This is a genomic window from Streptomyces sp. NBC_01352, assembly GCF_036237295.1.
Taxonomy (GTDB): domain Bacteria; phylum Actinomycetota; class Actinomycetes; order Streptomycetales; family Streptomycetaceae; genus Streptomyces; species Streptomyces plumbiresistens.
Genome location: NZ_CP108354.1, coordinates 2,048,148 through 2,162,210, shown reverse-complemented (window position 1 = coordinate 2,162,210; position 114,063 = coordinate 2,048,148). Strand labels below are relative to the sequence as shown.

The following is a 114,063-nucleotide window of genomic DNA, read 5'->3' as shown; positions in this document are numbered from 1 at the left end:
CTCTTCTCGGCGGCCACGTTGCCGGCCTTGTCGGTGGCCCGGTAGCGCACGGTGTGGGTGCCGAGCTGGTGCACCATCACGGGGGAGGTGTACGGCTGCCAGGCCCCGGACCCGACGGCGTACTCGATGGTGTTGACCCCGGAGCCGGTGTCGGAGGCGCTCACGGTGACCGTCGCCATGTCGATGTACGTCCCGTCGGCGTTCTGCTCGCCGCTCACCGTCGCCGAGGTGTCGGGCGGTGCGGTGTCGTCGGAGGCCGGCGGGACGACCGTGAACGCGACGCTCTTCTCCGCCGACACGTTGCCCGCCTTGTCGAGGGCGCGGTAGCGGATCGAGTGGCTGCCGACCTGGTCGACGACGACCGGTGCGGTATACGGCATCCAGGCGCCCGCGTCGCCGACCGCATACTGTATACCGTCGACCCCGGACCCGCCGTCTTCGTCGGTCGCGCTGATCGCGACACTCGCCGAGCCGACGTACTCGCCCTGCGCGTTCTGCGTGCCGGTCACCTGCGCGGCCGTCTCGGGGGGTGTCGTGTCCTCGCCGCCGCCCTCGGTCACCACGAGGATGCCCTGCATCTGGCCGTGGCCGGGAATCGTGCAGTGGTAGAAGTAGCGGCCCGGCGTGAGCGTGACCTCGGCGGTGTGACGGCCGCCCTGGTCGTCGCCCGGGTTGGCGAGGATGTTGAGCTGGACGTCGCTGTTGAACTCCGGGTCGCTCGTCACGAACGTCAACGTGTGCGGCATTCCGATGGTGTTGCCGGTCGCCACACTGTTCTCGAAGACGATCGTCGCCGCGCCCGCCACGGCCGTCGCGGGCGCCGACGTGTACTTGTCGATGTCGTTTCCGGCGGTCCAGGTGAGCACCTGGGCCGCGGCCTGCTCCTCGGGCTGCAGGCTCGCCTGCTGCGCCTGCCGGGCCTGCTGCTGGGTCTGCCCCGCCGCGGGCAGTGCCTGCAGCCCGAGGATGACGAGCAGCGCGGCCAGCAGGGCGGTCCAGATTCTTCGTTGCCGTGTCACTGCGTCCCCCTCGCGAGCTGGTCGGCGGCCGGAGTCGCCCCGCCGCCCGTGTAAGTGACCCGCCACAGCGCCGACCTGGCGTCCGAGGTGAAGAAGCCACGGCCGTAGTCGAGGACGTACAGCGCGCCGTCCGGACCGAACTTCCAGTCCATGAGGTTCCTGATGCCGTCGTTGCCGACCGGCACGATCTTCTTCAGGGACTCCGAGTGGACCGGCAGGCCGCCGGCGCCCTGGTTCTTCGGATCGGTGATGACCGCGTTGCGCGGCTGGTCGGCGTCGTAGAAGTCGCCGACGAACCACTTGCCGTCCCAGTAGGAGGGCCACTTGGCCGCACTCGTGCTCGCCGCGTCGTACCGGTAGACGGGACCATTCATCGCGGCCTGGCCGCCGCCCTTGAGCCACGGCAGCAGGTAGGTGGCCTCCTCCTGCTTGTACGAGGGGACGCCGTTCGCGTCGCGCGGGTAGTCCGGGGCGCCGCCCTGGGGCGAGTACCAGATGTTGTTACCGGTGACGGGCGGCAGGTTGACCAGGCCGTCGTTGTTCGGCGACTCGTTCTTCGGCTGGTCGCAGTCGTACCAGCCGAGCGGCTGGGTGGGGTCGGGCAGGTTGCGGTCCCGGTACGGCTGCTTGTTGCCCATGCAGTACGGCCAGCCGCGGTTGCCCGCCTCGGTGATGACGGCGAAGGTGTCGTACTTGGCGGGCCCCCAGGTCGTCGAGGGCGCACTCGCGTCGGGGCCGACCCAGCCGGCGTAGAGGGTGTCGGTCTGCTTGTCGACGAAGATGCGCGCCGGGTTGCGCACGCCCATCACATAGATCTCGCCGCGTGTCTTGCCGCCGCCCTCGTCGGTCTCCTTGCCGGTGAAGAGGTTGCCCTCCGGGAGCGTGTACGTCCCGTCGGGTTCCGGGTGGATGCGCAGGATCTTGCCGTTGAGGTTGTTGGTGTTGCCGGCGGTGCGGCGCGCGTCGGCGAAGGAGACGCCCTTGTAGTTGGGCTGCGGGTTGTTGCCGGAGTAACCGCCGCTGAATCCGCTGGAGTTGTTGTCGCCGGTGGCGATGTACAGGTTGCCCTGGGAGTCCCAGGCCATCCCGCCGCCCGAGTGGCAGCAACTGTGGATCTGCACCGGCCACTTGAGCAGCACCTTCTCGCTGCCCAGGTCCAGCTTGTTGCTGGCGAGGTCGAGGGTGAAGCGGGAGACGCGCCGCTCGGCCATCCGGGTGTCGCGGTTGATCTGCGCGTGCGGCGTGTAGTGCAGGTACACCCAGCCGTTCTGCTCGAAGCGCGGGTCGAGTTCGATGCCGAGCAGGCCCTCCTCGACCTTGACCAGTTCGTCGCCGCCGCCCTTGTTGCCGAAGACGGTCAACGCGCCCGCCAGGGTGACCTTCTTGGTCGCGGGGTCGTAGACGTGGATCTCGCCCTTGCCCTTGCCGATGTCGGGGTTGTTCCAGTCGGTGATCACGGGCTGGGAGGAGTCGGCGCCGCCCCGGCCGATGTAGAACACGCGGCCGTCGGGCGCGGTGACCAGGCCGTGCGGTTCGCCGATCTGGTCGTTCTGCCCGGGCTGGTTGGGCTGGGTGAGCCGCTCCGCCTTGTAGCTGCCGCTGATCGTCGCCTTGCAGTCCGCCTGCGCCAGCCGGGTGGTCCACAGCAGCGCGCCGCGCAGATGCGTACGGAAGTCCGTCTCGTCGTACGACGAGACCGTGCCGCCCATGCCGGTGTAGAAGGAACGTCCGCCGTCGTAGTCGCGGCACCAACTCACCGGGTGGTCCCAGCCGTTGGCGCTCGTACCCGGCTGGTAGGTCGACTCCCGTACACGGGCGACCGTATGCACATCGCCCGACGGGTTCTTCACCCAGTTGAGCCACTGGTCGGGCCGCTTCCACTGAAGCGGCAGGTCCGTGGTGGCCGGGTGCCGCCGGTCGCCCACCTCCACGGTCGCCCGCTGCACAGCAGCCGGGCCGGACGCGGCCGGACGGGCGCCGACGAGGCCGGTGAACCAGTCGGAGTACGGCTCCGCGCGGGCCGCGTCATGGATGCCGAGGAAACCGCCCCCGGCCTCCATGTAGGCCTCCAGGCCCGCTTCCTGCTCCGGGTCGAGGACGTCCCCGCCGCCGGTCAGGAAGACGATCGCGTTGAAGCGGCCCAGCTTCGTCTCGTTGGTGAAGACCGAGGGGTCGCCCGTGGCCTCGACCTTGAAGCGCCCGCTCGCCGGTCCGGACAGGCCGATCTGCTCGATCGCCTCGATTCCGGCGTTGACGACCGGCGACTCGTCCCCGGCGGCCGCGGACCCGTGGAAGATCAGCACCCGTACGTTCGCGCCGCCCGGCGGCGACTTGACGGACATCGTTGTCGGGGACGGCTCCGGGGCCGGACGCGCGTTCGCGGCGGGCCCCGACATCAGTCCGGCGGCGACGACCCCGGCGGCAACGGTCGCCGCCCAGGCCCGTCTTCTTCTGTTCCTCGTGCTTCTCGCGCTCAAGCCTCGTAAGTGCATGGGCACCTCCTCGGTCACAGCAACAGCGCGATGGAAGCTAGACCTCTTTGCGCAACTCGCCAATACCTATGACCGAGTTGCGACGAACTTTGTCCTGAGTGTGGATAAACGCCCGCACGGCCGGTACCGTCTCACCGGTTCATCACAGGTACGTCTCCGCAAATTCCGTATCAGGGTGGGGAGTTCCGCATGGACAGACGCGGGTTCAACCGACGAGTACTGCTGGGCGGCGCTGCTGTCGCGACATCGTTGTCCCTGGGACCTGAGGCCATGAGTGCCGAGGTGCCGGCGAGAACCGCCCCGGCCGGGGGCGAGGTGAAACGCATCAAGCTGTACGCTGAGAAGCTCGCCGACGGGCAGATGGGCTACGGCCTCGAGAAGGGGAAGGCGACGATCCCCGGACCGCTGATCGAACTCAACGAGGGCGACACCCTGCACATCGAGTTCGAGAACACCATGGACGTGGCGGCGAGCCTGCACGTGCACGGCCTGGACTACGAGATCTCCAGCGACGGCACGAAGCTGAACAAGAGCGATGTCGAGCCCGGCGGCACCCGCACCTACACCTGGCGCACCCACGCCCCCGGCCGCCGCAAGGACGGCACCTGGCGGGCGGGCAGCGCGGGCTACTGGCACTACCACGACCACGTCGTGGGGACGGAGCACGGCACGGGCGGTATCCGCAAAGGCCTGTACGGGCCGGTGATCGTGCGGCGCAAGGGAGATGTCCTGCCGGACCGGACCCACACCATCGTCTTCAACGACATGCTGATCAACAACAAGCCCGCGCACTCGGGCCCGAACTTCGAGGCCACGGTGGGCGACCGGGTCGAGTTCGTGGTGATCACGCACGGCGAGTACTACCACACCTTCCATGTGCACGGTCATCGCTGGGCGGACAACCGCACGGGCATGCTCACCGGGCCCGACGATCCCAGTCAGGTCGTCGACAACAAGATCGTGGGCCCGGCGGACTCCTTCGGCTTCCAGGTGATCGCGGGGGAGGGGGTGGGCGCCGGGGCGTGGATGTACCACTGCCACGTGCAGAGCCACTCCGACATGGGGATGGTCGGCCTGTTCCTGGTGAAGAAGACGGACGGGACGATCCCTGGGTACGAGCCGCACGGGCCGCACGAGTCGCAACGATCGCACGAGTCGCACTGAGCCGATCGCGGGCTTTCGCGCTCCGAGAGCGCTCTCACCCCCGCCCGATGCCCAGGGCTATCCTGATCGGCACCCCGCCGATGAGGAGCCCCGAAGTGACCGAGACAGCGCCGCGTCCCACGCTGGAGGCCGTGGCCGCGCGGGCCGGGGTCTCGCGGGCCACCGCCTCGCGGGTGGTCAACGGCGGGGACGGGGTACGGGAGCCTCTCGTGGAGCGGGTGCGGCGGGCGGTGGACGAACTCGGGTACGTGCCCAACCAGGCCGCCCGCAGCCTGGTGACGAAGCGGCACGACGCCGTGGCCGTCGTGGTCGCCGAACCGGAGACCCGGGTCTTCGCCGACCCCTTCTTCGCCCTGCAACTGCGCGGCATCAGCAAGGAGTTGACGGCGCACGACAACCAGCTGGTGCTCCTGCTCACCGAGGGCCGCGACGACCACGCCCGGGTCGGCCGCTATCTCGCCGGCGGCCATGTCGACGGGGCGCTGGTGTTCTCGCTGCACCTCGACGACCCGCTGCCCGGCCTGATCCGCCGGGCCGGGATCCCGACCGTCTTCGGCGGCCGCCCCGGCTGGAGCGACGGCGACGGCGGTGACGTCGTCTACGTCGACAGCGACAACCGCGGCGGCGCCCGCGACGCCGTACGCCATCTCGTCGCCCTCGGCCGCACCCGCGTCGCGCACATCACCGGCCCGCTCGACCAGACCTCGGCGGCCGACCGGCTCGACGGCTACCGGGACGTCATGGCCGACGCCGACCCGCGGCTGGTGGTGCCGGGCGACTTCACCCCGGCCGGCGGTGAGCGGGCGATGCGTGCACTCCTCGACCACCGCCCCGACGTGGACGCGGTGTTCGCGGCCAACGACCTCACCGCCGCCGGCGCCCTGCGCGTGCTGCGCGAGCACGGGCGGCGCGTGCCCGAGGACGTCGCCGTGATCGGCTTCGACGACATGCTGCCCGTCGCCGAGCAGACCGACCCACCCCTTACGACGGTCCGTCAGGACATAGAGGAGATGGGCCGGTTGATGGCCCGCCTGCTCCTGCGCGGCCCCGACGGCCCTCACCCCGGCGAACAGGCGCCGCGGTCCGGCGTCGTCCTGCCGACGACCCTGGTCCGCCGCGCCTCGGCCTGACCCGCTGCTCCCTCCTACCCCTGTTGCTGCGGCGGCGCGCTCTTGATCACCGCGAAGCGCGCCCCGTACGGGTCGGCGAGCTCGGCGATGCGGCCGACGTCCTCCAGGTCGGTCGCAGGCAGCCGGACCGTACCGCCCCGCTCCTGCGCCGTGCTGACGGCCGCGTCCGTGTCCGGGACCTCGAAGTACGGCAGCCAGGCCCCGGCCGCCGCCTTGGTCGGGTCGTCCTCCAGCGGCACGATGCCGCCGAACATGGCGTCCGGCTCGGTCCCCGACGGGTGGACGGTGGTGTAGGTGCCCCCGGCGAAGGTGAGCGCGGAGGTCTCCCAGCCGAACAGCCCGTGGTAGAACCCGGCGGCCGCGGGAAGGTCCGGCGTGTACAACTCCAGCCAGCACAGCGAGCCCTGCTCCTGCACCACGTCCAGGCCCTTGGTGGCGGCGGGCTGCCAGATGCCGAAGGTCACGCCCGCATGGTCGGCGAGGATCGCCATCCGGCCCCGGTCCATGACGTCCATCGGCTGCAGCAGCACCGAGCCGTGCGTGTGCTCGGCCGCCTTCGCGGTGGCGTCCGCGTCCGGGGTCTGGAAGTAGACGGTCCAGGACGGCGGGCCCTGTTCCGGGGTGGTCTGCATGCCGCCCGCGGCCGTCCTGCCGTCGAGCTGGAAGAAGCCGTAGCCGCCGGCCTCGGGCCCGCCCGACCGGAACTGCCAGCCGAAGAGGCTGCCGTAGAAGGAGGAGGCGCCCTCGATGTCGGGTGTGCCGAGATCGAGCCAGTTCGGGGCGCCGGTGACATAACGGGTGGTGAGCATCTCTGCCACTCCTTTGAAGGGTCCCGTTGCCTGCACTGCCGAGTCTCGCACCGCCCACTGACAATCGCGCGGGCGTGACCCGACACAAATGCGGTCACCCTGAGTGACCGCGGGAACTCATCTTGTCGTACGGCGTTCCGCGCGCCGCCGTGCGTCACGGGGTCCGGCCGCGTCATCATCGCTCGGGCGGAGGCCGTGCGGGCACCGCGTTGATCGCGCGTTGATGGAATGTTTTTCGCGCCCCGGCACGATCTCGGGCATGCACATCGACACCATCACCCCGGCCGATCTCGGCTGGCAGACGCAGGCCCTGTGCGCGCAGACCGGGGCGGACTTCTTCTTCCCCGAACCGGGCAGCTCGGTGCGCGAGGCGAAGCGCATCTGCGGCATGTGCGAGATGCGCACCGCGTGCCTGGAGTACGCACTGTCCAACGACGAGCGCTTCGGCGTCTGGGGCGGCCTGTCCGAGAAGGAACGGCTGCACCTGAGGCGGACGAACGACTAGTGCCTGACCGGTGGGTCAGCCCCGAGTAAATCGGCGGTGCCTGATCGACGCGGGTGAGTGGGGCGCCGTGCGTCGGGTGCAAGGCGGAGGAGGAGGGGGGCGGCTTCGGTCGCTCTTCCTCGCCGGGCGGGTCGTAAATTCGTGCGACCGGTCGTAGGGGGCGCGGATAGGATCCGGGTGCGCGGCCGGGCGTAGCGCAGAGGCAGTCGCGCCGCCTTGCTCAGGCGGATACGCCGGTTCGAATCCGGTCGTCCGGGCCCGCGCGGGTGGGTCGGTAGCGCAGAGGCAGGCGCACCGCCTTGTCAGGGCGGAAACGCCGGTTCGAATCCGGTCCGGCCCACCCACAGCACGGCACCGGACGGGCGGGGACTCATGCGTGACGCACTCGGCGAGGAGGAGCTGGCAGCCTTCCATCGCACGGTCGCCAGACTGCGGGCGCTGCCCGTCGACGACCCGGTACGCCTGCACGCCGAGCAGGTCGCCGCGTCCTTCGCGAGGGACGGACGCCTGCGCCGGCGCAGGACACGCGGTGCCGAACTGTCGGCCGCCGACGCCGAGGTGATGGCAGCGACCGCGACCGGCGCGCCCGACCGGCGCGAGGACGCCCCGCTGGCCGTCGCCGGTACCGGCGGGGTCTTCCGCAAGCCGCGCACCTGCTACGTCTGCAAGTCGCCCTACCGACAGGTCGATTCCTTCTACCACCGCCTGTGCCCGCGCTGCGCCGCCGACAACACCGCCCGCCGCGCCCTGAGCACCGACCTGAGCGGACGCCGGGTGTTGCTCACCGGCGGCCGGGTGAAGATCGGGTTCCAGCTGGCGCTGATGATGCTGCGCGACGGCGCGGAGCTGCTGGTCACCTCGCGCTTCCCGCACGACACGGTGCGCCGCTTCCGTGCCGAGCCGGGCAGCGAGAAGTGGCTCGACCGGATGACCGTCCTCGCCGTCGACCTGCGCGATCCGCGCCAAGTGCTGGGCCTGTGCGAGGAGTTGCGGCGCGAGGGAGAGCCGCTGGACGTCCTCGTCAACAACGCCGCGCAGACCGTGCGCCGCCCGCCCGAGTCGTACGCGCTGCTCGCGGCCGGCGAGTACGACGCGCTGCCCGAGGGCGCCCGGCACGCGCCCGGCTTCACCCCGATGCGGATGCTGGGCGGCGGTGCCGCGTCCCTGCCGGCAGCGCTGCGCGAGGCCGACGAGGCCGGCCTGCTGCCCGACCCCTCTCCGGAGAACTCCTGGTCGGCCCGGCTCGGTGCCCTCGACCCGGCCGAGGTCCTGGAGACCCAGCTGGTCAACGCCCTCGCCCCGGCCCTGCTGTGCGACCGGTTGCTGCCCCTCCTGCTCGCCTCGCAGCACCCGCGCCGGTACGTGGTCAACGTGACCGCCGTGGAGGGCCGGTTCGCCGTCCGCAACAAGATGCCCGGCCACCCGCACACCAACATGGCCAAGGCCGCCCTCAACATGCTCACCCGCACCAGCGCCGCCGAACTCGCCGAGCAGGGCGTGCACATGTGCGCCGTCGACACCGGCTGGATCACCGACGAGAACCCGGCGCCGAAGAAGGCCCGGATGGCGGACGCGGGCTTCCGTACGCCCCTGGACATCGTGGACGGCGCGGCCCGCGTGTACGACCCGATCGTGCGCGGCGAGGCGGGGGACCCCGTGTCCGGGGTGTTCCTCAAGGACTACCGGGAGGCACAGTGGTGAGCGAACAACCCGTGACGGGCTTCGCGGGAGTCCCGCACGTCGCGCCGCGCCCACGCGCCGAACTCGCTCCGCTCCTGGACTGGTTGCGGTCCGGTCGCCCGGCCGGGGAGCGCCTGGACTTCACGGCCGGTACGGCGCTGCCCGACGGCCGCCTCGACCTGTGCAAGCAGGGACTGGGTGCCCAGGGCGCCGCCCTGGTCGCCGAAGCCCTCTCCCAAGGCCCCTCTCCCGTACGGCACCTGCTGCTCGGGACGGACGCGCTCGGCGACACCGGCGCCATCGCCGCGGCCGGCACGCACACCGGCGTCGAGACGCTCTACCTCGGATGCAACAACATCACCGCGGGCGGCGCCTGCCGCATCGCCGACCAGCTGCGCGCGTCCCCGCAGGTGGTCACCGGCGTCTGGCTGAAGCGCAACCCGCTGGGCGGCGGGGGCGGCCGGGCAGCGGCCGAACTCGTCGAGTCGGCCCGGTCGTTGCGCACCCTCGACCTCGTCCAGACCGGCCTCGACGCCGCGGGCACCGCCGTCCTCGCCGAGGCCCTGCTCGCGGCCGCCGGCAACGGACGCCGTATCGAACGGCTCTTCGTCGGCGGCAACCCACTGGGTGAGGCCGGGTCGGTGGCGCTGGCCGCCGTGCTCGCGGCTGGAGCGATCGACGAACTGTACGTCTCCGCGGCCGGGTTGGGTGACGCGGGCGCCCAGCACCTTGCCCACGCCCTGGAGCGGGCACCGTACGGACGGCTCACCCGCCTGTCCGTCGCCGCCAACGGCATCGGTCCGCGGGCCGCGGCCCGGCTGGTGGCGGCGGCGACCACGGCCGGTGTCACCCTGCTCGACCTCGGCCGGGTCCGGGCGGCGGCGGTACTGGGCGCGGCCGACAACCACATCGACATGCCGGCCGCAGAGACGATCGCGGAAGCCCTCGCGGGCACCACGCACCGCCTCACCCACCTCGTTCTCACCCACACCGGCATGCGCAGCCGCGAGGCCCACCGCCTCCTCGACACCGCACCCCGCGCGGCCACGGCCACCCGCTTCGTCCTCGGCCGGTCCATCGCCACCAGCGTCAAACGCCGCCTGGAGGCCCTCAGCGCCCACGTCCCGCTCCCGGCGGTCCCGGCCGACGTGGCAGCCGTACGCAGCGTGCACAGAACAGCCCCCCGGCCGTGACCGGGGGGCTGGGGCCTGTCCGGCGGATCATGCCGCAGACGCGGGGCCGCAGTGACATCAGCCGCTCCGCGGCGGGCGCCGATCTGCGGCGTTGTCGTCGGTTGCCGATTCCCTCACTCTCGACTTCGCTCGAGCGGGGGGACCCCCATCGCATCGACGCCCTCCTCCGCCTTGCAGCTCGACGGACCAGGCCCCGCTCACCTGCGTCGATGAGGCGTCGCCGATTTCCTCCGACCTGATCCGCCGGACAGGCCCTAGTGTCTGACGTCAAGGGCGGGGTCGTAGCGCAGAGGCAGGCGCGCTGGTCTCCAGAACCGGAACACGCTGGTTCGAATCCAGCCGCCCCGCCCCCTCCGGACGACGTGGCTGTCAGCCGGCCGCGCGAGCCGCCATGCGGGCCTTGCGCGCGGCGAGCTTCTCGTCGAACTTCGACGCCTCCGCGTCCAGGCCGCTCATGTACAGGCCGAGTTCCTCCTGGGCCTTGAGGCCCTCGGGGCCGAGGCCGTCGATCTCCAGGACCTTCAGGAAGCGCAGGACGGGCTGGATGACGTCGTCGTGGTGGATGCGCATGTTGTAGACCTCGCCGATCGCCATCTGCGCGGCGGCCCGCTCGAAGCCGGGCATGCCGTGGCCGGGCATCCGGAAGTTCACGATCACGTCGCGCACCGCCTCCATCGTCTGGTCGGGCGCGAGGTCGAAGGCCGCCTTCAGCAGGTTGCGGTAGAAGACCATGTGCAGGTTCTCGTCGGTCGCGATGCGCGCCAGCATGCGGTCGCAGACCGGGTCGCCGGACTGGTGGCCGGTGTTGCGGTGCGAGACGCGGGTCGCCAGCTCCTGGAAGGCGACGTAGGCCACCGAGTGCAGCATCGAGTGCCGGTTGTCCGACTCGAAGCCCTCGGCCATGTGGGCCATGCGGAACTGCTCCAGCTTGTCCGGGTCGACCGCGCGCGAGGCGAGCAGGTAGTCGCGCATCACGATGCCGTGCCGGCCCTCCTCCGCGGTCCAGCGGTGCACCCAGGTGCCCCAGGCGCCGTCACGGCCGAAGAGGGAGGCGATCTCGTGGTGGTAGCTGGGGAGGTTGTCCTCCGTGAGAAGGTTGACCACCAGTGCGATCCGGCCCAGCTCGGTGACCTTGGACTGCTGCTTGTCCCACGCCTCGCCGTCCTCGAAGAGGCCGGGGAAGTTGCGCGCGTCGCTCCACGGGACGTACTCGTGCGGCATCCAGTCCTTGGCGACCTTCAGGTGCCGGTTGAGCTCCTGCTCGACGACTTCCTCCAGCGCGTACAGCAGGCGGGCGTCGGTCCAGGCGGAGGACGGGCTGCCGAGGTGAGGGGAAGTGATCGTCACGGGTACTCCAGGGGGACGCGGAACAGTTATGAGGAAGCCGGCGAGCGGTGCCGAACCGGTACCTACGGAATCGTAGGCTACGTATCCGTAGGTTACGAGACCGTAGGTTAAGAGCCGTGTAAAGATCCCTGATCAGAGGTGTTCCCCGAGCATGACAAAGGGCCCCGGGAACCGCAGGTCCGGGGCCGGAAGGGCGAGTTGCTCTCCCGGGTCACGCATACAATTCCCGCAGGCGCACCGAGAGGCACGTCACACAGCCTTCGAGCTTCTCGAACTCGCTGATGTCGACCAGGACGGGCTCGTGGCCGAGGTCGCCGAGGAGTTCGGCGGTCTTCGGTGCGCTCGCCGCCATCAGTAGCTTGTCGCCCCCGAGCAGTACCACGTGCGCCCCGGACTCCTCCGGCACCGGCAGGAAGCGCGGGAACAGCGAGGGCGCGTCCAACTGCGGGATGCGTCCGAGGACGGTCCCGTCGGGCAGCGCGGTGACCGCGGTCTTCAGATGCAGCACCTTGCTCACCGGTACGGCGACGATCCGCGCCCCGAGCGGTTCGAAGGCGGCCCGCAGCTGCTGGACCCCCGCCGCGTTGGTGCGGCCGCCCCGGCCGACGTAGATCGTGTCGCCGATCTTGAGCACGTCACCGCCGTCCAGCGTGCCCGGATCCCAGATCCAGTTGACCGAGCAGCCCAGGCGGGCCACGGCCTCCTCGACCCCCATGGTCTCCTCGCGCCGGGATTCGGCGCCGGGCCGGGTGATCAGGGCGACGTTCTTGTACATGACGACCGTGTCCTCGACGAACACCGAGTCGGGGCAGTCGTCCTCCGGATCCACCTCGATGGTCTCCCAGCCGTGCGTGCGCAGGGCCTCGACGTACGCCTCCCACTGGTCGAGGGCGAGGTCGACATCGACCTTCTCGCGCTCGATGTGGGTCACCAGGCCTTCGGCGAGGCGCGGGCTGGGGCGGCGGACGAGGGCCTTCTTGCTGGGCACGAGGGATCTCCGGATCGGTGGGACAGGATGGTGGCCTGTCCGCCATCATGCAGGGCCGGTGCGCGCGGGCAAAACCCCTGTCGTCAGCCTGTGGCCCTCCTGAGATGCTCCGCCGTGCTGGAGTCCCGTGCGGACAGCAGCTCCCGGGGGGTCCCTTCGAAGATCACCCGGCCGCCGTCCCGGCCCCCGTCCGGGCCCAGGTCGATGATCCGGTCGCCGTGTGCCACCACGTCCAGGTTGTGCTCCACGACCACGACCGTGTTCCCCGCGTCGACCAGCCGGTCCAGCAGTCCGAGCAGCCCGTCCACGTCCGACATGTGCAGCCCGGTGGTCGGCTCGTCGAGGACGTACACCGCTCCCGTCCGGTGCAGCCGGGTCGCCAGCTTGATGCGCTGCCGTTCACCGCCGGAGAGCGTGGAGAGGGGCTGGCCGAGCGTGAGATAGGTGAGGCCGACGTCCCGCAGGGCGCTCAGGCGGCGTCGTACACCGGAGTCGTCGAAGAACTCCAGCGCCTGGTCGGCCGTCATCTCCAAGACGTCCGCCACCGAGTTGCCGCCGACGGTCAGCCGCAGCACCTCGTCCTTGAAACGGCGCCCCTCGCAGTCGTGGCAGGTCGTCGTCACCGGGTCCATGAACGCCAGGTCGGTGTAGATGATCCCGCGGCCCTCGCACGTGGCGCAGGCACCGGTCGAGTTGAAGCTGAAGAACCCCGGCTCGGCGCCCGTCTCGCGCGCGAAGATCTTCCGTACCGTGTCCATGATCCCGATGTACGTCGCCGGGGTGGACCGCGCGGAGATCCCGATGGACGACTGGTCGACGACCACCGTGTCGGGGTGGGCGGCGGTGAACTCCGCGACCAGCGTGCTCTTCCCGGACCCGGCGACCCCGGTCACCACGGTCAGCACCCCGGTCGGGAAGGCGACGGTCACGTCCCGCAGGTTGTGCCGGTCGGCACCCTTGACCCACAGCGCGCCGGTGGCGTCCCGCACGTGCTCCTTCAGTGCCGTACGGCGGCGCAGGCACCGCCCGGTCGGCGTCCCCGACTCGGCGAGCTCCGCCGGCGTCCCCTCGAACACCACCCGCCCGCCCGCGGCACCGGCTCCCGGCCCCATGTCGACGACATGGTCGGCCAGCGTGATGACGTCCGGGTCGTGCTCGACGACCAGCACGGTGTTGCCCTTGTCGCGCAGCCGCAGCAGCAGGTCGCCGAGCCGGCCGACGTCCCGCGGGTGCAGGCCGACGGTGGGTTCGTCGAAGATGTACGTCATCCCGGTCAGGCTGGAGCCCAAGTGCCGTACCGTTTTGAGCCGTTGGCCCTCGCCGCCGGACAGGGTGGAGGTCTCGCGGTCGAGACTGAGGTAGCCGAGGCCGATCGCGTCGATGCGTTCGAGGGCGGCGACGGCGGCCCCGGCGATCGGCCGGGCGACCGGGTCGTCGATCTCCTTCAGTACCCCGATCAGATCGCTGACCTGCATGTGGGTGCAGTCGGCGATGTTCCGGCCGCCGATCCGGGTGGCGAGCGCCGCCCGGTTGAGGCGGGCGCCGGCGCAGGCCGGGCAGGTGCCCTCCGCCAGGAACTCCTGGACCAGGTCACGGGTCTTCTGGCTCATGGCGGACAGGTCGCGCTTGAGGTACAGCCGCTCGAAGCGGTCGGCGAGGCCCTCGTACTCGGTGGTCCAGCTGCCGCCGGTGGCGTTGACGGTGACCTTGCTGCCGGGGCGGCCGTGCATCAGGAACCGCCGCTCGGCGGCGGTGAAGGTGCCGACCGGCTTGTCGGGGTCCAGTTCCCCGGTGTTGGTGTACGCCTGCCCCTGCCAGGTCCCGGCGGCGAACGGCGGGAAGCGCACCGCCCCGTTGGCGAGCGAGCGGCCGGGGTCGAGGATGCGGTCCCAGTCGGGTCGTACCGTCCGGCCGAGGCCGTCGCACTCGGGGCACATGCCCGCCGGGTCGTTGAACGAGTACGCCGTCGCCGGTCCGGCGCTCGGGGTGCCGTGCCGGGAGAACAGCACCCGCAGCACCGAGTAGACGTCGGTCATCGTGCCGACGGTGGACCGGGAGTGGCCGCCGACCGGCCGCTGGTCGACGACGATCGCGGGCGACAGGTCCTCCAGCGTGTCCGCGTGCGGCCGCTCGTACTTGGGCAGCCGGTTGCGTACGAACCAGGTGAACGTCTCGTTCAGCTGGCGCTGGGACTCGACCGCGATCGTGTCGAACACGACCGACGACTTCCCCGACCCCGAAACGCCGGTGAACACGGTCAGCCGGCCTTTCGGGATGCGGAGGGTGACGTCCTTGAGGTTGTTCTCGCGGGCTCCGGTGAGGGTGATGAAATCGGGCATGCACCCGACGCTAGGCGGGATACCCGACAGCTTCTGGCTTGATTTCCCTGAGTTCTCCTTCTTCCATCAGCAGCCAGCGGGTGATGCCGATCGACTCCAGGAACGGCAGGTCGTGACTGGCCACGATCAACGCCCCCTCGTACGACTCCAGGGCCGTCGTCAGCTGCCGGACGCTCGCCATGTCGAGGTTGTTGGTCGGCTCGTCCAGCATCAGCAGCTGCGGCGCGGGCTCGGCCAGCATCAGCGCGGCCAGGGCCGCCCGGAAGCGTTCGCCGCCGGACAGGGTCTGCGCCTTCTGGTCGGCGCGGGCGCCCCGGAACAGGAAGCGGGCCAGCCGTGCCCGGACCCGGTTGTTGGTGGCGCCCGGCGCGAACCGGGCCACGTTCTCGGCGACCGTCAGCTCTTCGTCCAGGACGTCGAGCCGCTGCGGCAGAAACCGCATCGGCACGTGGGTCGTCGCCTCGCCCGACACCGGCTCCAGTTCCCCGGCGATCGTGCGCAGCAGCGTCGTCTTGCCCGCGCCGTTGCGCCCGATCAGCGCGATCCGCTCCGGCCCGCGCAGGTCGAAGCCGCCCGCAACGCTTGCCCCGTAGGCGAGTCGGAGGTCCATGAGAGTGAGGACGTTACGGCCCGGCGGTACGGCCGTGTACGGCAGCTCGACACGGATCTCGTCCTCGTCCCGTACGGCCTCCACCGCCTCGTCGAGCCGCTCCTTGGCCTCGGCGAGCCGTTCCTCGTGCAGGATGCGGTGCTTGCCCGCGGACTCCTGTGCCGCGCGCTTGCGTGCCCCCATGATGATCTTCGGCTCACGCTTCTGGTCCCACATCTTCTGGCCGTACCGCTTGCGCCGGGCCAACTTGACCTGGGCCTCGGTCAGTTCACGCTTCTGCTTCTTCAGATCCGACTCGGCGACCCGCACCATCCGCTCGGCGGCCTCCTGTTCGGTGGCGAGCGCCTCCTCGTAGGCGGAGAAGTTGCCGCCGTACCAGGTGACCTCGCCGGAGTGCAGATCGGCGATCTGGTCGACCAGTTCCAGGAGTTCGCGGTCGTGGCTGACCACCACCATGACGCCCGGCCAGGACTCGACGGCCGAGTACAGCCGCCTGCGCGCGTACAGGTCCAGGTTGTTGGTGGGCTCGTCGAGCAGCAGGACGTCCGGGCGGCGCAGCAGCAGCGCGGCCAGCCGCAGGAGCACCGACTCGCCGCCCGACACCTCGCCGATCGTCCGGTCCAGCTCGATGTGACCGAGCCCGAGTTCACCGAGCGTGGCGAGCGCGCGCTCCTCCACGTCCCAGTCGTCGCCGACCGTCTCGAAGTGCTCCTCGGCCACGTCACCGGCCTCGATGGCGTGCAGCGCGGTCCGCTGTGCGGCGATGCCGAGCGCCTCGTCGACCCTCAGGCGGGTGTCGAGGGTGACGTTCTGCGGGAGGTAGCCGACCTCGCCGGCGACGCGGACGGCGCCGTCGGCAGGGGGGAGCTCCCCGGCGATCAGCTTCAACAGGGTCGACTTCCCGGACCCGTTGACGCCGACGAGGCCGGTGCGGCCGGGGCCGAACGCCACGTCGAGGTCCTCGAAGACGGGGGTGCCGTCGGGCCAGGCGAAGGCGAGGGAGGTACAGGTGATGGAAGTAGACATACGGGGTCTCCGCGGTTGCTTGAGGTGGTCGGGGGCAAACGCGTATCGAGACACCTGCGACCAAGGGGGAGAGGCCCCGGAGACTTAGGGGCATGAGAAAAGCCCTGTTCCGGAGGACGGCTCGGACGCCGAGGTCGCACGCGACGCACACACTGCACGTGTGTGACGCGGTGTCTCAGGACCTCAGACGAGCAACGTCCTTCTCCAATCGACGGCAACAGGACCGCTGTACACCGTATGAGCGGCCCTGGGGGCTGTCAACGCATTAACTGAGCCCCGATCCCACCGCCCGAAGGAGACCCCGTGCACCCCGCGCCCCATGGCTCGCTCTCGCTCCCGGCCCGGCTGTGCCTGCTGGCCTGGGACAGCACGGAGACCGAGGCCGCCGACGCCGGCCGGCTGCCCGCTCTGGTCCGGGCCGGCGCCCTGGTCGAGCTGGTCCGGCGCGGTCTGCTCGTCGACGAGGACGGCGTCGCCACGCCGGCCGACATGGACTCCGACACGGGGGACCCCGTCCTCGACGGCCTGCTCGAACTGGTCCGGGAGTCCCGGCCGCACCGGTGGCGCACCTGGGTGACCCTGCGTGCGCGGATCACCCTGGACGCCGTACGGGAGCAGCTGGCCGCCGGGGGCTTCCTGCACGCCGAGAAGCGACGGGTCCTCGGGGTCTTCCCGACCGTCGAGTACGTCTTGGAAGGCGTCGCCGTGGTGGACGCGCTGCGTGCGCAGGCGCGGGCGGTCGTGCTGGGGCCGGTGCCGGTCGCGGAGGTCTCCGAGCGGGACGCGGCCCTCGCCGTGCTCACGGACGCCGCGGGGCTGGTGTCCGACGACGCGCGCGACCGGGGGCGCCTCGAAGAACTCACCGAGCGGGGCGGGGTGGCGGCACCGGTGTTGCGGACGGTCGTCCGGGAGGTGCGGACGGCGAGGGCGGCGGCGTCCGCCGTCGACTGATCCGCCGCACGTCCCTGTCGGATTCCTGCCAGACCGCCCTGCGCGGCCGCTGGTTGAGTGAGGCGCATGACGAACCAGAGCATCCTGCGCGACCGCACTCTCGCCTTCCGCTCCCTGCACGTGCCGGGCAGCCCGCTCGTCCTGCCCAACGCCTGGGACACCGCCAGCGCGCGCATCGTCGAGGACGCGGGCGCGGCCGCGGTGGCGACCACCAGCGCGGGTCTCGCCTGGGCCCTGGGCGCGGCGGACGGCGACACGCTGGACCGCGACCGGGCCCTGGCGGCCGTGGCGGACATCGCCGCCGCGGTCGACGTGCCCGTCAGCGCGGACGTCGAGACCGGTTACGCCAAGGACCCCGCCGAGGTGGCCGACACGATACGTGCCGTGCTCGCCGCGGGCGTGGTCGGCGTGAACATCGAGGACGCGCTGTACGAGGGCGACCGCGGTCCGCTGCGTCCGGTGGCCGAACAGGCGAGCGAAGCGAGATGGGGGTCCCCCCGGACGGAGTCTGGGGGAGGATCGCCGCCGCCCGCGGGGCCGCCGACGCGGAGGGCGTGCCGCTGTTCGTCAACGCCCGCATCGACACGTTCCTGTGCGCCGCCGGGGGAGTCGACCTCACCCTGGAGCGCGCCGCCGCCTTCCTCGCCGCGGGCGCCGACGGGATCTTCGTCCCCGGGGCCGTCGAGCCGGGGACCGTGAAACTGCTCGCCGACGGCGTGGACGGACCGCTGAACGTGATGGCCGGTCCCGGCGCCCCGCCGGTCGCGGAGCTGGCCGCGCTCGGCGATGGGGGTCCCTCCCGCTCGAGCGAAGTCGAGAGTGGGGGAGCGCGTGAGCGTCGGCTCGGGCATCGCCCAGGCCGCGCACGCCGTGGTCCGCCGGGCCGCCCGGGAACTGCTGGGCGCGGGGACGTACGACGCGCTGGCGGACGGGCTCGGCTACGGCGAGCTCAACACGCTGCTCGGCCGCTGACGCCGGCCGGGCTCAGCAGGCGTCCCGCATCAACTCCGCCAAGTCGTGGTCCAGATCCAGCTGGAGATGCTCCAGACCGACCGGCACCAGCTCGCTGGTCGCCTCCAGGAACCGGCGCAGCTCGCCCGAGCGGACGTGCACGACGGCGGTGCCCTCGGGGGCGTGGAACTCCAGGACGGTGCGGTCGTAGCCGTACGGCCGCACCCGCACGTCGCCGTGCCCCTCGGGCTCCTGGAGGCCGGCCGTGAGGAGTTCGCGGCTGAAGGTCCAGCAGACCTCCACGCCCTCCAGGGTGGCCGGGGCCGGGAAGGTCATGCGGACGGCGAACGGGTCGCGGCGGTCGTAGTGCAGCGTGGCGGGAATGCTCGGCATCCGCGGCGCGGCGGCGACGAGACGGGCCTCGACTTGCTGCTCGATGACGATGGACAACGCCTTGCTCCCTTGTGACGGCTGAACGGACATCCGGGGATGAGGCCGGGCATGGGAAGAGACGTCGGAATGAGCCCTTCCGTGCACACCGATGTCGAGTGACCTCTGTCACCGTCTTCATTCACGGGAGTGACCAGGCTCTTCTCCTGGGGTGTGAAAGGCACTTGTGGCAAACGCAGCCTCCGGGCAGGGCGGTCGGGGGCCCTCTGGACGACACCCGGGCGGTGGGCTAGCTTCGCCCGCCATGAGGCGCTTGGGGATCACGCGACGCACGAGACGGCCCGGACGGACGAGGCGAGCGGTGGGCGCGGGGGTGGCGTGCGCGGCGGCGCTGGCCGCCCTGACCGCCGTACCCGCACAGGCGCAGGAGTCCGGACAGCGGACACCGCACTGGGAGCTGAAGGACACCGGCAGCACCGGTGTGCGGTTCCGGGGGCTCGCGGCCGTCGGCCGGGACACCGCCTGGGTGTCCGGCACCCAGGGCACCGTCCTGCGCACCACGGACGGCGGGGCGAGCTGGCGGAACGTCTCGCCGCCGGGCGCCGAGGAGCTGCAGTTCCGGGACATCGAGGCGTTCGACGCGCGGCGCGCGGTGGTGCTGGCCATCGGCGAGGGCGAGGCGTCCCGCGTCTACCGCACCGACGACGGCGGCGCGACCTGGACCGAGTCCTTCCGCAACACCGACGCGCGGGCCTTCTACGACTGCCTCACCTTCTTCGACCGCCGCCACGGCCTCGCGATGAGCGACCCGGTCGACGGGAAGTTCCGCATCCTGTCGACGAGCGACGGCGGCCGCTCCTGGACGGTGCTGCCCAGCGCCGGCATGCCGGCCGCGCTGCCCGGCGAGGCCGGGTTCGCGGCCAGCGGCCAGTGCCTGGTCTCCGCCGGGTCCCGGGACGTGTGGCTGGCCACCGGCGGGGCCGCACGCGCGCGCGTGCTGCACTCCGCCGACCGGGGCCTGACCTGGACGGCCTCCGACACGCCGATCCCGGCGGGCGACCCGGCCCGCGGAGTCTTCGCGCTCGCCTTCCGGGACCGTACGCACGGCCTCGCGGTCGGCGGCGACTACCGCCCCGACCAGACGTCCACCGGCCCCGCGGCCCGCACCGCCGACGGCGGCCGCGACTGGCGGCCCGCCGCCGAGCCGCCGCCCGCCTACCGCTCGGGCGTCGCCTGGCTCCCGTACAGCCGCAATGCCGCCCTCGCGGTCGGACCGACCGGCACGGACCTGACGACGGACGGCGGCCGCACCTGGCGGACGGTGGACACGGGCTCGTACGACACCGTGGACTGCACGCCCGACCTGGCGTGCTGGGCGGCCGGGGAACAGGGGCGCATGGCGCGTCTGGAGAGCTGAGTCCGCAGGGCGTGCCGCATAGGTCCGGAATGCGGGTACCCGTTCCCCGAACGGGAAAGGAGTGAGCGGACATGCCACGTGGTTCGAGCCCCAAGCGGGAGCGCCAGTACGAGCACATCAAGGAGAGCGCCGAGGACCGGGGCGAGAGCAAGGGACGCGCCAAGGAGATCGCCGCTCGGACGGTGAACAAGGAACGCGCCCGGTCCGGCGAGTCGAAGACCGCCAGCCGCACCTCGACCCAGGACATGTCGTCCGGCAAGCGGGGCGGCCAGCGGTCCGGCAAGGGCTCCCAGGGCCCCACCTACGACCAGCTCTACCAGGAGGCCAAGCAGCGGGGCGTCAAGGGCCGTTCGGACATGGACAAGAGCCAGCTGCAGCGGGCGCTGGGCGGCAAGAGCTGAGCCTCAGGCCGGCGTTTCCCGGAACCGCTCCAGCCCCGGTGCCGTCTTCGTCGCGGCGAACTCGGCGATGCGGTACGCGCACACCCCGGCGGTGACGAAGGGATCGCCCGCGGCGATCCCCTCGATCCACGCCCGGTCCCCCGCGACGGCGAGGATCACCCCGCCCTCGCGGGGGTTCTTGGGCCCGGACGCCAGGAAGACACCCTGCTCGTACATCTCGTCGAGCCAGGCGACATGCGCCTCCAGCACGGCGTCGACGGCATCGAGCGGGGCGGTGTAGGTCAGCTCCAGTACGAACATGATCGCGAGGCTACGCCGTCCGGGGGAGGGGCCGTAGGCTCGTCCCATCATGACGACGGTAAGAACTCCCCCCGACTGGCCCGCGACCGAGGAGCAGGCCCGCGCGGTCCAGGACGAGTTGCGCGGGCGCGTGGTGCTCGACGAGCCGGGACCGCCGCCCGGCGCGGGCCGGGTGACCGGTGTCGACGTGGCCTACGACGACGAGCACGATGTCGTCGCGGCCGCCGCGGTGGTGCTGGACGCGGCGAGCCTCGACGTCGTCGCCGAGGCCACGGCCGTCGGCCGGATCTCCTTCCCGTACGTGCCCGGCCTGCTCGCCTTCCGCGAGATCCCCACGGTCCTCGCGGCCCTCGACGCCCTGCCCTGCCCGCCCGGCCTGGTCGTGTGCGACGGCTACGGCCTCGCCCATCCGCGCCGCTTCGGCCTCGCCAGCCACCTCGGCGTCCTCACCGGGCTGCCCACCATCGGGGTCGCCAAGAACCCCTTCACTTTCACGTACGACGACCCGGGCCTCGCGCGCGGCAGTACGGCCCCCCTGCTCGCCGGCACCGAGGAGGTCGGCCGCGCCCTGCGCACCCGCGCGGGCGTCAAGCCGGTCTTCGTCTCGGTCGGTCACCGCGTGGACCTCGACAACGCCTGCGCCCACACCCTCGCGCTGACCCCCGAGTACCGGCTGCCGGAGACCACGCGCAGGGCGGACGCGCTGTGCCGACGGGCGCTGCGGGAAGCAACTCCCTGAGAAGGCGCGAGGACTGCGTCTGCGTACTGCTCTGCGTACTGCTCTGCGTACTGCTCTGAGTACGTCGTCTGAGTACCTGTACGGATGCGGGGCCGGCGGTTCGCTCGGCAGGCTGTGGCGCATGACCTCGCACCGTGCCCCCAAGCCCCTCGCCGACCCGGACCGCCCCGTCGAGCGTGCCGTGACCGCCGCGCTCGTCCTCGCCACCCTCGCGGGGCTCGGCTGGATCGTCGGCATGATCTACACCGTCGCCCAGTGGCCGCTGTAGGGCCCGCTCACCGGCTCCCGGCCACCCGGAAGGTGATCCCGGCCCGCCGCAGCCGCTCGGTCAGCGCGTAGCCCATCGCGACCGCCGTGGTGACCTGACCGGCCGTCGGCGGGAGGTCGTCGAAGGCCAGGCACAGCGCCGCCTCGGCGAACATCTTCGCCGTCTCGTCGTATCCCGGGTCGCCGCCCGCGACCTCCGTGTACACCCGCCGGCCGCCGCCCTCGCCGACGAAACGGACCTTGAACCAGCTCTTCGCGCGCTTCTCCGGGCCGGGCCCCTCGCCGGGCTTGAGCCGGTCGGACAACCAGCGCCGCGCGGGCGGCAGTTGGGCCGCCGCGATCAGCGCGCCCACGGCCGCCACTCCGCCCACCGCGACCGGCAGGTGCCGTACCGCCGCGTACTCGCGGTAGCGGAAGTCCGGGCCGTACCGCTCCAGCGCCTGCGCGGACCGCCGGACGATCTGCGCGTCGATCGTCGGCAGGGGCAGCGCCCAGGCGCCGATCTCCGGGGCGAACCGTGGCGTGCCGGTCGGTGCGCTGACGCGCCGGCCCACCAGGCGGGGCTCGTGCCGGCCGCGGTCCCGGGCGGCGGCCAGCATCTGCCGTCCGCGCGCGAACTGGTTGAGCGCCGAGGCGAAGGTGCCGCCCGAGAAGGTCGCGTCCGCGGTCACGAACCCGTCGACCTTCAGGGGCACGCCCTCGGGGAGCTGCCGGACGGTGAAGTACGCCCCCAGGTCGTGGGGCACCGAGTCGAAACCGCACGCGTGGACCAGCCGGGCGCCCGTCTCACGCGCGCGTGCGTCGTGGCGGACGTACATCAGGTCCACGAACTCCGGCTCACCGGTGAGGTCCAGGTAGTCCGCTCCGGAGTCCGCGCAGGCGGCGACGAGCTCCTCGCCGTGCGTCACATAGGGGCCGACCGTGGTGGCCACCACGCGCGCGTGCTCCGCGAGTTCACGCAGCGAGGCCGGATCCGACACGTCGGCCCTCAGCACCCCGACCTCCGAGCCGCCGGGCAGCCCCTCCCGCAGCCGGTGGAGCTTCTCCTCGCTGCGGCCGGCGATCGCCCAGCGCAGCCCCTCGGGAGCGTGCGCGGCCAGGTACTCGGCGGTGAGCGTGCCCACGAAGCCGGTGGCTCCGAAGAGCACGATGTCGTAGGGACGATCCGTCCTGTTCAGCCTGTTCATGACACCTCTCGGGTTCGCCGCACGCGCCGTTGTCGGTGGCCGAGGCTAGCGTGAGGAGTGCGGAGCCCGCCGACGAGGCCGGAGGTGTGCAGGTGGCCGTGCCGAAGAACGCCCTGAAGAAGTGGGAGAAAGTGCGCGAGTTCGCTCTCGGGATGCCGGGTGCCACGGAGGAGTTCCCCTGGGGCGAGACCGTCGCCAAGGTCAACAAGAAGGTGTTCGTCTTCCTCGGTGTCGACGACGGCAGCTATCCGCTGGGCGTCACGGTGAAGCTCAAGGACGAGGCCGCCCACGCCCACGCGCTGACCTGCCCCGGCGCCGAACCCGCCGGGTACGGCCTCGGGAAGTCCGGCTGGGTGAGCGTCCCGCTGGAGCCGCCGGGCGCCCCGGCCGCCGAGCTGCTGTGCGACTGGGTGGAGGAGAGCTACCGCACGATCGCGCCGAAGCGGCTGACGGCCGAGCTCGACGGTCGCTGAGCCGGTCCACGGGGCACAATCCGACTAAGCGCTTGCTCTTCAGGTCTTGTGTCCGTTGGGCGGCGTTCTTAGCATCGCTGGTGTTACATCATGTGTGTCATACCTATGGGGGCTGCATGGCAACGACGCCGAGGCCGGGCCCGCTCTCCGGCGTACGCGTGGTCGAGCTGGCCGGGATCGGGCCCGGCCCGTTCGCCGCCATGCTCCTGGCCGACCTGGGCGCCGACGTGGTGTGTGTGGACCGGCCCGGTGGGTCCGGGCTCGCCGTCGATCCGGAGTTCGACGTCACCAACCGCAACAAGCGCTCGGTGATCGTCGACCTCAAGGCACCCGACGGTCCCGCCCGCGTCCTCGACCTCGCCGCCCGCGCCGACGTCCTCGTCGAGGGCTACCGCCCCGGGGTCGCCGAGCGCCTCGGCGTCGGCCCCGAGGACTGCCACGCCCGCAACCCGAAGCTCGTCTACGGCCGGATGACAGGCTGGGGCCAGGAAGGCCCCCTCGCCCCGCGCGCCGGGCACGACATCGCGTACATCGCGCTCACCGGCACCCTCGGCATGATCGGCGAACCGTCCCGGCCGCCCGCCGTCCCGGCCAACCTGCTCGGGGACTACGCGGGCGGCTCCCTGTACCTCGTCGTCGGCGTCCTCGCCGCCCTGCACCACGCCCGCGCGACCGGCACCGGGCAGGTCGTCGACGCCGCCATCGTCGACGGCACGGCCCACCTCTCCGCGATGATCCACGGCATGCTCGCCGCCGGCGGCTGGCAGGACCGGCGCGGTGCCAACCTCCTCGACGGCGGCTGCCCCTACTACGGCACCTACGAGACCGCCGACGGGAAGTACATGGCCGTGGGCGCCCTGGAGCGGCAGTTCTACGAGGAGTTCCTGAGCCTCCTCGGCATCGAGGAGCACGCCGGGGCCCGCAAGGACTGGACCCGCTGGGGCGAGCTGCGCGAGGCCGTCGCCGCCCGCTTCAAATCCCGCACCCGCGACGAGTGGACGGCCGTCTTCGAGGGCTCCGACGCCTGCGTGGCACCCGTACTGACCCTGCGCGAGGCCCCGCGGCACCCGCACCTCGCCGCCCGCGGCACCTTCACCGACCACGGCGGCATCACCCAGCCCGCCCCCGCACCCCGCTTCTCCGCCACCCCGACCCAGGTCCGCACCGGCCCTGCCCGGCCCGGCGCCGACACCGCGGACGTGGCACGCGACTGGGACGTACCCGACCTCCTGAAGGGCCTCGGATGAAGCGGCAGATCTTCGCCCCCGAACACGACGCGTTCCGCGATACCGTGCGCAGCTTCCTGGCCAGGGAGGTGCTGCCGTACTACGAACAGTGGGAGAAGGACGGCATCGTCTCCCGCGAGGCCTGGCGGGCGGCCGGCAAACAGGGCCTGCTCGGGCTCGCCGTGGACGAGGAGTACCAAGGCGGCGGCACCGCCGACTTCCGCTACAGCGCCGTCCTCGCCGAGGAGTTCACCCGCGCGGGTGCACCAGGGCTCGCCCTCGGGCTGCACAACGACATCATCGGCCCGTACCTGACCGGCCTGGCCACCGAGGAACAGAGGCGGCGCTGGCTGCCTGGCTTCTGCGACGGCACGCTCATCACCGCCATCGCCATGACCGAGCCGGGCGCCGGATCCGACCTCCAGGGCATCCGCACCCACGCCGCGGACCGGGGCGACCACTGGCTGCTCAACGGCTCGAAGACGTTCATCTCGAACGGCATCCTGGCCGACCTGGTGATCGTCGTGGCGAAGACGACACCGGAGGGCGGCGCGCACGGCCTGTCGCTGCTCGTCGTCGAGCGCGGCATGGAGGGCTTCGAGCGCGGCCGCAACCTCGACAAGATCGGCCAGAAGGCGCAGGACACGGCCGAGTTGTTCTTCCACGACGTGCGCGTGCCCAAGGAGAACCTCCTCGGCGAGCTCCACGGCGCCTTCGGGCACCTGATGACGAACCTCGCCCAGGAGCGCTTGAGCATCGCCGTCGCCGCGATCGCCGCCGCCGAGCACCTCCTGGAGATCACCACGGAGTACGTCAAGGAACGCGAGGCCTTCGGCCGGCCCCTGGCGACCAAGCAGCACATCCGCTTCGAGATCGCCGAGATGGCCACCGAGTGTGCCGTCACGCGGTCGTTCCTCGACCGCTGCATCGAGGACCACTCCAGCGGCGGACTCGACGCCGTGCACGCCTCCATGGCCAAGTGGTGGGCCACCGAGCTGCAGAAGCGGGTCGCCGACCGCTGCCTCCAACTCCACGGCGGCTACGGCTACATGACCGACCACCCCGTCGCCCGGGCCTTCACCGACGGGCGTATCCAGACCATCTACGGCGGGACCACCGAGATCATGAAGGAGATCATCGGCCGTTCCCTGCTGGGCTGCCCCTCCCCGAAAGGCTTGATGTGAGCACCGAAGCGTACGTGTACGACGCGATCCGCACCCCGCGCGGCCGCGGCAAGGCGAACGGCGCCCTGCACGGCACGAAGCCCGTCGACCTGGTCGTCGGGCTCATCCACGAGATCCGCGACCGCTTCCCGGGCCTCGACCCGGCCGCGGTCGACGACATCGTGCTCGGCGTCGTCGGCCCGGTCGGCGACCAGGGCTCCGACATCGCCCGGATCGCCGCCGTCGCCGCGGGACTGCCGGACACGGTGGCGGGCGTCCAGGAGAACCGCTTCTGTGCCTCGGGTCTGGAGGCCGTCAACATGGCCGCCGCCAAGGTGCGTTCCGGCTGGGAGGACCTCGTCCTCGCGGGCGGCGTCGAGTCGATGTCCCGGGTGCCGATGGCCTCGGACGGCGGCGCCTGGTTCAACGACCCGATGACGAACCTCGCCACCAACTTCGTGCCGCAAGGCATCGGCGCGGACCTCATCGCCACCATCGAGGGCTTCTCCCGGCGGGACGTCGACGAGTACGCGGCGCTCTCGCAGGAGCGGGCGGCGACCGCCTGGAAGGAGGGCCGCTTCGACCGGTCCGTCGTCCCGGTCAGGGACCGCAGCGGCCTCGTCGTCCTCGACCACGACGAGCACCTGCGCCCAGGGACGACCGCCGACTCACTCGGCAGGCTGAAGCCGTCCTTCGCCGACATCGGCGACCTCGGCGGCTTCGACGCCGTGGCCCTGCAGAAGTACCACTGGGTGGAGAAGATCGACCACGTCCACCACGCGGGCAACTCCTCCGGCATCGTGGACGGCGCGTCGCTGGTCGCGATCGGCTCCAAGGAGGTCGGTGACCGCTACGGGCTCACCCCGCGCGCGCGGATCGTCTCCGCCGCCGTCTCCGGTTCCGAGCCCACCATCATGCTCACCGGCCCCGCCCCCGCCACCCGCAAGGCCCTCGCGAAGGCCGGGCTGACCATCGACGACATCGACCTCGTCGAGATCAACGAAGCCTTCGCGGCCGTCGTCCTGCGCTTCGTGAAGGACATGGGCCTGTCCCTCGACAAGGTCAACGTCAACGGCGGCGCCATCGCCCTTGGTCACCCGCTCGGCGCCACCGGCGCCATGATCCTCGGCTCGCTCGTCGACGAACTGGAGCGCCAGGACAAGCGGTACGGCCTCGCCACGCTGTGCGTCGGCGGCGGCATGGGCATCGCCACGATCGTCGAACGCATCTGAATCCCCGGCGGAAATCCGGACCCAGGAGACCTCTGATCCGGATCCAAGAGACCTCTACGGAGACCCTGTCATGACACAGAGCACCACCATCCGCTGGGAACAGGACCGCACCGGCGTCGTCACCCTCGTCCTCGACGACCCGGACCAGTCCGCGAACACCATGAACCAGGCGTTCCGCGACTCCCTCGCGGTGATCACCGACCGCCTGGAGGCCGAGAAGGACACCATCCGCGGCATCATCATCACCTCCGCGAAGAAGACCTTCTTCGCCGGCGGCGACCTGCGCGACCTCATCCGCGTCACGCCCGAGACCGCGCAGGAACTGTTCGACGGCGGCATGGCCATCAAGCGCGACCTGCGCCGCATCGAGACCCTCGGCAAGCCGGTCGTCGCCGCCATGAACGGCGCGGCCCTGGGCGGCGGCTACGAGATCGCGCTGGCCTGCCACCACCGCATCGCCCTCGACGCCCCCGGCTCCAAGATCGGCTGCCCCGAGGTCACCCTCGGCCTGCTCCCCGGAGGCGGCGGCGTCGTCCGCACCGTCCGCCTGCTCGGCATCGCCGACGCGCTCCTCAAGGTCCTCCTCCAGGGCACCCAGTACAGCCCCCGGCGCGCCCTGGAGAACGGTCTCGTCGACGACGTGGCCGCCACCCAGGAGGAACTCCTCGCCAAGGCCCGCGCCTTCATCGAGGCCAACCCCGCCTCGCAGCAGCCCTGGGACAGGCCGGGTTACCGGATCCCCGGCGGTACGCCCGCCCACCCCAAGTTCGCGGCGAACCTGCCCGCCTTCCCGGCCACCCTGCGCAAGCAGACGGCCGGCGCGCCCTACCCGGCGCCGCGCAACATCCTCGCGGCCGCCGTCGAGGGCTCCCAGGTCGACTTCGAGACCGCCCAGGTCATCGAGGCCCGCTACTTCGTGGAGCTGGCCGCCGGGCAGACCTCGAAGAACATGATCCAGGCGTTCTTCTTCGACCTCCAGGCCGTCAACTCCGGCGCGAACCGCCCCAAGGGCATCGAGCCGCGCCCGGTCCGCAAGGTCGCCGTCCTCGGCGCCGGGATGATGGGTGCGGGCATCGCCTACTCGTGCGCCCGCGCGGGCATCGACGTCGTCCTCAAGGACGTCTCTCCCGAAGCGGCCCTCAAGGGCAAGGGCTACTCCGAGAAGCTGTGCGCCAAGGCCGTCTCCCGGGGCCGTACGACGCAGGACAAGGCGGACGCGCTGCTCGCCCGCATCACGCCCACCGCCGACCCTTCCGACCTCGCGGGCTGCGACGCCGTCATCGAGGCCGTCTTCGAGGACACCTCGCTCAAGCACAAGGTGTTCCAGGAGATCCAGCACCTCGTCGAGCCGGACGCGCTGCTGTGCTCCAACACCTCCACGCTCCCCATCACCGCCCTCGCCGAAGGCGTCGAGCGCCAGGACGACTTCATCGGCCTGCACTTCTTCTCGCCCGTCGACAAGATGCCGCTCGTCGAGATCATCAAGGGCGAGCGCACCGGCGACGAAGCCCTGGCCCGTGCCTTCGACCTGGTCCGGCAGATCAAGAAGACGCCGATCGTCGTCAACGACTCGCGCGGCTTCTTCACCTCACGCGTCATCGGGCACTTCCTCAACGAGGGCGTGGCCATGGTCGGCGAGGGCGTCGAGCCCGCGTCGGTCGAACAGGCGGCGGCACAGGCCGGCTACCCGGCCAAGGTGCTGTCCCTGATGGACGAGCTGACGCTCACGCTCCCGCGCAAGATCCGTAACGAGACCAGGCGGGCCGTGGAGGAGGCGGGCGGCACCTGGACGGCCCACCCGGCCGAGGCCGTCATCGACCGCATGGTCGACGAGTTCGGCCGCACCGGTCGCAGTGGGGGAGCGGGCTTCTACGAGTACGGGGAGGACGGTGCGCGGACCGGCCTGTGGCCGGGGCTGCGGGAGCACTTCACGCGCCAGGACGCGGAGATCCCCTTCGAGACTGTGCCTTTCAAAGACATGCAGGAACGCATGCTCTTCTCCGAGGCGCTCGACACGGTCAAGCTCCTGGAGGAAGGCGTCCTGACGTCCGTCGCGGACGCCAACATCGGTTCGATCTTCGGCATCGGCTTCCCGGGGTGGACGGGGGGTGTCCTGCAGTACATCAACGGCTACGAGGGCGGTCTGCCGGGCTTCGTGGCACGCGCGCGTGAGCTGGCCGAGCGGTACGGGGAGCGGTTCGCGCCGCCCGCGCTGCTGGTGGAGAAGGCGGAGAAGGGGGAGCGGTTCGGGGACGGGTGACCCCAGCCCCCGGGGGTTTTCGCCCCCGCCGCCCCTACCCGTCCCGTCCTTCTGGGGCTCCGCCCCAGACCCCGCTCCTCAAACGCCGGAGGGGCTGACTTCCAGCCCGTCCGGCGTTTGAGGACGAGGCCCTTCGGGCCGAAGCGGGGGTCTGGGGGCGCAGCCCCCAGGGACGGGACGGGTAGGGGCGGCGGGGGCGAGAACCGCTGTTGAACGGACGGTCACTGCGTGAGCGACTCGCGCAGCTCTTCCCTCAACGACCGCTGGAAGGTCGTCAGCAGCGCCTGCACGACCAGCGGATGCATGTGCGCGGACAGCGACCGCACATCCTGCGCGTCGCGCTCCGACACCTCGCCGCGGAAGAGCTCCGCCAGCTCGCGGGCCGCCGCGCGCGAGTGCTCGACGAGGACGTTCCGGGACGCCAGGATCGCCTCCTGCGACAGCGGTACGTCGAGCAGCTGGACACCGAGCCGGAGCAGGCCCAGATCGACGCGGTACGAGCCGCCGTCCGCCCGGACCACGCCCATCGCGGCGAGCCGCGCCACGTCCCCGTCGTCCAGCTCCCGCCCCGCCCGCCGGCGAAGCTCCTCCCGCGACAGCGTCTCCACCGTGTCCGGCGCCCAGGAGGTGACCACGGCCCGGTGGATGGCGAGGTCGTGCGCGCTCAGGTCCGGCGGCAGCTGCTGCAGATAGCGCTCGATGGCCGCCAGCGTCATGCCCTGTTGCTGCAACTCCTCGATCAGCGCGAGCCGCGCGAGGTGCACCCGGCCGTAGTGACCGACCCGCCGCGCACCGATCACCGGCGGGGGCAGCAGACCCTTGGTGCCGTAGAAGCGGACCGTGCGGACCGTGACACCCGCCCGCGCGGCCAGTTCGTCGATGGTGAGGGTCGGCTCCCCGGCAGCTGTGGTGTCGGTCGTCATGTGCAGCAGTATCGCTGTCTCACCAATGGTGTGAAACCTCTTGGGCGCCCTCTGGCCCACCTGTGTGTGATGTGCACCTATGTGACATGTGCCACCGCGTGTGAGGTGGGTTCCGGGGCAGGCGACCCCTCGGCCTGTGCCTTGTTCACCGAGCGGCAACCCCAGCGGCAAACCGAGCGGCAAACCGACCGGCACGGGCCGCATCACGTCCGGACACCCGAGCGGGACCCGCCGGGGCGCACCAGAGAGTGGAACCACCCGTGAGCAAGGACGCCGTGAAATCGGCACAGACCGGCTCCCGCACCGGGGCGGCCACGACGCCCGTGGACGCGGGCGACGCCGGCTACAGCAAGGACCTCAAGGCCCGTCACGTCAACATGATCGCCATCGGCGGCGCGATCGGCACCGGACTCTTCCTGGGAGCCGGCGGCCGCCTGCACGACGCGGGCCCGGCGCTCGCACTCGCCTACCTCGTCTGCGGCGTCTTCGCCTTCTTCGTCGTCCGGGCCCTCGGCGAGCTGGTCCTCTACCGCCCGTCGTCCGGTTCCTTCGTGTCGTACGCGCGGGAGTTCCTCGGCGAGAAGGGCGCCTACGTCGCCGGGTGGATGTACTTCCTCAACTGGTCGACGACCGGCATCGCCGACATCACCGCGATCGCCCTCTACACGCACTACTGGAGCCTGTTCACCGACATCCCGCAGTGGACGCTGGCCCTGATCGCCCTCGCGGTGGTCCTGGCGGTGAACCTGATCTCGGTGAAGTACTTCGGCGAGATGGAGTTCTGGTTCGCGATCATCAAGGTCGCCACCCTCGTCGGTTTCATGCTGATCGGCATCTTCCTGCTGGCCACCCGGCACGAAGTGGGCGGTGGGACACCCGGCCTGGGCGTGATCACCGACAACGGGGGCGTCCTCCCGCACGGCCTGATGCCCGTCGTCCTCGTCATGCAGGGCGTGATCTTCGCGTACGCCGCCCTGGAGCTGGTCGGCGTCGCCGCGGGCGAGACGGCCGAGCCGGAGAAGGTCGTCCCGCGCGCGGTGAACTCGATCATGTGGCGGGTGGGCCTGTTCTACGTCGGCTCGGTTGTCCTCCTGGCCCTGCTGCTGCCCGGCTCGGTCTACTCGGCCGACGAGAGTCCCTTCGTCACGGTCCTGTCGAAGATCGGTGTCCCGGCGGCGGGCGACGTGATGAACCTGGTGGTGCTGACGGCCGCGATGTCGTCGTTGAACTCCGGCCTGTACTCCACGGGCCGCATCCTGCGCTCCATGGCGATGGCGGGCTCGGCCCCCAAGTTCACCGCCCGTATGAACCGCAGCCAGGTCCCCTACGGCGGCATCCTGCTGACCTGCGCGGTCTGCGTCCTCGGCGTCGGCCTCAACTACCTCATGCCGAGCCGGGCCTTCGAGATCGTGCTGAACATCGCCGCCCTCGGCGTCATCAGCACCTGGGTGATCATCATGGTCTGCCACCTGCTCTTCGTCCGCCGAGCCCGGGCAGACCTGCTGGTCCGCCCGTCCTTCCGCCTGCCCGGCAGCCCGGCCACGGAGATCACCACGATCGCCTTCCTCCTCGCCTGCCTCGGCATGATGTGGAACGACCCCGAGGTGGGCCGCAGGACACTGCTGCTCATCCCGGTGATCGCGGTCCTGCTGGTGGGCGGCTGGTTCGGGATCCGGCGCAGGGTCGCGAGGGCGGCCGACCAGGAACCGGCGGGGTTCACCGGATAACGCGGGGCCACTGTCAGTGGCGGCCTCTACGGTGGCGTCATGTCGGAGATCACGTACGTCCGGGGTGACGCCACCGTTCCGTCGGTCAAGGGCGTCAAGCTGATCGCCCATGTCTGCAACGACCTCGGGGGCTGGGGGAAGGGTTTCGTCCTGGCCGTCTCGCGGCGCTGGCCGGAGCCGGAGGCGGCGTTCCGGGCCTGGCACCGTGACCGCGCGGCGAACGACTTCGGTCTGGGTGCGGTCCAGTTCGTGCAGGTGGAACGATATGTGTGGGTGGCCAACATGGTCGGTCAGCGGGGGATACGCACGGGCAGCAAGGGCGTGCCCGTGCGGTACGAGGCGATCGACGCGGCCCTGGGCGGGGTGGCCGACAAGGCGGCCGAGCTCGGCGCCTCCGTGCACATGCCCCGCATAGGGTGCGGCCTGGCCGGCGGCAAGTGGTCCCGGGTCGAGCCGCTGGTCACCGAGCGGCTGGCGAAGCGGGACATCGCGGTGACGGTGTACGACCACGGGGACTGACCGAGCCCCCGTCAGGCGGCCTGGAGCGCCCGTACCAGTGCTCGGCGCCTCCGTGCACATGCCCCGCATAGGGTGCGGCCTGGCCGGCGGCAAGTGGTCCCGGGTCGAGCCGCTGGTCACCGAGCGGCTGGCGAAGCGGGACATCGCGGTGACGGTGTACGACCATGGGGACTGACCGAGCCCCCGTCAGGCGGCCTGGAGCGCCCGTACCAGTGCTTGGCGCCTCCGTGCACATGCCCCGCATAGGGTGCGGCCTGGCCGGCGGCAAGTGGTCCCGGGTCGAGCCGCTGGTCACCGAGCGGCTGGCGAAGCGGGACATCGCGGTGACGGTGTACGACCACGGGGACTGACCGAGCCCCCCGTCAGACGGCCCGGAACGCCCGTACCAGACACTCGGTGAGGCGTGCCGCAATGCTCCCGTCCGGATCCAGCCGGGGATTGAAGATCGTGACGTCGAAGCCGACGGCTCCCGGGCCGGACAGCGCGGTCCGCAGCACGGTCTCCAGCTCCTGCCAGGCCAGCCCGTCGGGCAGGCGGTAGTCGACCGCGGGCATGATCGCGTCGTCCAGCACGTCGGCGTCGAGGTGGATCCAGTACCCGTCGGCACCGCCCGGGCGGTCCGCCGCGAGCAGGTCGACCGCACTGCCCGCCGCGCGGTCCACGCCGAGGGCACGCACCTCGTACAGGTCCATCGCGTGCAGCCCGGCCGGCAGCGGCTGCATCCCGGCCGCCGCGGACTCCTCCGCGTCCCGGAAGCCGAGGGCGACCACGTCCGCGTCCCGCACCAGCGGCCCTCGGCCCTCCAGATCGGCGAGAACGTCCGGCCCGCGGCCGGTGGCGAGGGCGAGCTCCATGGAGGCCACCTCGCCGGTCGGCTCCGCCGCGGGCTGGTAGAAGTCGGTGTGCCCGTCGAGGAAGAGCAGGCCGTGGCGACCCCGGCGGCGCAGCGCGAGCAGACTGCCGAGCAGGACACTGCAGTCACCGCCCAGGACCACCGGGAACCGGCCGTGGTCGAGGACACCGCCCACCGCGTCGGCCAGCGCGAGGGAGTACGCCGCGATGCCGTCCGGGTTGAGGACCCCGGTGTCCGGGTCCCGACGCGCGTCGTACGCGGGGGGCTCGACCCGGCCCGCCCGCACCGCCCCCAGCCCCTCGGCCAGTCCGGCCCCGAGCAGCGCCCGGGGCAGCTCCTCGACACCGGTCGGCCGCAGCCCCAGCACGGACGGCGCCTCGATGACCGCCACGTCCCGCACGTCCGACACCTCCGTCAGCCCGGTGGCGCCGGCCGGCTCACGCGTCCGGCGCATGAGCCAACCGTAGACCGCCGGGCAGAACGGGGCCCCTCAGTGAGCGTGCTCGTGCTCGTGCACGTCGTTCGTCGCCGCGATCTTCTTCCACGACCTCGGCTGCACGGGAGCCGCCGCGGACCGGGCCAGGGAGGCGTCGTCCCGTGCCGCGGGCGCCGCCGGCTTCACCGGCTGGAACAGCCACGTGTCGAACAACGCGGCCAACGGCTTCCCGGACACCTGCTCGGCGTACTTCTGGAAGTCGGCGACGGACGCGTTGCCGTGCGCGTACTTCTGCGGCCAGCCCTTCAGGATCGCGAAGAACGCGTCGTCACCGATCTCGTTGCGCAGGGCCTGCAGGGCCAGCGCACCCCGGTCGTAGACGGCGAGGTGGAACTGGTTCTCCGGCCCCGGATCCCCGGGCTTCACCGTCCAGAACGGGTCGTCGGCCGGACGCGAGGCGTACACGTAGTCGGCGAGTTCCTGTGCCGTCCCCTCGCCCTCGTGCTCGGACCACAGCCACTGGGCGTACCGCGCGAACCCCTCGTTGACCCAGATGTCCTTCCAGCCGGCGACGGACACGAGGTCGCCGTACCACTGGTGGGCCAGTTCGTGCACGACGACGGAGGTGTTCGTACCGGCCGCGAACTGGCGCGGGCTGTAGAAGGGCCGGGTCTGTGTCTCCAGCGCGTACCCGGTGTCCGTGTTCGGCACGTACCCGCCGAGCGCGTTGAACGGATACGGCCCGAAATAGCCGGTCAGCCAGTCCGCGATCTCCCCGGTCCGCTCGATGCTCGCCCGCGCCGCACCGTAGTTGTCGCCGAGGTCCTTGCTGTAGGCGTTGACGACCGGGATGCCGCTCTCGGTCGTGCCGGTCGTGACGTCGAACCTGCCGACCGCCAGTGTCGCGAGATAGGTGGCCTGCGGCTTGTTGGACCGCCAGTTGTAGCGGGTCCAGTCGGCGCGCGAACTCGTCGACTGGAGCGTGCCGTTGGAGATGGCCCGAGTGCCGTCCGGCACCAGCACGGACACGTCGTAGGTGGCCTTGTCGAGCGGGTGGTCGTTGCTGGGGAACCACCACCAGGCCGCTTCGGGCTCGTTCGCCGCGACACCGCCGTCCGGAGTGCGGTGCCAGCTGGTGAAGCCGTACGCCTGCTTCGACGACGGCACACCGCTGTAGCGCACCACGACGGTCACGTCGGTGCCCTTCGCGAGCGGGGTCTTCGGGGTGATCTCCAGCTCGTGCTCGCCGGAGGTCGCCAGCGACGCCTTCGCGCCGTTGACCCGCACCTCGCTCACGTCCAGCAGAAAGTCCAGATTGAACCGCGACAGGTCCTGGGTGGTGCGGGCCAGCAGGGTCGCCGTGCCTTCCAACTCGTCCGTGGACGGCTGGTACTTCAGCCGCAGGTCGTAGTGGGAGACGTCGTATCCGCCGTTGCCGTAGTCCGGGTAGTAGGGGTCGCCGATGCCCGGCGCACCAGGGGCGTGACTTGCGGCCGATGCCGGGATCGCCAGCATCAGGGTGGCCGCCGCGAGTGCGCCCGGCGCGGTGATTCTGCGGTGCACAAAAGCTCCAAGTCGTAGGGGCACGAAGTCCGTTCGGAGCCTATTGATTCCCTGTGGGCCCGGGTCTGTCCACGGCCACCGCTGTCACATGAATGCCATTCGGCCGTCATGAACCCACCCTTGCGCACAGCATCACTGGCCCCGCACGTGTCCGATCGCCCTCTTCTGCACAGGAGTTGACCGATGTACCGTCCGCGCATGCCGATACGCATGCGCTTCACGACCTGGAGATCGCTCGCCACGGCCGCCGTCGCCGCCCTGGTGGCAGTCCTCGTCACCCCGATGGCCGCCCACCCCGCCCCACAGGAGAGCAGACCTGTCCACTCGTACGAGAACGCCGTCCGCGAGGCCGTCTGGGTGGACACCGGACTCGACGGTGACAGCGACGGGAAGTCGGACCGCGTCGCCGTCGACATCGTCCGGCCGCGCGAACCCGCCCAACAGGGCCGCAAGATACCCGTGATCATGGACGCCAGCCCGTACTACTCCTGCTGCGGGCGCGGCAACGAGAGCCAGAGGAAGACGTACGACGCCGCGGGCAACGTCGTCCAGATGCCGCTGTTCTACGACAACTACTTCGTGCCCCGCGGCTACGCCTTCGTCGGCGTCGACCTCGCCGGAACCAACCGCTCCGACGGTTGCGTGGACGTCGGCGGACGCTCCGACATCCAGTCCGCGAAGGCCGTCGTCGACTGGCTGAACGGCCGCGCCAGGGCCTACACCAGCCGCACCGGCACCACCACCGCCAAGGCGAGCTGGACGAACGGCAGGACCGGCATGATCGGCAAGAGCTGGGACGGCACCATCGCCAACGGCGTCGCCGCCACCGGCGTCAAGGGACTCAAGACCATCGTCCCGATCAGCGCCATCTCCACCTGGTACGACTACTACTTCTCCAAGGGCGCCCCGCTCTACGACTCGGGCCCCGACTGGCTGTCCAACTACGTCGACAGCCCCGACGCCCGCGCCAAGTGCGCCGCCGTCCAGCAGGAACTCGTCGCGGGAGCCCCGCGCACCGGCGACCGGACCCCGCTGTGGAGCGAGCGCGACTATGTGAAGGCCGCGAGCAAGGTGAAGGCGAGCGTCTTTCTGATCCACGGCATGCAGGACCTCAACGTCCGTATGCAGCACGTCGGTCCGTGGTGGGACGCCCTCGCGAAGAACGGTGTCGAGCGCAAGATCTGGCTGTCCCAGACCGGCCACGTCGACCCCTTCGACTTCCGCCGCACCGCCTGGGTCGACACCCTGCACCGCTGGTTCGACCACGAACTCCTCGGCTACGACAACGGCATCGACCGCGAGCCCATGGCCGACATCGAACGCCATCCCGATCAGTGGGTCACCTCGAAGGCCTGGCCGCCGCGCGGCACCGACACCACCACCCTGCGCCCCGCCGAGGGCGGCCAGGAGGGCGTCGGCACGCTCGGCCTGCGCAAGGGCAGCGGCACGGAGACGTTCACCGACAACCCGCAGCTGAGCGAGACCGACTGGGCGGCGCAGATCGACACGTCGACGCCCGACAAGGCGGGCTTCGTCACTGGGCCGCTCACCCGCGACCTGCGCGTCTCCGGCTCCTCCAAGGTCACCGTCACCGCCACCCCGACCACGTCGACGGCCCACCTGTCCGCCGTCCTGGTCGACCTGGGCCCCGACACGATCCGCGACTACGCGGCGAGCGGCGAGGGCATCAGCACGCTCACCGACCGCACCTGCTGGGGCGTGAGCACCACGGGCGACAGCTCCTGCTTCAGGGAGACACAGGCGAAGACCACCGACGTGGACTACACCGTCGTCAGCCGCGGCTGGGCCGACCTCGGCAACCACGCCTCCGGCACGGGCGTCCCGCTCACCCCGGGCAAGGCGTACACCATCACCCTCGACCTCGGGGCCACCGACCACGTCGTCCCGGCCGGACACCGCCTCGCACTGATCGTCGCGGGCACCGACAAGGACCTCATCGACCCGCCGTCCACCACCCCCACCCTGACGGTCGACCTGTCCCGTACGTCCGCCCGCGTCCCGCTCGTCGGCGGCGCGGCCGCGTTCGCGCGCGCCACCGCGGGCTCCGCGTCCGCCGCCCCCGAGATCACGCCCCTCGACGGGGTCCAGGCACCGCGCACCGCCCAGCGCGTCCCGGAGGGAGCCCGGTGATCCGCACCCTGACCCTCGTGACGGCCGCCCTGGCCGCATCCCTGATCGCGACCCCGGCCGACGCCACCCAGACCCCGCCCCGTACCGGCTTCGAGGAGTCGAACGGCGCCCGCTGGACCGGGGAGTCCGAGGAACAGGACTTCCTGGCGGCCGTCGACCGGGCGAGCAGCCGCGTCTCGGTCGCCTCCATCGGTACGACGAAACAGGGCCGCCCGCTCCAACTCGTCCAGGTCGGCGCGCGGAACGCCCCGAGCAAGGTGCTGCTCGTGTGCAGCCAGCACGGCGACGAACCGTCCGGCCGCGAGGCCTGCCTCACCACGGTCCGCGACCTGGCGTACGCGCAGGACGGGCCGACCCGGCGCTTCCTGGACCGCACCACCGTCCTCGTCGTCCCCACCGCCAACCCCGACGGCCGCGCCGCCGACACCCGCGGCAACAGCGACGGCGTCGACATCAACCGCGACCACCTCGCCCTCCAGACCGCCGAGGGCCGCGCGATGGCCGCCGTCATCCGCGACCGACGCCCCGACCTCATCTACGACCTGCACGAGTACGGCGCCACGCCGCCGTACTACGACAAGGACCTCTTCGACCTGTGGCCGCGCAACCTCAACACCGCCGCGGCCGTCCACGACGAGGCCGAGACCCTGTCCCGGGCGTACGTACGGCCCGCCGCACAGCGCGCCGGCTACACCACAGGCACGTACGGCATCTGGACCGACCCCGTCACCGGTGAACCGATCCGCCAGGTCGCCGGCGACGGTCAGGAACGCATCCTGCGGAACATGTCCGGAATCAAGCACTCGCTCGGCCTGCTCATCGAAAGCCGGGTCGAGCCGCTGACGGACGTCGGGGAGGCCGTCAACAACGAACGCCGGGTGGACTCCCAACTCGCCGCCCTGAAGGGGCTGTTCGGGTTCACCGGCGAGCGCCGGGCGCAGGTCGAGGCGGCGACGAACACGGCCCGGCTCGCGGGCTACGCCGACACCGGCCCCGTCTACGTCGGCGGCGCCGACAACGACCCGCCCGAACCGGCCGAGGTGATCCCGGACCCGCCCTGCGGCTACCGGCTCACCACCGACCAGTACGCGCAGGTGCGCGACGAACTCGCCCTGCACGGGGTGAGAACGAAGGGCACCTACGTCCCGCTCCGCCAGCCCCTGCGCGCCCTCGTCCCGCTGCTCCTCGACGAACGCGCCCCGTACCACCTCACGGCCGGGGAGCCCGACACCGACTGCTGAAGCGGGGGATGCACACGGCACCTGTGGTAGGTCCTAGGGCGCGTGCGGAACATGCGTACCCACGGGCTTACAGGGGAAGGTGCCGCAAATGACGGAAGACCTGAAGAAGAGGGGTGGCCGGGAAGGTCCTTCGGACGTTTCCGGCCACTCGACGGACCGAGTGGTGTTCGGCGTCGCCGCCGTCATCACCGTGGCCTTCGTGCTCTGGGGCGCGGTGGCGACGGACTCGCTGGAGAGCGCCTCCACGAAGATGCTCAACGGCCTGATCCACAACGGCGGCTGGGCCTTCATGCTGGCGGCCTCGTGCTTCGTCGTCTTCGCGCTGTGGCTCGCGGTCAGCCGCTACGGCCGGATCCACCTCGGCGCGGAGGGCGAGGAGCCCGAGTTCCGCACGGTGTCGTGGGTCGCGATGATGTTCAGCGCCGGCATGGGCATCGGCCTGATGTTCTACGGCGTGAGCGAACCCCTCTCGCACTACACGACCCCACCGCCGGGCACCAGCCCCGCCGACTCCGCCGAGCGCATGGAGACGGCGATGGCCACGACGCTGTTCCACTGGACGCTGCACCCCTGGGCGATCTACGCGGTGGTCGGTCTCGGTATCGCCTACAGCACCTTCCGCAAACGCCGGCGCCAGACCATCAGCGCGGTCTTCACGCCGCTCATCGGCGAGAAGCACGCGAACGGCATCCCGGGCCGGGTGATCGACATCCTCGCGATCATCGCCACCGTCTTCGGATCCGCGGCCTCACTGGGCCTGGGCGCGCTCCAGATCGGTTCCGGTTTCCAGGAGCTGGACTGGATGGACGACGTGAGCACCGGCCTGCTCGTCGCGATCATCGCCGTGCTGACCCTGGCCTTCGTCGCCTCGGCGGTCTCCGGCATCGAGCGGGGCATCCAGTGGCTGTCCAACATCAACATGGTGCTCGCCCTCGTGCTCGCCCTCTTCGTGTTCGTCGCGGGCCCCACGATCATCGTTCTCGACCTGCTGCCCACCTCCGTCTTCTCCTACCTCGGTGACCTGCCGCAACTCGCCGGCCGCACGGAGGCCAGTGCCGGCGCGGGCGTCGCGGACTGGCTCGGCAGCTGGACCGTCTTCTACTGGGCGTGGTGGATCTCCTGGACGCCCTTCGTCGGCATGTTCATCGCCCGCATCAGCCGGGGCCGCACCATCCGGCAGTTCGTCGGCGGCGTCATCCTCGTGCCCAGCACCGTCAGCCTCGTCTGGTTCGCGGTCTTCGGCGGTACGGCGATGAAGCTGAAGGAGGGCGGCGCGCTCGGCGGCGAGTCGACCCCCGAGGGACAGCTTTTCGGCGTCCTGCAGGAGTTCCCGATCGCGACCGTCACCAGCCTGCTCGTGATGATCCTCGTCGGTATCTTCTTCGTCTCCGGCGCCGACGCCGCGTCCATCGTGATGGGCACGCTCTCCCAGAAGGGCGCGCTGGAGCCGGGCCGACTGGTCGTCGTGTTCTGGGGTGTGGTGACCGGAGCTGTCGCCGCCATCATGCTGCTCGTCGGCAGCGGTCAGGGCGACGCGCTCACCGGGCTGCAGAACCTCACGATCCTGGCCGCCGCGCCCTTCGTCCTTGTGATGATCGGCATGTGCGTCGCCCTCATGCGCGATCTGCGCCAGGACCCGGTCATCGTGCGCGGCGAGATGGGCTCCGAGGCCGTCGAACTCGCCGTGATCGAGGGCCACAAGCGGTACGACGGCGAGTTCGAGATCAGGGTCGGTCCCGGGTCGGGCACGGAGACGGTGGGTGACCCACTCGGCCACGACCACGGCTGATCACTCGCGCACGGAGGCTCTCAGGGGGCGGCCAGTCCGGACGCCTCCTCCGCGCACCCCCAGGCCACGGTCACACCGCCACCGCCGTGACCGTAGTTGTGTACCAACACCCTTCCGTCGGGCAGGAGTTCACGCTCCAGCCGGACCGCGTCCCGAGAGGGCCTGAGCCCCACCAGGTGCCCCAGCACGCGCGCCCCGGCGATCTCGGGCCGCAGCGCCGCACACCGCCGCACGATCGCCTCCGCCACCGCGGGATCGGGCTCGAGAGACCACTGGTCCTCGTCCGTGGTGCCGCCCAGCACGAGCCGGCCGGGCTGCGGGAAGCAGTACGCCGTCTCCCCGGCCGCGTCCGTGGAGACGAGCCAGGTGCGGATGCCGGGGTTCTCCACGAGGACCAGCTGCCCGCGCACGGGGCGCACGGAAGCGTCCGGCACCAGCTCGCGGGCGTCCAGTCCCGTGCAGTTGACCACAACGGGCGCGTCGACCTCCGCCAGGCCGGCCACCGTACGCGTCTCGATCACCCCGCCCGCGGCGAGGAAACGCTCCCGCAGCCACGGCAGATGAGTCGACATGTCGATGAGCGGGAGGCGGGCCCACATCCCCGTCCCGGCGTACTCCTCGGCCGTCGCGGCCCGCAGCCCCGGCAGCCGAGCGCCCGCCCAGGCCACGGCCTGGTCCAGGTCCGCCTCGCCCAGTACCCCTTCGACCATGCGTACGCCGGTCACCTCGGGGGAGGCCGCCAGCTTCTCGTAGACGTCCAGCGAGCGCAGCGCCCAGGTGCGGGCGAGCTCGACCGGCTCGATCGCGTACGGCCACCACAGCGCCCCGGCAACCGCCGAGGTGGTCCGCTCGGCAGGATCCCGCGTCCACACCCGCACCCGCCGGCCGCGCTCGGCGAGCACGAGGGCCGTCGTCAGTCCGATGACACCGCCGCCGACCACGACGACGGCGTCCTGCCGCTCGCTTTCCATCGACGGACAGTAGCGGAATATGTCATGCCGTGCTCAGACAGCGCCCGCTCTGGGGATACTCACACCATGTCTGCCGAGTACGCGACCTTCGGCCTGGCACCGGCGATGCGTGCCGGTGAAGTCCTCGCCAACGGTGAATACCACAGCCACCGGGACTTCGTGGACTTCATCGTCGACGGACGCCCTCTCCTCTTCCAGCTCTCCGACCTCGACGCCGTCTCCCCGCTCGCCTCGGACATCCCGCCCGCGATCTTCACCGCCCAGGTCCGCAGCCTGCTCCGGGAGACGGACGCACCGCTGCCCGACGGCCGCTACGTCGTCTACGGCTGCCCCGACTGCGAGGACCTGGCCTGCGGCGCGGTCACCGCCGTGATCGACCGGGACGGCGACGACTACATCTGGCGGGACTTCGCCTGGCAGACCGACGAACACGCCGACCTGGAGCTCAACGGCTACCACGGCATCGGTCCGTTCCGCTTCCACGGCGCCGAGTACCGGGCGGCGCTGAGTTCCCTCCTGGACACCTCCGCCGACACCCGACGGCGCCGCGTGCTGCTGATCGGCGCCCGCGTCGCCCTCCTCGCCAAGCTCGCCGCCGCCCTGCGCACCATCGGCATCGGCGCCGACATCACCCGGGACGCGCAGGACGTCCCCGCCGACGAACTGCGCGCCTACGGCGCCGTCGCCTTCGGCCGGGCGGTCACCGAGGAGGAACGTGCCTCCGTGCGGCACTCCTTCGAACGCGCGGGAGTCGACGTGGCCTACGTCGACGGCCTCGCCCCGATCGTCCCCCTCCTCGTCGCCCAGATCGAGAACGCCCTGGACCGCAGTCCCGTGGAACGGCGCCGCCTCACCCGCCTGGTGGCCGCGGACGGCGAGGCGGGCGTCGAGGTCACCTCCCCGTGCCGGGTCCGTCTCACCGCGTACCGCCTCGACCGCCTCTACCGCACCCACGCCCACGAGCTCTTCGACGGCATCCTGGAACCGGGCCGCCACCGCATCGCCCTGGACTCCAAAGCGGTCAAGGGGGAGTCCTTCGTGGTGGCGCGCACCTCGGGGAGTGTGCTGGTGGAGGCGATGGCGCACTGAAAAGCCCGGACGCGGGCCGCCGCGGCGGGCCACTATCATCGGCGGTCTGATGACTGCCACCCTCGTCGCCAAGAATCTCGCCGCCGGCCACGGCGACCGCTCCCTGTTCTCCGGGCTCGACCTCGTGGTCGCGCCCGGAGACGTCATCGGGCTGGTCGGAGCCAACGGCGCGGGCAAGTCCACGCTGCTCACGATGCTCGCCGGCCTCACCGCCCCGGAGGAGGGCGAGCTGCGGCTGTCCCCGCCGACGGCGACCGTCGGCCATCTGCCGCAGGAGCCGGAGCGACGGCCCGGCGAGTCCGTCCGGGACTTCCTGGCCCGCCGCACCGGTGTCGCCGAGGCCCAGCGCACGATGGACGAGGCCACTCAGGCCCTGGTCGACGGTGCACCGGGCGCCGACGACGCCTACGCGACGAGCCTGGAACGCTGGCTCGACCTCGGCGGCGCCGACCTCGACGAGCGGGCCGAAGAGGTCGCCGACTCCCTCGGCCTGGCCGTCGACCTGGACCAGCCGATGACGTCACTGTCCGGCGGCCAGGCGGCCCGGGCCGGCCTCGCCTCCCTCCTCCTGTCCCGCTACGACGTCTTCCTCCTCGACGAGCCGACGAACGACCTCGACCTGGACGGCCTGGAGCGCCTCGAACGCTTCGTGAGCGGCCTGCGCGCCGGCACGGTCGTCGTCAGCCACGACCGCGAGTTCCTCACCCGCACGGTCACCAAGGTCCTCGAACTCGACCTGGCCCAGCAGCAGATCACCCTCTACGGCGGCGGCTACGAGGCCTACCTGGAGGAGCGGGAGGTCGCCCGCCGGCACGCCCGCGGCGACTTCGAGGAGTACGCCGACAAGAAGGCCGCCCTCCAGGAGCGGGCCCAGACCCAGCGCTCCTGGATGGACAAGGGCGTGAAGAACGCGCGCCGCAAGGCGGCCAACGACAACGACAAGATCGGCCGCAAGTTCCGCAGCGAGGCCAGCGAGAAGCAGGCCGCCAAGGCCCGCCAGACCCAGCGCATGATCGAACGCCTCGACGTCGTCGAGGAGCCCCGCAAGGAGTGGGACCTGCGCATGGAGATCGCGTCGGCCCCCCGCTCGGGCGCGGTCGTCGCGACCCTGCGGGACGCCGAGGTCCGGCGTGGCGACTTCGTGCTCGGCCCGGTGTCCCTGCAGATCGACTGGGCGGACCGGGTGGCGGTGACGGGAGCGAACGGAGCGGGCAAGTCGACGCTCCTCGCCGTCCTCCTGGGCCGCATCGAGCCGGACGCGGGCAGCGCCTCCCTCGGCTCGGGCGTCCTGATCGGCGAGGTCGACCAGGCCCGCAAGCTGTTCCACGGCCCGGAGGCCCTGCTGGACGCCTTCGGCGCGGCCGTCCCGGACACCGAACCGGCCGAGGTCCGCACGCTCCTGGCCAAGTTCGGCCTCAAGGCGGACCACGTCCTGCGCCCGGCCGCCACGCTCTCTCCGGGCGAACGCACCAGGGCCGCGCTGGCCCTGCTCCAGGGCCGGGGCGTGAACCTCCTGGTCCTCGACGAGCCGACCAACCACCTGGACCTGCCGGCCATCGAACAACTGGAGTCGGCGCTGGACGCCTACGAGGGCACGCTTCTGCTGGTCACCCACGACCGCCGGATGCTGGACGCGGTCCAGGTGAGCCGCCGCCTGGAGGTCGCGGACGGCAAGGTGACCGAGCGCTAACGCGAGGTGAGACGCCGCGCCAGGCCCGGATAGTCGACCACGCAGCCGTCCTCGTCGAACTCCAGATCGCTGCGGAAGTCGCCGGAGGCGAAGCGCACCCGTCCATGGCCGAGGTGGGTGTAGGTCTGCCGGGACGGCTCCACGGTCAGCTCGGGGACCCGCACCCACGCCATCAGGAACTCGCGCTCACCGGGCTCCCGATGCAGGCCGTGCCGCAGTACCGGCATGGTGTTGGTGAGCGGACACAGCCCGAGGTCGCAGTCGAGGGCCCCGTCGACCTGGGGGATCCGCTCGCCGTTCCTCGTCCAGCGGCCCCCGTCGTCGCGGCGCAGGTCGAGGAAGCGGGTGCCGTGCGGGGTGGCGGCCTCCACCAGCAGACGGCGGGTGACGAAGCCGTCGGCCGTGTCGAGCGCGTACGAGATCCAGTGCGTCTCGGGCACGGTGCCGACCGCCCGGCCACGGGCCCGCAGCACCTTCTCGTCGAGGTCGACCCAGGCCGTCTCGTAGCCCCCGCTTTCGGAGACGTCCCAGGTGAGCACACGTGAGGTCCGCATGCCGCCACCCTACGGACGAACCGGCCCGGATCCTTCGTGGCATACCGAAGGATCCGGGCCGGACCGCTCGGACGCCGCCTGGTCAGCGCCTGCCCTTCTTCGGGTCGACGAGACCCGCCTTGCGCAGGGCGTCGGCCATCGCGCTGTTGGAAGGCGGCGGGGCCTGACGCGAGGCACCGCCACCGCCACCGCCGCCACTGCCGCCGCCGCGGTTCTGCCGCTGCTGCGGCGGACGTCCGCCCCGCTGCCGGCGCTCGCCGCCGCCCGAGGCGGGCTGCCGCTCCTGCGGTGCCGCCTCGTCGTCGAGGCGCAGCGTCAGCGAGATCCGCTTGCGCGGGATGTCGATGTCCAGCACCTTCACCTTGACGATGTCGCCCGGCTTCACCACGTCCCGCGGGTCCTTGACGAATGTCTTCGACATCGCGGACACGTGCACCAGGCCGTCCTGGTGGACGCCGACGTCGACGAACGCCCCGAAGGCCGCCACGTTCGTGACCACCCCTTCCAGGATCATCCCGGAGGACAGGTCGCCGATCTTCTCGACGCCCTCCTTGAAGGTGGCCGTCTTGAACGCGGGCCGCGGGTCGCGCCCCGGCTTCTCCAGCTCCTTGAGGATGTCGGTCACCGTCGGCAGACCGAACGTCTCGTCGACGAAGTCCTGCGGCTTCAGCGAGCGCAGCACACCGGTGTTGCCGACGAGCGACGCCACCTCCTGCCCGGCGGTCTTCACCATCCGCCGTACGACGGGATACGCCTCCGGGTGCACGCTGGACGCGTCCAGCGGGTCGTCGCCCTCGCGGATCCGAAGGAAGCCCGCGCACTGCTCGTACGCCTTGGGGCCCAGCCGCGCCACGCCCTTGAGCTGCGCGCGGGACTTGAACGGCCCGTTCGCGTCGCGGTGCGCCACGATGTTCTCGGCGAGCCCCGAGGAGATGCCGGAGACCCGGGCGAGCAGCGGCGCCGAGGCGGTGTTCACGTCGACACCCACGCCGTTCACACAGTCCTCCACCACCGCGTCCAGCGAACGCGACAGTTTCACCTCGGACAGGTCGTGCTGGTACTGGCCGACCCCGATCGACTTCGGGTCGATCTTCACCAGCTCGGCGAGCGGGTCCTGGAGCCGCCGCGCGATCGACACGGCGCCGCGCAGCGACACGTCCATGTCGGGCAGCTCCTGGGATGCGAACGCGGAGGCCGAGTACACGGAGGCGCCCGCCTCCGACACCATCACCTTGGTGAGGTTCAACTCCGGGTGCTTGGCGATCAGTTCACCGGCGAGCTTGTCGGTCTCCCGGGACGCCGTGCCGTTGCCGATCGAGACCAGCTCGACCGCGTGCTCCTTCGCGAGGCGGGCCAGTTTGGCGATCGCCTCGTCCCACTTGTTCGCCGGGACATGGGGGTAGATGACGTCCGTCGCCACCACCTTGCCGGTCGCGTCGACCACGGCGACCTTGACGCCCGTACGGAACCCGGGGTCCAGCCCCAGCGTCGCGCGGGTGCCGGCCGGGGCGGCGAGCAGCAGGTCGCGCAGGTTCGCCGCGAACACGTTGACGGCCTCGTCCTCGGCGGCCGTCCGCAGCCGCAGCCTGAGGTCGAGGCCGAGGTGCACGAGGAGACGGGTGCGCCATGCCCAGCGGACCGTGTCCTGCAGCCACTTGTCGCCCGGTCGGCCCCGGTCGGTGATCCCGAACCGGTGCGCCACCATCCCCTCGTACGAGGAGGGGCCCTCCGTCGGCTCCTCCGGCTCCAGGACGAGGTCGAGGACGTCCTCCTTCTCGCCGCGCAGCATCGCCAGGATGCGGTGCGAGGGCAGTGCGGTGAACGGCTCGGCGAAGTCGAAGTAGTCGGAGAACTTGGCGCCCGCCTCCTCCTTGCCCTCCCGCACCTTGGCGACCAGCCGCCCGCGCACCCACATGCGCTCGCGCAGCTCACCGATCAGGTCGGCGTCCTCCGAGAACCGCTCGGTGAGGATCGCCCGGGCGCCGTCGAGAGCCGCCTGCGGATCGGCGACACCCTTGTCGGCGTCGACGAACGCGGCGGCCGCGGCGAGGGGCTCCACGCTCGGGTCACCGAGCAGCCCCTGCGCCAGCGGCTCGAGACCGGCCTCGCGGGCGATCTGCGCCTTGGTGCGCCGCTTCGGCTTGAACGGCAGGTAGATGTCCTCCAGCCGCGCCTTGGTCTCGGCGCCGCGGATCTGCGCCTCGAGCCCGGGCGTCAGCTTGTCCTGCTCGCGCACCGACTCCAGGATCGCCGCCCGCCGCTCCTCCAGCTCCCGCAGATAGCGCAGCCGCTCCTCGAGCGTGCGCAGCTGCGCGTCGTCGAGCATCTCGGTCGCTTCCTTGCGGTAGCGGGCGATGAAGGGCACCGTCGAACCGCCGTCGAGCAGTTCCACGGCAGCTCTGACCTGCCGCTCCCGTACGCCGAGTTCCTCGGCGATCCTGCCTTCGATGGACCCTACGAGGGGTGTCGTCACGATGCCGTACCGCCTTCTCCACTGAGGTTGCGCGGCAATTGTGGCAGGTGGCACCGACAGTCGGGGTCCAGGGCGGAATCCCGGCGGGCCGGGCGGTCAGACCCTGCGGCTGCGCGTCGAACCCGAGGCACCTCCGAAGAGCCGGGCCAGCGCCCGGAAGGGCAGCGTCACGACGGTGGCGATGGCCCCACCGATCTGGCGCAGTACGTCTGCGATCGCACGGAACACGTCATTCCCCTTTCGACTCCCGGCCACTGCGGCCGGGATCACCGAGTACCTCGGCGATCGCGGGCCATGCCCGCCGTCCCAGCGGTCCCGGCAGCCCGCCCGGCCGAGGCAGGCGCATGGCAGAAAAGGTGGGGTACTCGTCATTGCCGCCACGCCGCCCTCGGCGAAGAATCGGCCCCATGCCGCAGCGATCCGTTCTCGTCGTCCTCTTCGACGGCGTCCAGAGCCTGGACGTCTCCGGCCCCGTCGAGGTCTTCGCCGGGGCCGAGAACCACACCCCGGGCACGTACCGCGTGCGTACGGCCTCCCTGGACGGCGCTCCCGTGCGCACCTCCAGCGGCCTGACCCTCCTACCGGACGCGACCCTCGCCGAGACACCGCGCCCGCACACCCTCCTCGTCCCGGGCGGCCAGGGCACCCGGACCCCCGACCCGCGGCTGACCGGCTGGCTGCGCGAGCACGGCCCCCGCGCGCGGCGCCTCGTCTCCGTGTGCACCGGCGCGATCCTGCTCGCCGAGGCGGGCCTGCTGGACGGCCGCCGCGCCACCACCCACTGGGCGTACTGCGACAGACTCGCCCGCGACCACCCCGCCATCGACGTCGACCCGGCCCCCATCTACATACGGGACGGGCAGGTCTCCACCTCGGCGGGCGTCACCTCGGGCATCGACCTGGCCCTGGCCCTCGTCGAGGAGGACCTGGACCGGGAAGCGGCGCTCACCGTCGCCCGCCACCTGGTGGTCTTCCTGCGCAGGCCCGGAAACCAGGCCCAGTTCAGCGCCCAGCTGGCCGCCCAGACCGCTCAGCGCGAGCCGCTGCGGGAGGTGCAGCAGTGGATCACCGAGCATCCCGCCGGAGACCTGAGCGTCGAGTCGCTCGCCGAACGCGCCCGGCTGTCACCCCGCCACTTCGCCCGCGCCTTCCGCACCGAGACCGGCATGACACCCGGCCGCTACGTCGACCGGGTCCGCCTCGAACACGCCCGCCGCCTCCTGGAGGACACCGGCGACGGAGTCGAGGAGATCTCCCGGGCCAGCGGCTACGGCACCCCCGAGGCCATGCGCCGCGCCTTCCTCAAGGCGCTCGGCGCGTCCCCGGCCGAGTACCGCCGCCGCTTCCACCCCGCCCCCGCCCACTGACACCCGCACCCGCCACCTGCCCGCCCCCGCCCACTGACACCCGCACCCGCCACCTGCCCGCCCCCGCCCGCTGACGCCCGCACCCGCCACCTGCCCGCCCCCGCCCGCTGACGCCCGCACGCGCCCCCTGCCCGCACGCGCCCCCTGCCCGCACGCGCCCCCTGCCCGCACGCGCCCCCTGCCCGCATCCGCCCGCTGTCCTGCACCCGTCCGCTGTCCTGCACCCGTCCGCTGACGCCCGCAGCCCCTGCCCGCACTCGCCCGCTGCCCTGCACCCGTCCGCTGACGCCCGCCCCCGCCCGCCCTCTGCCCGCACCCGCCCCCTGCCCGCACCCACCCCCCTGCCTCGCACCCGCCCGCCGCCCGCCCGCCCGCCGAAAGGAACGCAGATGCAGATCGCCATCGTCCTCTTCGACCGCTTCACCGCCCTGGACGCCGTCGGCCCGTACGAGACCCTGGGCCGCCTTCCGGACGCGGAGACCGTCTTCGTGGCCGAGCGGACCGGCCCGGTGCGCACCGACACCGGGAACCTCGCCCTCACCGCCGACCGGACGCTCGCCGAGGTGCCGAGTCCCGACCTCGTGGTCGTGCCCGGCGGCCCCGGCCAGACCCCGCAGATGGAGAACGACACCCTCCTGGACTGGCTGCGCACCGCCGACGCCACCAGCACCTGGACGACCTCCGTGTGCACCGGCTCCCTGCTGCTCGCCGCGGCCGGCCTGCTCACCGGGCGCCGAGCGACCTCGCACTGGCTGGCGCTCGACTTCCTGAAGCGGTTCGGCGCCGAGCCGGCCGAGGAGCGGGTCGTCTTCGACGGCAAGTACGTCACCGCGGCCGGCGTCTCCTCCGGCATCGACATGGGCCTGACCCTGCTCGGCAGGATCGCGGGCGACGAACACGCCAAGGCGGTCCAGCTGTTGACGGAGTACGACCCGCAGCCGCCCTACGACGCCGGATCCCCGCACAAGGCCCCGGCGCACCTCGTCGAGGAGTTCCGCGCCAAGAGCCGCTTCAGCCCGACGTAGACACGCTCCAGGTGAAGCGCGGCTGTCTGCGCTCCAGGAACGCGGCGACCCCCTCCGCGGTGTCGCCGCTGCCGCGCGCCTGCCCGGCCCAGAACGCGTCGCGGTCCGCGCGCCCGTCCGCGAACTCCTTCGCCGCGGCCTGCGTCAGCTGCGAGCGGGACACCAGGATCCGGGTGAACTCCGCGACCCGCTCGGCGAGTCCGCCCCCGGGCAGCACCTCGTCCACCAGACCCGTGCGCAGCGCCCGCCCGGTGTCGATCAACTCACCCGAGAACAGCAGGTACTTGGCGGCGGCCGGCCCCACCAGCGACACCAGCCGCCGGGTGGAGGAGGCCGGATACACGATTCCGAGCTTCGCCGGGGTCACCCCGAACAGCGCGCCCTCCTCGGCGAACCGCAGATCACAGGCCGCCGCGAGCTGCGACCCGCCGCCCACACAGTGCCCGCGGACCGCCGCGAGCGTCGGCTTCGGAAAGGCGGCGAGGGCCTCCTCGGCACGCACGGCCAACCCCTGCGCCTCGTCCGGCGACCCCCGCAGCGTGGAGATGTCGGCTCCCGCGCAGAACGTCGGGCCCTCACCGGTCAGCACCAGCGCCCGTACGTCCGGGTCGGCGGCCAGCGTGTCGAGGAGCGGCGGCAGGGCCCGCCACATCGCGGCCGTCATCGCGTTGCGCTTGGCCGGATGGTGGACGACGACGGTGGCGACCGAGTCGGCGACGGTGTGCAACAGCTGCGGCTCCATGCGCCGGATGCTATCCGCCCGGTCCGCGCAGGCGATCAAGAGGTCCGGTGAGAGCGACCGGCGGAACGAATCGGACAAGGGGGCGGGCAAACCCGTACAACCCGAATGGTTCGCGAAGGCGGTGAGAGGCGGACAAGAGCGGTCCCACAACTGACGCTGTCATACGCCAACGGTCAGAACCGCTCGATAGGCGCTGACTTGTGTTCAGTTCTTCGGGGTGGAGGGGCTCGTTACCAACACTCGAGATGTGGTGACAATCGAGCGCAAGGGTGGCGACCGGACGATGGAAGACCATGGGCGCGGGTCCGGCCCACGCCCAGCAGACGGCACGGACGAGCCCGGCGACCCGAGGCCACCGGAACCGTTGCCGTACGAGGGCGTGTGGCGGTTCACCGCTCCCGCCGTCGACGCCTCGGTCCCGCAGGCGCGGCATGCCGTACGGGACCTGCTGCACCGCCAGGGAGTGCCGGTCTCGGACGATCTCGTCCAGGGGCTGCTGCTGATCGTCTCGGAGCTGGTCACGAACGCGGTGCGGCACGCGGCGCTGCTGTCGCCGATGCTCGCTGTGGAGATCGCCGTCGGCGCGGAGTGGGTGCGGGTGTCCGTGGAGGACAACCACCCCTACCGCCCGACCGCCCTGGAGGCCGACCACGGCCGGACCGGCGGCCGCGGACTCCTCCTGGTGAGCGAGATCACCCGGGAGGCGGGCGGGGTGTGCGACGTCGAGCACACGGCGAGCGGCGGCAAGGTGATCTGGGCCGCCCTGCCGCTCAAGCCCGCGAGCGTGCCGTAAGGCAGCTCACCAGCCGGCGGACGTGTCCGTCAGCTCCCGGACGGCGGGGCGGGCCGCGTCCAGGACGGTCATGAACCAGGCGGAGAAGGTGTCCTTCGCGTGCCGCTCCGCCAGCTCGGCGGGAGACACGAAGGCGGTCGCGCCGACCTCCTCCGGGTCCGGCCGCAGCGGGGACTGCACCAGCCCGACGAAGAGGTGGTTGTACTCCTGCTCGACCAGGCCCGAGGCCGGGTCGGGGTGGTTGTAGCGGACCGTGCCCGCCTCGGCGAGCAGCGACGGGGAGACACCGAGCTCCTCGTACGTCCGCCGGGCGGCCGCCGCGAAGGGCGCCTCGCCGGGATAGGGGTGGCCGCAGCAGGTGTTGGACCAGACGCCGGGGGAGTGGTACTTGCCCAGCGCCCGCTGCTGGAGCAGCAGCCGGCCGTGCTCGTCGAAGAGAAACACCGAGAAGGCGCGGTGCAGGTGCCCCGGCGGCTGATGGGCGGCGAGCTTCTCCGCGGTGCCGATCGTCACACCGTTCTCGTCGACCAGTTCCAGCAAAATCGCGTCCACGGTGCCGTTCGACGAACTGTGCGTCGCGGTGGCAGGTGTGATCGGCATACCCATCCTTCGCATTGGTCTTCGCGCCCCAAGTGTGCCGTACGAATCCGGCACTCCCGGCAGTTGATCGTGCCCGGCGCGGCGGCCGAGGAACCGTTCGGGGCGGGGCTGTGAGCATGAGGACGCAGCCGTCCACCGGACCGATGCGTTCCGTCCGAACCCCGGTTTCAGTGCTCGAACGCGTGTGTCAGTGGCACAGCCGCGCCTCGTGCTCCGCGTGCCCGCTCGGCTCCAGCTGGAAGGTGCAGTGCTCCACGTCGAAGTGGTCGCCGAGGCAGCCCTGGAGCTCGTGCAGCATCTTCTCGTGGCCGATCGCGCTCAGGACGTCCGAGCGCACGACCACGTGCGCGGACAGGACCGGCATCCCGGAGGTGATCGTCCAGGCGTGCAGGTCGTGGACGTCCTCGACACCGTCCAGGGCCAGTATGTGGGCCCGTACGTCCGCGATGTCCACGTCCTTGGGAGCCGCCTCCAGCAGGACGTCCAGGGTCTCGCGCAGCAGCTTCCAGGTGCGCGGCACGATCATCAGGCCGATCAGGAGTGAGGCGATCGGGTCGGCGGCCTGCCAGCCGGTGGTCAGGATCACCACCGCCGAGATCAGCACCGCGACCGAGCCCAGCGCGTCCGCGGCCACCTCCAGGAACGCGCCGCGCACGTTCAGGCTGTCCTTCTGGCCGCGCATCAGCAGCGACAGCGACACCATGTTCGCGACCAGACCGATCGCGCCGAACACGATGGTCAGCCCGCCCTCCGTGTCGGCGGGTGTGACGAACCGCTGGATCGCCTCGTACAGGACGTATCCGCCGACCCCGAGCAGCAGCAGGCAGTTGGCGAGGGCGGCGAGGATCTCGGCGCGGGCCAGCCCGAAGGTCCGTCGGTCGCTGGGCGGGAGGCTCCCGAAATGGATCGCGAGGAGGGCCATGCCGAGGCCCAGCGCGTCGGTCGCCATGTGCGCCGCGTCGGCGACCAGCGCCAGCGAGTCGGCGACCACGCCGCCGATGATCTCGACCACCATGACGCCGAGCGTGATGGACAGCGCGACCCGCAGCCTCCCGCGGTACGCCGCGGTGGCCGTACCCGCCGGCGGACCGTGCGTATGCCCGTGATCGTGCCCAGCCCCCATGAAAAGCGCCTCCTGTTTTCCGCCCGGGACCACAGTGAACTACGGGTGGGGGGTATGGGGCAACGCGGCACTGAACACCGTTGTCATGTGCCTTGACCTGCAAAAACGATCCGCAGGTCAGGGCGGCGGCGATCTGTCGCCCGGCTCACCCGCCGTGGTGCCGCAGCCACCCCTGCCACGCCGACCCGATCATCTCGCGCACCCCGCGCCGGGCCGTCCAGCCCAACTGCTCGGCGGCCCGGGCGGCCGAGGCGACCGCGCGGGGCGCGTCCCCGGGCCGCCTGGCCTCGACGAGGGCGGGCCGCCGGTCGCCGCTCACCTCACCGATGACCGTGATCAGTTCGCGTACGGACACGCCCTCGCCGCGACCGATGTTGACCGTGAGGTCGCCGGGCGTGATGTCCTCGGTCAGCCGCCGGGCCGCCGCGAGGTGGGCCTCGGCGAGATCGGCGACGTGAATGTAGTCACGGACGCACGTCCCGTCCGGTGTCGGATAGTCGTCGCCGAAGATCCGCGGCGCCTCGTCGCGGGTGAGCCGGTCGAAGACCATGGGGACGATGTTGAAGACCCCGGTGTCCGCCAGCTCGGGCGCGGCCGCCCCGGCCACGTTGAAGTAGCGCAGGCACACGGTCGAGATGCCGTGCGCCCGGCCCGCCGCCCGCACCAGCCACTCCCCGGCGAGCTTGGTCTCGCCGTACGGGTTCACCGGAACACACGGAGTGTCCTCCGTGATCAAATCCACATCGGGGTTGCCGTACACGGCCGCCGAGGAGGAGAAGACGAAGCGCTTGATCCCGGCCTCGGCGACCGCCTCCAGGAGCGTGGTGAGACCGCCGACGTTCTCCCGGTAGTAGCGCGTCGGCTGCGCCACGGACTCGGCGACCTGCTTGCGTGCGGCGAGATGCACCACGCCCGTCACCCCGTGCTCGGCGCACACCCGCTTCAGCAGGCCCGCGTCCAGCGACGAGCCGTGGACGAGCGGAACGCCCGCCGGCAGCCGTGCGGGCACCCCGGCCGAGAGGTCGTCGAGGACGAGGACGCGCTCCCCGGCGTCGGTCATGGCCCGCGCCACATGTGCCCCGATGTATCCGGCACCGCCGGTGATCAGCCATGTCATGGTCGTCCACCCTATGCGCACGCCCCGACACCCCGCGCGATGTCCCAGATGCCCGGTCTGGGAGGGCAGGTTTGTGGGCGGGGCCCGCGATCACCGATGATGATCGCGGCAAAGGCCGGTGGAGACGGTGTTGATCTGCCCGTGAACGGGCGGTGAACACCAGCTTCCGGGGATCCGATAGCCTCTGCCGACACGCCGCCCGGCTGGTGCAGTCCCACCACGCCAAGGGGCGCCCCACCATGCACATGCCCGGCGCCCACACGTCGGAGTTCAGGGAGTGAGTTCGGTTGTCGACCGCCATCCTCACCGGTCAGCCGGTCCCCGGATCGTCGATCGAGGGTGATCTGCGGTCCCTCGGCTTCGACGTCCGGACCGCCGCCGACGCCGCCGACGCCGAGGCGCTCCTCGCCCGGGTGCCGGGTGACCAGCGGGTCGCCGTGGTCGACGCCCGGTTCGTGGGTCACGTCCACGCGCTGCGCCTCGGCCTCACCGACCCCCGCTTCCCGCTCGCCGCGGTGCCGGGCGCGGTGACCGCCCAGCCGGCCGGCCGCCAGGCCCTGACCCGGGCCGTGGCCCGCGAGAACTCCGCGGGCGGCGGTACGGCACTCGCCGTCGACAGCCTCGCCGACCGCGTAGTCGCCGCCCTGGCCGCCGACGGCACCGAGGTGCACCGCCCCGAGCTCGGCAGCCTGGTCGCCGAGGTCCCGGCCGACCCACAGGCCCGCAACGAGGCACGGCAGGCCGTGGCCGCCGTCGACGACGAGGCCGTACGCCTGAAGTCGGCCGTGAAGGCCCGCGACGGCTTCTTCACCACCTACTGCATCAGCCCGTACTCCCGCTACCTCGCCCGCTGGTGCGCCCGCCGGGGCCTGACCCCGAACCAGGTCACCACCGCCTCCCTGATCACCGCGCTGATAGCGGCGGGCTGCGCGGCCACCGGAACGCGCGGCGGGTTCATCGCCGCGGGCCTCCTGCTGATCTTCTCCTTCGTCCTCGACTGCACCGACGGACAGCTCGCCCGCTACTCCCTGCAGTACTCGACGCTCGGCGCCTGGCTGGACGCCACCTTCGACCGGGCCAAGGAGTACGCCTACTACGCGGGCCTGGCCCTCGGGGCCGCCCGCGGTGGCGACGACGTGTGGGCCCTCGCCCTCGGCGCGATGGTCCTGCAGAGCTGCCGGCACATCGTGGACTTCTCCTTCAACGAGGCCAACCACGACGCCACCGCCAACACCAGCCCCACGGCCGCCCTTTCCGACAAGCTGGACAGCGTCGGGTGGACGGTGTGGGTGCGCCGGATGATCGTCCTGCCGATCGGCGAACGGTGGGCGATGATCGCCGTCCTCACGGCGGTGACCACTCCCCGTATCACCTTCTACGCGCTGCTCATCGGGTGCGCGTTCGCTGCGACGTACACGACGGCGGGCCGCGTGCTGCGGTCGCTGACCCGGAAGGCCAAGAGGACGGACCGGGCGGCGCAGGCACTGGCCGACCTGGCCGACAACGGGCCGCTCGCCTCCCTCGTGGCCCGGGCCACCCGCGCCCGCCTCGGCGCCCCGCTGCTGGTCGCGCTCGCGGGGACGGCCGTCCTCGCCGTGTCCCTCTTCTCCGGCGTGACCTGGGCGCCGGTCGTGGGTGCCGTCGTGTACACCGTCACCGCCGGCCAGGCGCTGTACCGCCCCCTCAAGGGCGCCCTGGACTGGCTCGTCCCCCCGCTCTTCCGCGCCGCCGAATACGGCACCGTCCTGGTACTGGCGGCCCAAGCGGACGTGAACGGGGCCCTTCCTGCAGCTTTCGGCCTGGTGGGGGCAGTCGCCTACCATCACTACGACACGGTGTACCGCATCCGCGGCAACGCCGGGGCGCCCCCGGCCTGGCTGGTGCGCGCCATCGGGGGGCACGAAGGGCGGACGCTGCTCGTCACCGTCCTGGCCGCGGTGCTCTCCGCCTCGCAGTTCAAGGTCGCGCTCACGGTCCTCGCCGTGGCCGTCGCCCTGGTGGTGCTCGTCGAGAGCATCCGCTTCTGGGTGTCCGCCCACCAGGGTGGCGCGCCCGCCGTACACGATGAAGGAGAACCCGCATGATCGGCCTCGTGCTGGCGGCCGGCGCCGGACGGCGTCTGCGCCCCTACACCGACAGCCTTCCCAAGGCGCTGGTGCCGGTGGGGTCCGCGGGCATAGAGGGCGAACCGACGGTCCTGGACCTGACCCTCGGCAACTTCGCCGAGATCGGTCTGACCGAGGTCGCGATCATCGTCGGCTACCGCAAGGAAGCCGTGTACGAGCGCAAGGCGGCCCTGGAGCAGAAGTACGGCCTCAAGCTCACGCTCATCGACAACGACAAGGCCGAGGAGTGGAACAACGCCTACTCCCTGTGGTGCGGCCGTGACGCCCTCAAGGACGGCGTGATCCTCGCCAACGGCGACACCGTGCACCCGGTCTCCGTCGAGAGGACGCTGCTCGCCGCCCGCGGCGACGGCAAGAAGATCATCCTCGCCCTGGACACGGTGAAGTCCCTGGCGGACGAGGAGATGAAGGTCGTCGTCGATCCCGCCAAGGGCATGACGAAGATCACCAAGCTGATGGACCCGGCCGAGGCCACCGGCGAGTACATCGGCGTCACCCTCATCGAGGGCGACGCCGCCCCGGAGCTGGCCGACGCGCTGAAGACGGTGTGGGAGACGGACCCGCAGCAGTTCTACGAGCACGGCTACCAGGAGCTCGTGAACCGCGGCGTCCGGATCGACGTGGCGCCGATCGGCGACGTCAAGTGGGTCGAGATCGACAACCACGACGATCTCGCCCGTGGACGGGAGATCGCGTGCCTCTACTGACCCGGCTCATCCCCTCGCCGGTCGTCGTGGACATCCGCCCGGGTGCCCTGGACGACCTGGTCGGGGTCCTCGCCGACGAGCGCATCTCGCACTCCGGCAGACTCGCCATCGCCGTCAGCGGCGGCTCCGGCGCCAAGCTGCGTGAGCGCATCGCCCCCTCGCTGCCCGGCGCGACCTGGTACGAGGTCGGCGGCGGCACCCTCGACGACGCGGTCCGGCTGGCCGGCGACATAAAGGCCGGCCACTACGACGCCGTCGTGGGCCTCGGCGGCGGCAAGATCATCGACTGTGCCAAGTTCGCCGCGGCACGCGTGGGCCTCCCGCTGGTCGCCGTGCCGACGAACCTCGCGCACGACGGCCTGTGCTCGCCGGTCGCCACCCTCGACAACGACGCGGGCCGCGGCTCCTACGGCGTCCCGAACCCGATCGCGGTCGTCATCGACCTCGACGTCATCCGCGAGGCCCCGGTCCGCTTCGTGCGCGCCGGAATCGGCGACGCCGTCTCCAACATCTCCGCGATCGCCGACTGGGAGCTCGCCAACCGCGTCAAGGGCGAGAAGATCGACGGCCTCGCCGCCGCGATCGCCCGGCAGGCCGGCGAGGCGGTCCTCAGGCACCCGGGCGGCATCGGGGACACCGACTTCCTCCAGGTGCTCGCCGAGGCGCTGGTCCTCAGCGGCATCGCGATGTCGGTGTCCGGCGACTCCCGGCCCTCCTCCGGGGCCTGCCACGAGATCAACCACGCCTTCGACCTGCTCTTCCCCAAGCGGGCGGCCGCCCACGGAGAGCAGTGCGGACTGGGCGCCGCCTTCGCGATGTACCTGCGCGGAGCCCACGAGGAGTCGGCCTACATGGCCGAGGTGCTGCGTCGGCACGGGCTTCCGGTGCTCCCGGAGGAGATCGGCTTCACGGTGGACGAGTTCGTCCGGGTCGTGGAGTTCGCTCCGGAGACCAGGCCAGGCCGCTACACGATCCTCGAACACCTCGACCTCAAGACCGAACAGATCAAGGACATCTACGCCGACTATGTCAAGGCCATCGGTAGCTGAACTCCGGCCGGTCGTCCACCCCGCGGGGGTGAAGGACCGGCGCAGCGGTGAGCACTGGATGGGGCGCCTCTACATGCGCGAGGTGTCCCTGCGGGTCGACCGCTACCTGGTCAACACCAGGGTCACACCCAACCAGCTCACGTACCTGATGACCGTTTTCGGCGTCCTGGTGGCCCCGGCACTCCTGGTGCCGGGGATCCCGGGCGCCGTGCTCGGCGTGGTGTGCGTCCAGATGTACCTGCTGCTGGACTGCGTCGACGGCGAGATCGCCCGCTGGAGGCAGCAGTTCTCGCTCGGCGGGGTCTACCTGGACCGGGTCGGCGCCTACCTGACCGACGCGGCCGTGCTCGTCGGCTTCGGCCTGCGCGCCGCCGACCTGTGGGGCAGCGGGCGCATCGACTGGCTGTGGGCCTTCCTCGGCACGCTCGCCGCGCTCGGCGCGATCCTGATCAAGGCCGAGACCGACCTCGTCGGCGTCGCCCGCCACCAGGGCGGCCTGCCACCGGTCAAGGAGTCGGCCGCCGAGCCGCGCTCGTCCGGCATGGCACTGGCACGCAGGGCCGCCGCGGCACTGAAGTTCCACCGCCTGGTGCTCGGCATCGAGGCGTCCCTGCTGATCCTGGTCCTGGCGATCCTGGACACGGTGCGGGACGACCTGTTCTTCTCCCGCCTGGGCGTCGCGGTCCTGGCCGGCATCGCGCTCCTGCAGACCCTGCTGCACCTCGTGTCCATCCTCGCGTCGAGCAGGCTGCGATGAGTGGCATGAAGGTCGGCGCGGTCATCATCACCATGGGCAACCGCCCCGACGAACTGCGCGCCCTGCTCGACTCGGTCGCCAAGCAGGACGGCGACCGCGTCGAGGCGGTCGTCGTCGGCAACGGCTCGCCCGTCCCGGACGTCCCCGAAGGCGTCCGCACCATCGAACTGCCGGAGAACCTCGGCATCCCCGGCGGCCGCAACGTCGGCATCGAGGCTTTCGGCCCCAGCGGCCGCGACGTCGACGTACTGCTGTTCCTCGACGACGACGGCCTCCTCGCCGGCCACGACACCGCCGAACTGTGCCGCCGGGCCTTCGAGGCCGACCCCGAACTCGGCATCATCAGCTTCCGCATCGCCGACCCCGAGACCGGGATCACCCAGCGCCGCCACGTCCCGCGGCTGCGCGCCTCCGACCCGATGCGCTCCTCCCGGGTCACCACCTTCCTCGGCGGCGCCAACGCCGTACGCACCCAGGTTCTCGCGGAAGTCGGCGGTCTCCCGGACGAATTCTTCTACGCACACGAGGAAACCGACCTGGCATGGCGGGCCCTCGACGCGGGCTGGATGATCGACTACCGGTCCGACATGGTGCTGTACCACCCCACGACCGCGCCCTCCCGGCACGCGGTCTACCACCGCATGGTCGCCCGCAACCGGGTCTGGCTCGCCCGCCGCAACCTGCCCAGGCTCCTGATCCCGGTCTACCTGGGTGTCTGGCTGCTGCTCACCCTGCTGCGCCGTCCCTCGCGCTCCGCCCTGAAAGCGTGGTTCGGCGGATTCCGGGAAGGCTGGACGACGCCCTGCGGACCGCGCCGGCCCATGAAGTGGCGTACGGTGTGGCGGCTGACTCGACTGGGCCGGCCCCCTGTCATCTGACAAGCTCGTTCCTGAGTGCACCGGGGCCGTACCGAGGTTCCGGGCTCATGCCATGCCCGCACAGGCTGCGCATCCCGAAGACGAAAGTTTCCACTAGTGAGTGAGACAACGCACGACGGCTCGGTCGCGGTGAGCGCGCCCGTACCGCCCGACGAGGGCCTGACGGCGGCACGGCTCGCCGAGAAGTACGGGCTGACCGTGAGCGGCGCCCGCCCCTCCCTCGTCGAGTACGTCCGCCAGCTCTGGGACCGGCGTCACTTCATCCTCGCCTTCTCGCGGGCGAAGCTGACCGCCCAGTACAGCCAGGCGAAGCTGGGCCAGCTGTGGCAGGTGGTCACGCCGCTGCTGAACGCGGCCGTGTACTTCTTCATCTTCGGCGTGATCCTCGAGGCCGACCGCGGCATGTCCCGCGAGGTGTACATCCCGTTCCTGGTCACCGGCGTCTTCGTGTTCACCTTCACGCAGAGCTCGGTGATGGCGGGCGTCCGCGCGATCTCCGGAAACCTCGGCCTGGTCCGCGCCCTGCACTTCCCACGCGCCTCGCTGCCGGTCTCCTTCGCGCTCCAGCAGCTCCAGCAGCTGCTGGCCTCGATGATCGTGCTGTTCGCGGTCACGGCCGCCTTCGGCAGCTACCCCGACCTGTCCTGGGCGCTGATCGTCCCGGTCCTGGTCCTGCAGTTCGCCTTCAACACCGGCCTCGCCCTGATCATGGCCCGGGCGGGCTCGAAGACCCCGGACCTCGCACAGCTCATGCCGTTCGTGATGCGTACGTGGATGTACGCGTCCGGCGTGATGTTCTCCATCCCGATCATGCTGGAGGACAAGCCGGCCTGGATGGCGTCCGTCCTGCAGTGGAACCCGGCCGCCATCTACATGGACCTGATGCGCTTCGCGCTGATCGACGGTTACGGCTCCGAGAACCTGCCCGACCACGTCTGGGCGGCCGCGGGCGGCTGGGCGCTGCTCGTGGCGGTCGGCGGTTTCGTGTACTTCTGGAAGGCGGAGGAGAGGTACGGCCGTGGCTGAGCACACCTTCGAGGAGCAGATCCCCACCGTCATCGCGGACGAGCTGCACATCGTCTACCGCGTCAACGGCACCAAGGCCGGCAAGGGCAGCGCGACCGCGGCCCTCAGCCGCATACTCAAGCGGAGCGAGGAACGCGGGGTGCGCAAGGTACACGCCGTCAAGGGCGTCTCCTTCGTCGCCTACCGGGGTGAGGCCATCGGCCTGATCGGCTCGAACGGCTCCGGCAAGTCGACCCTGCTGCGGGCCATCGCCGGTCTCCTCCCCGCGGAGAAGGGCAAGGTCTACACCGACGGCCAGCCCTCCCTGCTCGGCGTCAACGCGGCCCTCATGAACGACCTCACCGGCGAGCGGAACGTCATATTGGGCGGGCTCGCCATGGGAATGACCCGGGAGCAGATCAAGGAGCGCTACGAGGAGATCGTCGAGTTCTCCGGCATCAACGAGAAGGGCGACTTCATCACCCTCCCGATGCGCACCTACTCCTCCGGTATGGCCGCCCGCCTGCGGTTCTCCATCGCCGCCGCCAAGGACCACGACGTCCTGATGATCGACGAGGCCCTGGCCACCGGCGACCGCAAGTTCCAGAAGCGCTCCGAGGAGCGCATCCGGGAGCTGCGCAAGGAGGCCGGCACGGTGTTCCTCGTCAGTCACAACAACAAGTCGATCCGTGACACCTGCAACCGCGTCCTGTGGCTGGAGCGCGGCGAGCTGCGTATGGACGGCCCGACCGACGAGGTCCTCAAGGAGTACGAGAAGTTCACGGGCAAGTAGTCCACCCGGACCCGGGCGAAAGAGCCCACCCCGCTTCCCATGGCCCCGCCGGAACTGCTCCGGCGGGGCTCCGCGTCTGCAAAGGAAACGTCAACTTCGGCCCGCCTTAGGAATCTTGGGGCCAATCGGTGTGTTCTTGTGATGCGCAGGACACCCCGGAGATCCTCGGCGCGTTGTACAACGTAAGCTGAGGCGGTCCCGAATCGCGGCAAGTGGGGCGATAATGCGCGACATCCGCTGACGAGGCGGCCGCGCGGACGGCCGGGCGGCGTGTCCGAAATAGTGGGTATTGGGTCGGCGGTGTAGAACGGGAGATGTGACGGCAATGGCTACGGAAACTCCCCAGCTCCACGCAGCACGTGCCGTCCCCGGCGCGGGCAGCCGACGGTGACGGGAACCGGCACGACGCGCCCCGGCCGTACGGAGCGCGGGACGCTCGACAAGGCCGCGGCGGAGAACTTCCCCGTGGCCCCCTTCTTCTTGCCCAGGGACTGGCGCGTCGACCTGATGGCCGTCTACGGCTTCGCCCGCCTCGTCGACGACATCGGCGACGGCGACCTCGCCCCCGGCGGCGCCGACGCCCGTCTGCTCGGAGTGCCGCCCGCGGAGGCCGAGAACCGCCTGGTGATGCTGGACGCCTTCGAGGCCGACCTCCACCGGGTCTTCGACACGGCCGGCTCGGGGCCACGCCACCCGCTGCTGCGCAACCTGCAGCCGACCGTCCGCCGCCGCGCGCTGACCCCCGAGCCCTTCCTCGGCCTGATCGCCGCCAACCGCCAGGACCAGCTCGTCACGCGCTACGAGACCTACGACGACCTGCTCGCCTACTGCGAGCTGTCGGCCAACCCCGTCGGGCGTCTCGTCCTCGCCGTCACCGGCACCTCGACCCCGGAGCGGATCCGTCACTCCGACGCGATCTGCACGGCCCTCCAGATCGTCGAACACCTCCAGGACGTCGCCGAGGACCTCGGCCGCGACCGCATCTACCTGCCCGCCGCGGACATGAAGCGTTTTCACGTCCAGGAGGCGGATCTCGCCACGAAAATCGGGGGCGCATCAGTGCGCACACTGGTTGCATACGAAGCGCAACGCGCCCGCGATCTCCTGAATGAAGGCGCCCCCCTGGTGGGTAGCGTCCACGGCAGGCTGAGGCTGCTGCTCGCAGGGTTCGTGGCGGGGGGAAGGGCGGCGATCCACGCGATCGCCGCCGCCGAATACGACGTACTTCCCGGCCCGCCCAAGCCCGGCAAGCTCCGGTTGCTGCGCGAAGTGGGCGTGACTCTGCGAGGAAAGGGGTGATCCGGACCGTGGAGTCGGAACAGGACGTGCCCGCACCGGTACTCGCCGCCTACAGCTACTGCGAGGCCGTCACCGGGCAGCAGGCCCGTAACTTCGCGTACGGCATCAGGCTGCTGCCGACGCCCAAGCGGCGCGCGATGTCGGCGCTCTACGCCTTCTCCCGGCGCGTCGACGACATCGGCGACGGCGCGCTGGCCGGTGATGTCAAGAGCGCGAGACTCGAGGACACCCGGGCGATGCTGGCCCGGGTGCGCGACGGCGCGGTCGCCGAGGACGACACCGACCCGGTCGCCGTCGCCCTCGCCCACGCCGCCGAGACCTTCCCGATCCCGCTCGACGGCCTGGACGAACTCATCGACGGCGTGCTGATGGACGTACGCGGCGAGACCTACGAGACCTGGGACGACCTGAAGGTGTACTGCCGCTGTGTGGCGGGCGCCATCGGGCGGCTCTCGCTCGGCGTGTTCGGTACGCAGCCGGGGGCGCGCGGCGCCGAGCGCGCGCCGGAGTACGCCGACACGCTCGGGCTCGCACTTCAGCTCACCAACATCCTCAGGGACGTCCGTGAGGACGCCGAGGGCGGGCGCACCTATCTGCCCGCCGACGACCTCGCCAAGTTCGGCTGCTCGGCGGGCTTCAAGGGGCCGAAACCACCGGAGGGCGCCGATTTCGCGGGCCTCGTGCACTTCGAAGTGCGTCGGGCCCGCGCCCTTTTCGCCGAGGGCTACCGGCTGCTCCCCATGCTCGACCGGCGCAGCGGCGCGTGTGTGGCCGCCATGGCCGGGATCTACCGCCGTCTCCTCGACCGCATCGAGCGCGACCCGGAAGCCGTGCTGCGCGGCCGGGTCTCGCTGCCCGGACGGGAGAAGGCGTACGTCGCGGTGCGGGGCCTGTCGGGCCTCGACGCCCGGCATGTGACGCGGCGGACCGTCAGGAGGCGCGCCTGATGGACAATTCGGTCCAAGGTGATGCCGTCGGCGAAAAGTGGCACGCAACCCTCCGGTGGGACACGGCGTCCCTGACTGCAACGGCCTGCCATGCACGGATCACAGCGCACGGCGGGCGCTCGGGGGAGGGTGCACGATGACCGACGGTACGCAGCCCGGCGCGTCGCTCGCGGACACGGCGGGACGGCTCGGGCGGGACGCCGTGGTGATCGGCGGCGGGCTCGCCGGCATCACCGCCGCGCTCGCGCTCGCCGACGCCGGAGTCCGGGTGACCCTGCTCGAAGGGCGGCCACGGCTGGGCGGGCTCGCCTTCTCCTTCCAGCGCGACGGACTCACCGTCGACAACGGACAGCACGTGTACCTGCGCTGCTGCACCGCCTACCGCTGGTTCCTCGACCGCATCGAGGGCGCGGCGCTGGCTCCGTTGCAGGATCGTCTCGACGTGCCCGTACTCGACGTGGCGCGGCCCGAGGGGCGGCGGCTGGGCAGACTGCGGCGCGACGCGTTGCCGGTGCCTCTGCATCTGGGGCGCAGCCTCGCGACGTATCCGCATCTCTCGCTCGCCGAGCGGGCCAGGGTGGGGCGTGCCGCGCTCGCGCTCAAGGGGCTCGACCTCGCCGATCCGAACCTGGACACGCAGGACTTCGGCAGCTGGCTGACCGCGCACGGTCAGTCGGCGCGTGCCGTCGAGGCCCTGTGGGACCTGGTCGGGGTCGCCACCCTCAACGCGGTCGCGGGCGAGTGCTCACTCGGGCTCGCCGCGATGGTGTTCAAGACCGGTCTGCTGTCCGACCCGGGCGCGGCCGACATCGGATGGGCGCGCGTCCCGCTGGGCGACCTGCATGACCGGCTGGCCCGCAAGGCGCTCGACTCCGCGGGCGTGCGTACCGAGATCCGTACACGCGTCACCTCCATCTCTACTGACGACAACGGGACTTGGAGCGTTCAAGTTCCCGGCGAGACGCTCCGGGCGGACGCGGTCGTCCTCGCCGTCCCGCAGCGCGAGGCCCACGACCTGCTGCCCGCGGGGGCGCTGGACGCCCCCGAACGGCTGCTGGAGATCGGTACCGCGCCGATCCTCAACGTCCATGTGGTCTACGACCGCAAGGTGCTCGGCAGGCCGTTCTTCGCGGCCCTCGGCAGCCCGGTGCAGTGGGTGTTCGACCGGACCGAGGCATCGGGGCTCCACCAGGGCCAGTACCTCGCCCTGTCCCAGTCGGCCGCGCAGGACGAGATCGACGAACCGGTCGCCGCGCTGCGCGAGCGCTACCTTCCCGAGCTGGAGCGGCTGCTGCCCCGCGCGCGGGGGGCCGAGGTGAAGGATTTCTTCGTGACCAGGGAACGCACGGCGACGTTCGCTCCCACTCCCGGCGTCGGACGACTGCGGCCCGGCGCCCGCACCAAGGCATCCGGCCTCTACCTGGCCGGAGCGTGGACCGCCACCGGGTGGCCCGCGACCATGGAGAGTGCGGTCCGCAGTGGTGTGAGTGCGGCGGACGCCGTGCTCGGCGCCCTGGGCCGGCCCCGCCCCCGTCACCTCTTCGAGTTCGAGGAGGCGGCGTGATGCTCGATCAGCAGGGCACATCAGGCCCCCGCACCTTCGGTACCGCAACAAGAGGAGAGACTGTGCCCACTGTGCCCCCGGCCTCGACGGCCGCTCGGAGGACCGCGGTGGACGTGACCGCGCTCCTGGAGCGCGGCCGGACCCTTGCCACACCGGTACTGCGGGCGGCCATCGACCGCCTGGCATCTCCCATGGACACGGTCGCCGCCTACCACTTCGGCTGGATCGACGCTGAGGGCAACCCCGCGGACGGGGACGGCGGCAAGGCCGTACGCCCCGCTCTCGCGGTGCTCTCCGCGGAGGTCACCGGTGCCGCGCCCGAGGCCGGGATCCCCGGCGCCGTCGCCGTGGAGCTGGTCCACAACTTCTCGCTGCTGCACGACGACCTGATGGACGGCGACGAACAGCGCCGTCACCGCGACACCGTCTGGAAGGTGCACGGACCGGCCCAGGCGATCCTGGTCGGCGACGCCCTGTTCGCCCTGGCCAACGAGGTCCTGCTGGAGCTCGGCACGGTCGAGGCCGGCCGCGCCACCCGCCGTCTGACCACCGCCACCCGCGCCCTGATCGACGGCCAGGCGCAGGACATCTCCTACGAGCACCGCGACCGCGTCAGCGTCGAGGAGTGCCTGGAGATGGAGGGCAACAAGACCGGCGCCCTGCTGGCCTGCGCCAGCTCCATCGGCGCGGTGCTCGGCGGCGCGGACGACCGCACCGCCGACACCCTGGAGAAGTACGGCTACCACCTGGGCCTCGCCTTCCAGGCCGTCGACGACCTGCTCGGCATCTGGGGCGACCCGGTCGCCACCGGCAAGCAGACCTGGAGCGACCTGCGCCAGCGCAAGAAGTCCCTGCCGGTCGTGGCCGCGCTCGCGGCGAGCGGTGCCGCCTCCGAGCGGCTCGGCGAGCTCCTCGCCGCCGACGCCAAGAGCAGCGATTTCGAGAACTTCTCGGAGGAGGAGTTCGCGGCCCGTGCCGCCCTCATCGAGAAGGCGGGCGGCCGCGAGTGGACCGCCGAGGAAGCACGACGTCAGCACACCATCGCCATCGAAGCCCTCGATGCCGTCGACATGCCCGACCGGGTGCGGGCGCAGTTCACGGCACTCGCCGACTTCGTCGTCGTACGAAAGAGATGATCATTATCGGTCGAATAGCCCTCGCGTAGTCGCCGGCCGGTGTTGCGAGGAAGAAACGCACCGGCCGACGGCGGACCCACAGCAGACGCACCGTATGCACACTGCACGAAGGGGAAGCCATGACAGCGACGACCGACGGAAGCACCGGGGCCCTGCCGCCCCGCGCTGCCGCGGCCAGCGAAACCGACATCAACACCCCCGTGGCGGCCGGGGTGCACGACGCCGCCGTACGCGCCGTCCAGCGCGCCACCGACTTCCTGCTGGCCAGGCAGGACGCCGAAGGCTGGTGGAAGGGCGACCTCGAGACCAACGTCACGATGGACGCCGAGGATCTGCTGCTGCGTCAGTTCCTGGGCATCCGCGACGAGGCCACCACCCAGGCCGCCGCGCTGTTCATCCGCGGTGAGCAGCGCGAGGACGGCGCCTGGGCCTCCTTCTACGGAGGACCCGGCGAACTCTCCACCACCATCGAGGCGTACGTCGCCCTTCGCCTCGCCGGTGACGCACCGGACGCCCCGCACATGGCGAAGGCGTCCGCCTGGGTCCGTGAGCGGGGCGGCATCGCCGCCTCGCGCGTGTTCACCCGGATCTGGCTGGCCCTGTTCGGCTGGTGGAAATGGGAGGACCTGCCCGAACTCCCGCCCGAGCTGATCTACTTCCCCAAGTGGTTCCCGCTCAACATCTACAACTTCGGGTGCTGGGCGCGGCAGACCATCGTGCCGCTCACCGTCGTCTCGGCGAAGCGTCCGGTGCGTCCGGCGCCGTTCGTGCTCGACGAGCTGCACACCGACGCCGCCAACCCCAACCCGCCCAAGCCCCTGGCTCCGCCGACGAGTTGGGACGGTCTCTTCCAGCGGCTCGACAAGGTCGTGCGCGGCTACCGCACGGTCGCCGTGCGCCGCCTGCGCAAGGCCGCAATGAACACGGCCGCGCGCTGGATCGTCGAACGGCAGGAGAACGACGGCTGCTGGGGCGGGATCCAGCCGCCGGCCGTGTACTCGGTCATCGCCCTGCACCTGCTGGGCTACGACCTCCAGCATCCCGTGATGCGGGCCGGACTCGAGTCGCTGGACCGGTACGCGGTGTGGCGCGAGGACGGGGCGCGGATGATCGAGGCCTGCCAGTCGCCGGTGTGGGACACCTGCCTGGCGACCATCGCGCTCGCCGACGCGGGCCTTCCCGCCGACCACCCGCAGCTCGTCAAGGCGGCTGACTGGATGCTCGGCGAGGAGATCGTCCGGCCGGGCGACTGGGCGGTCAAGCGGCCCGGACTGCCCCCGGGCGGCTGGGCGTTCGAGTTCCACAACGACAACTACCCCGACATCGACGACACCGCCGAGGTCGTCCTCGCGCTGCGCCGCGTCAGACACCACGACCCGGAGCGGCTGGAGCGGGCGATCGGGCGCGGGGTGCGCTGGAACCTCGGGATGCAGTCGAAGAACGGCGGGTGGGGCGCCTTCGACGTCGACAACACCAGCCCGTTCCCCAACCGGCTGCCGTTCTGCGACTTCGGTGAGGTCATCGACCCGCCGTCGGCGGACGTCACCGCGCACGTCGTCGAGATGCTGGCCGTCGAGGGACTCTCGCACGACCCGCGCACCCGGCGCGGCATCGAGTGGCTGCTCGCCGAACAGGAGGCGGACGGCTCGTGGTTCGGTCGCTGGGGCGTCAACTACGTCTACGGCACCGGGTCCGTCGTCCCCGCCCTGACCGCCGCCGGGATTCCCGCCTCGCACCCGTCGATCCGCCGCGCGGTGAGCTGGCTGGAGTCGGTGCAGAACGACGACGGTGGCTGGGGCGAGGACCTGCGTTCCTACAAGTACGTCAAGGAATGGAGCGGCCGGGGTGCCTCCACCGCCTCGCAGACCGCGTGGGCGCTGATGGCGCTGCTGTCCGCCGGGGAGCGGGACTCCAAGGCGGTCGAGCGCGGTATCGAGTGGCTCGCGAGCACCCAGCGCGAGGACGGTTCCTGGGACGAGCCCTACTTCACCGGCACCGGCTTCCCCTGGGACTTCTCCATCAACTACCACCTCTACCGGCAGGTGTTCCCGCTCACCGCACTCGGCCGGTACGTCCACGGAGAGCCCTTCTCCGGGGTCAAGGGGGGCTGATGAGTCCTCAGCCCGCCCCGGCCCCGCTGCTCATCGCCTGCGCGCTCGGCATCGAGCACCTCGCGCTGCGCAGCGGCGACCGCGGCGGCACCGACGGGCCGGTCACGGTCCTGCGCACGGGAATGGGCCCGGCCGCGGCCGAGCGCTCCGTCACCCGGGTGCTGGCCGACCCGGCGCTCGGTGAGGCCGCCGTACTGGCCACGGGCTTCTGCGCGGGGCTGGCCCCCGGCATGCACCCCGGCGACCTGGTCGTCGCCGAGGAGACCCGGGATCCGCGTGGCACCGTGCGGTGCGTCGGGACCGACCGGCTCGTCAAGGAGCTGGTCCGGACCCTGCCCGGGCGCACCGTCCACACCGGGCCCCTCACCGGCTCCGATCACGTGGTACGTGGTCACGAACGGTCGGATCTGCTCGCGACCGGCGCGATCGCGGTCGACATGGAGTCCGCGGCCACGCTTCTGAGCGCCGTGCGCGTGGGCGAACGCCCCGTTGCGGCCGTCCGGGTGGTCGTGGACGCTCCAGAACATGAACTCGTCCGGATCGGCACGGTGCGCGGTGGAATATCAGCCTTCCGCGTCCTTCGTTCCGTCCTTCCTGCTTTCTACGAATGGCACCGTTCCTTGCTGCTCCCCAGGAGGTGAGCCAGATGGCCATGCCGCTGCGTCAGTCCATCAAGGTCGCTACATACTTGGCCGAACAGAAGCTCCGCAAGCGGGAGAAGTTCCCGCTCATCGTGGAGTTGGAGCCCCTCTTCGCGTGCAACCTCGCCTGCGAGGGCTGCGGCAAGATCCAGCATCCCGCCGGGGTGCTCAAGCAGCGCATGCCGGTGGCCCAGGCCGTCGGGGCGGTGCTGGAGTCCGGTGCGCCGATGGTGTCCATCGCCGGCGGTGAGCCGCTGATGCACCCTCAGATCGACGAGATCGTGCGGCAGTTGGTGGCGAAGAAGAAGTACGTCTTCCTCTGCACCAACGCCATGCTGCTGCGCAAGAAGATGGACAAGTTCAAGCCCTCTCCCTACTTCGCCTTCGCCGTGCACATCGACGGGCTGCGGGAGCGGCACGACGAGTCGGTGGCGAAGGAGGGTGTGTTCGACGAGGCCGTGGAGGCCATCAAGGAGGCCAAGAAGCGCGGCTTCCGGGTCACCACCAACTCGACCTTCTTCAACACCGACACCCCGCAGACCATCATTGAGGTGCTCAACTTCCTCAATGACGACCTGCACGTCGACGAGATGATGATCTCGCCCGCCTACGCCTACGAGAAGGCGCCCGACCAGGAGCACTTCCTGGGCGTGGAGCAGACCCGCGAGCTGTTCAAGAAGGCCTTCGCGGGCGGGAACCGGCGGCGCTGGCGGCTCAACCACTCCCCGCTCTTCCTGGACTTCCTGGAAGGCAAGGTCGACTTCCCGTGCACGGCCTGGGCGATCCCGAACTACTCGCTCTTCGGCTGGCAGCGTCCCTGCTACCTGATGAGCGACGGGTACGTCCCGACGTACCGCGAACTCATCGAGGACACCGACTGGGACAAGTACGGCCGCGGCAAGGACCCGCGCTGCGCCAACTGCATGGCGCACTGCGGCTACGAGCCCACCGCCGTCCTCGCCACCATGGGGTCCCTCAAGGAGTCGCTGCGCGCCATGCGCGAGACGGTCTCCGGAAACCGGGAGTGACGTCATGACCGCCGTGTCCTTGGGCGTCCCCGAGGTACCGGTCCGGCCGATCGCCGAGCGACGCGTGTCGCGGCGGATCCAGGTCGGGCCGGTGGCGGTCGGGGGCGGGGCCCCGGTGTCGGTGCAGTCGATGACGACGACCCGTACGTCCGACATCGGCGCGACCCTCCAGCAGATCGCCGAACTCACCGCGTCCGGCTGCCAGATCGTCCGCGTCGCCTGCCCCACGCAGGACGACGCGGACGCCCTCGCGACCATCGCCCGCAAGTCGCAGATCCCGGTGATCGCGGACATCCACTTCCAGCCGAAGTACGTGTTCGCCGCGATCGAGGCCGGCTGCGCGGCCGTACGCGTCAATCCCGGCAACATCAAGCAGTTCGACGACAAGGTGAAGGAGATCGCGCGGGCCGCCAAGGATCACGGCACGCCGATCCGGATCGGGGTCAACGCCGGTTCGCTGGACCGGCGACTGCTGCAGAAGTACGGCAAGGCCACGCCCGAGGCGTTGGTGGAGTCGGCCCTGTGGGAGGCCTCGCTCTTCGAGGAGCACGGCTTCAGGGACATCAAGATCTCCGTGAAGCACAACGACCCCGTGGTGATGGTCAACGCCTACACGCTGCTCGCCGAGCAGAGCGACTACCCGCTGCACCTGGGCGTCACGGAGGCCGGTCCCGCCTTCCAGGGGACGATCAAGTCGGCCGTGGCCTTCGGGGCGTTGTTGTCACGTGGCATCGGCGACACCATCCGGGTGTCGCTGAGCGCCCCGCCCGCCGAGGAGGTCAAGGTCGGCATCCAGATCCTGGAGTCGCTGAACCTCAGGCAGCGTCGGCTGGAGATCGTGTCGTGCCCGTCCTGCGGGCGCGCCCAGGTCGACGTCTACAAACTGGCCGACGAGGTCACGGCGGGCCTGGAGGGCATGGAAGTGCCGCTCAGGGTCGCCGTCATGGGGTGCGTGGTGAACGGCCCGGGAGAGGCGCGCGAGGCCGATCTGGGCGTCGCCTCCGGGAACGGCAAGGGGCAGATCTTCGTGAAGGGCGAGGTCGTCAAGACCGTGCCCGAGTCGAAGATCGTGGAGACCCTGATCGAAGAGGCGATGAAGATCGCCGAGCAGATGGAGCAGGACGGCGTCGCGGCGGGGGAGCCGGCCGTCACCGTGAGCTGAACAGCACGGACCGATAGGGGGCCCGACGTGACGATTCTGGAGAACATCCGGGGACCACGCGACCTGAAGGCGCTGTCCGAGGCGGAACTCGGCGAACTGTCCGAAGAAATTAGGGAGTTCCTGGTGCACGCGGTGGCCAGGACCGGCGGTCATCTCGGGCCCAATCTGGGGGTGGTGGAACTCTCCATCGCCCTCCACCGGGTCTTCGAGTCACCGGTCGACCGCATCCTGTGGGACACCGGCCACCAGAGCTACGTACACAAGCTTCTGACCGGACGTCAGGACTTCTCCAAACTGCGCGGCAAGGGCGGCCTGTCCGGCTACCCCTCGCGGGAGGAGTCCGAGCACGACGTCATCGAGAACAGCCACGCCTCCACCGCGCTCGGCTGGGCCGACGGGCTCGCCAAGGCCCGCCAGGTGCAGGGCGAGAAGGGCCATGTCGTCGCGGTGATCGGCGACGGGGCGCTGACCGGCGGCATGGCCTGGGAGGCGCTCAACAACATCGCGGCCGCCAAGGACCGGCCGCTGATCATCGTCGTCAACGACAACGAGCGGTCGTACTCGCCGACCATCGGGGGGCTCGCCAACCACCTCGCGACCCTGCGTACGACCGACAGCTACGAGAAGGTGCTGGCCTGGGGGAAGGACGTACTGCTGCGGACGCCCGTGGTCGGCAACACGATCTACGAGTCCCTGCACGGTGCGAAGAAGGGCTTCAAGGACGCGTTCGCGCCGCAGGGCATGTTCGAGGACCTGGGGTTGAAGTACGTCGGCCCGATCGACGGACATGACATCGGGGCCGTCGAGTCCGCGTTGAGGCGCGCGAAGCGCTTCCACGGGCCGGTGCTGATCCACTGCCTGACCGAGAAGGGGCGCGGCTACGAACCCGCTGTCGCCCACGAGGAGGACCACTTCCACACGGTCGGCGTGATGGACCCGCTCACCTGCGAGCCTCTCGCACCCTCGGGCGGGCCGTCCTGGACCTCGGTGTTCGGCGACGAGATCGTGCGGATCGGCGAGGAGCGCGACGACGTCGTGGCGATCACCGCGGCCATGCTGCACCCGGTGGGGCTCGGCAAGTTCGCGGCCCGCTTCCCGGACCGGGTGTGGGACGTCGGCATCGCCGAACAGCACGCCGCCGTGTCCGCGGCCGGCCTCGCCACGGGCGGGCTGCATCCCGTCGTCGCCGTCTACGCGACGTTCCTGAACCGCGCCTTCGACCAGCTCCTGATGGATGTCGCCCTGCACCGCTGCGGCGTCACCTTCGTGCTGGACCGGGCCGGCGTCACCGGTGTCGACGGGGCCTCCCACAACGGCATGTGGGACATGTCGATCCTCCAGGTCGTGCCCGGCCTCAGGATCGCCGCGCCGCGCGACGCCGACCAGTTGCGGGCGCAGCTCAGGGAGGCGGTCGCGGTGGACGACGCGCCGACGCTGGTGCGCTTCCCGAAGGAGTCGGTGGGGCCCTCCGTCCCGGCGATCGACCGGGTGGGCGGACTGGACGTACTGCACCGCGGCTCGGACACCCCCGAGGTGCTCCTCGTGGCCGTCGGCGTGATGGCGCCCGTCTGCCTCCAGGCGGCCGAACTGCTGGAAGCCCGCGGCATCACCTGCACGGTGGTCGACCCGCGGTGGGTCAAGCCCGTCGACCCCGCCCTGCCGGGCCTCGCCGCCGAGCACCGGCTGGTCGCCGTCGTCGAGGACAACAGCCGGGCCTCCGGGGTCGGCGCCGCGGTCGCGCTCGCCCTCGGGGACGCCGAAGTCGACGTCCCCGTACGGCGGTTCGGCATCCCGGAGCAGTTCCTCGCGCACGCCAAGCGCGGTGAGGTGCTCGCCGACATCGGTCTCACGCCCGTCGAGGTCGCCGGACGGATCAGCGCCAGCCTGGCCGTCAAGGAAGCGAGCCTGGCCGTCCAGGAAGAGCTGTCCAAGGAGAAACAGGAATGACCACCGCCAAGCCCGCGTCGTCCTCCTCGCAGGCCGGGGAGTTCGACCTCGGCGCGCTGCTGGCCGAGCGCGGGGCCGAGCGCTACGAGCTGCACACCAGACACCTCAACCACCAGCTCCCGCGCATGCTGCACACCATCGGCTTCGACAAGGTCTACGAGCGTGCCGAGGGCCCGTACTTCTGGGACGCGGACGGCAACGAGTACCTCGACATGCTCGCCGGCTTCGGGGTGATGGGCCTGGGGCGCCACCACCCCGTCGTCCGCAAGGCGCTGCACGACGTCCTCGACGCCCAGCTCGCCGACCTCACCCGCTTCGACTGCCAGCCGCTGCCCGGGCTGCTGGCCGAGAAGCTGCTCGCGCACAGTACGCACCTGGACCGGGTGTTCTTCGGCAACAGCGGCACCGAGGCCGTCGAGGGCGCGCTGAAATTCGCCCGCTACGCCACCGGGAAGCCGCGGATCCTGTACTGCGACCACGCCTTCCACGGCCTGACCACCGGGGCCCTGTCGGTCAACGGCGAGGACGGATTCCGGGACGGCTTCGCCCCGCTGCTGCCCGACACTGCCCTGGCACTCGGCGATCTCGACGCCCTGGCAAGGGAGTTGAAGAAGGGCGATGTCGCCGCCCTGGTCGTCGAGCCCATCCAGGGCAAGGGCGTGCACGAGGCCCCGCCCGGATACCTTCGCGCCGCCCAGGACCTGCTGCACAAGCACAAGGCGCTGCTGATCCTGGACGAGGTGCAGACGGGCCTCGGCCGGACCGGCGACTTCTACGCCTACCAGCACGAGGACGGCGTCGAACCCGACCTGGTCTGTGTGGCCAAGGCGCTCTCCGGCGGCTATGTGCCGGTCGGCGCCACCCTCGGCAAGGACTGGATCTTCAAGAAGGTCTACTCGTCCATGGACCGCGTGCTGGTCCACTCGGCGAGCTTCGGCTCCAACGCGCAGGCCATGGCGGCGGGGCTGGCCGTTCTGTCGGTGATGGAGAACCAGCAGATCGTCGCGAACGCCCGGGCCATGGGAGAGCTGCTGAAGTCCCGGCTCACGGCACTCGTCGACAAGTACGAGCTGCTCGCCGACGTCCGCGGCCGGGGCCTGATGATCGGCATCGAGTTCGGCAGGCCCAAGTCGCTGAAGCTGCGCAGCCGCTGGACCATGCTGCAGGCCGCGCGCAAGGGGCTCTTCGCGCAGATGGTGGTCGTCCCGCTGCTGCAACGCCACCGGATCCTCACCCAGGTCTCCGGCGATCACATGGAGGTGATCAAGCTGATCCCGCCGCTGGTCATCGGCGAACGGGAGGTGGACCGCTTCGTCGACGCCTTCACGGACGTGATGGACGACGCGCACAGCGGCGGCGGCCTGATGTGGGACTTCGGCAAGACGCTGATCAAGCAGGCGGTCGCCAATCGGTGAGGGCCCGCCCGATCTGGAGGCAGGATTTTGCCTCTGAGGCAATAAATTTGCCGCAGAGGCAAGCCTCCGGCTGAATGGAGGGCATGAGCTCTCCCGAGTCCGAGCCCTCGGCGGGGCCGGTCACCGACCTGCCCGCCGTCGCGCCACAGCTGCGTGCCCTGCGCCGCCGTGCCTCCCTCACCCTGGAGGCCGCGGCCCGCGCCGCCGGGATGTCGCCCGCCCACCTCTCCCGTCTGGAGACCGGGCAGCGCCAGCCCTCGCTGCCGATGCTGCTGGGCCTCGCCCGTATCTACGGTACGACCGTCTCGGAGCTGCTCGGCGAGACGGTCGCCGACCGGGACGCCGTGATCCGCGCCGCCGACATGGAACCGACCGCGGCGGGCGGCTGGACGTACTGGCCGGCCGGCGCACCCGGCCGCGGCATGCAGGCCCTGCGCGTCCACGTGCCGTACGGCTCCCAGGGCGACATCGTGCGCGTGCACCCCGGCGAGGAGTGGCTGTACGTCCTCGAGGGACGGCTGCGGCTGCGCCTCGGGGACACCACCCACCGGCTCGCCCCGGGCGACAGCGCGCACTTCGACTCGCTGACCCCGCACCGCATCGTGGCCGAGGACCGCGGCGGCGTCGAGCTCCTCTTCGTCCACACCCTGCTGCAGAGTCCCACGGCCACGCTGTGCCTGGGCCCCGGCCCCACGACTGGAGACATGCCATGAGCAACATGGAGGAGAAGTTCCCCCGCGCCTTGTGGGTGCGGCTGATCATCTACCTCGCGGTGGGGCACCTCTTCGCCGCCTTCATCTACCTGCTGTTCGCGCTCGGGGCCAAGCAGTGAGGGCCGTATGAGGGTCAGTCGAGCAACCGCTCCCGCAGCCGCTCCCGGATCTGTGGAGTGACCCCGAGGCCCTGCTCCAGGTACGCCTCGACGCTGCCCCACGTCTCCTCGATGGTCTCGAAGGCCGCCGCCAGATACTCGGCGCGCGCGTCGAACAGGGGGCTGAGCAGCTCCATGACCTCGGGGGAGTAGGCCGAGGCAGCGGTGCTGCTGCGACGCACCTTGTAGCGGCGGTGCCTGGCGTTCGACTTCAGGTAGTCGGCGACGATCGCCTCCCGCTCCACGCCCAGGGTCAGCAGCGTCACGGCTATCGACAGGCCGGCGCGGTCCTTGCCCGCGGCGCAGTGCATCAGCGCCGGGACGCTGTCCTCGGCGAGCGAGCGCAGCACCCGGGAGTGCTCGCCGGTGCGCTCCTTGATGAGCATGCGGTACGACGCGATCATCCGCTTCGCGCCCTTGTCGTCGGAAAGCAGCTCGCGCAGCTGGTCGAGGTCGCCGTCGCGGACCATCTTCCAGAACTCGGCGCCGTCCGCCGGGTCGCTCAGCGGCAGGTTCACATTGCGCACGCCCGGCAGCTCGACGTCGGGACCCTCGAACTTCTGGTCCGCGGCGTTGCGGAAGTCGAAGATCGTGTGCAGGCCCAGGGAGGCGAGGAACGCCGCGTCCTCCTCGGTCGCGTGCGCGAGGTGGCCGCTGCGGAACAGCACGCCGTGCCGCACCCGCCGGCCGTCCACTGTCGGCAGTCCGCCCACGTCCCGGAAGTTGCGCACGGCGGCCAGCTCGGGCTCGGTCGACGGGACCTGCTGCGTCACTAGGGCTCCCCCCAATCGGTCCCGCCGCCGCGGCTCGACGACGGGCACGCCCTCGACGATACGACATGCGTTCCTGGGGCAACGAGTTGTCCACAGGCGTTGCACCGAGGGCTCACCGCCCTTGATGATGTTGGCGCTTGAGTGGACCTGTTCGTGCTTGTTCGAATCTGTGAGGGACGCATGCCGGAGATCGCCGAGAACGGCCGCACGTGGCTTCTGTCCGGACCGACCAGCAGTTACGCCCTTCACCTCACCGCCGACGACGAGCTCCTGCACCTCCACTGGGGGCCGCGCATCGCCCTCGTCGACGCCGAGGCCCTCGCCGTACGCCCGCTGCCCGACTACTGGCCCTTCGAGTCCCCGCTCGACGGCCGCGAGGAGTACCCCGTCGAGGGCGGCGCCCGCTTCGTCCGGCCCGCCCTGTCGGTGCGCACGTCCGAGGGGCGCGGCACCGAGTGGAGCTTCGAGGCGCACGAGACCGAGGACGACGAGCTGCGGCTGCGGTTCCGCGACGGCGGACTGGCGATCACGCTGCACTACCGGATGCGGGGCGACGTACTCGAACGGTGGGTGACCCTGGACAACGACGGGCCCGCCGCCGTGGAACTCCTGCGCGCCGACTCCGCCACCTGGACGCTGCCCGACCGTGACGGCTGGCGGCTGTCCCAGCTGCACGGCCGCTGGGCCGCGGAGTCCCGGCTCGTGCGCTCTTCCCTCACCTACGGTGAGAAGGTCATCGGCAGCCGCCGCGGCCACACCGGGCACCAGCACCTGCCCTGGGTGGCGCTCGACACGGACGCGACCGAGGAGCGCGGCGAGGTCTACGGCTGCGCCCTCGGCTGGTCCGGGTCCTGGCGCATCGCCGTGGCCCAACTCCCGGACGCGCGTGTGCAGATCACCGGCGGGGCCGGGTACGACGACTCCGGGCTGCTGCGGCTGGCGGCGGGGGAGTCCTTCACGACGCCCGTCTTCGCCGGCCTGTGGAGCGACGGCGGCTTCGGCGGGGCCAGCCGCGCCTGGCACGCCTACCAGCGCGCGTACGTCATCCCGGACGCGGACCAGGACCGGCCGGTGCTGTTCAACTCCTGGGAGGCCACGGAGTTCGACATCTCCGAGGAGCAGCAGAAGGTGCTGGCGCGGCGGGCCGCGGCGATCGGCGTCGAGCTGTTCGTCGTGGACGACGGCTGGTTCGGGGCCCGTACCAGCGACCGCGCCGGGCTCGGCGACTGGAAGCCCAACCCCGACCGCTTCCCCGGCGGCCTCAAGCCGCTCGGCGACTACGTCCACGGCCTCGGTATGCAGTTCGGCATCTGGGTGGAACCGGAGATGGTCAACCCGGACAGCGAGCTGTACCGGGCCCATCCGGACTGGGTCCAGCACCAGACGGGGCGAAAGCGGACGGAACTCCGCAATCAACTCGTATTGAACCTCGCCCGCGAGGACGTCCAGGAGTACCTCTGGGGGCAGCTCCACGAGCTCCTCTCCAGTGCTCCGATCGACTACGTGAAGTGGGACTTCAACCGCTGCTTCACCGACGCGGGCTGGCCCGGAGAGCCGTATCCGCAGCGCCTGTGGGTCGACCACGTGCACGCCCTGTACCGCCTGTTGGACCGGCTGCGGGCGGCCCACCCGGGCGTCGCCTTCGAGTCCTGCTCGGGCGGCGGCGGCCGGATCGACCTCGGCGTGATGAGCCGTACGGACCAGGTGTGGACCTCGGACAACACCGACCCGCTCGACCGGCTCGCCATCCAGCACGGTTTCAGCCAGATCCACCCCGCCCGGGTCATGGCCGCCTGGGTCACCGACAGCCCCAACACCCAGCTCAACGGCCGGGCAAGCTCCCTGCGGTTCCGCTTCGTGAGCGCGATGGCCGGGGTGCTCGGCGTCGGGGGCGACCTCGCCGAGTGGACCGAGGAGGAGCTGGCCGAGGCCCGCGACTGGGTGGATCGCTACAAGGAGATCCGGCCCCTCGTGCAGCGCGGCGACCTCTACCGGCTGCGGCCCCCGGAGGGCGGGCTGAGTGCGGTGCAGTACGTGCTCGGTGACGAGGCCGTCGTTCTCGCCTGGCTCCAGGCGCAGCATCACGGCGAGCCGGTGCCGGTGCTGCGGCTGCGCGGCCTCGACCCGACAGCAGCGTACGAATGCCTCGAAACGGGCGAAGTTCACCGAGGTGCCGTATTGCTGCATCACGGACTGCGGACGGGGCTGCGCGGTGACCTCGATGCGACGGTTCTCCGGCTCCGTCGCATCTAGGGCTTCTGTCTGAATTGGCCCCTTCATTCCAACTCCGTCTGGAATAGAGGGGCCTGTGCGTGTGCCACGTGAGGAGCGTCATATTCGTGACCGTGCGTCGCCCGTCATGTTCACGTAATCAATGCGGTTTTCAAGGGTGTTTGGTCAAAGAGAGCCTCCTGAAAGCACGGAGGGTGACCGGGAATTCCCTCAGGTACCAAACAGAAACACATTCAAGGGCAACCACTTACTTGTCCCTTTGCGTCTTGGTCGCTTACGTTCACCACCGATCCGGACGGACGCCCAATCCTGCCGCCGCCCGGAGCCCGCACACCAATCACCCGTCCATGGCAGGAGCGGGGGACCCACAGGTAGAACCGCCTGTTCCGGTCTCCGGAACGGCTAGGGGTTAAGCCGTACTTCGGTACGGCCGGGCATCTCCAGTCCGCACCCGACAGCTCACCTCGCAGGCGCCGGAGAGGAATTCGCCATGCCCGCCAAGGGTAAGCATCGCCGACCGAAGACCCAGCGCTTCACCCGATCCATCGCCGTTGCCGGAACCGGCGGCGCCGCACTTGCTCTGCCGCTTCTCGGGGCCACCGGCGCCAACGCCGCCACCCCGCAGTCCGTCTCGGAAAAGGCCGTTCAGTCGTCCGTTCCGGCCACCGTGAAGAACGTGGCCGAAAAGACGACGGCCGAAAAGACGACCTCCGCGAAGCCCTCGGGCACGAAGACCTACTCCGTGCAGGCCGGTGACTATCTCGCGAAGATCGCGGACGAGCAGAATGTCAGCGGTGGCTGGAAGAAGCTCTACTCCGACAACCGCGAGGCCGTCGGCGCCGACCCGTCGCTGATCCACCCCGGTCTCAAGCTCTCGATCGGCAAGAAGGCCACGACGAGCACGCCCAAGTCCTCGTCGTCCTCGGGCTCTTCGTCCTCTTCATCTCCTTCGTCGTCTTCGTCCAAGTCGTCTTCTTCGTCTGATTCGTCGGATTCATCCGCCTCGTCGAAGTCGTCCTCCTCCGGGTCCTCCTCCTCGAAGACCGAGGCGGCCACCCAGAGCGCCGACACCGCCAGCGGCTTCAGCGCCCCGGTGAGCGGCGCCGTCGGCACCGCCTACCGCACGGCGGGCAGCATGTGGTCCAGCGGCTACCACACCGGCGTCGACTTCAGCGTCCCCACCGGTACCTCCCTCAAGGCCGTGGGCGCGGGCACCGTCGTCTCCGCGGGCTGGGGCGGCGCGTACGGCAACCAGGTCGTCGTCAAGCTCGCCGACGGCTACTACGCGCAGTACGCCCACCTGTCCTCGCTCTCCGTCTCGAACGGCCAGTCCGTGACGGCCGGCCAGCAGGTCGGTCTCTCGGGCGCGACCGGCAACGTCACCGGTCCGCACCTGCACTTCGAGATCCGCACCTCGCCGGACTACGGCTCGGACGTGGACCCGGTCGCCTACCTCCGTACGAAGGGCGTCTCCGTCGGCTGATTCCCCGACTGCTCGTCCGACAGCTGCCGAAGGCCGGATCCCGATCCCCGGGTCCGGCCTTCGGTGTGTCGATCTGTGCTCGTTCATGGTGATCGCTTCATTGCGGTTTTGTGGCAAGCGTGCCCAGGGCGTCGCTCGTGACGGGAGAGTGGGGACGCAACAGCCTCGATCGCCCTCCCGGAAGGAGCCGTCTCCCGTGACGAGCACGCGTAGAGCATTCGGAGCCCTGGCCGCAGGCGCCGCCCTGGCCGCCCTCGCCCCCGCGACCGACGCGAGCGCCACGCCCCGCCACCGCCGGCTGATCGCCCACGACGACTTCCGTCACGGGCTCGGCCAGTGGGCGGTGGAACTCGAGAAGGGCGGCATCGTCACCGCCTTGCGCGGGACCCTGGAGGTCGACGTGCCCGCCGGCGCGACGGTCTGGTTCAAGAAGCGGCTCGAAGGGCCGTACGTCCTGGAGTACACCGCCACGCCGGTGTCGGCGGGCGGGGTCAACGACCGGGTCTCCGACCTCAACAACTTCTGGAACGCCGTCGACGTCCGTTCCCCCGGCGACCTCTTCGCCACCCGGCGGAGCGGGGCGCTGGCGGAGTACGACCACCTCAAGACGTACTACGTCGGCTACGGCGCCAACACCAACACGACGACCCGGCTGCGCCGTTACGTCGGTGAGGCGGGCGTCCGGCCGCTGGTGTACGACTACACCGAGCCGCTGCTCGTGGCGAACGAACCGAACCGGGTCCGGATCGTCTCCGACGGCTCGGGAGTCCGGTGGTGGGACAACGGGCGGCTCGTCTTCGACTACAGCGATCCTCAGCCGTATACGAGCGGGCACTTCGGCTTCCGGACCACGTGGAGCCATTTCCGGATCAGTGGATTCCGGGTGTGGCAGTTGCCGCCTCAACAGCGCTGAGAAGAGGGCTATTCCTGGTTTGACCAATCCTTGAAGAGTGGCTTATCTCACCGAACGTCAACCCTTTCCTACGGTCGCGTAGCTCACATCCGAAGGGGAATCATGGGCCGACGTGGCAGACGATTCGAAGAATGACAACAGATCAGTGATCGGGTCGTACGTGGCGGTGGGGGACAGCTTCACCGAGGGCGTCGGCGACCCCGGTCCCGACGGGTCGCTCGTCGGCTGGGCCGACCGGTTCGCGGTACTGCTCGCGGACCGGCGGCCCGAGGGCGACTTCGACTACACCAACCTCGCCGTGCGCGGGAAACTTCTCGACCAGGTCGTGGAGGACCAGCTTCCGCAGGCTCTCGAACTCGCCCCCGACCTGGTCTCCTTCTGCGCCGGCGGCAACGACATCCTGCGGCCCGGCACCGACCCCGACGAGGTCGCCGAGCGTTTCGAGCAGGCGGTGGTGCGGCTCACCGCCGTCGCCGGCACGGTGATGGTGACGACCGGATTCGACACCCGTGGCGTGCCCGTGCTCAAGCGTCTGCGCGGCAAGATCGCCACCTACAACGGACACGTGCGGGCCATCGCCGACCGCCACGGCTGTCCGGTGCTCGACCTGTGGTCCCTGAAGAGCATTCAGGACCGGCGGGCCTGGGACGGCGACCGGCTCCACCTGTCGGCGGACGGGCACACGCGCGTGGCGCTGCGCGCGGGGCAGGTCCTCGGGCTGGAGATCCCGGCCGACCCGGAGCAGCCCTGGCCGCCGCTTCCGCCGCGCGGCACGCTGGAGGTCCGGCGGGACGACGTGCACTGGGCGCGCGAGTACCTGGTGCCGTGGATCGGCCGCCGGCTGCGCGGGGAGTCGTCGGGCGACCATGTGACCGCCAAGGGCACGCTGTCGCCGGACGACATCAAGACGCGGATCGCTTCGGTGGCTTGAAGGCCTGCGGAAGGTCTGCGGAAGGGTTGGCGGAGGTGCGGGTGTTTGGGAGCCCGGTGCGGGTCGGCCTACGGGCGGCGTGCTCCGGGCACTCGCTTTGTGGCCCGAGGCGGCCTTGTGGGGGGCAGGGGGCTGCCGGGCTTCGGCGCGCCTACGTGGTCAACGCCTCCCGCGTCAGCCCCAGTTCCCGGGCCAGCGCCTCGTCCACCCACTCCTGCGCCCGGGACCGCGACACCGCGCCCGGGTACGACGTGAGCTGTACGGCGAGCCCGTCCAGCAGGGCCGTGAGGCGCAGGGCCGTGCCGCCCGGGTCCGGGCAGGGAAACTCGCCCGCGGCCACGCCCTCGGCGATCACCTCGGCGAGGGCCGCCTTCCACCGGCGGTCGAGGTCACGGGTGACCTCCTGGAGCGCGGGCTCGCGCAGCGCGGCCGCCCAGCCCTCGATCCACAGCCGCCAGCCCTTGGCCTGGCCCGTCGGGGCGTACCAGCGCACGGCCGCGCGCAGCCGGCGCAGTGCGGTGGTGCGGCGGGCGAGCAGTTTTGACAGATGGGCGAGGTCGTCCTCGGCCGCGTACGTGAAAGCGGCGGCGACCAGTTTCTCCTTCGTGGAGAAGTGATACAGCACCAGCGCGTTGCTCACACCGAGGACCGAGGCCACGTCGGCGATCCTGACCGCCGCCACGCCCCGCGCCTCGATCTGCTCGATGGCGGCCCGCAGCAGCTCCTCGCGCCGCTCGGCCACGCTCAACCGCACTCTCGCCACGCCGTCACCCTAATCCGTGGTCCTGTGCGCCGCCGGAGAGAGGTCGTTTACCGGCCGAACCGCCCGCGACCTGGTAGCGCACCTGAAACGACCGTTCGCGCCTAGGGGGGCGGGCACCTCGCTACCGGTACCAGCCGAACCGCTCGGCGATCACCGGCAGCCGGTCCGCGACGATGGCGTGCGCGGCCGCCCGCGGGGTCGTGCCGTCCCGCTCCGCACGGGCCAGCATCTGCTCGACCAGGGCACGCATCGAGCGGCGTGTGTGGGCGAACGCCGCGTCCGCGTCGGCGTCGATGTCACCGAAGAGCGTCCACCACCACCAGGCGTTCGTTCCTGAGTTGACGACCACGTCCGGCAGAACGGTCACCCCGCGCGCGGACAGCAGTTCCTCCGCCTCAGGGAGGACGGGCATATTGGCCGCCTCGACGATCCAGCGGGCCGTGACCAGCTCCTGGTTGGTGGTGTCGATCGCGTACGAGACCGCCGCGGGCACCAGCACCTGCGCGCCGGCGCACAGCCAGGCGTCGCCCGGCAGTTCACGGTCGTCGGGGCGCAGGACGGACCGGTCCACCGTGCCGTAGGCGTCCCGTGCCGTGAGCAGGGCTTCGACGTCGAGGCCCGCCGGATTGGCGATGGTTCCTTTGATGTCGGCGACGGCCACGACCGTGAGCCCCGCGCGCGTGAGGAAGCGAGCACTGGCCCCGCCCATGGTGCCCAGGCCCTGCACCGCGACCCGCGTTCCCGCATACGCCACCCCGGCCTGGTCCAGGGCCGTGAGCACCGACTCCGCCACCCCGCAGCCGCCGACCAACTCGTCGAGGCCGATGCCGTCCACCTCGACCGCGAAGGCGTCAGCGAGCCGCCGCCGGGCCGCGGCCTCGTCATCGAGCAGCGGATACACCGCCTGGATGGAGGAGACCAGCCCCGCCTCCGTGGCCGCCCGGTCCACCAGGTCCTGGGTGAGGCCGAGATCCTCGCCGGTGGTCCACAGACTCTCGACGTACGGCCGCATGGCTCGCAGATAGCGGACCAGCAGGTCGTACGCCCCCGGTTCCCGGGGATCGCAGTCGATGCCGCCCTTGGCGCCGCCGAGGGGGATGTAGCGGCCTTCGGGGTTGTAGTGCAACGCCTCCTTCATCGTCATGCCGCGGGCGAGCCCGGTGACTTCGTCCAGGGTGCAGCCCGCGCGCATGCGCAGCCCGCCGCTGGAGACGCCGCGCACCAGCCGGTCGACGACCAGGAAGCCCTGGCGACCGGTGAGGTGGTCGGTCCAGGTGAGCGACATCAGGGGGGTGGTCATGCGGTCTCCTCAACTGAACGGTGAGTCAGTATCCGAAGGATGGCCGTGTCCTGTCAACGCACACACTGGACCGGTGGTGGTAATCCGGCTGTCAGAGGGGGTGCCCATAATGGAAGGCCTCACCGACTCCACCTTGGAGGTACACCGTGACCGGTTTCCGTTCCCCGAGCTCCGGGCTTCGCGCGCTGCGGCCCGCGGCGTTCGGTGCGGACCCGAGCGGTGAGCGCCTGGCGCGCATCCGCAGATCGCCCCACTTCAAGGACGGGGTCTTCCAGAATCCCGGGGGCACCGCAAGCACCCGGCCCTCCGCTTCGCCGGTGGAGCTCGCGAAGGGCTACTTCGACAAGGACGAGCGCCCCCGCCGCGCCCCGAAGGGCACCGTGCCGGTGCACGCCACCACGCTCGCCGACATCGCCAAGCCCCCGGCCACGGGGCTGCGGCTGACCTGGATGGGGCACTCCAGCGTGCTCGCGGAGATCGACGGGCAGCGGGTGCTCTTCGACCCCGTCTGGGGCGAGCGCTGCTCCCCGTTCCCCTTCGCCGGCCCCAAGCGACTGCACCCCGTGCCCCTGCCGCTGGCCGCGCTCGGCCCGGTCGACGTCGTCGTGATCTCCCACGACCACTACGACCACCTCGACATGCCCACGATCAAGGCACTGGCCGGCACCGACACGCTCTTCGCCGTGCCGCTGGGGGTCGGCGCCCACCTGGAGCACTGGGGGGTGTCCGCCGACCGGCTGCGTGAGCTGGACTGGAACGAGGCGACGAAGGTCGGCGGCCTCACCCTGACGGCCACCCCGGCCCGCCACTTCTGCGGCCGCGGTCTGCGCAACACCCAGCACACGCTGTGGGCCTCCTGGGTCGTCGCCGGCGACGAGCACCGGATCTACCACAGCGGCGACACCGGCTACTTCGACGGCTTCCGGGACATCGGCGCCGAGCACGGCCCCTTCGACGCCACGATGATCCAGATCGGCGCGTACAGCGAGTACTGGCCGGACATCCACATGACTCCCGAGGAGGGGATGCGCGCCCACCTCGACCTCCAGGGCGGCCGGCCGCACGGCGTGTTCCTCCCGATCCACTGGGCCACCTTCAACCTCGCCATGCACGCGTGGGCCGATCCCGGCGAGGGCACCGTCGCGTCCGCCCGCGCGGTGCAGGCCCCGATCGCCCTGCCCCGGCCCGGCGAGCCCTTCGAGCCCACGGCCGAGACCGTGCCGACCGAGCCGTGGTGGCGGAGTGTGGCCACCGCACCGGCGGGCGGCTGGCCCGCAGCCGACGTGCTGACCGAGGCGGCGATCAAGACCTCGGCCGACTCGGCCGCCCGGGACCAGGCCGGTACGACCGGTGATGTGCCGGAGGTGCCGGAGGGCAAGGGTGACGGGAGCGGCGAGCCGGAGGCTGTTCCGGCGGGCTGAGGGGCGGGGGTGGGACGACCGCGGGCGGCTCGCGCCGACATATGGCTGCCGCGGCTTGCCCGCCGACGGCGGGTAGGCCCGGTTGGTCGGGATGGGCGGGGCCTGGTCGCTGGATGACATCGCGGCCGACTCGGCCCAGGGGTTGAGCAGGGCTGGGTGAAGGGCGAGCCGGTGTGTGAGGCGGTGCCGTTCGGGGTGGGGGCCTGGGGTCCTTCGGGGTGGGTGGCCGGTCTGTGCAGGGGCTGAGCGGGCCTGGTGCAGGGCGAGCTGGCACGGGGCCGGGGCCCTTCGGGATGGTGGCCGGTCTGTGCAGGGGCTGGGCAGGGCTGGGTGAAGGGCGAGCCGGTGTGTGAGGCGGTGCCGTTCGGGGTGGCCTGGGTCCCTTTGGGGTGGGTGGCCGGTCTGTGCAGGGGCTGAGCGGGCCCGGTGCAGGGCGAGCTGGCACGGGGCCGGGGCCCTTCGGGATGGTGGCCGGTCTGTGCAGGGGCTGGGCAGGGCCGGGTGCAGGGCGAGCCGGTGTGTGAGGCGGGGTCCTTCGGGGTGGGTGGCCGGTCTGCGCAGGGGCTGAGCGGGCCGGGTGCAGGGCGAGTCGGCACGGGGCCGGGGCCCTCCGGCACGGGCCCGGGCCCTTCGGGATGGCGGCTGGTCTTCGCAGTGCAGGTTGCCGAGACGTGTGGAGACGCGGCCGCCGCGCCGTGTTCACCGGCGACGGGGCCACCTGCGGGGCGCGTCCTCAGTGGCGACGGTGACACCGCTGCCGTCGTTCCAGGGCTCGCGGGATGAAGCGAAACCAGCGGTACCAGTGGCCTGTTGGCAGGTCCGGGTTCGGTGTGCGGTCAACCGAGGGCAGGGGCAGGCGACTTCGTCGGACGCGAGGCGATCGACATTCCGTGCCTGTCCGGTCGCGAAGTGGCGCGTTCGCCCACAATTCCGTCTGGGTACATCCACGACGAGAAGTGCCTCGCGGGCGGCGCATTCGCTACGGAGCGTGAACCTCCTGGGGGTGCTCACGCAGCCCTCTTCGGTCGATTCCCGGATCGAGGGCGACCGCCGGTCGACGCACGCGGCTTCGGTCGAGGGGAGGAGCCCCTCGACCCCGCAGTCCGTTTGTGACCGGCTCTGACCAGTGTCGATCGACTCTGGACTTGATGAGGGCGGGTCGAGGAGGGGGTTATCGGTCTGTCGTACGAGGCCTCATACCAGAGCGGGATGCTGTCCGTGGGAGTTTGTCAACTGCCCACCGCACATGATGCGCTGCCGACTACTGTCAGTGTCCGTCGGGCGACGCAGGGCTGGAACGTTCGGTTCTGTCGGTCGACACCCGCATAGGCGTGCCCGCGTACGCCTCCGACATGTGCAGCAGCAGGGCAATCAGGCCCGACGGACCAGTACGACGAGGACACCGATGTCTCACCTCCGCGCCCCGGCCGCCCGCGCAGACCGCCGTGAGGGCGGGCGGCACGGCCGGCCGGCCGCCCGAGCCGTTCCCGTGGTGCCCGACATCCACATACGGTCCCAGTTGCTGCGTCTTGCCGTGCTGCCGCCCGTCGCCGTCGCCCTCAGCGCCAGCGCCGCCGTCCTGTTCACCGTCCGCTCCACCGGTGCCCGGCCCAGCCTGACCCTGTGGTGCGTGCTCGCCGGGGCCGTCTCGGTGACCTGCGCGGGCATCCTGATCGCCGCCGTGGCCGCCGACCGCGCCGCCCACTCGGTGAGCGACCGCATCGGTGCCCTGCGACGCAGCAGTGCGCGCGGCGAGGCCGACCTGCGGGCGCTGGTCGAGGCCCTGCGCCGGGGGGAGGGACCGCCGCAGCGCAAGCCGCGCAGCGGACCGCCCGAGGACGCCGACGACTTCGAACTGCTCGCCACCGACCTCACCCGGGCCCACGACGGCGCCGTCACCGCCGTCGTGCAGGCCGCGCAGCTCTCCAGCCAGGCGGGCAGCGAACAGAAACTGGAGGTCTTCCTCAACCTCGCCCGGCGCCTGCAGTCGCTGGTGCACCGCGAGATCTCGATCCTGGACGAGCTGGAGAACGAGATCGAGGACCCCGATCTCCTCAAGGGCCTCTTCCACGTCGACCACCTCGCCACCCGCATCCGCCGCCACGCCGAGAACCTCGCCGTGCTCGGCGGGGCCGTCTCCCGCCGTCAGTGGAGCAACCCGGTCTCCATGACCGAGGTGCTGCGCTCGGCCATCGCCGAGGTCGAGCAGTACTCGCGGGTCAAACTCGTGCCGCCGATCGACGGCACGCTGCGCGGGCACGCCGTCGCCGACGTGATCCACCTGCTGGCCGAACTCGTCGAGAACGCCACGGTGTTCTCCGCCCCGCACACCCAGGTGCTGCTCCGCGCCAACCTCGTCACCTCGGGGCTCGCCGTCGAGGTCGAGGACCGCGGGCTCGGCATGCCCGTCGGCGAGCAGAGCCGGATGAACGCCCTGCTCGCCGACCCGGACCAGGTCAACGTGGCCAGCCTGCTGGCCGACGGCCGCATCGGGCTGTTCGTCGTCTCGCAACTCGCCAAGCGACACGGCATCCACGTCCGGCTGCAGACCAACATCTACGGCGGTGTCCAGGCCGTCCTCGTGGTGCCGCAGGCGCTGCTGGGCACGACACCGGGAGCCCCCGGAGCCGTACCCCGCCCGCCGGACGCCCCGGCGGGCGGGGCCGGGCCGTCCGTGCCGCAGCCGCAGCAGCGTCCGCGGCCCGCGCCGCCCGAGGCAGGGCACCGGATCACGCCGGGCGCCCCGATCGCGCCACCGGCCCCGCCGCGCCCTCAGCAGCGGGGGACGCCGCGGCCCCGACAAGGGGAGACCGCGCCGCCCATGAAGAACGGCGGTGCACCGGCGCCGCCGCTGCCCGTGCGCGGGGCCCGCGAGGAGCGGCCCACCCCGGCGGAGGCCGTACCCGGGGTCCGGCCCGACCACCGGCACCTCGTCGCGGAGCACACAGCCACGCCGCCCACCCCGCGCAACGGCGCCGTGCGCGGAACCATGGGCAAGCCTCAACTGCCCCGGCGCCGGGCGCAGGAGCACATCGCGCCCCAGCTGCGCGACGGGCCGGCGCCCCGCCAGGAATCGGAGTACCTGGCCGGACACAACCCGGGCCTGATGGCGGCCTTCCAGCGGGGCATCGGCCTGGCCGAGGCCCAGCAGCACCTGGAGGCGGTGTCCGGCGACCCGAGCACACCGCCCACGGCGTCGCCCATGGGGTCGACAACCTTGGGCTCGGCCACCGTGGAGCCCGCGCACACAGCGCCCGCGCACACAGCGCCCGCGCACATGGAGGCCGCGCACATGGATTCGGCCCACATGGAGCGGACCGGCATGGAGCCGCCCCACATGGCGCCCGCCCCCATGGACCCCGCCCCCATGCACCCCGCCCCCACGCCTGTGCCGCTTCCCGGGGCCGTGCCCCTCGCGCCCCTGGACCTCGGCCACACGGACGTCACCGACATGGCCGCTCCGCCCTCCATGGACGTACGGCCCATGGATCCGTCCCCCATAACCGAGGCGCGCCCCGCGCACGGACCCGGGTCGCACGGCCTACGTGGCCTGCGGGACGGCGGGTCCGCACCCGGCCTCGACCTCGACCACACCACCCGGCACGACGGGAGCGCACCCGCCGGATGACCATCCCCGCATTCACCCCACCCCCCAGCGCTCCCGCAGACCTTCGTACCTCAAGGAGTCGATCCACCATGGCGAGCGAAGCGCCGACCGGCCATGCATCCGATCTCGACTGGCTGATGAGCGGCCTCGTGCAGCGCGTACCGCACACCACCAGTGCGGTCCTCCTCTCCTGCGACGGGCTGGTGAAGTCGGTCCACGGCCTCGACCCCGACAGCGCCGACCACATGGCCGCCCTGGCCTCCGGCCTCTACTCCCTCGGCCGCAGCGCCGGCGTCCGCTTCGGCGACGGCGGTGACGTCCGCCAGGTCGTCGTCGAACTCGACGCGACCCTGCTGTTCGTGACCACCGCGGGATCCGGCACCTGTCTCGCCGTGCTGGCCGGCCGTGAGGCCGACGCCGCGGTGCTCGGCTACGAGATGGCGATGCTGGTCAAGAGCGTCCGCCCCTACCTGGTGACCGCTCCTCGGCAGCACGCCGTCGAACCGTCGGCGCTGAGGTCTTGAGCGTGACGGCGGCCGGCGACGGGCCCTGGCTCGACGACGCGGCCGGACGGCTGGTGCGCCCCTTCACGGTCAGCAACGGCCGTACCCGGCCCACCATCGCGCTCGACCTGCTGTCGCACGTGATGGCCACCGGAGCCACCCCCCTCGGCTACCTCGGCCCCGAGCACGCGCAGGTGCTCGACATGTGCCGCGCGCCCGTCTCGGTCGCCGAGGTCGCCGCCCATCTGAAGCTGCCGGCGGTGGTCACCAAGGTGCTGCTGTCGGACCTCGTCGACTGCGGGGCGCTGACCACCAAGCCCCCCGAGTTCACCCACAACCCGACAGACCGGGCCCTTCTGGAGGCAGTGCTCGATGGACTACGACGACAGCTCTGACCCCTTCCCCACCGCACTGAAGATCCTGGTGGCGGGAGGGTTCGGAGTAGGCAAGACGACCTTCGTGGGCGCGGTCAGCGAGATCGCGCCCCTGAGCACGGAGGAACTGCTCACCACGGTCAGCGCCGCGACCGACAGCCTCGACGGCATCGAGAACAAGGTCGAGACGACGGTGGCCATGGACTTCGGCCGCATCACCCTCGACCCGGAACACGTCCTGTACCTGTTCGGCACTCCCGGACAGGAGCGGTTCTGGTTCATGTGGGACGAGCTCTCCGAGGGCGCCCTCGGCGCGGTCATCCTCGCCGACACCCGGCGCCTGGAGGACTGCTTCGCCGCCGTGGACTTCTTCGAACAGCGCGGCCTCGGCTTCATCGTCGCGATCAACGAGTTCGACGGCTCGTACCGCTACGACCCCGAGGAGGTCCGAGCCGCCATCGATCTCGACCCGCAGATCCCCGTTGTCCGCTGCGACGCCCGGATCTCCAGCTCGGGGGTGCAGACCCTGCTCACCCTCGTACGGCACCTCATCGCCCACAGCCCGGCCATCGCGCCGAGCCACGGCGCCCACATGTGACCCTCGCACACCCCGCAACGGAGCCGCATATGACGTACGTCCACAGCGACGGAGCCCGCCCATGAGCTACGACCTGCCCCGCCCGGCCGGTCGACTGCTGCTCACCCCCGAGGACAAGGAGGCGCCCGCCCGTGTGCGACGGCTGCGCCGACTGGGGCTGGGAGAGCATCCGGAGCCCGCGCTCGACGCCTTCGCGGATCATCTGGCGGAGCGCACCGGAGCGGCGTACGCCATGGTCAACTTCATCGACGAGCACCGGCAGTTCTTCGCGGGCCTGCGCGTTCCGGACGTCCGACCTCGTGCGAACACCGACGAAGAGGCGAAGCCGGAGATCGGCCGCTCCATGGAGCGTGACCACGGTTTCTGCCCCCATGTCGTCGTCCGGCGCAAGGCGCTGGTGCTGGAGGACGTCCGCGACTATCCGCGGTTCGCCGGCAATCCGGTCGTCGACGAGTTCGGGATCCGTTCCTATCTCGGGGCGCCCCTCATCGACACCACGGGGATGGTGCTGGGCACTGTGTGCGTGGCCGACATCGCGCCGCGGGCCTGGGGGAAGGCCGGCCTGGAGGCCATCAAGTGGACGGCGGCGGACCTGGTGGGCCGGCTGGAGCGGCGGGAGGCCGACGGGCTGCTCTCCTAGGGGTCCTGGGGGACGGGCTTCTCCACCGGGGGATGTCCGCTCTCACAGTCCGCGCCAGATGTTGTCGAAGGCCGCGTCCTCGACGGTCCGCCGCTGCCGCACGCCGTCCAGTTCCGTCAGCGCGTCACCGACCGTGGCCAGCACGGTCACGACCGCCTCGTCGGTGAGCTCGGGAAAGCCTTCGGCCGGTTCGTCGCGGATCCCGAGGGCGGCCGTCAGGGCGGCGAGCACGGGTTCGTCCGACACCCGGCGGTCCTCGGCGCGGCGCCGGTCCGGCGAATCGACCAACGTCTTGCGGCCGGTGCGGACGGGAAGCAGGCGACCGCGTTCGCGGCTGATCAGTCCTTCCGTCTCCAACTGGGCGAGATAGGCCGCGGACAGTCCACGGCCGCGTCGCCACAGCCACTCCTCGGCCGACTCGTACGGCTCCTGCCGGACGACCGACGCCGCGGCCTCGTCCAGCAGACGGTCGCCCGGCGCCGGTTGCGGACCCGGCACGATCCGGTCGCCGTCCAGGGCCAGGGCGCTCGCTCCGAGGAGGTCGACGAGTTCGGCGCCCGCGAGGGCGAGTGACAGATCGCCCTGCTCGACGGGACGGTCCGTCTCCACGTCCATGGTGACGATCAACAGGTCCCGTGCTGTGCTCATGGGGTGGCTCCCTATGTCTCGGCCGACTCGGGGCGGCGACGTCAGGTCCGGTCCGCCCGGGGCTGTCGCCCACGGGTGGTGCGGGCCGCCGTTCCGGGGCCGAGTGTCGCACGAGGGCCGTGCGGTGCGGACACCGATGCGCCGGACGGTGGTGGCGGCCGGGTTCGGGGCCACCGAGTCGCTGCGCGCGGGAGGCGTCGTACGAGAGGTGCCCTCGTTGGATGGGAACTGGCCGCGTACTTCGAGCGGGGCGGCGGGCGTGAAGCGGAGCTGTGGCGCCGCTTAAGAAATCCTCGATGGACCGGGGAGCCGCCGTACGGCAGATTGCTACGCGATTCCACCCCTCTCCCCGGAACGGGCCGCTTCGGTATGCCCGGTCCCGGGGACCCACGCACAGGAGCCGTAGCGTTGAAGGCGTTGGTCAAGGAGAAGGCGGAGCCGGGACTGTGGCTCAGGGACGTGCCCGAGCCCGTGGTCGGACCCGGGGACGTACTGATCAAGGTGCTGCGCACCGGGATCTGCGGCACCGATCTGCACATCCGGTCCTGGGACGGCTGGGCGCGGCAGGCGATCACCACGCCGCTCGTGCTCGGGCACGAGTTCGTCGGCGAGGTCGTCGGGACCGGCCGTGACGTCACCGACCTCAAGGCGGGCGACCGGGTCAGCGGTGAGGGCCACCTGGTGTGCGGCAGGTGCCGCAACTGCCTCGCCGGACGGCGGCACCTGTGTCGGGCCACAGTCGGGCTCGGCGTCGGTCGCGACGGGGCGTTCGCCGAGTACGTCGCCCTGCCCGCCGCCAATGTGTGGGTGCACCGCGTCCCCGTCGACCTCGATGTGGCCGCGATCTTCGACCCGTTCGGCAACGCGGTGCACACCGCGTTGTCCTTCCCGCTGGTCGGCGAGGACGTCCTGATCACCGGTGCCGGGCCGATCGGACTGATGGCCGCCGCCGTGGCCCGGCACGCCGGGGCGCGGAACGTCGTGATCACCGACGTCAGCGAGGAGCGGCTGGACCTGGCCCGCAAGATCGGTGTGAGCCTCGCGCTCAATGTCGCCGAGTCGGCCATCGCCGACGGGCAGCGGGAACTGGGCCTGCGCGAGGGCTTCGACATCGGGCTGGAGATGTCGGGCCGCCCCGAGGCCATGCGCGACATGATCGCCAACATGACGCACGGCGGCCGGATCGCGATGCTCGGTCTGCCGGCCGCGGAGTTCCCGGTCGACTGGGCCCGGATCGTCACCTCGATGATCACGATCAAGGGCATCTACGGCCGTGAGATGTTCGAGACCTGGTACGCGATGTCGGTGCTCCTGGAGGGCGGCCTCGACCTCGCCCCCGTGATCACCGGACGGTACGGCTACCGCGACTTCGAGGCGGCGTTCGCCGACGCGGCGAGCGGCCGCGGCGGCAAGGTCATCCTCGACTGGACCGCGTAAGTCACCCGGATTCTTCCCGGCCTTTCCCGGATTCTTAGGAGTTTCCCCATGTTCGACTCCGTGCGCGACGACCTCCGCGCCACCCTCGACGAGATCCGCACCGCCGGTCTGCACAAGCCCGAGCGCGTGATCGGCAGCCCGCAGTCAGCGACCGTGAACGTCACCGGGGGCGGCCGCCCCGGCGAGGTGCTCAACTTCTGCGCCAACAACTACCTCGGCCTCGCCGACCACCCCGAGGTGATCGCCGCCGCCCACCAGGCCCTGGACCGCTGGGGCTACGGCATGGCCTCCGTGCGCTTCATCTGCGGCACGCAGGAGGTGCACAAGGAGCTGGAGGCGCGGCTGTCCGCCTTCCTCGGCCAGGAGGACACGATCCTGTACTCCTCCTGTTTCGACGCCAACGGCGGTGTGTTCGAAACGCTGCTGGGCCCCGAGGACGCGGTGATCTCGGACGCGCTGAACCACGCCTCCATCATCGACGGCATCCGCCTGTCCAAGGCCCGCCGCTTCCGCTACGCCAACCGTGATCTGGCCGATCTGGAACGGCAGTTGAAGGAAGCCACCGAAGCGGGGGCCCGGCGCAAGCTGATCGTCACCGACGGTGTCTTCTCGATGGACGGTTATGTGGCCCCGCTGCGCGAGATCTGCGACCTCGCCGACCGCCACGACGCCATGGTCATGGTCGACGACTCCCATGCGGTCGGCTTCGTCGGCCCCGGCGGCCGCGGCACCCCCGAGCTGCACGGCGTCATGGACCGCGTCGACATCATCACCGGCACGCTGGGCAAGGCACTCGGCGGCGCCTCCGGCGGTTACGTCGCCGCCCGCGCCGAGATCGTCGCCCTGCTCCGCCAGCGCTCCCGGCCGTACCTCTTCTCGAACACCCTCGCCCCGGTGATCGCCGCCGCCTCCCTGAAGGTGCTCGACCTGCTCGAATCGGCGGACGACCTGCGGATCCGGCTGGCCGAGAACACCGCCCTGTTCCGCCGCCGGATGACGGAGGAGGGCTTCGACGTCCTGCCCGGCGACCACGCCATCGCACCCGTGATGATCGGCGACGCGGCGAAGGCGGCACGCCTTGCGGAACTGCTCCTGGAACGCGGGGTGTACGTGATCGGCTTCTCGTATCCGGTGGTGCCGCAGGGGAAGGCACGCATCCGCGTGCAGCTGTCCGCGGCACACTCGACCGAGGACGTGAACCGGGCGGTCGACGCGTTCGTGTCGGCGCGCGCGGAGCTCGAGGGCTGACACGGAACTCGGGAGGCTGACGGCGACTGGTACGGACCGGCCGGACATATTGCGATAATCGTTCGCATGATCGAAGCGCGGCGGCTCCACATCCTCCGTGCGGTGGCCGACCACCGCACGGTGACCGCGGCTGCCGCCGCGCTGTACCTCACACCCTCGGCGGTCTCGCAGCAGCTGACCGCCCTGGAGCAGGAGACCGGCCACCGGCTGGTCGAGCGCGGTGCCAAGGGCGTACGGCTGACCCCGGCCGGCGAGATCCTGCTCAGCCACACCCACGTGGTACTCGCCCAGCTGGAGCGGGCCGAGGCGGAGCTCGCCGCCTACGGTTCGGGCGCCGCCGGCACCGTCACCGTCGCCTCCTTCGCGACCGGTATCGCCCTGGTCGTGGCGCCCGCGGTGGCCCGCCTCGCCCGGTCGGCGCCCGGTATCCACCTCCGCGTCCAGGACGCCGAGGGCGACGCCAGCCTGCCGATGGTCCTCGACCGGCAGGTCGACGTCGCCGTGGCCGTCGAGTACCGCGGGGCGCCGCCCGCCGACGACCCCCGGCTGACCCACGTACCGCTCTACGCCGAGCCCTTCGACGCGGTCGTCCCCGTCACCCACCGCCTCGCCGACGCCGACGAGGTGGACCTCGCCGACCTGGCCAAGGACCCGTGGATCGGCCCCTACCCCGGCAACCCCTGCCACGACGTGGTCGTCCTCGCCTGCGAGAGCGCCGGCTTCCAGCCCCGCCTCGAACACTCCTCGGACGACTTCCGCGCGGTGGTGGCCCTGGCCTCCGCCGACGCGGGCGTGGCGCTCGTACCGCGCTCGGCGCTCATCGGCATGGACCTCGCCGGTGTGGTCGTACGGCCCGTCGACGGTGTCGCTCCCACCCGCCGGGTCTTCGCGGCCGTTCGCCGGGGAGCCGAGGAGCACCCGCTGATCCGGCCGGTCCTCGACGCACTCGGCGAAGCCGCCCAGGGGTAGGGAACCGGCCACCTGTCACACGCTGTCTGGATTGTCATGCGTGTGACGATGATCCTTCCGGCCCTGACCGAGGCGACGAGCCCGCTGTTCCGGCCCATCAAGTACTCGCTGTTCCCGCCACTCGGCCTCGCCACCCTGGCCGGCTACCTGGACCCCGACGACGAGGTCACCCTCCACGACGAACACGTGGAGCGCCTCGACCTCGAAGCCCTCGACACCCCCGACCTGCTGGTCGTCCAGCCGTACATCACCTCGGCCCGCCGCGGCTACGAGATAGCCGACCACTTCCGTGCCCGAGGCGTCCACGTCGCCATGGGCGGCCTGCACGTCACCTCGCTCCCCGACGAGGCGGCCGCCCACGCCGACACGATCTTCGCCGGCCCCGGTGAGGACGTCTGGCCGCTGTTCCTGAAGGACTTCCGCGACGGCGTGCCCGCCCGCCGCTACGACTCGACGCTGCGCACCCTGGCCGGACTGCCGCCCATCAGACGGGACCTGATCAAGCGTCACCTCTATCTCGTGCCCAACTCGATCGTGGTGTCGCGCGGTTGCCCGCACCACTGCGACTTCTGCTACAAGGACGCCTTCTTCGAGGGCGGCAAGTCCTTCTACACCCAGGCCGTCGACGACGCCCTCGCCGAGATCGACCGCCTGCCCGGCCGCCACCTCTATTTCCTCGACGACCACCTGCTCGGCAACAGACGGTTCGCGGAGGCCCTGTTCGAGGGCATGAAGGGAATGGGGCGGCTGTGGCAGGCGGCCGGCACGGTCAACTCCGCACTGCAGCCGGACCTGTTGGAGCGGGCGGTGGAGGCCGGGCTGCGCAGCCTGTTCGTGGGCTTCGAGACCGTCAACGACGCGAACCTCGCCGAGCGCCGCAAGAACCAGAACATCGGCACGGACTACGCGGCGGCGGTACGGCGGCTGCACGACACCGGGGTCATGGTCAACGCCAGCTTCGTCTTCGGGCTCGACCAGGACGGTCCCGACGTCTTCGACCGCACCGTGGAGTGGGCCGTGACGCAGGGCATCGAGACGGCGACCTTCCACATCATGACGCCGTACCCGTCGACCGGACTGTGGAAGCAGCTGGAGTCCGAGAACCGCATCGTGCACCGCGACTGGGACCTCTACGACACCCGTCATGTCGTCTACGAGCCCAGGAACATGACCCCCCGTCAGCTGGAGGACGGCTACTGGCGGGCGTACCGCGACTTCTACCGCTGGTCCAACATCTGGCGGGGGTCGGCGGCCCAGCCGGGACCGCACGAGCGGATGCGGCACCTCGCGTACTCCGGCGGCTGGAAGAAGTTCGAGCCCGCGTGGGACCTGCTGATCCGGTCGAAACGGGTGGTGCGGGCACTGCCGGCGCTGGAACGGACGCTGGCGGCGTTCGGGGGACGGGAGTAACCGTTTCTCTTGTTTCATATTCGGTCTAGAATCCCGAATATGAAACAAGGTGGGATGGAGACCGGACCTGACCCCGTCGACGCCCGGCTCGGCGTCCGTCTGGCCGAGCTGAGGGCCGAACACGGCTGGTCACTGGGGGAGCTGGCGGAACGCAGCGGGGTGAGCAAGTCGACCCTGTCCCGGGCCGAGCGGGCGGAGATCAGCCCCACGGCCTCGCTGCTGAACCGGCTGTGCGGTGTCTACGGGCGGACCATGTCCCAATTGCTCAGCGAGGTCGAGGCCGAGCCGGCGCTCCTGGTCAGGGCCGCCGACCAGCCGGTGTGGGAGGACCGGACCTCCGGCTTCGTACGACGCTCCGTGTCCCCGCCGCACTCCGGGCTGCGCGGCGAACTCGTCGAGGGGCGGCTCGCCCCGGGCGCCGACATCGCCTACGACCGGCCGCCCGTGCCCGGCCTGGAGCAGCACATCTGGGTCCTCGAAGGGGCCCTCGACGTGACGGCACAGGACACCGACCACCACCTCGACGCCGGTGACTGCCTGCGGCTGCGGGTGTGGGGGCCGACGCGGTTCCGCTGCCCGGGCCCCGAGCGGGTGCGATACGCGCTGGCGGTGGTGCTGCCGTGATCGTGAGCCGACTGGACGGCACTCAAGTACTCGACTGCGTCGACGCGTTGGCCGACCTGCTGGTCGACACCGTGGACGGCGGAGCCTCGGTGGGCTTCCTCGCTCCGCTCGACCCGGCGGTGGCGGCCTCCTGGTGGAAGGAGCGGGCGGCGGGCGTGGCGGCCCGGCAGCTCGCCGTATGGGTCGCACGGGACGGCGACCGGACGGTCGGCACCGTCAGCCTGGCCTTCCCCGGCAAACCCAACAGCCGCCATCGCGCCGAGCTGGTCAAGCTGATGGTCCACCGGGACGCCCGCGGGCGGGGCCTCGGCCGCAGGCTGCTCGCGACCGCCGAGGAGGCGGCCGTCGCCGCGGGCGTCACGCTCCTCCACCTCGACACGGAGACCGACAGCCCCGCCGAGCGCCTCTACACGACCGCCGGGTGGACGCGGGCCGGAGTGATCCCCGACTACGCGGCCGACCCGGCCGGGGTGCTGCGGCCGACGACGCTCTACTACAAGCAGGTCGGGGCGGCCGCAGGAAGCGGACTCGAGGCTCTCACCAGGTGATTGTCAGTGGGAGCCATTACGGTGCCTGTCATGCCGGACGCCGAAGACGTACGCCGAATCGCCCTGTCCCTGCCGGACACGACGGAGAAGATCGCCTGGAGCATGCCCACGTTCCGGGTCGCGGGGAAGATGTTCGCCACGCTGCCCGAGGACGAGACCTCCCTCGCCGTGCGCTGCCCCAAGGAGGAGCGCGACGAACTGGTGCTGGCCGAGCCGGAGAAGTTCTGGATCGCCGACCACGAGGCGCAGTTCGCCTGGGTGCGGGCCCGCCTCGCGGCCGTGGAGGACGAGGACGAGCTGCGTGACATCCTCGCCGACTCCTGGCGCCAGGCGGCACCGACCCGACTGCTCGACGCCCACCCGGAGTTGGGGCTGCCGACCGCGGAGTGAAATCCCCTCGGGCGTTGTCAGTGCCGCGTGCCATGATCCGAAGCGAACGTGGGAGCCGGGGCGGAGGGGGCTCCGGCTCCCACGGATGGACGAGGGACCGGCAGGGCCGGCGGGCGAGGGGTGCGCTGAGAGATGATGGGCGGGGTGGGGGCGACGGGCGCGGCGTCGCGGAAGGGCTCGCGGTCGCTCTGGTCGCGGGACTTCACGCTGTTCTTCGCCGCCCGGGCCGTCGCCCGGCTCGGCGACACCATCCTGCCCGTCGCCCTCGCCGCGGGCCTGCTCCAGCACGGGTACGGAGCGGGTGCCGTGGGCCTCGCCATGGCCTCGACGGCCGCCGCCTTCGCCGGTCTCGTCGTCTTCGGCGGGGTCATCGCCGACCGCTTCAGCACCCGCAAACTGATGATCGGCGCCGACCTGGTGCGACTCGTCACCCAGGCCCTGGCCGCCGCGCTCTTCTACTCCGGACATGTGGTGCTCTGGGAGATCTGCGTGATCGGCTTCGTCAACGGCGTCGCGGGCGCCGTGTTCCAGCCCGGCGTCGCCAGCACGGTGCCCCGGCTCGCCGCCGACGTCCAGGGCGCGAACGGCGCCATACGCATCGCCGAGTCCGTCGCCCAGCTCGCCGGCCCCGCGGCGGCGGGCGTCCTCGTCGGACTCGCCTCGCCCGGCGGCGTCTTCGTGGCCCACGCGGCCACGTACGCGGTGAGCGCCCTGTGTCTCCTGCTGATGCGCCTGCCGCCGCTCACTCCGGGAAGTCACATGACGGGGCGCGGCGGCAGCGCCTTCAGGGCCGATCTCTTCGAAGGCTGGCGGGAGTTCAGATCGCGCACCTGGCTGTGGGCCGTCATCGCCGTCTGGTGCCTCTACATGATCGCGGTGTGGGGCCCGACGGTCCCGCTGGTGGCGACGGAGGTGGTGCAGGAGTACGGCCCGGGCGTCTACGGCCTGATCAACTCCGCTCTCGGCGCCGGCACCGTCGTCGGCGGGTTCCTCGCCCTGCGCCTGCGCCCCCGCCGCATGCTCCGCGCCGGCGCGCTCTCCCTCTTCGGCTTCGTCGGCTTCCCGGCGACGGTGGGCGCCGGTCTCGGCATACCGGCCATGGCCGTCGGCGCCGCCGTCGCCGGGGCCGGTATGTCCTTCTGGGGCGTGATGTGGGCGACCAGCGTGCAGACCCAGGTCCCGTCCGACGTCCTCAACCGCATCCACGCGTACGACGTGGCCGGCTCCCTCGCGATGATGCCGGTCGGCCAGGCCCTCGCCGGCCCGGCGGCCGGGCTGCTCGGCGCCGACCAGGTGCTGCTGGTCGCCGGGGCGATGAGCTTCGTGGTCGCGGGTGCGCTGCTCGCCGTGCCGGCGATACGGGACCTGGTGCGGGTCGATCCACCGACGGTGGGTTCGGCGACGGTGAAGGGTTCGCGTGAGCCGGCGCGGCAGACCGAGGACGGCTGACCGAGCATGGCTGACCGAGCACGGCTGACGGGTGGACCACCGACCTCGGAGAAGGTGAGCCGCCGCCCCGCCTCACGACCCCCCGCCACCCTCACCCGCCATGAACCCGCCGATCCGCTCCCGCAGGGACCGCGCGTCGAGGCCGTGCGCGGCGGCGTGTTCCTCCACGCGGCCGTAGCGCCGCAGCTCACGGCGGCCCACGCCGAGACCCAGCACCCGGTGGGGTAGGTCGGCGAGGGCGTCGTTCGCCGCCGCGGTCGACGTGCCCGCGAGGTACGGCTCGACGAGCACGACGTCGGTTCCGGCCGTCTCCGTGGCCCGGCGCAGAGCGGCCGCGTCGAAGGGCCGTACGGTCGTCGCGTACAGCACCATCACGTCCAGGCCCTCCACGGCGGCGAGCACCGCGTCCAGCATGGGCCCGACGGCGACGACCACGCCCGAACGGCCCTCGCGGACGGTGCGGAAGTGCTCCCCGTCGACCGGGAGCGCGTCCCGGTTGGCCTGCACGGACAGCCGTACGTACACCTTGTCGTCGCCCGCGGCGACGGCGTGCCGCAGCAGCGTCTCGGCCTCGTCCGGATGCCCCGGCACATGCACGGTCCAGCCGTCGAGGGTGTCGAGCAGCGCCACGTCCCCGGGGGACATGTGGGTGTACCCGCCCGCGGGCCAGTCGAAGGACGCGGCGGCGCTCACCAGCACCGCGCCCACGTCCTGATGGCCGAGATCCAGCTTGACCTGCTCGAAGGGCCGCTCGACGAGGAAGCTCGCGAAGGTGTGCACGACGGGCCGCAGCCCGGTGAGGGCCATTCCCGCGGCCGCACCGACGAGCAGCTGCTCGCGGATGCCGACGTTGACCACCCGGTCCGGGTGCCGGTGCCATGCCTCGGTGAAGGCGTCCCTGCCGATCTCGGCGAGGACGACCGCGACGCGCGGATCCTCGTCGAGCAGGCGCGAGACGACGGGGGCGAGACGGTCACGCATGGTGTCCATGGAGGATCGGGCCTTTCCGGAGGTGTCAGAAGTGGCGGACGTTCAGGCGGACTTGGGCTCGACCCGGGCCACGACCACGTGCGGGCGGCCCGGGTGCGGAGCGGTGAAGGCGGCGTACAGGGCCTCGTGGTCACGGCCGTCGACCGTGACGGCGGACCAGCCGGCCGCCTCGAAACGGGCGGCGATGCCGTCGGGCCGGGCGTGACTGGCGGAGGCGTTGTCGATCACGACGGTGTGCAGCCGGTCCAGTCCGGCGGGCCCGGCGAAGGCGATCGCCTCGTGGTTGCTGCCCTCGTCCAGCTCGGCGTCCCCGACCAGCACCCACACCCGGGGCGCGTCCAGGCCCTGGGCGCGCAGCCCCAGCGCCGTGCCCACGGCGATCGGCAGCCCGTGCCCCAGTGACCCGCTGCCGATCTCGGCCCCCGGCACGAGCACCCGGTCGGGATGGTGGCCGAGCGGCGAGTCGTACGCGCCGAAGCCCGGCAGCCAGTCCACGGGTACGAAGCCCTTGGCCGCCAGCACCGCGTAGTACGCCATCGGCCCGTGCCCCTTGGACAGCAGGAACCGGTCCCGCCCCGGATCGTCCACCCCCTCGGCCGCGACCCGCAGCACCCGGTCGTACAGCACCCACAGCGCGTCGAGCGTGGACGTCGCCGCCGGACCGTGCTTCTCGTCGCCCGTCATCAGTCCCATGAGCCGGGACAGGTCGCCGTACCCGTACGTACGGCCGCGTTCCTCGGTGATCGTCATGTGAACGATCGTGCAACCTCGAGCAAGGTTGAGGTCAAGCGTGTCCGCGGATAAACGAGTGCGCGACCACGGAGCCGAGTGCGGTATTGTTTCCATGCGTGTTCGGCCAGGGGAAATCCCAGGTCAGACGGCACCGGGACGTGGCGCAGCTTGGTAGCGCACTTGACTGGGGGTCAAGGGGTCGCAGGTTCAAATCCTGTCGTCCCGACGGTGTTCATCAGCGGGTCTGCCGACAGTGGCAGGCCCGCTGGATGCGTTTTGCGGCACGCGTTGTCGCGACACGACGGCCGATGCGCGGGCCCTGTCGGCAGCGGTGACGGCGTGGCGGGCGCTCGCCGGCCCTCGGTCCGCGCCTCCGTGCGCCTGCCGCCGGCCGGGAAAAACGCCTGGATTCCCCGGGCACCGTCACGGGACACTGCGATTCCTGGCCCTCCCGTACTCGCACTTCGGCGTCGACGTCGGCGCGAGCCGCGCGGGGGCCCAGTCGTCGCGCCCCGCGTTCGGCGGGCCGGCGCACGACAACACGGGGTGGGGATGGGAACGCCTGGATCGCGCGAGGTTCCGCCGCGCAGGGGCTCGGTGCTCCTGGCACTTCGTTACTACGGACGGGAGCTGTCCCGGCTCCGGTGGCTGACGGTGCCCGCGATGCTGCTGTCGGCGCTGGGCAACATCGGCCTCAACTACGTCGCGCCGCTGGTCGTCGCGAAGCTCGTCGGCCGCATCGCCGACGACGCGGGCATCGCCATCGGCTCGACGCTGCCCTACGTCCTCGGCTTCGCCGGCGTCCTGCTGCTCGCGGAGGCGCTGTGGCGGGTCGGCGTGCACTGCCTGAACCGGCTCGACGCCCTCGGCATCGAGCATCTGTACGTGATCGGCATGGACGAGCTGTTCGCCAAGGACGCCGCGTTCTTCCACGACAACTTCGCCGGGTCGCTGACGAAGCGGGTCCTGAGCTTCGCCTCCCGATTCGAGCAGTTCGTCGACACCCTGACGTTCTCGGTCGTGGGCAGCCTCGTACCGCTGCTGTTCGGGTCGGTGGTGCTGTGGCGCTACGAACCGCTGCTCGTGGTGGGTCTCCTGGCGATGATCGCACTGACCGCGCTGTGCGTGACGCCCCTCATCCGGCGCCGCCAGGCACTCGTCGACCAGCGCGAGGCGGCGATCGCCCGGGTGTCGGGCCACGTCGCCGACAGCCTGATGAACATGGACACCGTCCGGGCGTTCGCCGCGGAGGAACGCGAGGCCGCCGAACACCGGTCCCGCGTCGCGGAGTCGCGACGCCTCTCGCTGAGGTCGTGGGACTACGGCAACCTGCGCATCGACACGTTCATCGCGCCGATGTCGATCCTCACCAACGCGCTGGGCCTGCTGCTCGCGGTCGCGCTCGGCGGGGGCAGCCTCGGCGTGGAGGCGGTCGTGGTCGCCTTCACGTACTACACCAACGCGACGCGGATCATGTTCGAGTTCAACCAGATCTACCGCCGCCTGGAGAGCTCCATGACGGAGGCCGCGCAGTTCACCGAACTGCTGCTGACGCCGCCGACCGTGCTCGACCCGGCGGTGCCGGAGCCGCTGCTGCCCGGGGCCGCCGACGTCCGTTTCGACCGGGTGACCTTCGCCCACGCGGGCTCGGAGCCGCTCTTCGAGGGCCTCGACCTGACCGTGCCCAGCGGGACCAAGATCGGTCTCGTCGGCCGGTCCGGCGGCGGCAAGACCACGCTCAGCCGGCTGCTGCTGCGGATGACGGACATCGAGGCCGGCCGGATCCTCATCGGGGGCCAGGACATCAGCAGGCTGCGCCAGACCGACCTGCGCGGCATGATCGCCTACGTGCCGCAGGACCCGGCCATGTTCCACCGCACGCTGCGGGACAACATCGCGTTCGCCCGGCCGGACGCCACCGACGCCGAGATCCGCCGCGCGGCCGAAGCGGCGCACGTCACCGAGTTCGCCGACGCCCTGCCGGACGGCTTCGACACCATGGTGGGCGAGCGCGGTGTCAAGCTGTCCGGCGGACAGCGGCAGCGGGTCGCTCTCGCCAGGGCGATCCTGCGCGACGCGCCGATCCTGCTGCTCGACGAGGCGACCAGCGCCCTGGACTCGGAGAGCGAGATCCTCGTCCAGGAGGCGCTGTGGCGGCTCATGGAGGGGCGGACGGCGCTCGTGGTGGCGCACCGGCTGAGCACGGTCGCCACCATGGACCAACTCGTCGTCCTGGACCGCGGACGGATCATCGAGCAGGGCACGCACCACGAACTGCTCGCCTCGGGCGGCGCCTACGCGAAGCTGTGGCAGCACCAGTCGGGCGGCTTCCTCGACGACAGCTCCGCCGAGGACAGCCCCGCGCGGGCCGACCTGCACTGAACACGAGCCCGGTGGGTGCGGTCCCGCGCCTGCCGACAACCTCCACCCTCACTTCAGACCGATGTGCGCCCCGGGTCCCAGCGGCAGGTCGAAGCCGTAGAAGATCCCCAGGATCGCCAGCCACACCACCAGGAACGGCACGACGAAGATCGACAGCCGGGCGATGAGCGTCCCCAGCCGTGCCTCGGGCTCGTACCGTCGCAGCAGCGCGAGCAGCAGGAAGACGTACGGGTTCATCGGCGTGATGATGCCGGTCGCGGAGTCGCCGATGCGGAAGGCGGCCTGGCTGAGGGCTGGGCTCATGCCGAGCAGCATGAACGCCGGGACGAACACCGGACCGACCAGCGACCAGAGGGCGGACCCGGACACGATGAAGAGGTTGAGGCAGGCCGCCAGCAGGACGAAGGCGACGAGCGCCCAGAAGCCGGTCAGGCCGATGGCGTCCAGTCCGGCCGCCGCCTTCACGGCGAGCAGGATGCCCACGTTGGACCAGTTGAACAGGGCGATGACCTGGGCGGCGACGAACATCAGGACGATGTAGCCGGACATGTTCCGCACCGAGTCGGACATGGCGGTGACCACGCCCTCCGAACCGGTCAGCGCCTTGACGGTGAACCCGTAGGTGAGCCCGGCCAGCAGGAACGCGCCGAACAGCACCGGGACGATGCCGGCGAGCAGGGGAGAGGGCACGAGCGCGCCGCCCTCGCCGCGCAGCGGGGCGCCCTCGGGCAGCCACAGGGACAGGACCGCGCCCGTGTAGAGGAGGACGACCAGGGCCGTGAGCAGCAGGCCCCGCCGCTGGACCGGGGTGAGGGTGAGGTCCTGCTCCTCGGGCTCGTCGGCCGAGGCCGCGGCGGCGTCGTACGGGCTCAGGCGGGGTTCGAGGACGCGGCTGATCAGGAAGCCGCCCAGCAGGCCGAGGACGAGGCTGCTGGACGCGGTGAAGAAGTAGTTGACGAGCAGGTTGAGGTCGAGGCCCTGGGCGGCCGGGAGCACCGAGGCGGCCTGCTGGGTGATGCCGATGTAGAGGGCGTCGAGGGAGCCGATGGTGAAGCCGGCGGCGTAACCCGCGCCGACGCAGGCGAAGCCGCCGATCAGACCGGCCACGGGATGGCGGCCCGCGCTCTTGAAGACCACGGCCGCCAGCGGCGGCAGCACGATCGAGGCGACGTCGCTGACCATGTGCGCCTGACAGGCGATCAGCGCCACCAGATACGGCAGCGCCGCGCGCGGTGCGCGGGCCAGCGTGGCCCGCATGACGGTCTCCAGAAGGCCGGCCCTCTCCGCGACCCCCACCGCCATGATCATGAGCAGTACGGCGGCGATCGGCGGGAAGGTGGCGAAGTTGGTGACCATGTTCTCCGCCAGCCAGCGCACGCCCTCGCCGGTGAACAGGCCCGTGACGGCCTTCGTCTCGTCGGTGCCGGGGACGGTGACCTGCACGTCTGCGAGCGCCAGCGCGGTGGAGACGACGGCCAGGATCACGAAGAGGGCGGTGAACAGGACGATCGGGTTCGGCAGCGCGTTGCCCACCCGTTCGATGAGGGAGAGCGCGCGGTCGACGCGTCCGGGGCGACGCGTGTGCGGGGACTTGCTGTCGGGGGCGGGGAGGTCGGTGAGCGAGGACATCAGGGGCGCCTTCCGGTGTCGGCGGCCGGCGGCAGCAGGTCTTTGCGTACGACGCCGTCCTGGACGACGCAGACGATGTTCGCGGGGTCGCCGAGGACGCCGATGTCCTGGAGGGGGTCGCCGTCGCAGACGACGAGGTCGGCGGTGCGGCCGGCCGTCAGGGTGCCCAACCGGTCGGCGAGGCCGAGGAGTTCGGCGGAGGTACGGGTCCCGGCGACGATCGCCGCCATGGGGTCCATGCCCAGGTCCACCAGATAGGCGAGCTCCATCAGGTTCACGCCGTGCGGGCCGACGGCGGCGTCGGTGCCGAGCGCGATCCGGGCGCCGAACTCGATGGCCCGGGCGATGTTCTCCTTGGTGGTGCCGGACCAGCGGACCTTCTTCTGGTAGTGGTAGTCCGCCATCGTCTCCTTGTTGATGCCCGCGTACACGGTGGACAGCGTCGGTACGACGAACACACCCCGCTCGCCCGCCATGTCCAACGCCCGCTCGTCCAGGCCGTATCCGTGCTCGATGCTGGTGACGCCGCCGCGGATCGCGTTGAGGATGCCCGCGTTGCCCTGGGCGTGGGCGGCCACCGGCTTCCCGCCGTGCCGGCGGGCCTCGTCCACGACGGCACGGATCTCCTCCTCCAACAGGCCCTCGTCGTCCGGGTCGTCGTAGGGGCTGCCCATGCCGCCCGTGGCACAGACCTTCACCAGGTCCGCGCCGTCGCGCAAAACCCGGCGCACCGCGAGCCGGGCCGCGTCGGTGTCGTCGGCGATCTCCGACATCCCGGCGCTCAGGTCGGTGCCGTCGGGCAGCCGGACGTCGGCGTGGCCGCCGGTGTGGCTGATGATCCGTACGGCCGTGTGCAGCCGCGGACCGACGATCCGGCCGGACGCGACGGCCGTACGGAAGCCCGCCGAAAGCCCGCCCAGGTCACGGGCGGTGGTGATGCCGGCGTCGAGGGTCTGCCGCAGCCGGGTGGCCGTGTCCAGGGTGACCAGGACCGGGTCCAGCTCGGCGCGGCGGCCGGGCGGCGAGCCGTGCGCGTAGGCGAGATGGACGTGACAGTCGAAGAAGCCGGGCAGTACGGTGCGGCCACCGGCGTCGACGACCCGGACCGAGGAGTCGTCCTCGGCGACCGGGGGCGCCGTCGCGGCGGGACCGGCGTAGGTGATGGTGCCCTGGGCATCGATGGTGACGACGGCGTCGTCCACTGGGGACGAGCCGGTGCCGTCGATGAGCCGGGCACGGTGGACCCGTAGAGCGGTCCGGGTGGTCTCGGGCGTGGTGGCTTCCGTCATGGGGCGCGGTCGCTCCTTCGGTGTCGGCAACTGGCGAAGGGGAGTGTGGAGTGCGCAGGAAAACCCGATGTGACGATGCAGTTTTCGAGCCGGAATCCCCGGACGCGCGCAGGGAAGTGCCACCCGAGGGCGCGCAGGAAAGTGCCGCGGAGGACACCGGTGAGGAGGGCGCCGCCCTCGAACTCGACGAACTCGACCGGGGTGTCGTGCACGCCCTGCAGATCCATCCCAGAGCCCCGTGGACGCTCGTCGGCGAGGTGCTCGGGGTCAACCCGGTCACCGCCGCGCGGCGCTGGCACCGGCTCCAGGAGGCGGGTCTGGCCTGGGTGACCGCCTACCCCCGGCTGGACAACTCGCGGATCGTGGTGACCGGCGTGATCGAGGTGGACACCGAGCCGGGCGTCGCCGAGGACGTGGCGCAGGCGCTCGCCGCGGACCCGGCGGTGCCGAACATCAAGCTCACCGCGGGCGGACGGGACCTGGTGGCCGCCGTACAGGCCCGCAGCCTCGACGAGTTGGCCCGCCTCACCACGCTCCTGTTCCAGCGCACACCGGGCATACGGGCGACCCGGACCCATGTGTCGACCGGCGTCCCCACCGAGGGCAGCCGATGGCGGCTGCGGAGCCTGGACGCGGCACAGAGCGCGCGGATCGAGGCGGCCGCCCCCTCACCGGCTCTGCCCGCGCCCGCCGCCGAGGCCCGCTGGGACGACCTGGACGCGGGCCTGCTGGAACTGCTGAGCACGGACGGGCGCATGTCCTTGCGCGAGCTGTCGGCACGGACCGACACCAGCCTCACCACCGTGCGCCGCAGACTCCAGTCCCTGCTCGCCGCCCGGCTGAGCCTGCGCTGCGACCTGGCCCGGCCGCTGTCGGGATGGCCGCTGTCCGCCGTGTACTTCGCCTCGGTGCCGGGCCGGTTCGTGGCGGAGACCAGCCGGGTGCTGGCCGGGGTGCGCGAGGTCCGCTCCTGCGCGATCACCGCGGGGCCGTACAACCTGGTCGTCGACGTCTGGCTGCGCGACCTGCACGACGTGCACGCCTTCGAGGCCCACCTCTCACGCAAGCTGCCGCGCCTGACCGTCGCCGACCGCTCCGTCGTGCTGCGCACGGTCAAGCACATGGGGCGGCTGCTCGACCACGACGGCCGCAGCGTAGGAGTCGTACCGCTCCAGCACCCGCAGGGTCCCCGGTCCGTCGCTGCGGGGCCCGTTGCCGGTTCGGCCCTCTGAGGGGAGCGCTGCCTCAGGCCGCTGCTCGGTCGCCGACTCCCCCAGGTCAAGCCGACCTCAAGCGGGGTGTGAGTGACGCGGAAGGCATCCATACTTTGCGGCGTGTGACGCCTGGGAAGGTGCGTGTTCCGCGCGCCGCTCCGGCACCATCGAGACGTTCGCCGCACACCGCGATCCCCGGAGTACGCCATGCCCCGTTCCGAAGCCCGCGTCGTCACCGACCGACCGCAGCGCTACGCCAAGCAACTCGCCTCCCACCTCGGCCGCCGCAGTCGGACCAGCTGGGACGAGGAGACCGGCGAGGGCCGCCTGGTCTTCCAGAACGGCACCGGCGCGCTCACCGCCGTCGACGGCGCCCTGCTGCTCTCCGTGGAGTCGGAGGCCGAACACCTCGACCTGCTCGAAGACGTCGTCGGCCGGCACCTGGTCCGTTTCGGCACCAAGGACGAGCTGGTCGTCGAGTGGCGACGCGACACGGGCGAGCCCGGCACCACCCAGCGCAGGACCGAAGATCCGGAGTGAGCCCCGCACGACTCGGCGCCGGTTCGAAGCCGGCGAAGGATCCACCACGATCCCCGCACCGGCGACCAACCACGACCGGCACTGCCGCCGTCGGACCGCTCAGACCGAGCAGCCCACGTGCGCCAGCGCCTGCTTCAGCAGCACCCCGTGCCCGCCCGGCATCTCGCTCTGCATCGCGGGCGACAGGGCGTCCTGCGGGCTGAACCAGACCAGGTCGAGGGCGTCCTGGCGGGGACGGCAGTCGCCGCTGACCGGGACGACGTAGGCGAGGGACACCGCGTGCTGACGGGGGTCGTGGTACGGCGTGATGCCCTGGGTGGGGAAGTACTCGGCGACGGTGAAGGGCTGCAGGGAGGCCGGGACCCGGGGCAGCGCCATCGGGCCGAGGTCCTTCTCCAGGTTGCGCAGCAGGGCGTCGCGGACCCGTTCGTGGTGCAGGACGCGGCCGGAGACCAGGGTCCGGCTGACCGTTCCGTCGGACCCGATGCGCAGCAGCAGGCCGACGCTGGTGACTTCGCCGCTGTCGTCGACGCGCACGGGCACCGCCTCGACGTACAGGATCGGCATCCGGGCGCGCGCCATCTCGAGCTCGTCGGAAGTGAGCCAGCCGGGCGTGGTATCGGTCATGTCAGACATTGCTTGATCATACTTTCCGGGAATCGCGAACGCTCAGTCGCTGTGGCGGTCGGTGCTGGGCGGGTGGGGATCGGTGTCGGTCGGGGGCAGTCCGTAGAGGCGGCGGGCGTTGTCACCGCCCGCCCACGCCGCGATCCGCAGCGCGTCCGGCAGACTCAGCTCGTCGGCGTCCACCCGCTCCTGGAGCAGGCCGGCCAGGCCCTGCCGGAAGGCCAGCGCGCCGAGGTGGTAGAACTCCGCCACACCGTACGCGTCGGAGCTGTACAGCAGTTTGCGGAACGGCGTGATCTCCGTCGCCTCCGCCAGGACCGCCCCGGCCCGGGCGGGACCGACGTGGTGCAGGATGAGCCCCACATCGAGGTACACCTGTTCGAACACCGCCGACAGATAGGCCGCCTGGCGCTGGTAGGGCCAGCAGTGCAGCAGGAGCACCGGGATGGTGCCGGCGGTCAGGTGCAGCCAGTCCGTCAGGTGCGTGGGATCCACCCGGTGCAGCCGGATGTCCGCGTCCCCGAAGCCGGTGTGCAGCTGGAGGGGCAGTCCCAGGTCCACGGCGGTCCACAGCAGCTGCCGTACGAGGACCGGATCGGCCAGCCGGCCGCCGCCCTCGGCGAGCCAGCGCCGGGCCGCCTCGGTGACGTCCGTGTCCGAGGGCCTCGCCGGGTCCAGGTCGAAGCCGGTGCGGTAGGCGGCGACGGACTTCACCGCCACCACACCGGGCCGCCGTACGGCCTCCAGCGCGGCAGCGCGAAACGTTTCCGCGTACGCGTCGGGTTCGACCCCGCCCGCCGCCACCGCCTCGGCGACGGCCTCCAGCCGTACGACCTCGTACGCCCGGCCGCCCGCGGCCTTCGCCAGTTCCCGTGGCGCGGTGAGCCGGTCCGGGGTGAACCCGGTGTCGACGCAGAACACCTCGGTGCCCGCGGCGGCGAGGAACCGGCGGTTCACCTCGCGCGCGCCCAGCTCGGCCCGCCGGGCCAGGTAATCCTCGGCGGGCGCGTGGCGCGGCAGGTCCAACAGGGGAGCGCAGTGGCGGCGGACGGCCACGCCGACCGGACTGTCGAACGGTGAGATCCCCGGCCACGCCTCGCCCTCGGTGAGCATCGACTCGAAGCCGGCCCGGTCGAGGTCGGCGGTGATGACCCCATGGCAGTGGTGGTCCACGAGCCGCAGGGCGGCGAGTTCTTCATGCACGGGACCCGCGCCCATGTCAGTACTTCCAGCGGTACGCCGCCGCCACGCCCTCGTCGTCAAACCCGGCGACGGCCGCGATCTCCCCCAGGCGTACGGCGATCACCGCGTCGGCGAGGACGGGGCCCAGCGCGGTCCGCGGCACCTCGTCGGCGCGGAACGCCTCGACCGCCTCGGACAGGGTGGCCGGCAGCCGTCGTACACCCCGGGCCGCCGCCTTCTCGGCGTCGAGCCGGGCCGGATCCCCGGTGGTCTCCTCGGGCAGCGGCGTGGACGAGGCCAGGCCGTCCAGACCGGCGGCGATCAGACCGGCGAGCGCGAGATAGGGGTTGGCGGCCAGATCGACCGGCTTGACCTCCAGGTTCGCGGCCCGGTCACGGACACCCGCGGTGCCCGTGATCACGCGCAGCGCCGACTCGCGGGTCTCGCGACCCCAGGCGGTGAACACCCCGGCCCACTGGGACGGTTTGAGCCGCAGATAGCTGGCCGGGCTCGGCGCGGTCACGGCCGTGAGAGCGGGCAGGTGGGCGAGCAACCCGGCCGCGAAGGACTCGGCCTCGGCCGTCATGCCGTACCGGCCACCGCCCCCGGAGTGCAGGTTCGTGCCGCCGCGCCAGGCGGAGAGGTGGATGTGGCCGCCGTTGCCGACGCCCTCGGCGAAGACCGCCGGGGCGAAGGAGACGACGAAGCCGTGGCGCCCCGCCACCGCGCGGATCGTCTGCCGGACCAGCACACTGCTGTCGGCCGCCGCCACCGGGTCCAGCGCGCCCACCGAGACCTCGAACTGCCCGGCCGCGTACTCGGGATGGAGCTGCTCGACCTCAACCCCCTGCGCCGCCAGGGACGCCAGCAGGTCGGCGGTGTAGTCACCGAGCTCGACCTGCCGGGTGGCGCTGTACGCCGGTCCCGTCGTCGCGGGCACGAAGTCCCCGGCGGCCGACGGCCCTTGACCGACGGCCCACTCGATCTCGATGCCCGCTTTGAAGGCCAGGCCGTGCCGCTCGGCGGCCTCCCGGACGATCCGGCGCAGGAGAGTACGCCCGCAGGCCGGATGCGGCTCGCCCTCCTGCGTGATCCGGTCGACCGGCGCCCACGCCCAGCCGGGCTGCCCGGCCAGCGCCACCAGTCGGTCCAGGTCGGGATACAGCCGCAGATCGCCGTCCGGTGAGCCGAGCACGTCGGTGGCGACGATCGAGTCGTCGGCGAGGAAGGTGTCGAACACGGGCGACATGCCGACGCCCCAGGTCACCGCCGCGGCGAGTCGCTTCGTCGGGACGGTCTTGACCCGGGTGACGCCCGCGGTGTCGACGTAGGACAGGACGATGCCGTGCACGCCCCGGTCGGCCAGCTCGTCGGCGAGCGCGGCGGCCCGTTCGGCCTCTCCGGGACGTCCGCCGGGGACGGGGTCGGCAAGGGTGGTCATACGTCCTCCATGACTCCATGACGAGCTCGGCCGGATCGGCGCCTGCGTCAGGGTTTCACGGCCACCGCGCCGAACTGCGGTACCACGACGGGGGAATCGGGCTCGGCACGCCACTGCGAGCACGACACGAGTCCCGGCTCCAGCAGCTCGAGTCCCTCGAAGAACGCGGCGATGTCCTCGCGGCTGCGGGCGCAGATCGGCGGCGTGGCGTTCTCGTTCCAGAACTTCATCGCCGGGATCTGGCCCTCGCCGCCGAGGTCGGCGTCGAAGGTGGGGTGCGTCAGGGCCAGGTAACTGCCGGAGGGCAGCTCGGCCATGACGCGACGCGCGATGTCCCGCGCCTTTGCGGTGTCCAGGACGAAGTTGAGGATGCCCAGCATCATGACCGCGACCGGCTTGCTGAAGTCGAGGGTCTGCGCGGCCCGTTCGAGGATGGCGTCCGGGTCGTGCACGTCGGCGTCGATGTAGTCGGTGACGCCCCCGCTGGTGCTGGTGAGCAGGGTGCGGGCGTGCACCAGGACGATGGGGTCGTTGTCGACGTAGACGATCCGCGACTCGGGTGCGATCCGCTGGGCGATCTCGTGGGTGTTGTCCACCGTCGGCAGCCCGGTGCCGATGTCGAGGAACTGGCGGACGCCCTGCTCCTCGGCGAGGAACCGGACCGCCCGGCCCAGGAACCAGCGGTCGGCGCGGGCGATCTCCCGGATGATCGGGAACATCCCGGCGACGTGCTCGCCGACCTGCTGGTCGACCTCGTAGTTGTCCTTGCCGCCGATCCAGTAGTTCCACACGCGCGCGTTGTGCGCCACACCGGTGTTCAGCCTCGCCGACCCGCCGGGCGGGGTGTGGCTCTCGCTCACGTCTTCGCTCCTTCTCGCGCCTGCTGCCGTCGCCGCCATTGTGCCGTCCGATGATCAGCTTGTCCCGGAAACGGCCGAGCCGAAAGGCGGTTCGCAGGGGCGGGAGCGGGCGGTCAGTCGATCTCGCCGGGGTCCGCGGCGGGCGTCCGGCCCGCCTGTACGTCCTTCAGCCGCTGGGTGCCCTGCTCGACCGCCCGCTCGACCGAGTCGTCCTCACCTCCGTCGAGACCGCCGGCGGTGACGGTGATCGCGTCGGTGCCGACCCGGACGACGGCGACGTCCAGGGTGAGGGTCGCCGGTGTGTCGGCGGCCGTGCCCTGCACGGTCACGTGCAGGCCCTGGCGGGCGTCGCCCACGTTCGGCACGGAGGTCTCGGTCACCTGGACCGTGCGCTCGTCGCCTGTGTCATCGGTCGCCGTGAACTGGTCGCACTCGGCGGGCAGGGTCTTCAGCCAGGCCAGGGACTCGTCGAGGGCCACCTTGTCGTAGGCGGCGACCTGCTGGAGAAGGCGGGAGTCACCCTGCTCGAAGCCCCTGAGCGCGCCCGCCCCGGACGGCTTGCCCAGCAGGTCGTCGCTGTAGAGGGTGTCGAGCAGTTGCTGGCAGTCGGCGGCGTCGGTCTTGGCGGTCAGGAACTCCGCGACGTCGACCTCGCCGACGAGCATGTTCTCGCGCCAGGAGGCGGCCTCCTTGTCGCCCACCTGCGCCCAGTCGTCCTCCATGTCGGCCTCGGTGAGCAGCGCGGCCCGGGCCCCGGCCGCGGTGAGGCGGCCGGCCGACGAGGCGGTCGGCGAGGCGGTGGGCGACTTCGCGGCCAACGGCGAGGCGGCGACTTCCGCGGCCGCGGCACCGCCGTCGCTGTCGCCGTCGTCGTCCGAGCAGGCCGCGGTGGCCATCAGCGCGCCCGCCGCCAGGGCCGAGGCGAGGAACCGGACGGAACGCGAGGACGGACGAGCGGTCATCGAGGGTGCCTCCTGAGAACGGGGTACGTCTCCTCAGCGCACCACCGGCCCTCTCCGCCCACCAGCGCACGGGCCTGTTCGAGTGAGGGGCGCCACGGGGTGGCGCGACTTCGCGACTTGAGGAGAGAGAGCGCGTTTCTCATTACCGACGAGTACCCCGCTGTGTGATGCGCGCGATACCTGAGGTACGGTCTCACCGGTCCGCAAGCACTCACAGGCTGCAGACCGCTACGCGCGGTGGCGAAGGGGCGGCAGAACCATGGAGTTCCACCTGGTCGACCAAGGGGAGTCGGCGCCGAACGGCGCGCGGCTCGAAGACCTGGACCCGGAGCCCCTGCTGACCCGGGACTACGAGACGCGTCCCGGGCTCGTCTACGAGCGGCTGCGACAGCGCCACGGTCCGGTCGCGCCGGTCGACCTGCTCGGCGTGCCCGCGTGGCTCGTCCTCGGCTACCGCGAGTCGCTCGAGGTGCTGCAGGACGACGCCGGGTGGCCCAAGGGCCTGGAGAACTG

102 protein-coding genes, 4 tRNA genes, 2 pseudogenes and 1 riboswitch (2 of these 109 running past the window's edge) are annotated in these 114,063 nt (G+C 71.4%); of the genes and pseudogenes, 74 read left to right on the top strand and 34 right to left on the bottom strand.

The window, feature by feature from the left end; all coding sequences use genetic code 11:
* On the bottom strand, positions 1–1,019 hold the beginning of the coding sequence (locus tag OG252_RS10295) for an OmpL47-type beta-barrel domain-containing protein (protein WP_329335408.1). 1,225 nt of this gene lie to the left of the window's left edge; only the first 1,019 of its 2,244 coding nucleotides appear in the window; it begins with the start codon at positions 1,017–1,019; its stop codon lies beyond the left edge, outside the window.
* Positions 1,016–3,511 (bottom strand): ThuA domain-containing protein, encoded by a 2,496-nt coding sequence (locus OG252_RS10290; protein ID WP_329335406.1) that lies wholly within the window; start codon positions 3,509–3,511, stop codon positions 1,016–1,018. Before OG252_RS10290 ends, OG252_RS10295 begins: the two co-directional genes overlap by 4 nt.
* 189 nt (positions 3,512–3,700) lie before the next feature.
* Here OG252_RS10290 and OG252_RS10285 point away from each other — a divergent pair, with 189 nt between their 5' ends.
* Both OG252_RS10285 and OG252_RS10280 read left to right on the top strand, forming a co-directional pair.
* A complete protein-coding gene (locus OG252_RS10285) occupies positions 3,701–4,675 on the top strand; it encodes a multicopper oxidase domain-containing protein (protein WP_329335405.1) in 975 nt (324 codons plus the stop codon).
* Between the two features lie 95 nt (positions 4,676–4,770).
* On the top strand, positions 4,771–5,805 hold the full coding sequence (locus OG252_RS10280) for a LacI family DNA-binding transcriptional regulator (protein WP_266450341.1): 1,035 nt from the start codon (positions 4,771–4,773) through the stop codon (positions 5,803–5,805).
* 14 nt (positions 5,806–5,819) lie between these two features.
* Here OG252_RS10280 and OG252_RS10275 read toward each other — a convergent pair whose 3' ends face one another.
* On the bottom strand, positions 5,820–6,614 hold the full coding sequence (locus OG252_RS10275; protein ID WP_329335404.1) for a VOC family protein: 795 nt from the start codon (positions 6,612–6,614) through the stop codon (positions 5,820–5,822).
* A 259-nt stretch (positions 6,615–6,873) separates the two neighbouring features.
* On the opposite strand from OG252_RS10275, the gene OG252_RS10270 reads away from it, so the two are divergent.
* From OG252_RS10270 to OG252_RS10245, 6 genes are all read left to right on the top strand, one after another.
* Positions 6,874–7,119, top strand: coding sequence for a WhiB family transcriptional regulator (locus tag OG252_RS10270; protein ID WP_266450345.1), 246 nt, complete (start codon positions 6,874–6,876; stop codon positions 7,117–7,119).
* 185 nt (positions 7,120–7,304) lie between these two features.
* Positions 7,305–7,376 (top strand) — tRNA-Ser (locus OG252_RS10265).
* Positions 7,377–7,387: 11 nt separating this feature from the next.
* Positions 7,388–7,459: transfer RNA gene (locus OG252_RS10260), tRNA-Asp, on the top strand.
* Between the two features lie 32 nt (positions 7,460–7,491).
* Positions 7,492–8,820 carry an SDR family oxidoreductase gene (locus tag OG252_RS10255; protein WP_329335402.1) on the top strand — a complete coding sequence of 443 codons (1,329 nt, stop codon included), beginning with the start codon at positions 7,492–7,494 and terminating at the stop codon, positions 8,818–8,820.
* Complete coding sequence (locus OG252_RS10250; protein WP_329335400.1) at positions 8,817–9,992, top strand: ribonuclease inhibitor; 1,176 nt, start codon at positions 8,817–8,819, stop codon at positions 9,990–9,992. The genes OG252_RS10255 and OG252_RS10250 overlap by 4 nt, the downstream gene beginning before the upstream one ends.
* 273 nt (positions 9,993–10,265) lie before the next feature.
* Positions 10,266–10,341: transfer RNA gene (locus tag OG252_RS10245), tRNA-Trp, on the top strand.
* 20 nt (positions 10,342–10,361) lie between these two features.
* Here OG252_RS10245 and OG252_RS10240 read toward each other — a convergent pair.
* The 4 genes from OG252_RS10240 to OG252_RS10225 form a co-directional block, all read right to left on the bottom strand.
* Positions 10,362–11,339: an acyl-ACP desaturase gene (locus OG252_RS10240; RefSeq protein WP_266450349.1), complete on the bottom strand. Its 978-nt coding sequence runs from the start codon at positions 11,337–11,339 to the stop codon at positions 10,362–10,364.
* Positions 11,340–11,550: 211 nt separating this feature from the next.
* Positions 11,551–12,327: a dimethylargininase gene (ddaH, locus tag OG252_RS10235; RefSeq protein WP_329335398.1), complete on the bottom strand. Its 777-nt coding sequence runs from the start codon at positions 12,325–12,327 to the stop codon at positions 11,551–11,553.
* Between the two features lie 83 nt (positions 12,328–12,410).
* Positions 12,411–14,666 carry an excinuclease ABC subunit UvrA gene (locus tag OG252_RS10230; RefSeq protein WP_266450351.1) on the bottom strand — a complete coding sequence of 752 codons (2,256 nt, stop codon included), beginning with the start codon at positions 14,664–14,666 and terminating at the stop codon, positions 12,411–12,413.
* A gap of 10 nt (positions 14,667–14,676) precedes the next feature.
* Positions 14,677–16,302, bottom strand: coding sequence for an ABC-F family ATP-binding cassette domain-containing protein (locus OG252_RS10225; RefSeq protein WP_329335395.1), 1,626 nt, complete (start codon positions 16,300–16,302; stop codon positions 14,677–14,679).
* Positions 16,303–16,605: 303 nt separating this feature from the next.
* On the opposite strand from OG252_RS10225, the gene OG252_RS10220 reads away from it, so the two are divergent.
* The 4 genes and pseudogenes from OG252_RS10220 to OG252_RS52315 all read left to right on the top strand — a co-directional run bounded on the left by OG252_RS10220 (position 16,606) and on the right by OG252_RS52315 (position 18,225).
* Entirely contained in the window at positions 16,606–17,253 is a 648-nt protein-coding gene (locus OG252_RS10220) for a GOLPH3/VPS74 family protein (protein ID WP_329335393.1), read from the top strand.
* A gap of 66 nt (positions 17,254–17,319) precedes the next feature.
* Positions 17,320–17,673 (top strand): annotated as a pseudogene (locus OG252_RS52325) (isocitrate lyase/phosphoenolpyruvate mutase family protein); the annotation flags it as partial.
* 65 nt (positions 17,674–17,738) lie between these two features.
* Positions 17,739–17,978: pseudogene (locus OG252_RS52320) on the top strand (isocitrate lyase/phosphoenolpyruvate mutase family protein); the annotation flags it as partial.
* A 106-nt stretch (positions 17,979–18,084) separates the two neighbouring features.
* The gene (locus tag OG252_RS52315) at positions 18,085–18,225 is read left to right on the top strand and encodes a hypothetical protein (protein WP_406496776.1); all 141 of its coding nucleotides are present in this window, start codon (positions 18,085–18,087) and stop codon (positions 18,223–18,225) included.
* 12 nt (positions 18,226–18,237) lie between these two features.
* On the opposite strand, the gene OG252_RS10210 is transcribed toward OG252_RS52315, so the two are convergent.
* Positions 18,238–18,654 carry an SsgA family sporulation/cell division regulator gene (locus tag OG252_RS10210; RefSeq protein ID WP_266450356.1) on the bottom strand — a complete coding sequence of 139 codons (417 nt, stop codon included), beginning with the start codon at positions 18,652–18,654 and terminating at the stop codon, positions 18,238–18,240.
* Positions 18,655–18,898: 244 nt separating this feature from the next.
* Between OG252_RS10210 and OG252_RS10205 the strand changes: the two genes are divergently transcribed.
* Positions 18,899–20,011 (top strand): WD40/YVTN/BNR-like repeat-containing protein, encoded by a 1,113-nt coding sequence (locus OG252_RS10205; protein ID WP_329335391.1) that lies wholly within the window; start codon positions 18,899–18,901, stop codon positions 20,009–20,011.
* Between the two features lie 71 nt (positions 20,012–20,082).
* Positions 20,083–20,412: a plasmid stabilization protein gene (locus OG252_RS10200; RefSeq protein ID WP_329335389.1), complete on the top strand. Its 330-nt coding sequence runs from the start codon at positions 20,083–20,085 to the stop codon at positions 20,410–20,412.
* Between the two features lie 3 nt (positions 20,413–20,415).
* Here the strand turns inward: OG252_RS10200 and OG252_RS10195 are convergent, their stop codons facing one another.
* A complete protein-coding gene (locus OG252_RS10195) occupies positions 20,416–20,712 on the bottom strand; it encodes a YciI family protein (protein ID WP_266450360.1) in 297 nt (98 codons plus the stop codon).
* 49 nt (positions 20,713–20,761) lie between these two features.
* Here OG252_RS10195 and OG252_RS10190 point away from each other — a divergent pair, with 49 nt between their 5' ends.
* Together OG252_RS10190 and mmpA are read left to right on the top strand one after the other, a co-directional pair.
* Positions 20,762–21,451: an endonuclease V gene (locus OG252_RS10190; protein ID WP_329335386.1), complete on the top strand. Its 690-nt coding sequence runs from the start codon at positions 20,762–20,764 to the stop codon at positions 21,449–21,451.
* Positions 21,452–21,572: 121 nt separating this feature from the next.
* Complete coding sequence (gene mmpA, locus OG252_RS10185) at positions 21,573–21,719, top strand: morphogenic membrane protein MmpA (RefSeq protein WP_266450364.1); 147 nt, start codon at positions 21,573–21,575, stop codon at positions 21,717–21,719.
* Between the two features lie 7 nt (positions 21,720–21,726).
* Here mmpA and OG252_RS10180 read toward each other — a convergent pair whose 3' ends face one another.
* Positions 21,727–22,905, bottom strand: coding sequence for a saccharopine dehydrogenase family protein (locus OG252_RS10180; RefSeq protein WP_329335384.1), 1,179 nt, complete (start codon positions 22,903–22,905; stop codon positions 21,727–21,729).
* A 92-nt stretch (positions 22,906–22,997) separates the two neighbouring features.
* On the opposite strand from OG252_RS10180, the gene OG252_RS10175 reads away from it, so the two are divergent.
* The 5 genes from OG252_RS10175 (at position 22,998) to OG252_RS10155 (ending at position 29,259) form a co-directional block, all read left to right on the top strand.
* Positions 22,998–23,378 (top strand): MmcQ/YjbR family DNA-binding protein, encoded by a 381-nt coding sequence (locus OG252_RS10175; protein WP_266453051.1) that lies wholly within the window; start codon positions 22,998–23,000, stop codon positions 23,376–23,378.
* Positions 23,379–23,494: 116 nt separating this feature from the next.
* The gene (locus OG252_RS10170; protein ID WP_329335382.1) at positions 23,495–24,625 is read left to right on the top strand and encodes a CaiB/BaiF CoA transferase family protein; all 1,131 of its coding nucleotides are present in this window, start codon (positions 23,495–23,497) and stop codon (positions 24,623–24,625) included.
* Positions 24,622–25,788 (top strand): acyl-CoA dehydrogenase family protein, encoded by a 1,167-nt coding sequence (locus tag OG252_RS10165; RefSeq protein ID WP_329335380.1) that lies wholly within the window; start codon positions 24,622–24,624, stop codon positions 25,786–25,788. Before OG252_RS10170 ends, OG252_RS10165 begins: the two co-directional genes overlap by 4 nt.
* Positions 25,785–26,999, top strand: coding sequence for an acetyl-CoA C-acetyltransferase (locus tag OG252_RS10160; protein WP_266450370.1), 1,215 nt, complete (start codon positions 25,785–25,787; stop codon positions 26,997–26,999). The genes OG252_RS10165 and OG252_RS10160 overlap by 4 nt, the downstream gene beginning before the upstream one ends.
* Before the next feature lie 70 nt (positions 27,000–27,069).
* Positions 27,070–29,259, top strand: a complete 2,190-nt coding sequence (locus OG252_RS10155; protein ID WP_329335377.1) for a 3-hydroxyacyl-CoA dehydrogenase NAD-binding domain-containing protein — start codon at positions 27,070–27,072, stop codon at positions 29,257–29,259.
* A 221-nt stretch (positions 29,260–29,480) separates the two neighbouring features.
* On the opposite strand, the gene OG252_RS10150 is transcribed toward OG252_RS10155, so the two are convergent.
* Positions 29,481–30,182, bottom strand: coding sequence for a MerR family transcriptional regulator (locus OG252_RS10150; protein ID WP_329335375.1), 702 nt, complete (start codon positions 30,180–30,182; stop codon positions 29,481–29,483).
* A gap of 260 nt (positions 30,183–30,442) precedes the next feature.
* Between OG252_RS10150 and OG252_RS10145 the strand changes: the two genes are divergently transcribed.
* A complete protein-coding gene (locus OG252_RS10145; protein ID WP_329335374.1) occupies positions 30,443–31,909 on the top strand; it encodes an amino acid permease in 1,467 nt (488 codons plus the stop codon).
* A gap of 39 nt (positions 31,910–31,948) precedes the next feature.
* Entirely contained in the window at positions 31,949–32,428 is a 480-nt protein-coding gene (locus tag OG252_RS10140) for a macro domain-containing protein (protein WP_266450376.1), read from the top strand.
* Positions 32,429–32,790: 362 nt separating this feature from the next.
* Here OG252_RS10140 and OG252_RS10125 read toward each other — a convergent pair whose 3' ends face one another.
* The gene (locus OG252_RS10125) at positions 32,791–33,735 is read right to left on the bottom strand and encodes an arginase family protein (protein WP_329335370.1); all 945 of its coding nucleotides are present in this window, start codon (positions 33,733–33,735) and stop codon (positions 32,791–32,793) included.
* Positions 33,736–33,771: 36 nt separating this feature from the next.
* Positions 33,772–35,280 (bottom strand): M1 family metallopeptidase, encoded by a 1,509-nt coding sequence (locus OG252_RS10120; RefSeq protein ID WP_329335368.1) that lies wholly within the window; start codon positions 35,278–35,280, stop codon positions 33,772–33,774.
* A gap of 198 nt (positions 35,281–35,478) precedes the next feature.
* Between OG252_RS10120 and OG252_RS10115 the strand changes: the two genes are divergently transcribed.
* The 3 genes from OG252_RS10115 to OG252_RS10105 all read left to right on the top strand — a co-directional run bounded on the left by OG252_RS10115 (position 35,479) and on the right by OG252_RS10105 (position 40,461).
* On the top strand, positions 35,479–37,431 hold the full coding sequence (locus OG252_RS10115) for a Xaa-Pro dipeptidyl-peptidase (RefSeq protein ID WP_329335366.1): 1,953 nt from the start codon (positions 35,479–35,481) through the stop codon (positions 37,429–37,431).
* A complete protein-coding gene (locus OG252_RS10110; protein WP_329335364.1) occupies positions 37,428–38,672 on the top strand; it encodes a M14 family metallopeptidase in 1,245 nt (414 codons plus the stop codon). Before OG252_RS10115 ends, OG252_RS10110 begins: the two co-directional genes overlap by 4 nt.
* 88 nt (positions 38,673–38,760) lie before the next feature.
* Positions 38,761–40,461: a BCCT family transporter gene (locus tag OG252_RS10105; RefSeq protein WP_266450383.1), complete on the top strand. Its 1,701-nt coding sequence runs from the start codon at positions 38,761–38,763 to the stop codon at positions 40,459–40,461.
* A 20-nt stretch (positions 40,462–40,481) separates the two neighbouring features.
* On the opposite strand, the gene OG252_RS10100 is transcribed toward OG252_RS10105, so the two are convergent.
* Positions 40,482–41,432 carry an FAD-dependent oxidoreductase gene (locus OG252_RS10100; RefSeq protein ID WP_266450384.1) on the bottom strand — a complete coding sequence of 317 codons (951 nt, stop codon included), beginning with the start codon at positions 41,430–41,432 and terminating at the stop codon, positions 40,482–40,484.
* 66 nt (positions 41,433–41,498) lie between these two features.
* Here OG252_RS10100 and OG252_RS10095 point away from each other — a divergent pair, with 66 nt between their 5' ends.
* Complete coding sequence (locus tag OG252_RS10095) at positions 41,499–42,521, top strand: oxidoreductase (protein ID WP_266450385.1); 1,023 nt, start codon at positions 41,499–41,501, stop codon at positions 42,519–42,521.
* A gap of 49 nt (positions 42,522–42,570) precedes the next feature.
* The gene (locus OG252_RS10090; RefSeq protein ID WP_266450386.1) at positions 42,571–44,211 is read left to right on the top strand and encodes an ABC-F family ATP-binding cassette domain-containing protein; all 1,641 of its coding nucleotides are present in this window, start codon (positions 42,571–42,573) and stop codon (positions 44,209–44,211) included.
* Here OG252_RS10090 and OG252_RS10085 read toward each other — a convergent pair.
* The 3 genes from OG252_RS10085 to OG252_RS10075 all read right to left on the bottom strand — a co-directional run bounded on the left by OG252_RS10085 (position 44,208) and on the right by OG252_RS10075 (position 47,466).
* Entirely contained in the window at positions 44,208–44,765 is a 558-nt protein-coding gene (locus tag OG252_RS10085) for a putative glycolipid-binding domain-containing protein (protein ID WP_329335359.1), read from the bottom strand. The two genes, OG252_RS10090 and OG252_RS10085, sit on opposite strands and share 4 nt — an antisense overlap.
* Before the next feature lie 82 nt (positions 44,766–44,847).
* The gene (locus tag OG252_RS10080) at positions 44,848–47,238 is read right to left on the bottom strand and encodes a Tex family protein (protein ID WP_329335357.1); all 2,391 of its coding nucleotides are present in this window, start codon (positions 47,236–47,238) and stop codon (positions 44,848–44,850) included.
* 96 nt (positions 47,239–47,334) lie between these two features.
* Positions 47,335–47,466 carry an LPFR motif small protein gene (locus tag OG252_RS10075; RefSeq protein ID WP_266450389.1) on the bottom strand — a complete coding sequence of 44 codons (132 nt, stop codon included), beginning with the start codon at positions 47,464–47,466 and terminating at the stop codon, positions 47,335–47,337.
* Positions 47,467–47,645: 179 nt separating this feature from the next.
* Between OG252_RS10075 and OG252_RS10070 the strand changes: the two genes are divergently transcribed.
* Together OG252_RS10070 and OG252_RS10065 are read left to right on the top strand one after the other, a co-directional pair.
* Positions 47,646–48,605, top strand: coding sequence for a GlxA family transcriptional regulator (locus OG252_RS10070; protein WP_329335354.1), 960 nt, complete (start codon positions 47,646–47,648; stop codon positions 48,603–48,605).
* A 389-nt stretch (positions 48,606–48,994) separates the two neighbouring features.
* Positions 48,995–49,630, top strand: coding sequence for a DJ-1/PfpI family protein (locus tag OG252_RS10065; RefSeq protein WP_329335352.1), 636 nt, complete (start codon positions 48,995–48,997; stop codon positions 49,628–49,630).
* Here the strand turns inward: OG252_RS10065 and OG252_RS10060 are convergent.
* A complete protein-coding gene (locus OG252_RS10060; RefSeq protein WP_266450394.1) occupies positions 49,617–50,372 on the bottom strand; it encodes an enoyl-CoA hydratase/isomerase family protein in 756 nt (251 codons plus the stop codon). The genes OG252_RS10065 and OG252_RS10060 overlap by 14 nt on opposite strands.
* Before the next feature lie 283 nt (positions 50,373–50,655).
* Between OG252_RS10060 and OG252_RS10055 the strand changes: the two genes are divergently transcribed.
* On the top strand, positions 50,656–51,165 hold the full coding sequence (locus tag OG252_RS10055; protein ID WP_266453053.1) for an ATP-binding protein: 510 nt from the start codon (positions 50,656–50,658) through the stop codon (positions 51,163–51,165).
* Between the two features lie 6 nt (positions 51,166–51,171).
* Here the strand turns inward: OG252_RS10055 and idi are convergent, their stop codons facing one another.
* The 3 genes from idi to galE form a co-directional block, all read right to left on the bottom strand.
* Complete coding sequence (idi, locus tag OG252_RS10050; protein WP_266450395.1) at positions 51,172–51,765, bottom strand: isopentenyl-diphosphate Delta-isomerase; 594 nt, start codon at positions 51,763–51,765, stop codon at positions 51,172–51,174.
* 187 nt (positions 51,766–51,952) lie between these two features.
* Positions 51,953–52,888, bottom strand: coding sequence for a cation diffusion facilitator family transporter (locus OG252_RS10045; protein WP_266450396.1), 936 nt, complete (start codon positions 52,886–52,888; stop codon positions 51,953–51,955).
* 145 nt (positions 52,889–53,033) lie between these two features.
* Positions 53,034–54,005, bottom strand: a complete 972-nt coding sequence (gene galE, locus OG252_RS10040) for a UDP-glucose 4-epimerase GalE (RefSeq protein WP_266450398.1) — start codon at positions 54,003–54,005, stop codon at positions 53,034–53,036.
* Between the two features lie 287 nt (positions 54,006–54,292).
* On the opposite strand from galE, the gene OG252_RS10035 reads away from it, so the two are divergent.
* The 20 genes from OG252_RS10035 to OG252_RS09945 all read left to right on the top strand — a co-directional run bounded on the left by OG252_RS10035 (position 54,293) and on the right by OG252_RS09945 (position 75,402).
* Positions 54,293–56,089 (top strand): DUF5941 domain-containing protein, encoded by a 1,797-nt coding sequence (locus OG252_RS10035; RefSeq protein ID WP_329335347.1) that lies wholly within the window; start codon positions 54,293–54,295, stop codon positions 56,087–56,089.
* Positions 56,086–56,838: a phosphocholine cytidylyltransferase family protein gene (locus tag OG252_RS10030; protein ID WP_329335344.1), complete on the top strand. Its 753-nt coding sequence runs from the start codon at positions 56,086–56,088 to the stop codon at positions 56,836–56,838. Before OG252_RS10035 ends, OG252_RS10030 begins: the two co-directional genes overlap by 4 nt.
* Positions 56,826–57,887 (top strand): iron-containing alcohol dehydrogenase family protein, encoded by a 1,062-nt coding sequence (locus OG252_RS10025; RefSeq protein WP_329335342.1) that lies wholly within the window; start codon positions 56,826–56,828, stop codon positions 57,885–57,887. Before OG252_RS10030 ends, OG252_RS10025 begins: the two co-directional genes overlap by 13 nt.
* A complete protein-coding gene (locus tag OG252_RS10020; RefSeq protein WP_329335340.1) occupies positions 57,865–58,644 on the top strand; it encodes a CDP-alcohol phosphatidyltransferase family protein in 780 nt (259 codons plus the stop codon). The genes OG252_RS10025 and OG252_RS10020 overlap by 23 nt, the downstream gene beginning before the upstream one ends.
* Complete coding sequence (locus OG252_RS10015; protein ID WP_329335338.1) at positions 58,641–59,522, top strand: glycosyltransferase family 2 protein; 882 nt, start codon at positions 58,641–58,643, stop codon at positions 59,520–59,522. The genes OG252_RS10020 and OG252_RS10015 overlap by 4 nt, the downstream gene beginning before the upstream one ends.
* Before the next feature lie 96 nt (positions 59,523–59,618).
* Positions 59,619–60,548: an ABC transporter permease gene (locus OG252_RS10010; protein WP_266450410.1), complete on the top strand. Its 930-nt coding sequence runs from the start codon at positions 59,619–59,621 to the stop codon at positions 60,546–60,548.
* Positions 60,541–61,320, top strand: a complete 780-nt coding sequence (locus tag OG252_RS10005) for an ABC transporter ATP-binding protein (RefSeq protein ID WP_266450412.1) — start codon at positions 60,541–60,543, stop codon at positions 61,318–61,320. Before OG252_RS10010 ends, OG252_RS10005 begins: the two co-directional genes overlap by 8 nt.
* Positions 61,321–61,707: 387 nt before the next feature.
* Entirely contained in the window at positions 61,708–62,619 is a 912-nt protein-coding gene (gene hpnC / locus OG252_RS10000; RefSeq protein ID WP_329335335.1) for a squalene synthase HpnC, read from the top strand.
* Positions 62,616–63,566, top strand: a complete 951-nt coding sequence (gene hpnD / locus OG252_RS09995; RefSeq protein WP_266450415.1) for a presqualene diphosphate synthase HpnD — start codon at positions 62,616–62,618, stop codon at positions 63,564–63,566. Before hpnC ends, hpnD begins: the two co-directional genes overlap by 4 nt.
* Entirely contained in the window at positions 63,566–63,706 is a 141-nt protein-coding gene (locus OG252_RS52310) for a DUF6380 family protein (protein ID WP_354006263.1), read from the top strand. Before hpnD ends, OG252_RS52310 begins: the two co-directional genes overlap by 1 nt.
* Positions 63,703–65,130, top strand: a complete 1,428-nt coding sequence (hpnE, locus tag OG252_RS09990) for a hydroxysqualene dehydroxylase HpnE (protein WP_266450416.1) — start codon at positions 63,703–63,705, stop codon at positions 65,128–65,130. The genes OG252_RS52310 and hpnE overlap by 4 nt, the downstream gene beginning before the upstream one ends.
* Positions 65,131–65,201: 71 nt before the next feature.
* Positions 65,202–66,266 (top strand): polyprenyl synthetase family protein, encoded by a 1,065-nt coding sequence (locus tag OG252_RS09985; protein ID WP_266453055.1) that lies wholly within the window; start codon positions 65,202–65,204, stop codon positions 66,264–66,266.
* Between the two features lie 119 nt (positions 66,267–66,385).
* Entirely contained in the window at positions 66,386–68,377 is a 1,992-nt protein-coding gene (gene shc, locus OG252_RS09980) for a squalene--hopene cyclase (protein WP_266450418.1), read from the top strand.
* Positions 68,377–69,018 carry a phosphorylase family protein gene (locus OG252_RS09975; RefSeq protein WP_266450420.1) on the top strand — a complete coding sequence of 214 codons (642 nt, stop codon included), beginning with the start codon at positions 68,377–68,379 and terminating at the stop codon, positions 69,016–69,018. Before shc ends, OG252_RS09975 begins: the two co-directional genes overlap by 1 nt.
* A gap of 5 nt (positions 69,019–69,023) precedes the next feature.
* Complete coding sequence (gene hpnH, locus OG252_RS09970) at positions 69,024–70,046, top strand: adenosyl-hopene transferase HpnH (protein ID WP_266450421.1); 1,023 nt, start codon at positions 69,024–69,026, stop codon at positions 70,044–70,046.
* A 4-nt stretch (positions 70,047–70,050) separates the two neighbouring features.
* A complete protein-coding gene (gene ispG, locus OG252_RS09965; RefSeq protein ID WP_266450422.1) occupies positions 70,051–71,208 on the top strand; it encodes a flavodoxin-dependent (E)-4-hydroxy-3-methylbut-2-enyl-diphosphate synthase in 1,158 nt (385 codons plus the stop codon).
* A gap of 27 nt (positions 71,209–71,235) precedes the next feature.
* Positions 71,236–73,155, top strand: coding sequence for a 1-deoxy-D-xylulose-5-phosphate synthase (dxs, locus tag OG252_RS09960; protein WP_329335329.1), 1,920 nt, complete (start codon positions 71,236–71,238; stop codon positions 73,153–73,155).
* Complete coding sequence (locus tag OG252_RS09955) at positions 73,152–74,570, top strand: aspartate aminotransferase family protein (RefSeq protein WP_329335327.1); 1,419 nt, start codon at positions 73,152–73,154, stop codon at positions 74,568–74,570. The genes dxs and OG252_RS09955 overlap by 4 nt, the downstream gene beginning before the upstream one ends.
* An 83-nt stretch (positions 74,571–74,653) precedes the next feature.
* Entirely contained in the window at positions 74,654–75,283 is a 630-nt protein-coding gene (locus tag OG252_RS09950; RefSeq protein ID WP_329335325.1) for a helix-turn-helix domain-containing protein, read from the top strand.
* Positions 75,280–75,402, top strand: a complete 123-nt coding sequence (locus OG252_RS09945) for a DUF6126 family protein (RefSeq protein WP_329335324.1) — start codon at positions 75,280–75,282, stop codon at positions 75,400–75,402. Before OG252_RS09950 ends, OG252_RS09945 begins: the two co-directional genes overlap by 4 nt.
* Before the next feature lie 14 nt (positions 75,403–75,416).
* Here OG252_RS09945 and OG252_RS09940 read toward each other — a convergent pair whose 3' ends face one another.
* Complete coding sequence (locus OG252_RS09940) at positions 75,417–76,214, bottom strand: tyrosine-protein phosphatase (protein ID WP_266450428.1); 798 nt, start codon at positions 76,212–76,214, stop codon at positions 75,417–75,419.
* A 180-nt stretch (positions 76,215–76,394) separates the two neighbouring features.
* Here OG252_RS09940 and OG252_RS09935 point away from each other — a divergent pair, with 180 nt between their 5' ends.
* From OG252_RS09935 to OG252_RS09920, 4 genes are all read left to right on the top strand, one after another.
* Positions 76,395–78,467 carry an alpha-galactosidase gene (locus OG252_RS09935; RefSeq protein ID WP_329335321.1) on the top strand — a complete coding sequence of 691 codons (2,073 nt, stop codon included), beginning with the start codon at positions 76,395–76,397 and terminating at the stop codon, positions 78,465–78,467.
* A gap of 307 nt (positions 78,468–78,774) precedes the next feature.
* A riboswitch (cyclic di-AMP (ydaO/yuaA leader) is annotated at positions 78,775–78,934 on the top strand.
* Between the two features lie 2 nt (positions 78,935–78,936).
* Positions 78,937–79,929: a M23 family metallopeptidase gene (locus OG252_RS09930; RefSeq protein WP_329335320.1), complete on the top strand. Its 993-nt coding sequence runs from the start codon at positions 78,937–78,939 to the stop codon at positions 79,927–79,929.
* 196 nt (positions 79,930–80,125) lie between these two features.
* Positions 80,126–80,842 carry a DUF6250 domain-containing protein gene (locus tag OG252_RS09925; protein ID WP_329335318.1) on the top strand — a complete coding sequence of 239 codons (717 nt, stop codon included), beginning with the start codon at positions 80,126–80,128 and terminating at the stop codon, positions 80,840–80,842.
* A 145-nt stretch (positions 80,843–80,987) separates the two neighbouring features.
* Complete coding sequence (locus OG252_RS09920) at positions 80,988–81,773, top strand: SGNH/GDSL hydrolase family protein (protein ID WP_329345113.1); 786 nt, start codon at positions 80,988–80,990, stop codon at positions 81,771–81,773.
* 151 nt (positions 81,774–81,924) lie between these two features.
* Here OG252_RS09920 and OG252_RS09915 read toward each other — a convergent pair whose 3' ends face one another.
* Together OG252_RS09915 and OG252_RS09910 are read right to left on the bottom strand one after the other, a co-directional pair.
* On the bottom strand, positions 81,925–82,536 hold the full coding sequence (locus OG252_RS09915) for a TetR/AcrR family transcriptional regulator (protein ID WP_266450434.1): 612 nt from the start codon (positions 82,534–82,536) through the stop codon (positions 81,925–81,927).
* Between the two features lie 121 nt (positions 82,537–82,657).
* Positions 82,658–83,836 carry a Glu/Leu/Phe/Val dehydrogenase dimerization domain-containing protein gene (locus OG252_RS09910; protein ID WP_329335315.1) on the bottom strand — a complete coding sequence of 393 codons (1,179 nt, stop codon included), beginning with the start codon at positions 83,834–83,836 and terminating at the stop codon, positions 82,658–82,660.
* A gap of 146 nt (positions 83,837–83,982) precedes the next feature.
* On the opposite strand from OG252_RS09910, the gene OG252_RS09905 reads away from it, so the two are divergent.
* The 6 genes from OG252_RS09905 (at position 83,983) to OG252_RS09880 (ending at position 90,979) form a co-directional block, all read left to right on the top strand.
* On the top strand, positions 83,983–85,257 hold the full coding sequence (locus OG252_RS09905; RefSeq protein WP_329335313.1) for an MBL fold metallo-hydrolase: 1,275 nt from the start codon (positions 83,983–83,985) through the stop codon (positions 85,255–85,257).
* A gap of 1,405 nt (positions 85,258–86,662) precedes the next feature.
* A complete protein-coding gene (locus tag OG252_RS09900) occupies positions 86,663–88,885 on the top strand; it encodes a sensor histidine kinase (protein WP_329335311.1) in 2,223 nt (740 codons plus the stop codon).
* Positions 88,886–88,953: 68 nt separating this feature from the next.
* Positions 88,954–89,388, top strand: coding sequence for a roadblock/LC7 domain-containing protein (locus OG252_RS09895; RefSeq protein ID WP_329335309.1), 435 nt, complete (start codon positions 88,954–88,956; stop codon positions 89,386–89,388).
* Positions 89,389–89,390: 2 nt separating this feature from the next.
* Positions 89,391–89,762, top strand: a complete 372-nt coding sequence (locus OG252_RS09890) for a DUF742 domain-containing protein (RefSeq protein ID WP_053755441.1) — start codon at positions 89,391–89,393, stop codon at positions 89,760–89,762.
* Complete coding sequence (locus OG252_RS09885; RefSeq protein WP_266450444.1) at positions 89,740–90,339, top strand: GTP-binding protein; 600 nt, start codon at positions 89,740–89,742, stop codon at positions 90,337–90,339. Before OG252_RS09890 ends, OG252_RS09885 begins: the two co-directional genes overlap by 23 nt.
* Before the next feature lie 61 nt (positions 90,340–90,400).
* Positions 90,401–90,979 carry a GAF domain-containing protein gene (locus OG252_RS09880; RefSeq protein WP_266450446.1) on the top strand — a complete coding sequence of 193 codons (579 nt, stop codon included), beginning with the start codon at positions 90,401–90,403 and terminating at the stop codon, positions 90,977–90,979.
* A gap of 42 nt (positions 90,980–91,021) precedes the next feature.
* Here the strand turns inward: OG252_RS09880 and OG252_RS09875 are convergent, their stop codons facing one another.
* Positions 91,022–91,627 carry a GOLPH3/VPS74 family protein gene (locus tag OG252_RS09875; protein ID WP_266450447.1) on the bottom strand — a complete coding sequence of 202 codons (606 nt, stop codon included), beginning with the start codon at positions 91,625–91,627 and terminating at the stop codon, positions 91,022–91,024.
* Positions 91,628–92,035: 408 nt separating this feature from the next.
* On the opposite strand from OG252_RS09875, the gene tdh reads away from it, so the two are divergent.
* The 8 genes from tdh to OG252_RS09835 all read left to right on the top strand — a co-directional run bounded on the left by tdh (position 92,036) and on the right by OG252_RS09835 (position 99,702).
* On the top strand, positions 92,036–93,064 hold the full coding sequence (gene tdh / locus OG252_RS09870) for an L-threonine 3-dehydrogenase (RefSeq protein ID WP_329335303.1): 1,029 nt from the start codon (positions 92,036–92,038) through the stop codon (positions 93,062–93,064).
* Positions 93,065–93,112: 48 nt separating this feature from the next.
* Entirely contained in the window at positions 93,113–94,312 is a 1,200-nt protein-coding gene (locus tag OG252_RS09865; RefSeq protein WP_329335301.1) for a glycine C-acetyltransferase, read from the top strand.
* 66 nt (positions 94,313–94,378) lie between these two features.
* A complete protein-coding gene (locus tag OG252_RS09860; protein ID WP_329335299.1) occupies positions 94,379–95,281 on the top strand; it encodes a LysR family transcriptional regulator in 903 nt (300 codons plus the stop codon).
* Between the two features lie 36 nt (positions 95,282–95,317).
* A complete protein-coding gene (locus OG252_RS09855) occupies positions 95,318–96,691 on the top strand; it encodes a B12-binding domain-containing radical SAM protein (RefSeq protein ID WP_329335297.1) in 1,374 nt (457 codons plus the stop codon).
* Positions 96,692–96,745: 54 nt separating this feature from the next.
* Positions 96,746–97,315 (top strand): helix-turn-helix domain-containing protein, encoded by a 570-nt coding sequence (locus OG252_RS09850; RefSeq protein ID WP_266450456.1) that lies wholly within the window; start codon positions 96,746–96,748, stop codon positions 97,313–97,315.
* Positions 97,312–97,863 (top strand): GNAT family N-acetyltransferase, encoded by a 552-nt coding sequence (locus tag OG252_RS09845; RefSeq protein ID WP_266450458.1) that lies wholly within the window; start codon positions 97,312–97,314, stop codon positions 97,861–97,863. Before OG252_RS09850 ends, OG252_RS09845 begins: the two co-directional genes overlap by 4 nt.
* 30 nt (positions 97,864–97,893) lie before the next feature.
* A complete protein-coding gene (locus OG252_RS09840) occupies positions 97,894–98,253 on the top strand; it encodes an MmcQ/YjbR family DNA-binding protein (RefSeq protein WP_266450460.1) in 360 nt (119 codons plus the stop codon).
* 135 nt (positions 98,254–98,388) lie between these two features.
* Complete coding sequence (locus tag OG252_RS09835) at positions 98,389–99,702, top strand: MFS transporter (protein WP_443068487.1); 1,314 nt, start codon at positions 98,389–98,391, stop codon at positions 99,700–99,702.
* A 72-nt stretch (positions 99,703–99,774) separates the two neighbouring features.
* Here OG252_RS09835 and OG252_RS09830 read toward each other — a convergent pair whose 3' ends face one another.
* Together OG252_RS09830 and OG252_RS09825 are read right to left on the bottom strand one after the other, a co-directional pair.
* Positions 99,775–100,692 (bottom strand): transketolase family protein, encoded by a 918-nt coding sequence (locus OG252_RS09830; protein WP_329335291.1) that lies wholly within the window; start codon positions 100,690–100,692, stop codon positions 99,775–99,777.
* 42 nt (positions 100,693–100,734) lie between these two features.
* On the bottom strand, positions 100,735–101,442 hold the full coding sequence (locus tag OG252_RS09825; protein ID WP_329335289.1) for a transketolase: 708 nt from the start codon (positions 101,440–101,442) through the stop codon (positions 100,735–100,737).
* A gap of 134 nt (positions 101,443–101,576) precedes the next feature.
* Here OG252_RS09825 and OG252_RS09820 point away from each other — a divergent pair.
* Both OG252_RS09820 and OG252_RS09815 read left to right on the top strand, forming a co-directional pair.
* Positions 101,577–101,650 (top strand) — tRNA-Pro (locus tag OG252_RS09820).
* Positions 101,651–102,021: 371 nt separating this feature from the next.
* The gene (locus tag OG252_RS09815; protein WP_329335287.1) at positions 102,022–103,806 is read left to right on the top strand and encodes an ABC transporter ATP-binding protein; all 1,785 of its coding nucleotides are present in this window, start codon (positions 102,022–102,024) and stop codon (positions 103,804–103,806) included.
* Between the two features lie 48 nt (positions 103,807–103,854).
* On the opposite strand, the gene OG252_RS09810 is transcribed toward OG252_RS09815, so the two are convergent.
* Together OG252_RS09810 and OG252_RS09805 are read right to left on the bottom strand one after the other, a co-directional pair.
* A complete protein-coding gene (locus OG252_RS09810) occupies positions 103,855–105,435 on the bottom strand; it encodes an AbgT family transporter (protein ID WP_266450467.1) in 1,581 nt (526 codons plus the stop codon).
* Complete coding sequence (locus OG252_RS09805) at positions 105,435–106,724, bottom strand: metal-dependent hydrolase family protein (protein ID WP_329335284.1); 1,290 nt, start codon at positions 106,722–106,724, stop codon at positions 105,435–105,437. Before OG252_RS09805 ends, OG252_RS09810 begins: the two co-directional genes overlap by 1 nt.
* A 116-nt stretch (positions 106,725–106,840) precedes the next feature.
* Between OG252_RS09805 and OG252_RS09800 the strand changes: the two genes are divergently transcribed.
* On the top strand, positions 106,841–107,956 hold the full coding sequence (locus OG252_RS09800) for an Lrp/AsnC family transcriptional regulator (RefSeq protein ID WP_329335282.1): 1,116 nt from the start codon (positions 106,841–106,843) through the stop codon (positions 107,954–107,956).
* Positions 107,957–108,145: 189 nt separating this feature from the next.
* On the top strand, positions 108,146–108,478 hold the full coding sequence (locus OG252_RS09795) for a DUF2218 domain-containing protein (RefSeq protein WP_329335280.1): 333 nt from the start codon (positions 108,146–108,148) through the stop codon (positions 108,476–108,478).
* Between the two features lie 99 nt (positions 108,479–108,577).
* On the opposite strand, the gene OG252_RS09790 is transcribed toward OG252_RS09795, so the two are convergent.
* The 5 genes from OG252_RS09790 to OG252_RS09770 form a co-directional block, all read right to left on the bottom strand.
* The gene (locus OG252_RS09790) at positions 108,578–109,114 is read right to left on the bottom strand and encodes an NUDIX hydrolase family protein (protein WP_266450475.1); all 537 of its coding nucleotides are present in this window, start codon (positions 109,112–109,114) and stop codon (positions 108,578–108,580) included.
* A 33-nt stretch (positions 109,115–109,147) separates the two neighbouring features.
* On the bottom strand, positions 109,148–110,323 hold the full coding sequence (locus tag OG252_RS09785) for an amidohydrolase family protein (RefSeq protein ID WP_329335278.1): 1,176 nt from the start codon (positions 110,321–110,323) through the stop codon (positions 109,148–109,150).
* A gap of 1 nt (position 110,324) precedes the next feature.
* A complete protein-coding gene (locus OG252_RS09780) occupies positions 110,325–111,728 on the bottom strand; it encodes a glutamine synthetase family protein (protein ID WP_329335276.1) in 1,404 nt (467 codons plus the stop codon).
* A 47-nt stretch (positions 111,729–111,775) separates the two neighbouring features.
* A complete protein-coding gene (locus OG252_RS09775) occupies positions 111,776–112,588 on the bottom strand; it encodes an SAM-dependent methyltransferase (protein WP_266450481.1) in 813 nt (270 codons plus the stop codon).
* A gap of 113 nt (positions 112,589–112,701) precedes the next feature.
* Positions 112,702–113,550: a hypothetical protein gene (locus tag OG252_RS09770; protein WP_266450483.1), complete on the bottom strand. Its 849-nt coding sequence runs from the start codon at positions 113,548–113,550 to the stop codon at positions 112,702–112,704.
* 259 nt (positions 113,551–113,809) lie between these two features.
* Here OG252_RS09770 and OG252_RS09765 point away from each other — a divergent pair, with 259 nt between their 5' ends.
* Positions 113,810–114,063, top strand: the beginning of a protein-coding gene (locus OG252_RS09765) for a cytochrome P450 (RefSeq protein ID WP_266450485.1). Its footprint extends 1,156 nt past the window's final position; 254 of the gene's 1,410 nt are visible here — the first part of the coding sequence; the start codon lies at positions 113,810–113,812; the stop codon falls past the right edge of the window.

Bases quoted from the DNA above. Each gene is read 5' to 3' on its own strand.
- OG252_RS10290 (WP_329335406.1), bottom strand. From the start codon at position 3,511: ATGCACTTACGAGGCTTGAGCGCGAGAAGCACGAGGAACAGAAGAAGA.
- OG252_RS10285 (WP_329335405.1), top strand. From the start codon at position 3,701: ATGGACAGACGCGGGTTCAACCGACGAGTACTGCTGGGCGGCGCTGCT.
- OG252_RS10275 (WP_329335404.1), bottom strand. From the start codon at position 6,614: ATGCTCACCACCCGTTATGTCACCGGCGCCCCGAACTGGCTCGATCTC.
- OG252_RS10270 (WP_266450345.1), top strand. From the start codon at position 6,874: ATGCACATCGACACCATCACCCCGGCCGATCTCGGCTGGCAGACGCAG.
- OG252_RS10255 (WP_329335402.1), top strand. From the start codon at position 7,492: ATGCGTGACGCACTCGGCGAGGAGGAGCTGGCAGCCTTCCATCGCACG.
- OG252_RS10230 (WP_266450351.1), bottom strand. From the start codon at position 14,666: ATGCCCGATTTCATCACCCTCACCGGAGCCCGCGAGAACAACCTCAAG.
- OG252_RS10225 (WP_329335395.1), bottom strand. From the start codon at position 16,302: ATGTCTACTTCCATCACCTGTACCTCCCTCGCCTTCGCCTGGCCCGAC.
- OG252_RS10205 (WP_329335391.1), top strand. From the start codon at position 18,899: ATGAGGCGCTTGGGGATCACGCGACGCACGAGACGGCCCGGACGGACG.
- OG252_RS10200 (WP_329335389.1), top strand. From the start codon at position 20,083: ATGCCACGTGGTTCGAGCCCCAAGCGGGAGCGCCAGTACGAGCACATC.
- OG252_RS10195 (WP_266450360.1), bottom strand. From the start codon at position 20,712: ATGTTCGTACTGGAGCTGACCTACACCGCCCCGCTCGATGCCGTCGAC.
- OG252_RS10190 (WP_329335386.1), top strand. From the start codon at position 20,762: ATGACGACGGTAAGAACTCCCCCCGACTGGCCCGCGACCGAGGAGCAG.
- mmpA (WP_266450364.1), top strand. From the start codon at position 21,573: ATGACCTCGCACCGTGCCCCCAAGCCCCTCGCCGACCCGGACCGCCCC.
- OG252_RS10180 (WP_329335384.1), bottom strand. From the start codon at position 22,905: ATGAACAGGCTGAACAGGACGGATCGTCCCTACGACATCGTGCTCTTC.
- OG252_RS10170 (WP_329335382.1), top strand. From the start codon at position 23,495: ATGGCAACGACGCCGAGGCCGGGCCCGCTCTCCGGCGTACGCGTGGTC.
- OG252_RS10165 (WP_329335380.1), top strand. From the start codon at position 24,622: ATGAAGCGGCAGATCTTCGCCCCCGAACACGACGCGTTCCGCGATACC.
- OG252_RS10155 (WP_329335377.1), top strand. From the start codon at position 27,070: ATGACACAGAGCACCACCATCCGCTGGGAACAGGACCGCACCGGCGTC.
- OG252_RS10150 (WP_329335375.1), bottom strand. From the start codon at position 30,182: ATGACGACCGACACCACAGCTGCCGGGGAGCCGACCCTCACCATCGAC.
- OG252_RS10140 (WP_266450376.1), top strand. From the start codon at position 31,949: ATGTCGGAGATCACGTACGTCCGGGGTGACGCCACCGTTCCGTCGGTC.
- OG252_RS10125 (WP_329335370.1), bottom strand. From the start codon at position 33,735: ATGCGCCGGACGCGTGAGCCGGCCGGCGCCACCGGGCTGACGGAGGTG.
- OG252_RS10115 (WP_329335366.1), top strand. From the start codon at position 35,479: ATGCCGATACGCATGCGCTTCACGACCTGGAGATCGCTCGCCACGGCC.
- OG252_RS10105 (WP_266450383.1), top strand. From the start codon at position 38,761: ATGACGGAAGACCTGAAGAAGAGGGGTGGCCGGGAAGGTCCTTCGGAC.
- OG252_RS10100 (WP_266450384.1), bottom strand. From the start codon at position 41,432: ATGGAAAGCGAGCGGCAGGACGCCGTCGTCGTGGTCGGCGGCGGTGTC.
- OG252_RS10095 (WP_266450385.1), top strand. From the start codon at position 41,499: ATGTCTGCCGAGTACGCGACCTTCGGCCTGGCACCGGCGATGCGTGCC.
- OG252_RS10090 (WP_266450386.1), top strand. From the start codon at position 42,571: ATGACTGCCACCCTCGTCGCCAAGAATCTCGCCGCCGGCCACGGCGAC.
- OG252_RS10085 (WP_329335359.1), bottom strand. From the start codon at position 44,765: ATGCGGACCTCACGTGTGCTCACCTGGGACGTCTCCGAAAGCGGGGGC.
- OG252_RS10070 (WP_329335354.1), top strand. From the start codon at position 47,646: ATGCCGCAGCGATCCGTTCTCGTCGTCCTCTTCGACGGCGTCCAGAGC.
- OG252_RS10065 (WP_329335352.1), top strand. From the start codon at position 48,995: ATGCAGATCGCCATCGTCCTCTTCGACCGCTTCACCGCCCTGGACGCC.
- OG252_RS10060 (WP_266450394.1), bottom strand. From the start codon at position 50,372: ATGGAGCCGCAGCTGTTGCACACCGTCGCCGACTCGGTCGCCACCGTC.
- OG252_RS10055 (WP_266453053.1), top strand. From the start codon at position 50,656: ATGGAAGACCATGGGCGCGGGTCCGGCCCACGCCCAGCAGACGGCACG.
- idi (WP_266450395.1), bottom strand. From the start codon at position 51,765: ATGCCGATCACACCTGCCACCGCGACGCACAGTTCGTCGAACGGCACC.
- OG252_RS10045 (WP_266450396.1), bottom strand. From the start codon at position 52,888: ATGGGGGCTGGGCACGATCACGGGCATACGCACGGTCCGCCGGCGGGT.
- galE (WP_266450398.1), bottom strand. From the start codon at position 54,005: ATGACATGGCTGATCACCGGCGGTGCCGGATACATCGGGGCACATGTG.
- OG252_RS10030 (WP_329335344.1), top strand. From the start codon at position 56,086: ATGATCGGCCTCGTGCTGGCGGCCGGCGCCGGACGGCGTCTGCGCCCC.
- OG252_RS10020 (WP_329335340.1), top strand. From the start codon at position 57,865: ATGTCAAGGCCATCGGTAGCTGAACTCCGGCCGGTCGTCCACCCCGCG.
- OG252_RS10015 (WP_329335338.1), top strand. From the start codon at position 58,641: ATGAGTGGCATGAAGGTCGGCGCGGTCATCATCACCATGGGCAACCGC.
- OG252_RS52310 (WP_354006263.1), top strand. From the start codon at position 63,566: ATGGACAATTCGGTCCAAGGTGATGCCGTCGGCGAAAAGTGGCACGCA.
- hpnE (WP_266450416.1), top strand. From the start codon at position 63,703: ATGACCGACGGTACGCAGCCCGGCGCGTCGCTCGCGGACACGGCGGGA.
- shc (WP_266450418.1), top strand. From the start codon at position 66,386: ATGACAGCGACGACCGACGGAAGCACCGGGGCCCTGCCGCCCCGCGCT.
- OG252_RS09975 (WP_266450420.1), top strand. From the start codon at position 68,377: ATGAGTCCTCAGCCCGCCCCGGCCCCGCTGCTCATCGCCTGCGCGCTC.
- hpnH (WP_266450421.1), top strand. From the start codon at position 69,024: ATGGCCATGCCGCTGCGTCAGTCCATCAAGGTCGCTACATACTTGGCC.
- ispG (WP_266450422.1), top strand. From the start codon at position 70,051: ATGACCGCCGTGTCCTTGGGCGTCCCCGAGGTACCGGTCCGGCCGATC.
- OG252_RS09955 (WP_329335327.1), top strand. From the start codon at position 73,152: ATGACCACCGCCAAGCCCGCGTCGTCCTCCTCGCAGGCCGGGGAGTTC.
- OG252_RS09950 (WP_329335325.1), top strand. From the start codon at position 74,654: ATGAGCTCTCCCGAGTCCGAGCCCTCGGCGGGGCCGGTCACCGACCTG.
- OG252_RS09945 (WP_329335324.1), top strand. From the start codon at position 75,280: ATGAGCAACATGGAGGAGAAGTTCCCCCGCGCCTTGTGGGTGCGGCTG.
- OG252_RS09935 (WP_329335321.1), top strand. From the start codon at position 76,395: ATGCCGGAGATCGCCGAGAACGGCCGCACGTGGCTTCTGTCCGGACCG.
- OG252_RS09930 (WP_329335320.1), top strand. From the start codon at position 78,937: ATGCCCGCCAAGGGTAAGCATCGCCGACCGAAGACCCAGCGCTTCACC.
- OG252_RS09910 (WP_329335315.1), bottom strand. From the start codon at position 83,836: ATGACCACCCCCCTGATGTCGCTCACCTGGACCGACCACCTCACCGGT.
- OG252_RS09900 (WP_329335311.1), top strand. From the start codon at position 86,663: ATGTCTCACCTCCGCGCCCCGGCCGCCCGCGCAGACCGCCGTGAGGGC.
- OG252_RS09895 (WP_329335309.1), top strand. From the start codon at position 88,954: ATGGCGAGCGAAGCGCCGACCGGCCATGCATCCGATCTCGACTGGCTG.
- OG252_RS09885 (WP_266450444.1), top strand. From the start codon at position 89,740: ATGGACTACGACGACAGCTCTGACCCCTTCCCCACCGCACTGAAGATC.
- OG252_RS09880 (WP_266450446.1), top strand. From the start codon at position 90,401: ATGAGCTACGACCTGCCCCGCCCGGCCGGTCGACTGCTGCTCACCCCC.
- OG252_RS09875 (WP_266450447.1), bottom strand. From the start codon at position 91,627: ATGAGCACAGCACGGGACCTGTTGATCGTCACCATGGACGTGGAGACG.
- OG252_RS09865 (WP_329335301.1), top strand. From the start codon at position 93,113: ATGTTCGACTCCGTGCGCGACGACCTCCGCGCCACCCTCGACGAGATC.
- OG252_RS09860 (WP_329335299.1), top strand. From the start codon at position 94,379: ATGATCGAAGCGCGGCGGCTCCACATCCTCCGTGCGGTGGCCGACCAC.
- OG252_RS09855 (WP_329335297.1), top strand. From the start codon at position 95,318: ATGCGTGTGACGATGATCCTTCCGGCCCTGACCGAGGCGACGAGCCCG.
- OG252_RS09850 (WP_266450456.1), top strand. From the start codon at position 96,746: ATGGAGACCGGACCTGACCCCGTCGACGCCCGGCTCGGCGTCCGTCTG.
- OG252_RS09840 (WP_266450460.1), top strand. From the start codon at position 97,894: ATGCCGGACGCCGAAGACGTACGCCGAATCGCCCTGTCCCTGCCGGAC.
- OG252_RS09835 (WP_443068487.1), top strand. From the start codon at position 98,389: ATGGGCGGGGTGGGGGCGACGGGCGCGGCGTCGCGGAAGGGCTCGCGG.
- OG252_RS09830 (WP_329335291.1), bottom strand. From the start codon at position 100,692: ATGGACACCATGCGTGACCGTCTCGCCCCCGTCGTCTCGCGCCTGCTC.
- OG252_RS09825 (WP_329335289.1), bottom strand. From the start codon at position 101,442: ATGACGATCACCGAGGAACGCGGCCGTACGTACGGGTACGGCGACCTG.
- OG252_RS09810 (WP_266450467.1), bottom strand. From the start codon at position 105,435: ATGTCCTCGCTCACCGACCTCCCCGCCCCCGACAGCAAGTCCCCGCAC.
- OG252_RS09805 (WP_329335284.1), bottom strand. From the start codon at position 106,724: ATGACGGAAGCCACCACGCCCGAGACCACCCGGACCGCTCTACGGGTC.
- OG252_RS09795 (WP_329335280.1), top strand. From the start codon at position 108,146: ATGCCCCGTTCCGAAGCCCGCGTCGTCACCGACCGACCGCAGCGCTAC.
- OG252_RS09790 (WP_266450475.1), bottom strand. From the start codon at position 109,114: ATGTCTGACATGACCGATACCACGCCCGGCTGGCTCACTTCCGACGAG.
- OG252_RS09785 (WP_329335278.1), bottom strand. From the start codon at position 110,323: ATGGGCGCGGGTCCCGTGCATGAAGAACTCGCCGCCCTGCGGCTCGTG.
- OG252_RS09780 (WP_329335276.1), bottom strand. From the start codon at position 111,728: ATGACCACCCTTGCCGACCCCGTCCCCGGCGGACGTCCCGGAGAGGCC.
- OG252_RS09770 (WP_266450483.1), bottom strand. From the start codon at position 113,550: ATGACCGCTCGTCCGTCCTCGCGTTCCGTCCGGTTCCTCGCCTCGGCC.